Genomic DNA, 112834 nt, shown 5'->3' on the forward strand with positions numbered 1-112834 from the left:
TGGGGAAGGTCTGGATTCGGGCTACTACGAAGTCCAGGAGCTGGCCGAAACCTTTCTCGAGGCGGCTCGCGAAGACAATGCGGACATCACCGATCCGGACAGTCCCGCGCGCGAGCGTCTCGCCGGGATCCTAGATCGTGCCTCGCCCTACCAGCGCGGTCTGTTCCATGCGGTGGCCGAGCTGCCTCTGGCTGATGCCGCAAGCGACCTCGTCTGGCTCACCGGCCTGATGCGCAATCGCGCGGACATGTATCGTCCGGTCGAAGCGGCACGTCTGTCGACGCGCTGAACCCGCACACCTGATCTCGACCTCCGGCAATTTCGCAACGAACCGATTGGCAGCTGCTGCCTGATCGGGCTAGAGGATGTGCGTCCGCCGGTGGCGGGCCGGAGCGTCGAAACTCCGAACAATAGAGTCGGCTGCATGCCTTTGCGGCCGGATGGCCTGTATTATGTCCAGGCTCCGGCTAAAGATCAGGCACGCGTCCTATTGTTCGCGTTTTCGACTCGTCCGGCTCAGGGGCCGGCATCCTCCTTATGGAGGGTGCCAGCCGACTGAGCGCGGTTTAGCGGAGAGCAATCATGACGGACGAAGAACCTCGATTGGAAAACGCCATCAAGCACATGGAGGCAGCGCTCGAGTGCCTCGTCGATCCGAAGGACCAGGTGGTGGCATTCCGCCTGTCGCATGCGCTCGATCTGGCGCGAGAGCGGCTTCTCGAAGGGACCTGAGTGTTAGCAGGCCGTGCTGATCAGCAGGCAATCACGTCGATGTGCCCCTGTGCGGCATAGTCGATGATCTTGCCGTCCCGCGTAACGACCGGAATCTGATGATGACGGGCTGTCGCGATGATGAACCTGTCGGCTGGATCGCCATGTAGCGGCTCGGGCAGATGCGAAGATGCGATGGCGATCTCGGGAAGAAGCGGCGCTTCTCTGATCCCCGGCCCGCCCATGAAGCGGGCGAACCAGCTCTGAGGGTCGGGCAGGAAAGAGACGGCAGGCTGCTTCTCGCCGCGGGCGCGGCTCAACAATCCGACCTCCCACGCGGACGCGGGAGAGACGAATACGCCGTCCGCGAGCGCCGCATGCGAGATCGCCGCCAGAACATCGGCGGGCATCGGATCGCCGTTGGCGAGCCAGATGACCGCGCATGTATCCAGCAGCACGGCGCTGGGCGCCGGCCCGGCCTTCTTCCGCTTCGTCACTGGTGCAGCTTGCCGTCGCTGGCGCTCAGCGGCTCGTCGAGAATGGGCGAAAGCAGATCCACCCCTTCGGGAACCGCAACGGAGCCGCGCATGAAGCCATGCAGCATTTCGACCGCCTCGGCCGAGCTGGGTGGCGGCGTCAGCACCGCAACGGTGCGGCCGCGCTTGGTGATCGTCACCTGATCGAGATCGCGGCGTGCAAGGCGGTCCAGGATCGCGAGGCAGTTGGTCTTGAAATCGGCTGCGCCGTAAGTTTCAGCACGCATGGGGCGGGCCTTTCTGGTCATGTTTTCTGACTGGTCATATAGGATGACCATATTAGAAAGTCCATAGTTGGATGTCCGGCGGCACAATCATGCTCGCCCGGCTGTGCCGGGCAGTGGTGGAATGATCTTGACGCTCGCCAGGTCGCCGAACACAGCAATGTGCGCTTTCAACGCCGATTGCAGGCTATCCCGATCCTCAAACGCCTCCATCGAATAGGCGTCGCGCGCGAGAGCATCGGGGTCGGCGCCAAACAGCTGTGCAAAGCGCCGCGGCCAGTGGCAAAGCAGGATCCATGGCCAGCCCGGTTCGGGAGGCGCGAACTCGAAGAAGCCGATCGCTCTGGCTTCGCGGCAACTGGGTTTGCGATCGAGGAGATCGGGCAATCGCAGGGCGTCCCGGTCGGCGGTGAGGAATGCTTCGAACGCAGCAAGTTCTTCGTTGGTCTCGATCATGACGATATAGTAGCGATCGAGCGCGAGGCCCTGTCCGGCAAGGTGCGGAGGAATGTCGATAACCATCACCGCCGGGGCCGTGACCAGCGGCATGGCATAGAGGCGGCGTCTAGCGGCAAGGTCATCTGATAGGCGCATGGCGAGGTTCCCGAAGATGTGGTTGCTGCCGCGATCGCGGTCATAGTACTGGATCGGCGGACGATCAGCCTACAGGTCGGCCCGGCGCCAGACATGCTTTGCGCTGTCGGCATGAACGGCTGCGAGACCTTGAGCGTCGAGTTCGGCCTGGACGCAGCAGACAAGATCGCCGGTCTCGCCGATGCCGGGTCGCTCGTAGATATAGAGATCGAACAGCACCCGGCCGTTTACAAGCTCATGGCGCTCGCGGATGCGCGACCAGGGATGGGTCGTATAGAGGTCGGTGTCCTCCCAATCCGGATCGTCGCTGATCGCGAGGATATTGAGGGCGGCATTGCCCGTTGTGAGGTTGACGCGCTCGGCGATCTCGATCGCAAAGCGAGTGGCAGAACTGTGGCGGCGGGCGATGCCCTCGGCGACCTCGCGCAGTTGTCGGACATCGCCGGCGGACAATCGGATGGCTCCGGTCATTGGTGCTGTTCCTGTCATGGGCGATCGAAGCTCGCGGCGGCTATGCAAAACCGACGAAGTTGCGTCATGCTGCGACGATGTCAGCCGAGGCGGCCGGTTGTGGTTTAGCTGAGGTCTTTTCTCTCCTGCAAATGGGCGCACGATGGCGCTTCACGATGGAAGGGAGAAGACGCGATGACGAAGAAGATCACGAACCCCGAGATCCTGGCGATCCGGGCGACGGCGGAAGTGGACCCGGCATGTGGCCGCGTCTGGGTCGGCCTCGATGTTGGCCTCAAGTCGACATCGGTGTGCGTGCTGGACCGCGACGGCAAGGTCGTCCACCAGGTTTCGATGAAAACGCACCCGACCGAGATCGGGCGCTACTTGGCGAAGAACTTCACCTCCAATGTGGCGGTCGTCGGCATGGAGACCGGCGCGATGTCTGCGCATCTTGCCGGCGGGCTGCGCAAGCAGGGCTATCAGGTCGCCGTGATGGATGCGTTGCAGGTCCATCGGGTGCTGTCCCTAAAGCGCAACAAGACCGATACCAACGATGCGCGCGGTATTGCCGAGATCACGCGCACCGGCCGCGATTATCTGACCGAGGTCTATGTAAAGAGCGCTGCCTGCTTCGAGGTGCGCGCCCAGCTCATCATGCGCCACCGCCTGGTTCAGCAACGCCTGGCCAACGAGAACATGATCCGCGGCCTGTTGCGCGTCTATGGCGGGCGGGTCGAGCCTGGCGCCAAGTCGTCGGCTACCTATCGCGACCGTGTCGTCGAACAACTGCTGATCATCCAGGATCGGGAAGGCATCAATCTGCGGCCGCGCATCCTGCCGGTGCTCGACCTGTGCGAACGGCTCCAGGCGGATGCCGTGCGGATCGAGACCGAACTGGAGGCGCTCGCCGCCGCCAACCCGGTATGTCGGCGGTTCATGGCGGTACCGGGCATCGGCGCCATCACTGCCCTGTCGTTCTTCACCGCGATCGAAGAACCATCCCGCTTCCGGCGAGCCGACGATGTCGCTGCCTATCTCGGACTCACGCCGCGTGTGTACCAGTCCGGCGAGAGCCTGACCCACGGCAAGATCAGCAAGATGGGCAATCGACTGACCCGTACGCACATGGTCAATGCAGCAACGGTGCTGCTATCCGCTACCAAGACCTTCTCGTCATTGAAGGACTGGGGCGTCAGGCTGGCGAAGAAGGTCGGGTTCAACAAGGCGAAAGTGGCGGTTGCCCGCAAGCTCGCCGTCATCCTGTTCGGCATGTGGCGCGACGGCACCCACTTCCAGTTCAAGACAGAGACCGTCGAGCCGCATCGCCAGATGATGCAGGCGGCACGCGCCTAATACGCTTTACGCCATCCGTCCGTCGGACGGTACGATCCTCCCGGGAGGCGGAGGGACTGGTGACTTCGATTCTAACGTTGGGGCAGCGATGACCCCGAGCAACGGTTGTTGAAGCGCCACCCTTCGATACGAACCGACCCCATTGCGGCATGCGACACAGATACAGGCTGCAACATGATAGCCGTCGCATGACCCCGGAGAGACTGTTGCACCCCGGGTCGATCGATATGCCGACGAGACTATTGTCAGAAAAGGCAAAGCATGATGAAGTAGCAATACCAACGTCCCGCCCTGCCGCAGGGACCTCAGCTAGAGATTGTCAGAAACGCCATCCGCTCCGTATCGGTGCCACGGTGACGAAGCGATCCATGGGGCGAAGATACACGAGGACATGACGTCCGCGTTCGCACAAGCGCCGGATGTTGGCACGGCTGCCCTGGCTGACACCGTCCCAGACGACGATACCTGCGCCTGCGAGACGGGTCATTTCCCGATCCTTGGCGCTATGGAAGGCGCGCGTGCCCGGAGCAGCGTCGGCCAGGATCTGCCGGACGGGCCATGCGCCGATATTGTGCCGGGGGATCGTGTCGCCGCAAAAGACGGTGACGTGACGCACACCGCAATCGGCGAGGAACTGCTGGACGGCAGCGTCCGCGCCCGGTGCATCGCCGATTACGACCGGCAGCTCCTGGTCGATGATGACGCCGAGCTGCTTCATTACGCAAGCAGGAAGCTGCCGGATGGAAAGCGATCCGGAGATGAACACAGGCGGCGTAGGCGGCCGATGGTACGTGGTAGAGCCGGTAGCGGTCATGGCAAACTCCCAGATAAATGCACCACCAGCCCTCCTCCTCTCCTCCATGTCGGGCACTTCTTAGTATCTCGGCAATTGCGGTTCTGGTTGAGGACATGTCCGGGGAACGCGCCCGCCTTGCTGGCGCGGGATCGTCATTCCTGATATTTGGCGATGATCCGGCGTGCGAGCTGCTCGATTTCCAGGCGATCGTTCGTCTCGGTGCAATCGCCCGGAAAAATCGTGAAGTCGTCCGACGCCGCGCTGCCCTTGCTGATGAAGATTCGCCAGACGTTCCGGCGAATCTCGCCTTGCTCCCTTGGTTCGGTCCCCGGCAAGAACATGTCAGCCCACCGGCGTTGGTCGGGATCGTCGGAGAGATCGGCCCAGTCGCCTAGCGTTCCCCAAACGGTATAGCCGTCGATCAATGCGTGATGCTCGCGCGCGGCGCGGCGCTCGGCCACTCGCTTGGGCGCTTCGCGTCTCGCCTTGGCTTCCGCCTGCTTCCACTGGACGGATGTCAGACCGAGTTCGAGGCCCTTGATGACGTCTGCCGCCACATCGACCTGCCGCTGGGCCAGAATGTCGCAATGGCGAGCGGCCGGGAGCTGATCGACGGCGAGTCGCGCCAGTTTGAGCAAGGCCTGCAATTCCGTCTTCGTCAGCGTGACGCGAAGGCCGCTCGCCATCGGATGCGTTTTCATGTCCGGCGCTCCTTGTGCCAGGGTTTCAGGCCCGCGAGCGGGAGCTTGTATTCCCGTGCGGCGTGATGACGGTCATCTGAAAAGAAGCCCCAATGGCCGGTCGATGAGTATCGCAGGAAAAAGAGCTTCTCGCCCTCCTCGGTCCGGATCCACATGCCAGGCTCGATGGGATATTGATCGGCAGCGTTCATTGGCTTGCCTCCATGATGATGGGAATCGTGATCAGGCGACGTGCAGGACCAGACCTTCGTCCTTTCCCGGACGGGCTTCCGTTACACGGAACGGTTGAATCGGATCGCCCGTGCGCAGGACGAACTGAGGGCGTCCAGTGGTCTCCCATTTGCGGATCGCCAAAGAATACGCATGGTCGAACGAAGCGAGCTGCGCCCGGAGTGGTGACGGGACGGTCATGATGTTCTCCGTGTTGAGCGAATGCTCGGGAATGGGTGTGGTTATCTCGAGACTGCGAGGAGGCGTCGGCTAAGCGGTGTTCCATGGAACGGGTATCCACTTGCCATCTGCAGGCATGAGAGCGGGATCTTGTGAGTTCTCCTTCTCATCGTCTGAGAAGGTGTCGTAGTCGTCCGCTTCCCAGGTCTGGTTGGCTGCATTCCATCCCAAATCGGGGTCAGTCCTGTTGATGATGATCCAGGCCGTCACGAGTCCTGATCCCACAAGACCGACACGACGGTTTCGTAGGGGCCTGCGTGTCCTTGATTTGATCCCCCGGGCAGCTCGAACATCTGCTCGCGCGTCGCAACGCCGTCGAAGATTTTCGTGAAGGGTGGATTCTGGGTCATGGCACGGTTCCTTGTGGACGTGGCCCGACGCGGCGCGCGAAACGACGCGCCGGACATGCGTAAGAGAAAAGGTTGGCTACTCGGCGGCGTCGACCGAAAGCGCGTCGTCATTGTCCGCGAAGACGGCCTCGACCAGATGATTGACCGCGTGCATGCTGATCGCGCGATCCTTGGGGATCAGCCAGGTGACATGCTGGCGCATCGCCTCGCGGACTCGCTCGAGTACCGCTGCATCCTCGCCGAGCAGCAGCATGTTCGCGGCAAAGCGGGCCTGCATTTCGAACGCTGCCTGTTGGGTGTAATGGCTGTCGGCGTCACAATCCTCATTGGGCCAGAAGCAGGAGGCTTCGAGCAGCGAGGCGAGTTCGCCGGGCGTGATTGCGCAGTCGGTGCCGAGTAGGATGGCGACGTCGTCGAGGTCGCTGCGACAGTCGGTCGGGACGATCAGCATATCGGCAGGGAGTGCGAGGATGTCTGCGGGCTCCTCGGAATCCGCCGTGGCCCGCGCTGCGAGCTCAAGCGTGATCGTGCCGACGCGTCCGGAGCTGAGGTCCTCGGGAACCGATGCACCTTCATCATAGTGGAAGGTCTCGTCGTCCGTCTCGACCTGAAAGGAGAGGCCCAGGACGCGGGGGAGCGCATTGTACCAGCCATATCCGGCAAATTCGGGCATCGCGCGAACGGGCGAGCCGCCGAGACCATCGCCGGATTTCAGCGCGCGGTTGACGCACTGCTCTATGTTCGCGGATTGCGTGGGCATGATGATCATCGGTTCCCCCGCGATCCGCTCACCCGGAAAGATGTCATTCGTCTCGGCGATGCGGGGAGTCCAGAGGTGCAAGAAGGGCGCCGCCTCGGGCAGCGAGATGCCTAGGTCTCGCGCACGCAGCCATTGAGTATAGGAAAGCCGATGATGGCCCTCGCGAGCGATAGTGCGGAAAATCGCCGCTTCGCAGGCTTCGCGCAGGGCGTCGAGCGCCGAATTTTGGACCATTTCCTTGCGTGCCGGAAGCACAAACTGGAGATTTCCCGCGTCGACGACATCGACCTTGGCATACCAGCCCCGACCGCCATCGGCGTCATGAACATGCGGCAGGCGGCATGGGACGGTGAGGCCGTGGAAGTTGATCCGGGCCTGTTCGCGATGAGGCGCGTGCTTGTCGAGAAAAACGCCAATGCGACACCCGTTCCAGTTTTCGACGCGGCCTCTTTCAGAAAGCCTTCATGGGCCTGCCGCTCCTCGCCATAAAAGACCGGAATCGGATAGAACCGTGCGGCGCTTTTCACGGCTTGTCCAAGCTCGTCCGCCCATGCCTTGGACAATTCGATTTCGATTTCGATTTCGGTTCCCTTGGCGATCACTACCGGAACAAGATCGAGCGGCTCCCCATTCTCCCACGCCTGCGGCGGGATCGTCACTTGCCATCCGTCCTCGGCGTCGTCAGTGCGCGAACGGATGACGACATGGCGGCCGGCGAGGCTGAACACCCCCATGCCTGCCGGATCCTCATTGCGAGTAATGTCGCTGTCCCAGCCCGAGTCGCCGAGCGCGAGAAGCTTCGTCGGATCGGCAATGCCCCTGCCATCGTCGCGGATGCGCAGGATCGTGCCGTGATCCTGGTCGAGCCGGCGGATGTCGACACGGCTAGCTCCCGCCCTGCGGGCATTCTGGAGAAGCTCGTGGAGAGCGTCGGCCACGCAGCCAGCAAAAAGACGCGTCGCCTTATGGATGATCGACTGGCCGACCGTGGCCTGGATCGTGGTGGGAAAAGTCATGGGAGTCTCCTGGATTGCCGCGACCTCATCGCCGCACCCCCATCACTCTCCCTTCGCTCCATGGCCCGGTCGCGCCGCCGAGCGGTGGCGATTCGGCGGCATCATGGAGTCGTCAGATGGTAGGAAGGACGCGATCAGGGAGCGGCGTAGTCAGGCAGCAATCCGTTCGAAAATAGCCTCGCCGTTGGAGAACACGCCTAAACGGACGAGGGTCGCGAACCGCTTCTTGAAACCGACCGCGATCCGGTCGATCCAGCGTTGCGCCAACCCTTCCTGACCGGGATCGATGTCGTCGCGCAGGACCACCCAATAAGCGATGCAGCCGCAATACTCCGAGATGCCGAAGCGGGCATAGCGGTTCATGGCGACAATACGGTCTTCGCGGCCGATCCAGCCGCTCGCGGTCCATGTCGAAGGATAGAGGGCGAGCACTTGCTCCCGAAAATCCTCGACGATGAAGTCCCAATCGTCCTGTGCCGCGAGTTGATCGAAATGGCGGGTATCGGGATCGTCTTCGTCTTCGATCCAGCCCGCGTCCCATAGCGCGAAGGCGACATGCGCCCCGCTGGGGTAGGATACCGAGCGCCCCATGGTCAGTTCCTCTCGTCTGCAGAGGGCTGCAAGCTGGGCGGCGGGGCGGCAACAGGTTCGTTGGTCGCCGCGGGATCGGGATCTTGCGGCACGGGTTCTGGTCTGATCGTGGGATGGGCGAGATCGGACCAGTCGATATGGTCGATGATCCAGTCCGGCACGAAGTCCCAGTCGAAACACAGGTCGTAGCTGTCAGCGACCGCGCTCCAGGCCGCCTCGACGGCACTGGCCCAGCTCACGACGGTCAACCGCACGTCAGCCGTGCCGACGGCATTGCAGGTTTCCCTGATGGCAAGCGCCAGGGCGATGGCGTCCGGATCGGTGGCGGGATGATCGCGCAATGTCAGCACCGCCTCCCAGAGGCAGGCGGCGGTTTCGAGCGCGGATTCGAGAGTGGCCGCCTGCATGGCGCCGTCCTGGTTTTGCGCAGCGGGCGTGATCTCGACCTTCTCAAGATCGCTGGGCCACGGGACCGCGATGGGCGATGGCTCTGCGGGCCAGGAATAGACGCCGGTTTTCATGCTGCGGCCTCCTCGTTCGCGGCTTGGCGGGCGCCCGTCTCCAGGGTGTCGAGGTCGATCGGCAGCGGTTTGGTCGGCTTGTCGGTGATGATCACCACCGCGTCGGGCTTGTAGAGTTCACCGCCGATCGCCGAGATGCGGATGCGGGCGACAGGTTCGCCGGAGCGCACGCGCTCATGTCCTTTCCATTCCATTCGCACGCGGCGGCCGTCGGCGGCGATCTCGACGGTCTTGAACGGATCGTAGTCGCCCTTCGAATTGGCCGAATAGGTGGCCTGTGTCGTCGCGTAGACCTCGTTGGGCTTGGCGGTGCTGCGCTTGCCCTTGCAGGCCGCGACCATGCGCAGGTTCCAGATCGCCTGGAGTTGCTCGGCCTGTTCGCGCGATGGATTGATCAGCGGCGCGGTGTCCGGCTTGGCCGAGGCCCGGCGGGCCTTCTTCTCCGGCACTGTGTAGCCGCACGCCTGCATCAGGTCGCGCCAGTCGTCCTCGCTCAGCTCGAGGGAGGTATCCGATGCAATATGCGCCGGGAGCGGGACCGGGCTTTCGAGCAGGAGGCGCTCGGCGTCGATCACGGTGGATTTGGGGCTTTCGGTGCCATGCTCGCGGGCGAAGGCTTGGATGATGACCGGGGTCAGCTCGCCGTCATAACGCGGCACGTCGCCCAGCATGGAACGCTCGAAGGCGAGCCGGTGCAGGATATGCTCGATCCAGCGGCGGCGGTTGGGGCCGTCGACGGCCAGCATTGCGCCCTCGATACAAAGTTGCCGGGCATCGGCTGGCGTGACCTCGCCGCTATCGACCTTGTAGTAGAGATCGTAGTTCGACCAGATCATGCGAGAATCCATGTTGCCGAGCGCGTGGCGGATCTGTTCGTCGGTCGTGATCTCCTCCCAGATCGCCAGTGCCGCATGGGCTCTGTTGATTCCACGCTGGAGGTCGCGCAGTTCGGCGAGCAGGGTCTTGATCCGGTTGGCCCGCGTGCGCGGTTCGTTCTTCATGTTGGCGAAATGCTCCGCGCCGCTCGCGCGACCCAGCCAGTAGTTCGCCGCTTTTTCAGCTTTCACGGCGGCGGTCGAGGCTGAGTGCATGCGCTCCTGGGACCTGCGCGCCTGGCGCTCGCTATGATGGCCGACGAGGATGGGCTGGCCCATGTAAAACGCCTGCGAGAGCTCGTCAGCGCGGCGAGCGAAGGCATTGGCCTGCGCATGCCGCTTGTGCGAAAGGCCTTCGAGCCGCTCGGCCTTGAGTGCGGCGCGCTCGGCCAGTGTCATCTCTTCGGCCTCGATCTCGCCCGCCAGTTCGACGGCGAGATCCTCGCGCTGCGGCGTCCATCTGGGAGCCACGAACAGCTCCTGTTTCGGAGCCCATTTGAAGCCCGCCTCCTTGACACGGGCATAGGTCTCGGCATCGAGGCGGGACGATGCATAGAGGCGGATCTTGTTGTCCTCCGGGCTGTATGTCGCGGTGAAGCTGGTCATTGATGGTCCTTTCAAGCGCCCGCCAGCATCATGTGCCGGGGCAGATCGGTGCATTTGCATTTCCCAGAATCACGAAGCCCGGCGCGATGGCCGGGCTTCGTGAGTGGGTAGAAATGTCGGTGGTGGAGAACTATTCGCGCAGGTCTCCCGCGGCGATGTCACCGACCCACGAGGCCGCTTCCTCGAAATCGGCATCCTCGTCATCGACCAGCGCGGCGAGCGCGACGGCCCCGGTGCGGCCGAGCTGGCCCAGGCGTTGAAGGGCGGCAAAGAGGACCGGCGCAAGCTGCTCGGGTGTTGCGGTGTCGATATCGTCGGTTTTCATGCAAATGCTCCTGACTGTGGAGGGATGGTCGTCGGGAACAGCCCGCGGTGCGGACGATACGATCCGGTGCGCCCGACCATTCGCACCGGAAATTTCGGGAAGGTCGCCTTCAGGTCGTTTTTTCGGCGGCCGATATGCGCGCCATGATCATTACGGTTAGGGGTCCGTAGCTCTGGGCTTGCCGAGCAGCAGGACAGCGATCGACGGCTTTTCGGACACATCGGATTCGCGGCTGTCGTAGGTGTGGCAGCCCTTCTCCGCGATCGTAAACATCTCGAACACGGGTGCTGGCGAGCCGCCGCCATCGGGCACGGTCATGCCCGAATCGTGGTACTGGATATCGATGAAGCAAGGCGGGCCGCCCGTCCGGGAAGGTCCGAAATAGAACGTGACGCGCAGCCCCTCGCTGGTTTTCGCACTCACGGTGAAGCCGCCATCCGGAATGTCGATCGGCAGCGTCGGGACATGGTTGAAGATGGCAAAGCCGATGCTCTCGGCATCGGTGCTGGTCATGACGGGCAATTGGCAGATGCTCGCCGGCGAAGGCAGGCGATCCATGGCATGTCCTCCTGGCTGGTGTGATGATCTGGGAGATCGCCTGGCGGCGAACAGGCGATCATTCTTTCCGGCGGAAACCTGAACCTGCGCCGGGTCAGGAAAGTCGACGTGCCTTCTCATCCGGCGTTTCGATATGAACGTAGCGCCTGCCGCAGCTGCGGCGCTTGCGGATACGGCCGTCGACGAACGCATCGGCCCATCGCTTCGCCTCGGCCGCGCGAGCGCCGTCGGAGCATTCATCGGCTTGCTCGAAGATCGTATATGCGAGGGCATATTGCTCGCGTTCCGGAAGGGCGAGGATCGCAGTGGCGATCGGCAAAGCGCTTTCGTAGAATTCGAGAACATGGCGTCCGCCCCCATGGTGCATGAGAATAGCGAGCCGGCCCTTGCTTCCGATACCGGTCGGTCGGGCGATCCGAACATCGTGCGATGCGTAGGTGATCGAAACGCGCGAGGTGTCGGACTCGCCACGGTGGAACACACGATCGTCGCGGCTGGGAAGCGGGTGGGCGAGAATCTCATAGCCATCGAAGCTCTCGACCCTGCGAATGTGATTGTGTCCGATAACGGTCATGACAAAAATCTCCTGCTGTTCGCGCTGCCGTTTCGTGCGGGCGATTGGAGGTTCGTGACGGGAAGACAGGCCGACGGTGTCAGCGGTCGTTCTGAACGGAAGTCATCGCGAGGCGGCCTGGAACCACCGGGCTGTGATCCGGGCCTGACGACAGTGGGTCGACCACGATCCTGAGGTCGATTTTCGTGGCACCGCGGTGCCGGGACGTGATCGCGCGATACGCTTCTCGCTGGGCAGACCGCATGTCCGCCGCCAGGATCGAGGTCGACCAGAGCGCCATATTGCCGCCCCGCGTGCGGTAGGACGCGTCGACATGGAACTGCGGCACGGTTCAGTTCTCGGACGCGATCGCGGCATCGAGCCGGGTGATCCACTCCGCATCAACGCAGATGCTGTCGACGCCCCAACCGCTTGCGGCCGCCGGAATGGAATCGCCCTTGTCCTGAGGAACCAAGACGAGGCCATCGGGATCGGCGCCTTCGACATCATAGTCGACGACGCGCACCTTGATCGGCCGGTCGGCGACGATTCCCTCGACAAGACCGCCATCGAGCTCGACCACGACATTGACGTCCTGTGGGGTTAGCGTGCCGCAACTGAGCCGTTCGCAAAGGCCATCGATCTCATCGTCGGTCAGCGGCACATAGGCGCCGCCGTTGGTGGCGATGTCGAGAAGATCGGGCGGGCAAGTTCGGCGCTGATGTCCGCGCAAGGCGGCAACGACAGTGGCCAGTTCGCGATCGTCGACGGCGAGCGCCGATAGCCCGCGGGCTTCGACCTTTTCAACCCACACGTCGAATCCGGCGGTGTCGGCAAAGGCGTCGTGGTCTATATCTCCGACATCGATGCCTTGTATGGCGAGCCGCCGGCACTGGGCCGCAACCAGCCCCAGTCGCCAGTTGCTCGCATCGACCGGCGGCAAGGTCTCAGGATCGAGATCGGCGCGCAGCAAGTTCACCAGATCGGTGGCGGCGACGTCCGCGACGCGCTCGTCGGCGTGATAGCTCGTGACTGTGTAGGGCTGCGAGAAATGTGTTCCGGTGACGACGAAAATGTCCATGGCTGAGTCTCCATGCAATGAATGATGACGGGATGAGTGGCGGCGATCAGGCGGCGCGGCGGCCATCGCTATGGCGAAGTCCGAGATCGGCGCTGGTAAGATGGTCGGATCGGGGTTGGAGACGATCGAAAGCGGCGGTCAGGTCGTCGATATCGCTCCAGATGCAGGCATCGCCCAGATCAGTGTCGAGCTGGAACACGATTGGCGTGGAAGCGGCGGTCATCTCGGGAAAGCTGGTTCGGATCACCAGCGTCTCGATCCGGCGAGCAAGCGCGCCAATGCGCGGAGCGAGTCCGCTTCGCTCGTGATGCGCCATCTCGTAAAAGCGCTCGGGTGCGAGTAGCGGGCCGATGCGGACGCATGGGATCCGACCGACGATCGTGGGTCCGGCAACCGTGCCGGTAAGTTTCCGGCGTTCGGACGATACCCTGTCGACAGGGACCAGCGCGCGATAGACATAGTGAGGGAGCGTCCCCGCGATGCGGGAACGGGTGACGATGATTTCCATGATGATTGTCCTCACGCGAGGAGCCGCGCCGGGGCGGTGTCGGGATCGGAAAGATGCAGTTCGCGGCGGATGCGGGCCGCGAAGGTGTCCGGCGCCATCAATTCAGCGATGTCGCCCCAATGGTTGCGGTCCCCGCAGTAGTCCTTGCGACCGGCGACACGGCGGAACATCACTTCACGACCGGGGCCCATGCCGCCGATGCTGAGCTGGACGTAGACCTCATCACTGTGAAGGATGATTTCGCCGGAAACGGCGATCCCCGCCATGTTGGAGCGCACCTGGAATTGGCCACGCTGGAGGCGGAGGGCGGTTGCGAGCCGCGTCATGGCCTTGCGTCCTTCCCTATGGAACGCGTCCTTCGCGTCATTGTCATAGCTGACGCCGCGTCGAGCGAGCGTGACCAGTAGCGGAGTGCGTACGACGGCGCCGACAGCTTCGATGCAGGCGCGGCGCAGCTCGGCTTGGGACGGACGGTTCTCGACGGCGATATCGCCGAGATGCCGCGCCAACAGCAGGACTGCCGGATCGCGCTCCGGATCGGCTCGGTTGCGTTGGCACTCGTCGATCGCCTGGACCAGAGCGTTCAGCCCTCCGGCAAGCGTGGTCAGCGCCGAGGGATCGAGTGCCTGTTGAAACCGAAGGGAAACATCATAGGACATGGGAGGCTGCTCCTGAAATCCGAGCGCATCAGCACGCCCGCCTCAATCCCTCCCCCTTCCCTCCGACCGGATGGTCACCACTCGAAACAAGGTCAGCATCTCGCTTCGGCACACCAGGACTCCGAAAGCCTCGGCTCGAGATGGTTCCGGACGAAGCCGCGCGTGATGCGCAGTTCGCCGGATCCGACTCTGGCGAGCTGCTCCTCGAAAGTGAGCCGGCGCGTCGCAGCGGCTTCCCGCGCAGCCCTTGCGGCTTGCCGCCGGCTATCCTGCCAATAGGTTTTCGCCTCGGCGAAGCCCATGGTGGCGAGGAGGCGCCGAAACGCGTAAATCTCTTGAGGTGAAGCCGGAGGCCAGGATGAATCGCGCGCGGGCTCACGGCGAACCCTGCCAGGGCGCCTGGGCGGCGGCAGGATCCGGCCCTCGCCGGCCAGTTCGGCGGCGATCGCGTCGCGAAGACGATAGGCCGTCGAGGCGCCGATCGCGAGTTCGCGCGCGGCGCGCTGGACGGGCGTGCGATCGAGGAGGGCCGCGCGCAGCAGGGCCTTCTGTTCATCGGTGACGAAACGGATGCTTTCGGCATGGACATGACGGACCCCGGCGGAATCGCATCCGGGGAGAGCTTCGCCTTTGCGGCGCAGGCGACGAAAGAGTCGGGTCCTGATGCGCGTGCAGCTCGTTCTCGACACGCCGGTGCGTTCGGAAATCTTCTGTGTGCCAAGCCCCTCACGGAACAGGTCCTCGAGGTCACGTCCGTCAATGTGGTGTAATTTCGGTGCTGGCCATCGGGCTGCATTTTCAGGCGGCCTTGGGTGTAATCTGTAGCGGCTGAACCTCCTCTGTTGTTGATGTGGCAAGGGCGGCCATGCCCTCGATTTGCATGTAGCGGTGCTGGAGCTGGTATTCGTCGTTCTGCTCGAGGAGGACTGCGCCGACGAGGCGGATGATGCTGTCCTCGTTCGGGAAGATGCCGACGACATCGGCGCGGCGCTTCACTTCCTTGTTCAGCCTTTCCAGCGGATTGGTGGAGTGAAGCTTGGCCCGGTGCTGCTCGGGGAAGGTCATGTATGCGAGGACGTCATGCTCGGCATCGTCCATGCACACGCCGAGCTTGGGCCAGCGGGCGCGCAACTGATCAGCGACCTGACGCCAGACTTGCGTTGCGGCGGCATGGTCGGGCTGGAGGAAGACCTGGCGGATGGCGGCCGCGACGACAGTGTTCTGGCCCTTGGGTACATAGGCCAGGGCGTTGCGCATGAAGTGGACACGGGGGCTGTTGAAGAATGCCTTCTTTGGTCAACCGACCACGGCGTAGCTGCAGTTGTTTGGTCCGCGATCGGGCCCATTCAAGATATCGGCGACCAGACGACAGAGCAAAGCAGCGACGAATGCGGCTAGCCGCTTCAGGTTGATTGCTGCTGCGGTGAGGTAGGCTTGGATCTTCATATTGCTGAGACCACGGCGAACCGCGCGTGCAAGTCCATGCTGGACCTTTGCTTCCCCGTGGATGCCTTCGACCCGCCATCGGTGGCGGGTGTAGAGTGCTTTATCCCGTTCGTTCCATTGTTCACGTCGGCGTCGGGCTCGCAGCAGCGCCGGATAATCGTCGCCAAGGACTACCGCTTTGTTGGTGCGCCCACCCGATAAGCACAGGCGTGCAAGATTGCAGCGTCGGCAGTCCTTCGCTCGCGAAGTGAAGAAGCGGCCGTGTTTGATCCTGCGTCCCGCCTTGAGCTTTTTGCCACGAGGGCATTTCAGGATGTCGTGCTTGGCATCATAGCGGAACCGACGCATTGGGACGGGCGAACGGATTGGTTCCCGCTTGGGTGGTATGACGGCGCTCGTATCGCGACGTTCCAGCTGGCCGTAGACCTTGGCGTAGGCGTATCCGGCATCGGCCGTGACTATTTCGATATGGGTCCCGATTGTTGCCTCGATCCGATCGACCGTCGAGATGAGCTCGTTGCCTTCGTTGATTTCGCCGGTAGTGATTTCGACGTCGATGATCACCCCAGCCACATCGCACACCGCAGTGTGTTGCTTATATGCGGGCTCAAGTCGCTGATTGCGCCCGGAAGTCGCCATTGTGGCCTCGGGATCGGTGGTGCAGATCTTCTTGTATTTTCCGGTTTTCTTGGTGTTGCGTTCGGCTTCTTCGGCCGGGTTCTCCGCGCCAACCTTGTCAACCCAGCGGGTCGCGAGAGCTTCCCAGCTGACGTCAGCGCGGATCAACGAAGCGTCGATATGGACAACCTCTCCCTTGGCGATCTTGGCTGAGACGCATGCCTCGACCGTGCGCTCAAAAATACGACGAAAGCGCTGTTCGCCCCAACGTTGCCGGATGCGGGTCAAGCTCGAGTGATTAGGCAGCCGTTCGGTAAGGCCGAAGCCACAGAACCAGCGGATCGCCACGTTAACCGCCGCCTCACGCATCAGCTTGCGGTCGTGCACGATGCCGAGGAGGAACCCGGCGAGCATGAGCCGGACCGCGGTTTCCGGCGCTATGCCGGGGCGGCCGTTGTCGGCACAATAGAGATCGGCGACGTCATCCGCGAGCCACGAAAGGTCGAGCACCCGCGACACCTTAGCCAGGACGTGATCATCCGGGATTAGATCCCGAAGACTGCCAGCGAAGAACTCGTACTGTTCAGGCCGCCGCTCCCCAAGCATTGACGCCTCCCACTGCCGATATTTCGAAGTGAATCACAGCGGCATGGCTTTTTCAACAGCCCCACACGGCAGCGCTGCCAGGTGGCGCTGAGCACGCGGGTGATCGCCGCCTTGAGGCCCTCATGGGCATCGGAGATGACCAGCTTCACGCCGGTCAGGCCGCGGCGGGTAAGGTCCTTGAGGAAGGTCGACCAGAACGGCTCGGCTTCGGAAGGGCCGATGTGCAGGCCGACGATCTCGCGCTTGCCCTCGGTGTTGACGGCAACGGCGATTATCGCGGCAACACTGACGATCCGTCCGCCCTCGCGCACTTTCAGATAGGTGGCATCGAGCCAGAGGTAGGGCCAGTCGCCGGCAAGCGGTCGCTTGAGGAAGGCGTGAACGCGTTCATCGATGTCCTTGCACAGCTTTGACACCGAGGACTTGGAGATGCCGGTCATGCCCATCGCCTGCACCAGCTCGTCGACGCGCCGGGTGCTGACCCCGGCGATCCACGCCTCCTGGATCACTGCGACCAGCGCCTTCTCGACAGTCTTGCGCGGCTCCAGGAAGCCGGGAAAGTAGGCGCCGGTCCGCAGCTTGGGGATCTTGAGGTTGAGCGTGCCGAGCCGGGTATCGAGGCTGCGGTCGCGATAGCCATTGCGCCAGGTCGTGCGTTCGCCCGATCGTTCATGGCGGCCTGCGCCGACCAGGCCATCGACATCGGCCTCCATAATGATCTGCAGCACGCTCTCGGCGATTGTGCGCAGGAAATCTGTGTCTCCGGTCTTCGCCATCAGTTCGGCAAGCGGTAATCTGTCGTCGGTCATCGGGATCAACTCCTCGGTGGGCGTGTGAAGTGTGGTAACTCCACCTTACCGATGAGCCCGGTGGCCACCGAGTTCGAAATCGCATGGGGTGGGGCATGCCCCACACCATGCGATCACCTCAATCTACACCGGAAATTACACCACGAGCGCGGACGCTAACGGTCCTCGACCTGCCTGCGCTTCGCCGACGACAGCTTGACGCCGCTATAGGCCTGACCGCCGCCGGGCGGGGGCAGCGGGGCCTTGCCGCGTGCCAGAAGGTCACGGTTGTACCGGCGGCGCTGCTCGGATACGCAGGCCGCCGACACGCCGAGACGCAGCTGGATTTCGATGCCTTTGAAGCCCTTCTTCAACGCGTAGCGCAGCCGCTCGATACCTTCGGCCGTCAGGCGGCCATGCTGGTCGCGCTCCGCAGGGCGGTATCCGCGCCGGACGCACAGGGCCATCGTCACCACGTTGCAGGCGCTGGCTTCGCAGACGCCGAAATGCTTGCCGATCGCGCTGAACGACCAGTTTTCGATCTCGCGCAGCCTGATGGCTTCCTCAACGGCTTCGCCTTGGAGGCGCGGCTTCGGCGCGGGATTTTTATGGGTGGTCTTCAGGCCGAGCTTGTGGGCCTTGACCTGAAGGGCATGCACGCTCCGGCCCGGCAGCCGCCGCGCGACATTGTGCCCTTCGGTCGGATAATAGGCGCGCAGCGCAGCGATTTCCTGCGCCGTCCATGGCGCGGATCTGGGGATTGTCATGGGAAAAGCCTCCGGGAAAAGGGGGGCCTGTCCCGCGGACACTCGGCCGTGATGGTCCGGGGTCCATTTGAACAGGCCTGCCTACTCCCTCCCCCTTCTCTCCCGCCGGACTGTCACCATTCGAAAGAGGGCAGCCGGTCGGTCGCGGAGGCATCGCGGTCCAGGATCAGATAGTCGCACCCCTGTTCCCGCGCGAATGTCAGCACGGCGAGGAGGTCGCCTGGAATCGCGGACCGGACGCCGAACGACGACGGCGTGGCGCAAATCACCCAGCCATAATGGGTATCGGCAATGCTGACGGGGCGGTCGGATGGTTCGCATGTCATCCACTCGTCGATCGTCAGGGTCGTCGTCCATGAAACGTGGGACGACGACAATGCGATATAGTTTCCGATCTCCAGACGCTCGGGATCGTAGCCGAGGTCCGGATCGATCCATTCCATGCGGCTGAGAAGCTGGTCCTCGGGATGAAGGTTGAAATAGTCGCGCACGACGATGGCATCCTCGATTCGGGTGGGATCGCGGCTGTCGTTGATCTCGCCCCATTGCGCCCGGCAGAAGACCGCGACCTGGTTCATCAAGCCCTTGCGACTGACGGCGGCGAGGACAGTTGTTCCATGGCCATGGCCGATGGTGGCGAGATAGACAGGGATGGACCAGGGAACCGGGGTCCGGTCGATACGTTCGATCGCGGCGTCGAGATCGGCTATGATCTCCGCCCTGTCGGCGGGTACTTCGCAATCGGTGGCAAGGGCCACCCTGGCGCGCTCGAGCAGCGCGCGATGCGCGGTTAGCGTATGATATGTCATGGCGATATCCTTCAATGTGCGGGCGGAAGGCGGCGGTCGCGGATCGGCTGCGCGGCGCCGTGCGGATAGGCTCAGGCCGCTTGCGGCACCGGCGTGCCATCGTGGTTTTCGGATTCCGCCGAGGACGCTGCATCGTCGTTCCCCGGTTCGAATTCCCCCTTGGTATTCGCCAGCTCGGCCTCAAGTTCGGCGAGTTCGTTAAGCTTCTCGTCGAGCAAGGCAGCGTCGGGGAATATCTGCCCCAGGCGCGCCTCGAAGGCCGGGAGGCGGCGTTCATTGGCTTCAAGGCTGGCTCTGACGGCGGCGAGGTCGGTGTCGAGATCGCGGATGGAAGACTCTATCCGGCCAATCGCCGTGCCCGGCCGCGTCTTTTCGGTAACCTCGAATTCGGAGTGCTCGCCGTGGTGCTGCACCGCGATCACGGTGCAGAGGTAGCGCCTTCCATCGGTGTTCAGGGCCTCGTAGCCGGAGAGTTCCAGGCCGATGCCGTTGAAGGTGCCCAGCGTCCAGCGAACCTCCGTGCGGCCCTTCCGCATCCGGTGCGCATATCCGAGGAGCCGTTCGCCGGCGGCTTTGCGATCGGTGATCATCGTGCCGTCGCAATCGAACAGAATCTCATCTGCCTTCGCGGGAACACGACGTGCAAGATCGGCCTCCAGTCTGGCGATCTGCTTGTGGCAGTCCTCGATCTCGCGCGTCGTTCGCGTGATGGTCCTGCGAATATTATACTGGTCGTCGGTATGGGCATCCCGCAGGCGCAGGAGCCGTGCGACCTCGGCGTCGAGCCCGGCCTTTTTCGTCAGCCGGTCGTCTCCGGATGCGAGAGCCTTGGCCAGCGCGAACTGGTTGACGTTGGAGCTGACGTCCTCGATCCGGCGGATCGAGCGGTCGCCCGACATGGCCATGTTGATGAAGCGTGCCTTGCGCTCGAGCATCTGCCAGTTGGTCGCATCCATCGAGCCGCTGGTCGCGTAGCCGTAAAGCTCGATTTCGTCATTCTGGTTGCCCTGCCGCTCGATCCGCCCTTCCCGCTGCTCGATATCGGACGGCAGCCAGGGCACATCCAGATGGTGCAAGGCTTTGAGGCGCTGCTGCGCGTTGACCCCGGTTCCCATGGTCGCCGTGGACCCCAGGACGAACCGCTTGCGCCCCTGGTTGAGGTCGTTGAACAGGCGCTGCTTCGCGCTGTTCTTCTTGTAATGCTGCATGAACGCGATCTGGTCGGCGGGAATACCCATCGCGACGAGGCGATCACGGATCCAGACATAGGCGGAAAAGCCGCGCGTTTCGAGCGCGGCCTCGGTGCCGAGATCAGAGAAGATCATCTGCACGGCACCGGGGAGCGGATAGGGTTTCCCGGTCTCGGGATCGATGTAGCGATGGTCGGCCGTCTCTTCCCAGATGCGGTAGGCGTTCTCGATCAGGAGATTGAGCTTGTTGCCCTCCTCGTCGCCCATCATCGGGTCGACGAAACGCAGGTCGATCGCCGAGTGGCGGCCATCGGTGATCACCGACAGGAGGATGTCGTCGCCCTTTTGCGGGCGCCCGCTGCGATTCTCGATGGCCTTGATGCGCTGGGCGAGCACGCGCTGATAGGCTTTGAACGGCGCGCCCGATTTGGCGACGATGATCTGCCGCTTTCCACCCTTGACGGTGGGCAACCGAACATATTGCCGCAGGTCGTCCTTGAGCACGACGTCGGCGACGGAGCGGTACATCGCCATCAGGTCGGCGACGTTGACGAATTCGCAGAAGCGGGTGACCGGCTTGTAGCTGCCGCTAGGCTGCAATTCGAGTTCGGTGCGTGTGTCCCCGAACGCGGCCGCCCAGGCGTCGAACTCGTGCAGGCCCTTGGCGTATAGCTCGTCGGGCTGCATGAAACGCTGCAGCGTATACATCTCGCCCAGCGTGTTGGTGATCGGAGTACCGGAAGAGAGGATCAGTTCGCGTCCGGGATTGGTCCCGGCGAGATATCGGCTCTTCACGAAGAGGTCCCAGGCACGCTGCGAGCCGACCGGATCCACACCCTTCAAGTCGCCGAGATTGGTCGCGAAGGTCAGCTTGCGGAACTGCTGGGCCTCATCGACGACAATCTGGTCGATACCAATCTCGCCAATATGGACGAGGTCATCCTTACGGGACTGGAGGTTCTCCAGCCGTTGCTTGAGTCCCTCTTTCAGGCGTTCGACGCGCTTGCGCGAGACGCGGTCCTGGCTGTCGATGCCGGTGATCAGCACCTCGTAGCTGTCGAGCTGGTGCTCGATAAGCTTCTTCTCGAACGATGACGGCGTGGGCACGAACTTGAATGCATCGTGCGTGATGATGATCGCATCCCAATTGCCCGTCGTCGCCCGCGCCAGGAACCGCTGTCGCTTTTCCTTCACGAAGTTCGTGTCGTCGGCGACCAGGATGCGCGCGGTCGGATAAAGCATCAGGAACTCGCGCGCAATCTGCGCGAGGCAATGGTTGGGCACCGTGATCATCGGCTTGTTGGCCAGGCCGAGGCGGCGCTGCTCCATCACGGCGGCACACAGGCTGAAGGTTTTGCCCGCCCCGACCGAATGGGCGACATAGGTCGAACCCGAAGCGATGATCCGCCAGACGACGCGCTTCTGGTGATCGCGCATCCGGATCGTGGTCGATGCGCCCGGCAGCTTCAAATGCTGGCCGTTGAAGCTCCGGGGCACGAGATTGTTGTAGGCGTCGTTGTAAATGCGCACGAGCCGGTCGGCGCGTTCGCTGTCCTGCCAGACCCAGGTCTCGAAAGTCGACTTGATCTTCGCAAGCTTCTCTTTCGCGGCTTCGGTATCCGTGACGTTGAGTTCGCGGCGCTCTGAACCGTCCGGTTCGCGGTGTACGTCGTAGATCTTGGGAATGTGGGAATTGAGCGCATCTTCGAGCAGGTCCGCGGCGCCGCGGCGCGCCGTGCCCCAGGTCGAGGTCGAACTGACGTGCCCTGCGAACGGAGCCTTGTCGACCGTCCAGCTGGCAAGCTCCACGGTATGCAGGATCCGGGTCTCGACCTCCATGATTTCGAGGATGAACGCCTCGATGACGTCCACCGGAATCCAGGGGGCGCCGAGGCGCGCGGTGATCTCGCTCGGCTTGAGATCGACCGGCTGGACAGCCTCGAGCGCGGTTGCGACGGCGAGGAATCGTGGATCGGTCTCGGCCTTCTCGCGCGCCAGGGCGAGCTTGGTGCGGACCGGACCCGAAAGAACTTCGTCGGCCGTGACCCAGTGATCGAAATGCGGTGTGCTGCGGATGGGGTCGAGAGAGATATCACCCGCAAGATCGGCGAGCGCCTCGGCCTCGGTGACGCCGAGCATGCCGGCGATCAGGGGGACGTCGACGCGGCCGCGCTCATGGAGTGAGAGCGCAAGTGCATCCTGCGCCGAGTGGATTTCATGGGTTACCGGCGGCTTGACGACGCGCTCGGTGAAGATCGGACCGGGCGTGCCGGCATCGCTTGCCTCGTCATAGGTCTCGATCGAAGCCACCAGCCAAACGTCCGGGTCGTCGAGGAAAGGCTGAAGGTTCGGGCGGCGCTGATATTCCTTCTCGGCCCCTGTCTCCGGATCGGTACGAATGCTGGTGATGGTGCGGTTGATCGGCCCATATTTCTTGGCGAATTGCCGGTAGTGGTTGAGCAGCGTCTCCTGAAGTGCGGCATAGGGCCGGTCATTGAGCTGCGCGCGCAGGATCGCGCGGACCGTATCGCGGATTGGGATGAGGGCCTTGATGATGGCGGCGTGCTTGGGAAACAGGCCGGTGCCGCCGCGGCCGGATTTGACGCCGACGACGGTCGAGATGCCACCCACGATCTGATGCAGGACGCCGCCAGAAACGAGATAGCTGCCTTCCTTGAACTCGGCTTCGTCGGCGGCGGTGCCGACTTGCACATCCTGCGTGACTTTGAGCGTGTCGCGCAGCGAGGTCGCGCGCTCGATCGGCTTGCAGGCGCCTGCGTGCTTCGACGCGATCGCGGACAATGTGGCCGCGAGGGCGACCGGGAGGTCTACGTCGGGCTCGGCTGCGCAATTATAGTCCATGCCAAACTGCCCGCTTCGCCATTCGTGGCGCCCCAGCACATGATTGGGATGGTCGAGGAAGTAGCGGTTGATCCGAAGCGGCCCGAAACCTTCGTCGCTGTCGGGGATTTCGGCCAGCTCGATCCAGTTCTGTGTGCGCGGAAGGGCATCGGGGGTGTGCTTCTGGAAGAGCAGGATATCGACGACGACATCTGTGCCCACCTCTTGTCGCATCGCCTTGCCCGGAAGGCGCACCGCGCCGAGGAAATCGGCAATGCCGTCGATATGGTGGCGGGCCCTGGGATCGCTCTTGTCGAGCGAATAGCGTGAGGTCACGAACAAGGCGATGCCGCCGGGGCGCAGATGCTCGAGCGATCTGGCGATGAAATAATCGTGAAGCGATAGGCCAAGCTTCCCGAGCTCGGTCCGGTTCTGGATGGTGAGGTTCGAGAAGGGCGGATTGCCGATTGCGAGGTCGAAGTCGTCCGGCAGCGATGCCTTGTCGAAATCGACGCAGCGGATGACCTGGTTTGGATAAAGCGCGCTTGCGACCCGCGCGGTGACGGGATCGTTCTCGATGCCCACGAACACCGTGTCCTCGGACAGCGCATCCGGCCGGAGCCCCATAAAGAGGCCGCTGCCGCATCCCGGTTCCAGAACCTGCCCGCCGGCAAAGCCGAGGGTCCGGGTAGCGTCCCACATGGCCCGGATGATGTATTCGGGGGTGTAATGCGCATATTGCGTCGCGCGTTTGAGCGACTGGAGTTCGACATCGGTCGTCTCGGCGACCAGGGACTGCCCCAGTTCCTCCCAACCCTCGCGGAACTCATGCTCGCGACGGGCAAACATGTTGTTGGCAAGTTCCGACGCGCCGAAGCCGATGAACCTGGAAATCGCTTCCTGCTCGGCCGGCGATGCAGACCGCTGCTCTCGATCGAGCAGGTTCAGCAGCCTGATCGCCTCGACATTGTCGCGTGCGCGTTCCTTCCATGAGGGCGCCAGGGTCCGTCCCGCGGCTAAGGAGAAGTCGATAGCTGCCTCGACCGAAGGTCGGGCGGTATCGACGATGGTTGCCGTAAAGAGTGTCGGCTCCGGATCCACGGGTCCGACTGGCTTGGCTGGTGCGACCGGCTGGTCGAAGTCGAGGCACAGCTGGAGAGCCAGCGCGGATGCACTGTTTCGCATGGAATGCTTCCTTTTCGGTGGTCTTGCGGGCACGGCGCGGCGGCCCGGTCGGATGTCAGGCGGGTCGGGTGTCAGGGCGTGGCGCGGAGCCTCGCGCCGGGCGTCGGGTCCGGCGTTGGTTCAGCCCAGACGAAGCGACGCGGCATATTGGCGCAACAGGTCGGCCATCGCGGTTCGCGTATGCGCTTTGTTGCCGATCACGATCTCGGGATGGAGTTCCTGGCCGACCGGGGTGCGATAGCCACGCGCGAGGTCGCCGCTTGCGTCCTCGACGACGATGCGGTGGCCGCGGGGGCTAGCCGGCCCCGCATAGCGGGCGGTGAAATCGCCGAGGCGTCCCGAGAGCCCGGCGGCCATTTTGCTCCATCGGATGTGGCCGGCAGCGAATTGTTCATCGGGTGCACGGCCGCGGGCAAGCCAGAGGCGGAACTGCGCCCGCTGCTGGAGCACCGAATTGCGGGTTCGCTCCATCGTTCGCGCGAGTGGCAGGATATCGGCGTCGGCATCGAGCCGGGCGAGCTCCGCGTGGTCGGCGACGATCAGGATATCGGTATAGTCGCCCTGGCGCAGGATCTGGCGGAGCGCGGCGTCATCGCCGGGCGGCGGGGCCGGCAAACCCGATGGCGGATGCAGCCCGGTTTCGGCGTCGACCACAAACAGCGGCGCAGCCTCATGTCCAGGCCGTTCGCGCAGCATTGCGAGGATTCCAATCGTCCCTGCCTCGCGTTCCGAAGCGCCGAGCAGGAGCAGGCGCCGCTGCCATGATACGGGCGCGGGCATGTCGGTCGGGCTTGGCCACTGGCTGGGAAGCGGCCGTGCGACGCGCGGGTTGTCAGGACGGTCGATCTCGGACGGCGTGGCGGCGAAAGATCGTCGCGCGACGTCGAAGATGTCATCGGGCTGGCCGCCGCCATCGAGAAATCCCTGTTGGTATGCCGGCGGGCGAACATCCTGTTGCTCAGCGCGGGACGGCGACGGTGGGCGCGCTGGCCAGCCCGCGACGGCTGCATACTTCCCATCGGCATAGGCAACCGCAGCGTCCCAACCATAGCCATGAACGTCGCGGGCATGAAGAATGGCGGGATTGCGGCTGTCAGTGCTGCCCTGCGCGATCTGGCATTCGATGCAGGCGAAGTTCGCGGCCGTGCGCTGGCGCTCGGTTTCCAGTCGGATCGCCTCGTTGAGCGGGCGAAGCGCCTGGACACGCTCGCGGGCACGCGCCATGCGCTCGTCGAGCGGCGCGTCGTTCGGCAGATCGGGGAAGCGGCGCCAGGCGTCGGCGAGCGCATGCGCCTGGTGGGCCGGACGGCCGTGCGCCATCCAGCATCCCGCATCGGCGGGATCGAAGCTGTCGGTCATGGCGATCTCCGATCCGGCGTGTCAGCGGCTGGCGAGCAGCACGGCCAGGGCGCGCGCGAACACATCGTCGCCGGCGTCGTTGACGATGACGGCATCGGGATTGGTGGCGCGCACGGCGCGGGCAACGATCGCGAGTGGCCGCTTGCGCAGCGGATATTGCAGTATCTGATCACGCTCAATCGTGACCAGATTAGTGCGGAGCAGACGCTTCAGGCGGCGGCCCTCGACGGCGCGAAGGAGAAGATCGCTCACCTCGATCTCGAGATCATGATCGCAGGCGATATCGCCGAGGCAGCGCGGCGGTCGGTTGGCCGTGAGCCAGGCATCGACGTCGGTTTCTGTCCACCGGCCGACCTGATGATAGAAGTCCGCCCCGCCCGATCCCTGGTTGCGCGCATGGAAAGCAAGCTCGCCGTCTATCCAGACCTCTGCGGTAAAAGCAGCGGTTTCCTGCGATAGCGCGGCACTATAGGAGATGCGCCGAAGTTCGATTTGCATGGGGGTTCTCCAGATTGCTCCATCACGCGGAGCACCTCCCCCATCCCCTCTCCCCTTCCTCAGGGGCAGCCCGAACTGTCGTCCGCGCCGCAAGGACGGTATTCGGCATCGTAGGAGCGACTGTTCTCGAATTCGGGATCGTCCGTTTCGTCGACCAGATAGCCGGTGACCTCCTCGGCTGGCTCCGCGTACAGCACGGCAGCGACATTCGGAAACAGACGAACAGGGAAAATCCCGCACCCGACAATAGCGTCAGCCTGCCGCATGGCGTCCGCATGATCCTCGGCGGTCACCGCAACCTTGACCCTGATCGTCGTAAAGACATGGACATGATAGCCTCTCACGCCAGTATCTCCGACCAGCCACCGGCGGCGCTGATCCAGACCATCCCCAATGCGCGGAGTGGCATTTCCATGCCATCACTGGACTCGGCGAGCGGATCACGCACGAGCACGCTGCCGCGGTCGTTGGCGCGCTGAGGGGCGCGCCCGCCGAGCACCATCAAATCGCCGCGCCCGCCCGGCATGTGAACGATATCACCCGGCCTCACCTTGGCGGCCAGCACGCGGCCAATAGTATAGTGCAGGGTCCAGCCATTTTCCTGAACTGAAGCCATATATGGTCTCCTTTGTGTGGGTTTTTGGGGGCAAGATTCTTCCGTCGCTCCGCCGGATTGACGTGCGGTTTGGGCCGGCATGGGACCGGCTTGCACAGGGCAATGCAGGTAGTCTCAGTCGCCGCGCGGAAGCGGGATCGGGACGGCCTGACCGCTCGCGAGATTGATGAAGGCGCCGGCGTGGCCGATCGAACCGCGGCCAAGCAGATCGAACAACAGCGCGAGGGAGTGGCTCGCCATGACGCGGTTGACGAACAGCGACTGGCGTTCGAGCGCCTCCGCGACCGAGCACGATGGGGCATTGTCGTCGGGCACGCCGTCGTCGGCGAGCTCGGGGAAATATTCGAGCACGGTCGGGAGACGTGGGCGATCCTTGGCCGCGGCGCGGCCCGGACAGCCGATCAGATACTGACCGTCGCTCGCGCGATTGCCGAGGTCCATCCAGTAGGCGGGAATGTTCCTTTCCTCGGCGAGTGCTGCTCCGATCGCACGGCGGGCCGAGGCCGTGTCGACGCAGGTGATGAGGATATCGGCGCCTTCGACGCCGATCTTGCCGGGCGCGCGTCCGTGAACCGCCTTCCAGGCGAGGCCATGCGCGAGGTTGATCCGCTCGGTCAGCGTCCGCGCTTTGGGGTTGCCGAGGTCGCAGCGGAAGAAGGGCTGTCGGCCGAGGTTGGCCTCGGTGACGATATCGTCGTCGACCACGGTGACATGAAGCGATCGCGAGGAGATCGCGCGCAGCGCCGTGTCGAGCGAGGCGAGTCCCATAAGCATCTGTGCGCCGTTGCCGCCGCAGCCTATGAGCAGAACCTTAAGCATGCGGTCGCCGAATGCGGCTGGAAGAAAATGGCGGTCGCTGGTGTCAGGCGGCATGATGGTCTCCTGCGAATGGGCTGCGCGGCAGCGGAATGAACATGCCGCCCGCGCAGAGGCGCGACGCTCTCGTGGGGCCGTCGGGCTGGTCCAACCGGCCGAACACGAGCGATATCTTCGTCGCATGCGCGTCGTCGGCATCGTCGGTGGCGCTGAAGAAGGATGCGCCCGCCCCGTGACTGTGGATGTCGCAGATCATGTGCCAGTCCGGCGACAGGACCGGCGTGCGGTAGACGAGGCGCGAGGGCGTGGCCTCGTCAATGACGGGAAATTCCACGGCGAACTCCCGCGTCGCCTCGTTCCAGAGAACGAATGCCGCCGCCTCATTCGGCAGAGCGGCGCGTAGAAAATCGAGGATCGATGCGAGATGTTCGCTGGGGATGAATCCACAGCGCAGGTCTGCCTTGGGGCCGCCGACACTGCCATAAGGAAGGTGCGCGGCGATCGGCGGCGTGACGGGGATGTCGAGCGCGAGCCATGGACGGCGCAGAATCAGCAGGACGCCGTCATTCCCCACGGCGAGGCCGTGTCCGACGCGAGCGGCGCGAAGCGCGTCGAGGGCGGGCGATCCTCCCTGGAGCGGGACCGGATAGCAGGGCACATCGGCAAGCAGCGCGGCCGCCGTGGGATCGTCGGCGAGTAGGGTCGTCATTTCGCGCCTCCGATGATTTTGCCGACGGTCATCGGCTCGACCGAGGCTCGGCGCGCAGGCCCTCGGGCGCCGGCGCCGAAGGCCTTGAGACGTCCGACCGGAAAGCGCTTCGCCCGGCGGGCGGCAAGATCGTCCCAGAGCCTGACCAGGCCGCCCTTGCCGCTGACGGTGAACTCCTGTCCCGGATTGGGGTGCGTCGACCAGCTGTCGAACACCGCTCGCTCGAACTCCGGAATGGACGCGATGGCGATCGCTCTCGGTATCGGGATATTGCCCCAGCAAAGTGAGCCGTTGACGAAGACATTGAGGATAGGTGAGTGCAGCACGCGGGTGTCGGCAGTGGGGCGCTCGTTCACAGGAAGCGCGTACACGCCGAGACGCGACCGGGTGGCGATGAACAGATGTGCGGGATAGGGGACCGGCACGACGGTTCGTTCCGTCAGGACCCGAAGCCCCGCCAAGCGCGTCGACAGGTCGAAATAGGCCGGACGCACCTGCTCCGGCACCCACCATGCGAGCATGTCGGGGTGAGCGACCAGCACGTTTTCCGGAAGAAGTTCCGGCCGGACCGTCCGCCCGAGGGCTTCAGTCCATTGCCGCAGATGCGCGCGCGACAACGGGACGCCCGCCGCAATCGTCGGCCGGCCCTCCTCGTCATGCTCGACGGCGTGCATGCTGGCGAACGCCGCCGCATCCCCGCGATGGGGACCATGGGAACTGAAATTACGCGGACCCTCGCTGCGGTAGAGCAGGATCGCTCCTCTCAGGACCAGACCGCCGCCAGCGGCTTCGAACTGGGTTGAATGTTCGGACATGAGATACCTCAAAATTGGGCTGGATCGAGCTGGATCAGCTCTTGCGCTGCGAGCAGGAATTCCGCGCCGAGCCGCAGCGACGCGAACCAGTCGTCGATGTGGTTTGCATCCGGCAGTGGGCAGAGCCCGGCCACCTCCATGAAGCCCATCTCCATGCCGTTGCGGCCGACGTCATCCAGTTCGCGCGCGAAGTGGTCGAAGGGAACGAGCGTGAGTGGTGGGAGGGACGAGCATTCCTCGATGCCGGGGATATAGTCGTAGGCGACCTGCAAATCGAAGTCCCAGGCGTTGCGTTCGGGCCGGAGAGAGCCGACGGCCTTATGCGCCGTGCGCAATCTCGCCAGCTTCTGCCGCAGACCGGCTGGGAGCCGCGCCGGTGGCGCCGCGTTTGCCTCGATCATCCATTCGGGCCGCCGCGCGTTCATCTCGGACGGCAGCGTGAGTTCATCGAGCTCGTCTGCACCCGCCCCGTGATAGGCTATCAGGCTTTGGCGGGCGCCCTCGTCGTCGATCTCGCCGTCCCAATAGTACATTGAAATCTCGTTGAAGAGATCCCGGTAGCCGAAGATCGGAAGGACACGGCCGAGGCACTGCTCGAGCGCCCTGTACGCGGCGGCGCGCCACGAAATGGGGGCATTGCCGGTTTCGATCCACCCGAGGTCGATCTGGCCCAGGCTGTGGCAGATCACGGCAATAGCCGGCGTGCCGTCCTCTTCGTTGAGAATGACGGCAACCCTGAAATCGGCGATTTCAATGGGATCGAGGATTTTGAGCACGGCGGCGTTGAAAACGCCTTCGATATGCCGACGGGCAGCCGCGCGCGTGTACAGTTCCGACGACGTTTCCCGCGCGGCGACCCAGCGGCCGATCAGCTTGTGATGTGGCGGCAGCGGCGCATCGAATATCGCGGGGACATCCGCCGAGATCGCGACGACACGCCCCGCAAGATCAACCGAGCGGCGGGAGGCGCAAGCCGGATGGGGATGCAAGCGGTTCGGGGGTTTCGCGGTTTCCGTTGCTGGGATCGGAGAGGATCCGCGCATGGAGCGCCTGGGCTTGGCTGCTGCAGGCAGGCTGGGAGATATCGGTCGAGTTGCCATCGTTCTCGATCCATTCGATGAGGCTTCTGTGGGGTGCGGCCGGGATGGCCGCGCGCTTGCGTTGCGGCATCGATCAGCCCTTGGTGCCGACCGCGCGGCGATACTCGGTGACGTGCGCGCCGCCGGTTACGCCGCCATCGATCATCTCGGCGTTGAGGATCGCCGGATAGAGCGTCGCGTGGTAGGCACGCAGGGCATCGGGGTCGCCCGCGAGGTGTGGCGGCACCGGAAGATCGATGCCATCGTAGCGATAGGCGCGCCTGAGGTGATTGATCTGCATACGAACCTCCGTGTTGATGATGGGACAGTGCGAACGGCGCCGCTCAGAACAGGGTGGCGGGCTCATCCGGCTTGGCGTCGGCCGGCGGGCTGGTCGGCGTCTGGATTTTGGGAGGGCTGGTCGGCGCTGGGGGCTTGGTTGCCGCAGTCTTGGCAGCCTTTGCCTTCGCAGTTTCCGCGGCGGCGGCCTTCGCGTCCTCGTCAGCCTGCCGCTGCTCCGCGACCTGGTCGGCGAGCGTCCTGCGCGTGGCGATAAGTTGGCCCAGCGCGCCGTCTGCGCCACGGGCCAATTCCGCATCGATCTCCGCCGCGCTGGCCGTGATCGAGATCGGCCGGGTCTCGCTGGCGTCGAGTGCGGCAGACTTGGGGTCCGCCTTGCGCGGAATGATGGTCAGGGTGACGGTCTCGTCGGGTCCGGCAACGAGGTCGAGGCCGAGCGAATAGCGGGCGAGCAGCGGGAGCAGGCTTGTAACAAGCATGTCGGTAGTCCTTTGTCTGGGAGTGTGGGGAAGCGGGTCAGGCAGCGAGTTCCGGGATCGGCGCTTTGGCGTGCGGCACAGCGCGATCCGGGGGCGGGCCATAGGTGCCGTCGAGGGTCATCGCGCTCGGCAGGCGCCCAGCCCAATCGAAGCCGATGCGATTGAGCATGCCGGTAATCAGCTCGGGCTTCTTCGACGCGAGCATCTTGGCGAACCGCTTTTCGCCCACATGCGCGATGAGGCCGCATTCCCGGGCAATGAATTTGAGCTCGTCCTTGGTGTATCGCTCGAGGAACGCCTGATCGACCTTCCAGCTGTCGCGCAGGTCGACCTCGAATATCCTCGCGAGATCGGCGACATGGCCGAAGCTGGCCACATCTTTGGCGTAAGCGGCGCCGATGACGGACAGCACGTTCGCCGCCCGGGCGTCGGGCAGCGCGCGGATCGCCGCGATCTTGGCGCTATAGTCGAGGTTCGGAAACGAGGCGCCGACCAGGATGCCGGCGCGCGACGTCAGCGTGTCAGGCTTGATCTGCGAGAGCGTACCCGACATCGCGGCGACAAGGATGGTAGTCTGCGCGTGCGCGGCATTGCCTGCCAGCGCCCGGGCGAGCGCAGTCCGCCAAGTCGCTTCGCGAAGTTCGGTGGTACGATTTGCAATCGATTTGGCGGTGACGGCCGTTTTGTCCGCGGCACTGGCGCTGGTCGCGGGCTTGACCGGCGCGGCGGGCGTAGGCGCGCGCATCGCGATGCTGTCCAGGTCCAAGGTCGTATCTTCCGAGAGCGGCTGAGAGTCGGTCAATGATACGGTTTCGTCGATCACATCATCGTTTTCGTCACCTTCGACTGTCTCGACGTGGGGCGGAGCCGCGGCCCGTGCTGCCTTCGCCGCGCGCTCCTCTTGTTCGAAACGGATCACTTCTGCGGCTTCCGTCTTCAGATCGAAGCACGCTGCGTTGGTGCAATAGCCGTCGTCGACATGGGTTTCGAAAAGCGCGCGTTGCGTGGCCGAGTTGAACGGGCAGGTCGTGCATTCACTCTTGTCGAAGCATGCGCTGCCAAGGTGCTGCGTGACGCGCATCAGCAGTTCGCGCGTCTTGTTCACGTCGAGACCGGCTTTCAGGATCGTTTCGAGGGCCTTGTCCTGCTTGTCGCCGGGAACCGCGGCGAGTAGTTCGGCGTGGCCGAGCTTGATCCTGCGTTCGTCGAGCGCGCACTTTACGGTGTCCGAAAGCTCGGCGAGCGCGAGGCGGCGATCGAACTTGTCGCGGGACCATCCGAGCCGCCGTATGGCCTCGGCCCGGTCGCCCTGGCACGCAGCGAGGTAGCGGACGGCGGCATCCGCCTGCTCGGTCTCCGAAGGATCGTCACGGTCGTCGTTCTCGGCGATCGCAGCTTCGAGCGCCTCCTGGTCCGTCATCTCGCGGATGATGACCGGTACTTCGCCGTCGGGGCCGTAGACCTCCAGCCCTGCCCGGTAACGGCGCTCTCCGGCGACGATGGCGAAGACATCGCCCCTCGGGCGAAGCAATATGGGCTGGATTATGCCGCGTAGCCGGATGGAAGCCACCATCTCGTCGTGCTTTTTCCGGTCGAAATAGCGGCGGGGATTGTCGCCCTTCACGATCTTCGAGAGGGGCAGCATGGCAGGATAGCTCGGTTGTGGCGAGGTCAAGGCTCGTCTCCTTGTCGAATATGGCGGGCTGGTCAGGGCCGCGTCGGCGTCCATTCCGCCGCATGTGCCTGAATGTGCGGAGCGCAGCTGACCGTCAGGTTGCCTGCCCCAACCACCTCCCTCCCTCCCTCCCTCTCCCCCTTCTGCGCGATGCCGGTCGTTCCAGTCGTTGAAGCCGCCGCCGGGGAATCTCGTCTCGATCATAAGGCCGGGCCGCGCATGCGCATGACGAGCCCGCCGCGCACATCGTCGTCCGGGCGGATCGTCGTCGGGGAGCAGAATGAGATGCTCGACCCGCTCGGGAATGGTGACGAACGGCAAGCGATCGGACCCAAGCGCGGCCCAGACCGGAATGCCCAGCAGAAAATGCGCGGACCATGCGGTCTCCCAGCCCTCCGCAAGGCCGAGCACACTGGTCGCCGCGCCAAAACGAACCGCGCCGCCAAGAGGACGGCCCAGAAGCCGTTTCGGCGGATCGAGATCAGTGACTGGCAGACCAGTGCAAAGATCGAGGAATAGCCGCTCAAGGGCTACGACGCCGGTATCGCACTCCACGGCGGCAAGCAGCGCGGGGCGGAAACGGACGGTCTCCCCGCGCCCGTAAGGAACCCGATCATGATAGCGGAGCGAGGGATGCGAACCAGCCAGTCTGCGTGATGCCAGATAGGCATCGGCCGGTGTATCATTGACTGGGGAAGCCTCCTTCCAGAGCGAGCATATCCGCCCCGACAGCTGACGCTTCCGTCCATCGGGCATGGTGCAGCCGCCTTCGCTCGAAGGGATGCTACGCCGATCACCGCGAAGTGCGCGAATGACTTCGAGCGTTGAGCAGCCCGCGAAGCATTTGAACAGGATACCGCGTTCACCGACCCGGACCGACAGGCTTGGGCGATGGTCGTCATGAGCGGGGCACCGGCACATTGCGCCCGATGGCTTCCATTCGCCGCCCAGGGATTTGACGATGCTGGCGGCGGCGGCGTGCAAGCGGGGATCGGCGCTGGTCCGCGAAAGGGCCATGAGAAATTCTCCAGCTGAAGGCTATCCTCCAGCCCAAGCCCCTCTTCCCTCCCACAACGGCGACGCGACGTGAGATCACGAGGACTATGATGGAGTATGGAGAGAACCTTCCGCGCACGCGGCATCTCCTCCTCTCCTCAGATCCGTATTGACCGTGACCGGCGGTTCAATGGTGATACTGCGGAAGGAAGTCCGATGGAGTTGGCTACAGCCAAGCCTTGTCTGCCGGGTATGCCCGTGCGAATATTCCGGCATGGCCTGAGTAAGCGATCCGGAGTAATCTATGCCTGATCTGGAAAGGAAGCTGACGCCGGAAATGCAGCAGACGATTGCTGATCCAAATCCTACGGTTGTGGCCATAGAAAAGCTCATCAATGACGCAAACGGTAATGAGCGATCGATTGAGATGATCGTGCGTGGATATATCCGTAATGCGATATACGTCTTTCAACGTCATATGGTGACGTGTGCTCTTCGAGATCTAGACCTGAAGAAGGATGATCTAAGTGAGGAGCTAGTGGCGCAGATTGTCGCTGATGCGGGAGAACATATGGGAAAGTTTCGAGATTGGTTTCTCCTCGAACTGAACCGCGCCAACGTTAAGCCAAAGTCGACAAACTAGCGCGTGGTCCGCACTCGAAGGAGAGGCAAGGTGAAGAAGCCGAAGCCCGAATTGGATCCTGATGTTGCGGACGACGTGCCTTGGTCCGACAACATCACGCCCTATGACGATCAGCATACCATCACCTATTTGCGGCTGCTCGATGCTGACGCCGAAGGCGCAGACTGGCAGGAGGTTGCCCGGATCGTGCTGCACCGCGACCCCCTCGCCGAGCCCGAGCGCACGCGGCATTGTTGGGAGGATCATCTGCGCCGCGCCAGATGGATGACCGAAACCGGCTACCGCCGGATTCTCACGCAGCAATGGGATACGTTGCAATGACGCTCCGCAACGGCAAGCGGAGATCATCTGCGCTGGATGTTGTCGAGGCCTTTGCTAAAAGTCGCCCCCGCGTCGCGCCAAGCCATTTGGCGCGGCTATCACTCCCGGCGGCAACACCGTTGTCGTCGGGAGACCAGCGCCGAGATGCCCCGCTCGATCGGGGAGCGTATCGGCATCGATCCTGATCAGCTTTCCCGAGCAATGGCGTGATGCTGAGTCAGGCGGTTACTTCATTGCCTTCGACCTGTGGAGGTGACGGATAGGTCGCCAAGCAAGGCACAAAAGGGTATGCTGTTCCAAAGGCTGGCACAGCCATCTGACGACGGCCCATCATGGCAATTGCGCGCGCAGTCCTGACAGGTCTCTGCGTAGCCGACGAGAAGGGCGCTGAAGCAGTCGTCCATCTTCTTGCGGCCCTCCGCCGTGAACCGCACGTTGGTGCGGCGTCCATCGGAAGGATCGGGCATTCGCTCGACAATTCCTTGTTCCTCCATCACCGCCAGGCAGCGGCGGGCCGTCATCTCCGACGCTTTCGAGGCGAGCCACATGCTTGTCAGGGATGTCTTCAACCCTTGGCTTTCGCGCCAATAGAGATCGAGAAGCATCTCGCCTCCCGGATCGGAACAGAGAGATCCAAACGCCGCTGTCGACATCGCTCTTGCGTTGATGATCGACTTGCAAAGAGGCGCGAAAACGGCTGGGCGGCCGTGCACGTCCAGCATGGGTTGAATATGAGCATCCTGTTTCATGGGCATCGCTCTCCGTCCCACTTGGGCGTCATCGGCAAACCGCGCCGATGCCCCGTTCTTGCCCCCCCTGGTCGGAACGGAATGTTCCGAGCGCATCATGCCTGAAATCCCTCGTTCGGCAATTCGCCGTTATGAGGGGAACCGACACGCAGAAGTGGTTAACAAGATGGTATATTTTGGCCGCCCGCACCGATGCTCACGCTCCCTGATATACGACGATCCAGAGGGCGTCGCTCGACAGCTATTCGAGCTCGGCGGGTTGACTGTTCACGGGATAATGGTAGTGGGCCACTTGTCACTGTAGGTGGCCCAATCAGGTGGCCCATTTAGGGCATTGGAGGGTATTCGAGGGTAATCGGATTGTTGAAAAACAGCGGTTTATTTCCCCTCTGATACCCTGTAGTGCCCTGAAAATCCGGTTTTTTTTCGAGTCCCGTAGGGGTCACCAGACAAGTAGTTGATATTGTTTGGATGGTTTGGAGGGCGTGGCCAAAACCCCTCATCAATCCCTTGAGATTCCAAGCGGAATCGTGGCCAAAATCATTTCGAGGCCTGTTTTTCTCGACGCAAGTGCTTTCAACAGGCGTCAGGCGCGACCGAACAACCGGCTGACCCTCCTCGCCTCCTTCCGGCTATCGGAACCATCGATCCAACGCGCATAGTGCTTGTGTGTCACGGCGGCGTTCTTGTGCCCCAGCTGACGAGCGATATAGGATGGATTGACGCCACCCATCAGCGCCGTGGTCGCGAAAGTCGCTCGTGTGCAATAGGCATGACGCTTGCGGATTCCGAGAGCCTTGAGTGCCGGCTGGAAGTACGTTTTCCTCTGTTCCTGAACATCCGGCCATGCCCGGCCCGTCATCGGATTGAGGAAGATCGGCGCCCTGCCCTCTTCGAAGCTGTGCGCTTTCTGTCGCTTGAGCACCTCCATCATGCGATCGCTGAGCAACACATCGCGAACCTGATAGGTCTTTGTCGGTTTCAGCTGAGCCCGGACCCTGGCGCGCTTGACCCGAACCGAATTTCCGACCCAGTCGATGTCCTCCCAGAGGAGAGCGATCTGCTCGCTCGGCCGCATGCCGGTGCCGAAGGCGAACTCGTACCAGTTCCATGCCTGTTCGTGTGGAGCGGCGTGCAAAATTGACCCCCTTAGCGGGGTGATCGGCGTCTAAAATTGACCCCCTTCATCTCATTGTGAGAAGCGCCGCCGTTTGGGTTCCGGACGGCGGGTACAGGGATGTTGGTTGTGGAGACGATTACGAGGATCCGTCGGGAGCACCGGGACGGTAAGCCGATCAAGGCGATAGCGCGGGATTTGCGGCTGTCGCGCAACACGGTGCGCAAGGCGGTCTGTAGCGCGACAAACAGGATGAGGATTGCGCGTCAATCAGGATGAGAATGTGATTGTCGCGGCGCGTCATTCAGTGCCGATTTTAATTGTCGCTGGCAAGGACCTCGTTCTCATCCTGATTGTCGCGGATGGTCTCGAGGACTTTGGGTGTGGTGTAGGCGGCAGGACGTCCAGCCCCGGTGCGGCGGGCCTGGGCTGTGCGCCGGCGATAGCTTTCGACGTTCATCTCGAAGATCGTGGCGTGATGTACGAGCCTGTCGACTGCAGCGAGCGTCATTGCCGGGTCCGGGAAGACGCGGTTCCACTCACCGAAGGGTTGGTTGGCGGTGATGAGCAAGGATCTGCGTTCGTATCGGGCGCTGATCAATTCGAAGAGGACGGAGGTTTCCGCCTGATCGCGCGAGACGTAGGCGAAGTCGTCGAGGATGAGCAGATGGTACTTGTCGAGCTTGGCGATGGCGGATTCCAGCGTCAGTTCGCGGCGAGCGACCTGCAGACGCTGAACGAGGTCGGAGGTGCGGGTGAACAGCGCTCGCCAGCCATTTTCCACCAATGCCAGGCCGATCGCCGCCGCCAGATGGCTTTTACCGCCGCCTGGCGGGCCGAACAGGATGAGATTGGAACCCTGGTCGAGCCAGCCATCGCCGGCGCACAGGGCCATGACCTGAGCCTTGGAGATCATTGGCACAGCCTCGAAGGCGAAGCAGTCCAGTGTCTTGCCCGCCGGCAGGTGGGCTTCGGCAAGATGACGCCCGATCCGGCGGCGATCGCGTTCGGCGAGTTCGTGTTCGGCGAGAGCTGCAAGGAACCGGCTCGCGGGCCATCCTTCCTTATCCGCCTGGGCCGCAAAATCTCCCCAGATATGCTTGATGGTTGGCAGGCGCAGTTCATTGAGCATCAGGCTCAGGCGCTGTGCGTCGATCATGGGAGCCGTGCTCATGCTGCTTCTCCCTGTTCGATCAGCCCGTCGTAGATCGAGAGCGACACCATCTCGACTACGACTTCGGGTAAAGTGGCGGGATCGGGGCTGAAGCGTGCCCGTAATGCCGCCAGGCATGGGATCCTGCGGATCGCCAGGTCCTCCTCCAGGAGATGGGCGAGCTCCGCCTCGCAGGCGCGCTCGTGGGCCATGGCCAGAAGCTCGACCATGATCCGGCAGGCTTCTTTCTCGCCCACGGCGTCCAGCAAGTGCTCGAACATGAGGCGGTAGGGCGCGCGGGGGAACAGGCTGTCACGATAGACCAATCCCCGCAGGGCCATCGGCTTGCGGCGCAGGGAATGAATGACATGACGATAATCGACAACGTGGCCGTGCTTGCCGTTCGCACCGGCGCGGCCGCGCTGCAGGGTCATGAGCCTTGTGCCGCCGATGAAGACATCGAGACGGTCGTCGTAAAGGCGCACTCGCAGGCGATGTCCGATCAGGCGCGAGGGGACCGTGTAGAACACCTTGCGCAGGGTGAAGCCGCCCGAGGACGTCACCGTCACGAGGACTTCCTCGTAATCGGTTGTCCGCATGTTTGGGAGGGATCGCAGCGCCTTGCGTTCGGCATCGATGCCGGGACCATGGCGCCGGTTCCTTGCGGTCACGACTTCGTCGATGAAGCGGCGATAATCGGCAAGGTCGGTGAAGTCCGTGGTTCCGCGCAGCAACAGCGCGTCCTTCACTGCGGCCTTGATATGGCCGTGGGCGCTCTCGATCGCACCGTTCTCGTGAGCAATGCCTGTGTTGTTGCGCGTCGGCTCCATTCCATAATGGGCGCATAGGGCGTCATACCGCCTGGTCAGGTCGGCCTTCGTATCGGCGTCCAGATTGCGGAAGGCGGCCGACAGGCTGTCGGTGCGGTGGAGCCTGGGCGCTCCGCCGGCAGACCAGAGCGCATTCTGCAGCCCTTCGGCCAGGGCGACGAAACTCTCGCCGCCCAAAATGACATGCCCATGTTCAAAGCCACCGCAAGGCAGGCGGAAGTGATAGAGCAAGTGATCCAGCGGTGCCCCGGCGATGGCGACGTCCAGATCGTTCATGCACGTAAAATCGGACATGCCGAGCCGACCCGGTTCATGAACCTGCCTGAAGATGACTTCCCGATCCTGGCCGTTCAGAGCGCGCCAGTCGCGAATACGCCTCTCCAGGGTTCGTCGTGAGCCGAACTCGGTATCCGGGTACCGGCGGCGCAGTTCCTCGAAGATCGCGACAGGACGAAGACCGGGGGCGGCCTCCAGCATCGGCACGACGACTTCTTCGAAAATGCCTGATAGCGGATCAGGCCGCCGTCGGCCGCGCGGCGCCTGTCGCTGGGAACGCAGGCGCGCATCCTGCAGCACCCGGTAGCCGGTCGCCGGGCTGAAACCGGCCTTGGCCGCCGCCAGGGCGACGGGATCGTTACGTCTGTGGGTCATGAAAAGTCTCACCTGATGATCGTTGATGTGTCGGCCCGCCACACGTCAGGTCCTCCTCCCTGGGAAAACCCAATGCATAGCGACCACCACGACCATCACAGGCACCCTTCAAAAGGCGCCTCCTGCGTTCCGGGATCGGCTACGGGCTACGCCCTTCGCCAATCCCGGAACGCAGGATTCTCATCTTGTTTGTCGCGCTTTCTCAACCTGAATGTCGCGCGACAGCGGTCCGGGCACCGAACGCAGATGCCAGTTACGAGCGCAAGGAACAGCATCGGCCGCAGACCGGCCCTTTCAGCACCCGCCTGGAAGAGCTGCTTGAAGAGAACGAAGGGCTGCCCCGGCGTGACCGGCTTCGCATGACGCGGATCCATGATCTGCTCCAGCGCGAAGGGTTCGGCGGCTCTTATGACGCTGTGCGGCGCTATGCTGCGCGCTGGAAGCGTGAGCGTCGTGTCGAGGCCTGCGATATGGCCAAGGCGTTCATTCCGTTGATGTACCGGCCCGGCGAGGCTTACCAGTTCGACTGGAGTCATGAGGACGTCGAGATCGCCGGCAAGCCGATGCGCGTGAAGGTCGCGCATATGCGGTTTTGCTGGTCACGGGCACCATTTGTCCGTGCCTATCCTCGCGAGACGCAGGAGATGGTGTTCGACGCACATGCCCGCGCCTTTGCCTTCTTCGGTGGGGTTCCGACGCGCGGCATCTACGACAATATGAAGACGGCGGTGACGACGGTGTTCACCGGCAAGGAACGCCTGTTCAACCGGCGGTTCCTGATCATGACGGACCACTATCGCGTTGAGCCGGTGGCCTGCAGTCCTGCCGCAGGGTGGGAGAAGGGACAGGTCGAGAACCAGGTTCAGACCAGCAGGGAGCGCCTGTTCAAGCCGCGCCTGCGGTTTGCCAGCCTCGAGGAACTGAACATCTGGCTGGAGGCCGAGTGCCGGCGCTGGGCGGAACGCAACCAGCACCCTGACCAGGAAGATATGACGATCGCGCAGGCGCTGGAGGCGGAGCGGCCGATGCTGCAACCGCTACCGGCTCCCTTCGACGGGTTCTTCGAGAGCGAACACGTGGCCAGTTCGACGTGCCTCGTGAGCTTCGATCGCAATCGGTACTCGGTGATGGCAAAGGCGGCCCATCAGGCTGTGCAGGTGCGGGCCTATGCAACGCGCATCGTGATCCGCTGCGACGGCGCTGTCGTGGCCGAACACGAACGGGTCTTCGGTCGGAACCAGACGATCTTCGATCCATGGCATTACCTGCCCATCCTCGCTCGCAAGCCCGGTGCGTTGCGCAATGGCGCCCCCTTCCAGGACTGGGCTCTCCCACCTGCCCTGGCCCAACTTCGGCGCAGGCTGGGCAAGGGCGACGATGCCGACCGGCGCTTTGTACGCGTCCTCGCCGCTGTTCCCGAAGATGGCCTGGAGGCTGTCGAGGCCGCAGTGCGCGAGGCACTCGGCGCCGGTACTGTCAGCGACGAGATCATCCTCAACATCCTGTCCCGTCGACGCGAGCCTCATGATGCCCAGGCTATGGACGTCGTCGTCAACCTGAAGCTCAAACATCCGCCAGAGGCGAACTGCGGCCGCTACGATACCGTGCGAGACCTCGATGCAGCGGCATGAGATCATGGCCGCCCTCAAGGGGCTGGGGCTCAAGGGCATGGTGACGGCCTTCGATGATGCCGTCACCAACGGCATCCGCCGCGACAGAACGGTCATGGAGATGTTGGGCGACCTGTTGCGTGCGGAGACGGCGCACCGGGATGCAGCATCGATCCGTTACCGCATGACCGCAGCCAAGCTTCCGGCGATCAAGGACCTGGATGGGTTCATGTTCGATGGCACGCCGATCAACGAAGAACTGATCCGCTCGCTTCATACGGGCTCGTTCCTGCCGGAACGCCGCAATATCGTGCTGATCGGCGGAACAGGCACAGGCAAGACCCATCTGGCTCTCGCCATCACCGCCGCGGTGGTGCGCGCCGGTGCCAGAGGCCGATACTTCAATACGGTCGATCTGGTGAACCGGCTTGAGGAAGAGGCTCGCCTGGGCAAGGCCGGCAGCCTTGCCACCCAACTCTCGCGGCTTGATCTCGTGGTGCTCGATGAGCTGGGCTACCTGCCGTTCGCCCGGTCCGGTGGTCAGATGCTCTTCCACCTGATCAGCAAGCTCTACGAAAAGACCTCGGTCATCATCACGACCAATCTCGCCTTCGGCGAATGGCCGAGCGTCTTCCACGACCCCAAGATGACCACCGCGCTTCTCGATCGCATCACCCACCACTGCGACATCATCGAGACGGGCAATGACAGCTGGCGGTTCAAAAACCGGAACTGAGCCGAAAACCCCTTCCCCCGGACCCCCATCCCCGGCGGTTAACCCGGTGGGTCAACAGGGACCTCCCACGGACGCCGCCGCCAGCACACCTGACGGTGCGCGTCGTCGTCCGTGGGCCCCTCCTATCGACTACCGGGATAACCGCCTGACTACCGAAAGGTGGGGTCAATATTGGACGCCGATAGGGGGTCAGTTTTGCGCGCCGGTTGACACCTGTTCGGGAGCATTGGTTTTCAGATGTGTCAGTATCGCCTCCATCTCCTCCCTGGTGAAGGGATCGGGAAGATGATCCGGGATCTTGAGGTTATGGATCGGCATCATCGGCGAACGATCGAGCAGCCCCTCCTCGATCGCGGTCCGGAACAGAGCACGCAGAGGAATCAGGTCGTTATTGATCGTCCGGGCCGACACCGTCTTGACGCGTTCGCAGATGATCTCGCGGATTTCCGAAGGCTTGATATGGGCAAGATGACGGCTGCCGAACGCAGGTATCCAAATCTGCCGCATGGCTTTCCTGTAGCCTTCAAGGGTCGATTTCGCGAGTACGAGCTGCCCCAGCCATGCCTGGGCAAATGCATCGAATTGAGAATGCAAGGCATCTCTCGATTGAAAGAAATGCCGTTTGAAGTCGAAGATATCGAGTTCTATCTCCTCCCGCACACGCACCATGAGCCGTTCCGCTGCTCGAATATTGGCCTTCGTGGGCGCCATCTGCAGATTAACGCGGCATCGGGAACCTTTATACCAAAAACGAACACGAATGCTCTCTTCAAAGCTTCTACACCCGTCCCAGGCCTTCCTCTCCGCATATAAGCTCTCCCATAGTCAGCAACATCTTATCGTGCATTGACTTATGGAGTTCACCTTCACGGCAAATGAAGGATATGCAGGGCAATTCCGATAACTGCGTGTGTCAGCATCGTATGGGATTGTCCCGCAATGCGGCTTTCAGCTTGATGCATCGGGATCGCGCCACGCAGGAGGAAGTAATGCCGACCGCCCAAACACAAGGAGAGGCGGATTCCAAAAGTGACCAATTCCGGAAGGAAATGGCCGAGCGCGCAGGCGGAATGCTCAGCTACGCCGAGGTTGCTGCCCGGCTTGGCAGCGGTGTCGAGGTTGTCGATGAGCAATACCGCCAGCGGCGGCTACTGGGCGTTACCTATCAGGGGAGAGTGGGTTTCCCCGCTGCCCAGTTCGTCGATAACGAAATCCTGAGCGGCCTCGATACCATTTTGTCGGTCCTTGGCGACACGGACCCATGGGAGCAGCTCATGCTGCTAACGACACCGCTGGAAGGATATGGGTTTCATCCCGAGTCAGCTTTTCAAATTCTCGCTCGGTCTCCAGACGGCAAAATGATGCGGCAACTTGCTGCCCTCCTGTCAAGCTGGGTGACATAAGGTGACTGCCGCTTGTCCTCGTGGGCATAAGTAAGATCGTTCTATAGGAGATTCCGCTGACATAGCCGACGCAGCGAAGTCGCCTTCGAAGTGCTTAAACTGGTCGTCTGTTCATTATTTTGATGGCTCTACCCCGCCCCTGCTGATGTCAGCGGCGGCTCATGAATCTATCGCTTCAGTCGACAAGAGTTCCTGGTCGTCTTCCTCGCCCAGCACGAGATCGATGAGTGCCGGTGCTTCGGATCCCTCCAGCGTCTCTACGTCTCGAAGCTTGCGGCTGACCGCACGGGTGCGCTTGCCAGCCTCGTCTACGGTCTTGCGGGCGGTGTCGAGCTGCTTGCCGAGCTTCTCCCAAACTTGCCCGTACTTGAGGAACTCGGCCTTCGCTGCGCCGAGGACCTGCCAGACCTCGCTTGAACGCTTTTCGATCGCCAGCGTGCGGAACCCCATCTGCAGGCTGCTAAGGAGCGCGGCAAGCGTGGTGGGCCCCTGGATCATGACGCGGTGCTTGGTTTGAATCTCGCTGGCAAGGCCGGGGCGGCGGATCACCTCGGCGAACAGGCCTTCGGTCGGCAGGTACATGATCGCGAAATCGGTCGAATGCGGCGGGTGGACGTATTTCTCGCAGATCGTCTTCGCCTGAAGCTTGATGGCTCGCTCAAGGTCCAGCGCAGCCTTCTCGACGTCATCGACCGCTCCGCTATCCTGCGCGACGAGGAGACGGTCGTAATCCTCATGCGGAAACTTTGCGTCGATCGGCAGCCAGAGCGGCATGTCCTCGCCGGAACGGCCGGGCAGCCGGACCGCAAATTCGACGATCTCGCCGGAATCGGGCCGGATACGGACGTTCGTCGCGAACTGGTCCTTCGTCAGCATGTCCTCGAGCAGCATGCCGAGTTGGACCTCGCCCCAGCCGCCGCGTGACTTCACATTGCTGAGGACGCGCTTCAGATCGCCCACGCCGGTGGCGAGGTTCTGCATCTCGCCAAGCCCCTTGTGGACCTGCTCGAGGCGTTCGCTCACGAGCTGGAAGGATTCGCCGAGCCGCTTCTCCAGCGTGCCCTGCAGTTTTTCCTCGACCGTCGCGCGCATCTTCTCGAGCTTGTCCGCATTGTCGGTGCGGAGGGTATCGAGGCTGCCGGCGACCGTCTCGCGCAGCGCCTCCTGGCGCTTCTCGTTACTGTCGGTCAGCTGCACGATCTTGCCCTGGACCGCCTCGAGCGCTGCGCGCTGTTCGTCGCGTCCCTCCCGCTGCGAGGTGAGGAGCCTATCGGAGAGGCTGCGGACGCCGTCGCTGGTCTCCTTGAGGCGCTCCGCTTGTGACGCGGCGAAACCTTCCGCGTTCTTGCGCACAGCCTGTCAACGCCGTCATAAAATGGGGCCAACCACCGGTTTAAAAACGGGCCAGTTGGTTCGAACAAAAAGCCTCGGGTTGAGGCTGGGGATTATCGGCTGCGGGGAAGCGGCTGTAGCGGAGCGGAAGCCGATTTCCCGCAGCCGATAGCCGTTTTAAATCATGGCATCTTGCTGCCCTCCTTGTCCTTTTGGCGCTTGCGGCTACTGGCGAGGCGGAAGCTCTCGCCATTCATCTCGAGGATGTGGACATGGTGGGTCAGCCGGTCGAGCAGGGCTCCGGTGAGCCGCTCGGATCCGAACACCGATGTCCATTCATCGAAGGGCAGATTACTGGTGATCAGCGTGCTGCCGCGCTCGTAGCGCTGGCTGAGAACCTCGAACAGCAGTTCGCCGCCGACGGCAGTGAATGGCACATACCCGAGCTCGTCCAGAATCAGCAGCTTGACCGAGGCTAGATGCTTCTGGAGCACGCGCAATCGCCGCTCGTCCCGGGCCTCCATGAGGTCATGCACCAGCGCCGCTGCCGTGGTGAACGCAACGCTTTGCCCCTTCTGGCAGGCGGCAAGACCGAGCGCGAGCGCGGCATGCGTTTTGCCCGTGCCGCTTGGGCCCAACGCGATGACATTGCGGCGCTGCTCGATCCACTCCCCGCGCGCCAGTTCCAGCACCAGCGCCTTGTTGAGCGATGGCTGGGCGGTGAAGTCGAAGGTGTCGAAGCTTTTGGTGTGCGGGAACTTCGCCATGCGGATGCGGCGCTCGACCATCCGGCGATCGCGGTCGATCCGCTCGAGTTCGCATAACCGCAGCAGGTAGCGCGGATAATCGGCACGGTCCTGCGCGGCTTCGAGGGCGGCTTTCTCGTATTCGCGCACGAAAGTGGGCAGCTTCAACGCCTTGAGGTGGTTGGCCAGCAGCACCGCGGGCGGCACGCTGGTCGAGGCCTGCTCCATGGCAGGCAGCGGCATCGGGGTCTCGGTCATGCCGGTGCTCCTGCCGCCGTGACGCCTGCCGAAGACAGCAGGCCCATGTAGCTGCGCGGATCGGTGCGCCCCACATGGGCGCGCGGCAGATGCGGGTAAAGCTGCAGGTCAAGGCGCGGTGGGCGATGTTCAAGCCGGGCCAGCGCGATCATCTTGACCGCGTCGAAGCTGATCGCCCCCATGTCCAACGCTTGCGCCACCGCCCATTCCACCAGGGACTGCTCGAACCGTTCGCACAGTCGCAGCACCTGGATAAACTCGCGCCGGCCCTCTTTGCCGCTGCGGGCTTCCATCAACCGCCGTATGCGATGCATCGGCTCGGCCAGAACCCAGCCATCAAGCGGCGCGGCCTGATCGAGAGCGCGCGGCTTTTGCTCCAGGAGGGCCAGATAATGCAACGGGTCGGGGATGAAGTCCTCGTGCTCATAGCTGCGGGGATGCACCGCGATCCGTTCCCCACGGCAAATCACCTCGACCCGGTCGACATAGCCTTTGATCACCACCTCCTGGTAGGCATAGGCCGTTGGCACCGAGTAATCATTGGTGCGATAACGGACCAGCGACATCGACGAGGCCTGGCCCGTCACCATATGGCACGGATCGAACGCCACTGCGGGCAGCGCCATGAACGCCGCCAGATCGGCCGCCAGCCTTTGACCAATGCTCTGGCTGTGCCCTCGCAGCACGGCTTGCCTGCGCCCCACGCATTGCTCAAGGAACCGCGCGTTCATTGCATCAAAGCTGTCGGCCACAGGCATCGGCACCATGAAGTGGCGCCGTGAATAGCCCACCAGGCCCTCAACCTTGCCTTTGTCATTGCCCTTGCCGGGCCGACCGAACTTGTCCTCGAACAGGTAGTGACTTTGCAGGGTCGAGAACATCCGGCTGCGTTCGCGTTTGCCGTCGCCCAGGATCCGCGCAACCGCCAGCCTGGTGTTGTCGTACAGGATCGAGAGCGGAATCCCGCCGAAGAACGCGAACGCCGCGACATGGCCCTCGCAAAATGCCTCGGCCACTTCGGCGGGATAGGCTTTGACGAAGGGCGCGTCGCTGTGCGGCAGATCCATGCAGAAATAGTGAAACCGCGTCAGCTTGCCACCGATGATCCCGTCAGCCTCGCCAAAATCCACCTGCGCGTGCCCGGGCTTGTGGCTCAGCGGAATGAAGACCTCGCGGCTGTGCAGCCTGGCGGTCGCCACATAATCACGGACAATGGTGATGCCGCCGGTAAAACCATACTCATCGCGCAGCCGTTCAAATATCCGCACCGCCGTATGGCGCTGCTTGGGATGCACCGTACGGTCATCCGCCAGGATCTTGTCGATGATCTCGGTGAGCCCCGCAAGCTTGCGGACGTATGTTCTGCCCGACCGGCCATGTGACGGCGGTTCGGGGAAAGTCAGCATCTTGTCGACCGTCTTGCGGTTGATGCCAAAATAGGTTGCAGCGCCGCGGCGGCTCATGCCCTCGACCATCACAGCGCGGCGGACCTTAAGATAGAGTTCCACTCTCTTCATCCTCCGCCTCCGTCCAAAGGCGGAGGTCTAACAGGACTGGCCCCTTTTTAATCCGGGGGTGCCGACCGGAAAGTGGCCCCTTTTATTACCGGTGTTCTCACTCGATGAGTGAGCGGGAAAGTTCAGCCAATCCGCCAGCGTCCAACCGAGCTGAAAGTGCATCTCTTTGCAGCAATGTCTCACTCAAATGAGGATGGAACTTTTCAAACAGCAGATTAGGCGAATGCACAAAAAGATCCGCAGCCTTGCCAGTGGCCAATTCTGCAAGGGTATCGACTAGCGGAGGTGTTTCGTCTTTCCCGAAAACCTCCAGGAAACCATCATGTACTTGGACTGTAAATCCGGCTGCGCGCAGGGCCAAAGCAAGCGTTGTGGTTCGAATCGAACCCGTTCTCGTGGCGAGGATAGCGGCATTTTCGCCCAGCTGCGCGATACGACCATGATCGAACCGCAATTGGGCATAGTGACTTCGGGCTTGCTCAAGCAATTCCAGCGCGGTTGGATCCATGTAGATCGGGCGATTTTGGTTCTCGAGGATGTCGAACATGCGTTCGATCACCCGGTCATGGATATTGCCCGGATCGCCTCCGAAGAGCGGCGGAACACCCGCCTTTGCAGGTGAGACCATGATGATGCGATCGCGGTCATGGACTTCGAGCACCAGCCATCGCCGCCCCGAGAATATGAGCAGCATTCCTGGAACAATCAGATTGTCGATCGGCAGGGTGCCCAGTTCCTTGCCTCCGGATATCAGCCGGTACTCCTCGGGCGTCTGGAAGACGGCATAGAAGCTGTAATGCTCGACCAGTTTTTCGCCCATCGCGCCAAGCAGCAGCAATCCGTCATCGGCCTGCTCGATGAGCGCCGTCTCCGGGTGTCCCAGCGCCCGAAGCACATCGAGAAAGAGCTGAGTATCGACTTGCCGAAACGGCCCCTTCTGGCACAGCATCCCATATAGCTGCTGAGCGCGAACGCCGCCACGCTGCGCAATCACGGACAGGATCTGATGGACGAGCGTCGAGAGGTGCAGCGCGCCGCGTTGCGGTGGTTCGCACCAGCCCTCGAGCAGCAGTTCGATCATCGCGGTCGCCCGCACCAAGCCCAGTCGCAATCGGTCGGAGAAATTGCTCGCCGGGGCGAGCTTCGCCTCGACGACATACTGCCTGAGAATGGCTGGCTTGCCCGGACGCCGTCCTGACCGGCCCAGCCTTTGCCGGAGCGAGGCCACGCTGAAGGGGGCTCCGATCTGCCCGACACAGGTCACGTCGCCAATGTCGATGCCGAGTTCAAGCGTCGAGGTGCAGATCGCCGTGGTCGGTGCGCTGCCGTCCTTCAGGCGCCGTTCGACGAAATCCCGATGCTCCCGAGAAAGGCTCGCGTGATGGGGATAGAATTCCTGCGGCAGATGCTCCTTCTCGCACAGCGTTCGTAATCGATCCGAATAGATTTCGACCGCCTGGCGCGCGCCGGCGAACACCAGGTTGTCGCTGCCACGAAGGTGCCCGAAGAGATGGAGGGCGATGGCGTCGGTTGCCGATGGCCCCTCATCATCCTTGTCACCGGTCACATAGCCGCGCAGCTGGAGCTGCAACTCAGCCCCCCCGCCCGCGGCGACCACGTCATTCACCTCCTCGGGGCTGTCTGGGCGCAGATAGGCCTTTGCCAGCCCCATGTCGCCAAGCGTGGCCGAGAGACCGACGCGGCGAATTGGGCGGTTCAGCGCCTGCTCAAGGCGTGCAAGCAGTGACCTCATCTGAATCCCGCGCTCGCTGTCGAGCACTGAATGCAATTCGTCGAGGATAACAGCCCGGGTCGCACCGAACAGCCGCGGTATCTCCAGCCCTCGGCGGATGAACAGGGCTTCGAGCGATTCCGGCGTGATCAGCAGAACGCCCCGGGGCCGCTTTATGGCGCGGGTCTTGGTCGAAGACGGCACGTCGCCATGCCAGGGGATGACCGGCAGTTCAGTTTCCCGGCAGATGTCATCGAGCCGGCGGGCCTGATCGGTAATGAGCGCTTTCAGCGGCGCGACGTAGAGAATGTCGAAACCGGATAGTTCGGACGGATCGTCGAGAACCTGGGACAGCAACGGTAGAAATGCTGCCTCGGTCTTTCCTCCCGCAGTGCTGGCGGCAACGATCAGGTCGGCGTCGCCGTCCATGAGCACATGCGTCGCACGCGCCTGGATATCGCGCAGTTCACGCCAGCCCTGCGCGCGGATCCATTTCTGGATCGGCCGGGCGAGCTTGTCGAAGGCAGCGCTCACAGACGGAAGCTGGCGAGCTCATCCGTGTGCGGAGCTGCGCCTATCGTCTCGTCGACATCGCTCATGTCGTCACCGTCATCCTGAGCGACGTCGAGCTTGTCGATAAGGTCCGACCATTCGACTCCAGGATTCTGCTCGAGAACCGCCAGGAGGTTCACGAAGGCCGTGACCGTGTTGCGCGGGGTTCGAAAATAGGCTTCGCCGATCCTGTCGGAACAGTGGGCCATGAAGGCTTCGAGCGCATCGTCCGGCAGCGCGGCGCCGCCACCCTGCATGACGGCACGGATATTGGCCAGGAGCACGAACAGATCTTCGGGCGTGAGGCTCGCCAACCGGATGACCGGCCCTGATAGATCCACAAGGCCCTCACGGGCGAAGCTGTTCTCGGCGAGGCGCGATTGCAGCGCTTCGTAGCTGTAGAGGCCCCGGCGCGTATTCATCAGGAATTCTGGCGTGCCTCCCATCAGGAAGCCCAGATTTTCCGCGCTGCCCTGCAGGACATCGTTGAGAATACGCAAGATCTGCTCATAGTTCGCGTTGCGGGCCTGCGACGAGGTCAATTTGTAAAGGTTGACCATCTCATCGAGGCCGACAAGCAAGCCCTTGTAGCCAGCTTCGCACACGAACGCCGACATCAGCTTCAGATGATCGTAGACGCTCGCATCATCGACGATCGTGCGGACTCCGAGCGCCTTACGAGCATCGGTCCTGGTGGCGAACTCCCCGCGTAGCCAGCGGATCGCCGCCGACTTGAGCTCCTCGTCGCCCGTTTCATGGCCCTCCCAATAGCGGCGGATGACCTGCGCGAAGTCGAACCCCCCGGTCAGTTCCTCGAAATGGGCAAGGCGCTGGCGAATGATCTCGACCGTTGGCCGATCGTTCGCCTCGGCATCATGCTGGGCTTGGCTGACGAAACGCTCCACGACATTGGCAAGCGCGCCGCCGTCGGGCTTGGTCCTTGTGGCGAGGTTTCGCGCCATTTCGGCATAGAGCCCACGCGCCTGGCCGCCGGTCGCATGAATTCTCCGGTCGGGAGCGAGGTCGGCGAACATCACCACCAGACCCTTCTCAAGCGCGACAAGGCGGATGAGATTCATGAAAAAGGTCTTGCCCGACCCATATTCGCCGATGATGAACCGGATCGCGGAACCGCCATCGGCGATCCGGTCCATGTCCTTGACGAGTTCCTCGATTTCCCGGGCGCGGCCGACCTGAATATGACGCAGCCCGAGCTTCGGCACGACGCCTGCGCGCAATGCCTGGACGATCGCGTCCCGCTCGCGCGGCTTCAATTTCGACATCAACTATCCCCCTTCGCCATCTCGGCCCGCAATGCATCTGCGATGTCCTGCGACACATCATAGCCATCATATTCGTCGAGCAGGGCTTCATCGAATTTTTCGAAGGCCCATTCGTTTATCGCTTCCAGAGCGCCGGATGGCAGCAGGCCCTGTTTTCCGGCAATGTCCGCGAATTCTTCCTCCGCCCAATGTTCGCGCTGGACGAGCAGATCGACAAGAGCGGCGTGCCTGGGGTCGAGCCCGGCCAAGGACGACGGCAGCTTGTGCGCGTGGGCTGCCTCGTCGTTCGTGTCATCGTCCGCCGCGAATATTTCACCCAGCACGCTTGAGACGCGCTCGGTGTCGGTACGGATCGCCGCGATGCGTGCTGCATCGAGCGCGGTGCCCCGCGCTTTCGGCTCGGCCGGAATTCGCTCGCCCGGAGCCTCTGCTTCGGCGGCCCTGACCCTCACAGGTCCATCGGGAACGTCTCCAGCATGAAGGTCTGCGTATACCAGGCCCGCATCGATCCCCAACGCCTTGTAGATCTTCTCGATGCAGGCGACCTCCTCGGACTGGATCACGCTGTCGGCATGGGCGATCACCACAACCGCAGCGCGCAGCGCGAGATGATGCTCTGCATCCACCTCCTTCAGCCTGCTGCGCAGCCATGACATGTCGGGCGGAACCTCCAGATACCATTTCAGATTGGCATGGAGGCGCATTCTCTCAAGCTCGGCAAGGCCCCCGGTCGCATCGACTTTATCGCGCAGGGCGCGGCGTTCCGCCTCGACGATCTTGCTGTCCGAATGCGCGACAAAGGTCGCCAGCGCCAGTTCGAACAATGCCGCCTTGTAGGCCGGCGAAACGACTTCCAACTGCTCGACCGTTTCGCCCAGGTCAAAAATGACGACAGGTTCGTCGATCCTGGGAGCGCGCAGCGAGAATCTCGGATCGGGCGCCATGCCAAAGCCGATGCGCGCGAGCGCATCGGCCGCACCGGTCAGCTGGCGCTTGCCGATCTTGTCGGGAGAACAGCCCTCGAGGCGGGTGACGAGTTCGAGGGCCGGAATAAGCCCGCCTCGCTCGACATGTTCGCGCGCCCATTCCCTCAGGGTCTCCAGCTCGGCCGAAGGGAACAGTCCCCACAATTCGGCGGGGAGAAGAGCCTGTGCCTCGATCGACCCTCTGCCCTCCGCATTGCGCCCGAGGTAGCGGCTGAACTTGTCGAGCGCGTCCATTGCCTCATCCGCGATCTTTTGCGCCTTCTCGACCGGCGAACGCAGATCGGTCACGTCGGGGACAGCGATATCCTTGCCTTCTCCGGCCGTGAGATTAACCGAGCAACTGAATTCGCTCGAAGCCGCGCGATAGTTCACTGCCAGTTTCTTGCGCGGCGTTCGGACCTTGAGGCCATCGGGATGGAGGGCGTCGAACTTCAGTTTGAAAAGTGCCTTAAACTCTTCGCGGCAGCGATCAGCCGGCGTGCGAAGGCGGCGCTCCGGATGACAGAGCAGCCACAGATGCAGCCACTCCGCATCGAAGGCCTTGCCCTCGGCAATCATCCCGCCGAGGGCAAATTTCAATGAAAAGGGTAGATCCCAGCTGCGATTGTCGAGGATGCTTTGCTTGAGTGCGGGATCATTGAGCGATAGCCCGCCCATCGCCACGATGCGGGCGATATCCAGAAATTCTCCGAGATATCTCTGTACCGAATAATTCTGCGCAAAGAGGGCCTTGAGACGCTCCACCTCGGCCACGATTTCCCGTTTCTCGTCTTCTGGCGGCTGATCGATCAGGAACCGGCGCTCCAGACCGTAGAAGAACAGGAACATGTAGCCCGGGTTTACAGTGCCATCGCGGCGGCCTCCCTCCAGCCAATCGAGATAGGTGGCTCGGCACACGGCCGGAATGCTCGAATATCCCGGCCAATAGGACATGCCATCGCCATTCTTGTCCGAACCGTATGACGCGACCGAGAGGGATGGATCGATATAGGTGCGGCATTTCTCGCCATAACCATGCGAATTGAAATTGGGCGGCGTTCCCACATAGACCATGCCGTCGATCTCGCGTCCGGCGATGGTCATGACCTGGCCTTTGGGCAACCAGCCCTGAATCTTGGCGGAAGCGGTCGCGGCACTACCGGCCGAACGCCGTTCAGCGGGCTTGGCGACAACCGGCGGCGAAGGAGCGCGGGCCTCGCCCCCGAAAAGCTTCTGACGCAGCTCATCGATGCGTGATGGACGGGCAGGCGTCGGATCTGGTCCTTCGTTCGCAACCGGGATCTCGGTAGAGGGTGCGCCTTGCTGCTGCGCGCGTCCTTCCTTCTCCGCGGCGCGCCTTAGCGATGCGGCTTCGAGCGCCTCGCGGGCGGCCCTGCCGACACGAACGAGCTCGGCATTATCCTGCGTCGACAGGTATGGCTGCGGGGATGCGGGCGCGTCGGAATGATGAGACTCCTCTTGAACCGCTGATGATCGCGCAACGATCGCCTGGACATGGTCCGTGTTCTTTGGATCAAATATCGAAGAATCGTCCCCAAAGAGCCGTTCCCTGAGCTCTCGTGTTCTCGACGGCGTCGGACGATCGGGCACTTTCGAGGGGATCGCCGTCTGGCTTGTGGTAGGGGCGCTCGCTTCGGGCCTGTCAGAGCGTGAAGGCATCGACTCCTCCGGGGCCTCTTCCGACATCACAGAATGTGAGGCAGGTACGAGAACTTGATATTCAGGGAGTGGGTCGCTCCCGAAGCTTTGTGCTTCCCGTTCGTCAAGCGCCAGCCGACGCCGGCGAGCGGGATGACTGCTTGCAGGACTGGTCCTTGGGGCAATCTTCGCCGCGCGACGCTTTTCGTACCAGATTATGAGTACAACCGGTGCGACTAGGATAAAGAGGGCTTCGATCGCGTCAGGAAGGCTGTCCAATAGGGACGCCGATATTATCGCGCTGACAATAAAAAAGACGACATAAAGTCCGATGATACGGATTATTTTCAAGATGGCCCCCATTTAGAAGACCTGCCATTTTGTGGCTGCGAGGTCACGCTGATTCTTGGCCTCCGGGCGTAGGGCATTGCGCCGCACTGGCGTTGCCGATCCCGCGTATTCAAGGGCAATTATTAAGCTAACCCGACTGTTTCGCGCTTGGACGAGCCCTCGACTGGTCTTTGTCCTGTCTAGCCATGTCAGCCGGCAAACCGAGCCAGACGATGGTTTACCTCATTCGCAGGAAGGCGGCAGCGCGGATGCTCGAAAAGCTGGGTCAGACCGCCATGCAACCGGTTGAACTGAACATGATTGCCATCGGCCATCTGGTCAAAGAGCCACAGAACCCCATGCATGGCGATCTGTTCGGCAGTGGCTAGTTCGCGCAGGATTCCATCGCCGGTCAACAGCGTCCATGTCCGCGACTCCGCAAGTGCGAAGGCAAAGGTGTCGGGCACTGAGAGCTTCTGATGCTGGCGATTGACGCCGGTCGCGCGTCGCAGTTCGGAGACCGTGAGTTCCTCCACACGCAGCCCGAGCGCCATCAGCCTGTCGCCGAGTTCTCCCTCCAGTTCGCGAACGTAGAGGAGATCGGGCACCGCGAACTCGAAGGGCAGCAGGAACATCTCATCGAGAAGGTCAGCCCGCTCGAGGTCGATGATGACCGAAGTGTCGGAAACCAAGACCGTCACGGATCAGGCTGCCACCTGATCCAGTCGACGGTCGAGCTCACGCACGGAGATGCCGAGTAGCTCGGCGGCCCGCGATTCTCCGATCACGCCTTCAGCCAGAGCGCGATAGCATAGCCGCTCGAAGCGACGCGGCTCTTCCAGTTCCGGCTTCATGCTCTCCGGTTCCTCGAAGGGTGCCGTGCGCCAGCCCCGTTCCGCAAAAACCTTGAAAAGGCGGGCACATGCGGCCTGATTAATGATGCCCAGATCTTTGCAGCGATAGGCCAGGGCCTGGATGCTGACTCCGAACAGCTTCTTAAGCGCAACCAGCTCGCCGATGCTGATCGAGGAGCGGTGGGCGCCGACTTCGGCGCGCAGCACATCTGCTGGCATCAGGAATGCGCCGGCGAAGCGATGCGCGGCCTTTTCCTCATCCACGCCCCCGGAGGGAGCGATGACCATATGGCCAAGTTCATGCGCCAGATTGAAGCGCTTGCGCTCCGACCAGGAGCTTTGCTTGATAACGATGACACGCGCCGCATCGCTGCCCTTGCGCCGCACCTTGGCAGCAAGCCCATCCACGTCATCGAGATCGAGCGACAGTACTTTGATACCGCGCTCTTCCAGCAACTCGGCCAGATGCGGAATAGGGTCGTTGCCGAGCCCCCAGTCGTCCCGAACGGAACGGGCCGCATCCTCGGCATCGCGGATATCGGCCACCGGATGCGGCGCACTGCGCGGCTGCTCCCATTCGACACTACGCATCTGGAGCATGTCCTCGACCGCGAGATAGCGTTCGAGCATGTGGATTGCGCGCGCCTCGAGCATGGCTTCCTCGCGGGAGGACGTGCCCACCTTCTTGCGAAAGTCCACGCCTTCCAGCGATAGCTCATCCTCGCTCAGCAGATATTCCTCGGAAACCGCCAACGCCCTGGCAAGCGCGATCAGGACGCGAGAACTCGGCATGTCCTCGTTGCGCTCATATTTGCCGATGGCCTGGGCAGAAACTACGCCATCCATCGCATCGGCCAGCGCACGCAGCGACAGGCCGGACGCCGACCTCGCGACCTTGAGCTTGTTTCCGATCATGATGGTCTCCTTCATCGCCCCCACAGGCTGGTTTCCATAGCTGCGATATAAGATGTATTTTGTAAACTGAAACCTCTTGAAATGCGGTAAACTGATCCTAAATTTCGCTCAACGCCACGATTTCCTCGTTTCTTGTAAACCGATGGCGCGAGGGAGCCGGCCTCTGTCCGGCTTGCGATGCCGAGCCGGAAAGGGGTGGGCAATGGGTTTGAGTAACACGCAACTGCGATATTATGATAGCAACGTCCTGCGCTTGCCGGCGGACAAGCGGAAGGAATATCACGCGCAGGTAGACCGGCTGATCACCGAGCTGTGCAAGAGCGTCCGCGACAAGACTGAAATCAAGATCACCAAGGTGGTGAAGGCGGGCTCCTTCGCCAAGTTCACTATCCTGCGCCGGACGGCGTCGGACCCGGTGGACGTTGATGTGGTGTTCTACATCTCGGACCGCGACGCGACCAAAGAAACCCTCGATAGCCTCAGCGCCACGATCTACGATCTGCTGGTCAAGATCTATCCGAACAAATCGGTCGAGGACTTCGAGATTCAGCGCAAGGCCGCCACGGTGAAGTTCGTGGGGTCGGGACTCAGCGTGGATATCGTGCCTGTGATCGAGGATGCCAGCCGGCCGGGATATGGCTGGCAATATGACATCCACGATGGTTCGAAGATCCAGACCTGCGCGCCCTGCCAGATCCAGTTCGTGCGTGACCGCAAGAACCAGGACGGGGATTTCCGCACGCTCGTGCGCATGGGGAAGAAGTGGCGCAACTATGCCGAACTCAAGCCGCTCAAGTCGTTCACCATCGAACTGATCATGGCGCACGTTCTCGCGACCCAGGGCAAGGCAGGCAGCATCGAACAGCGCTTTCGCAACTTCCTCCTCTATATCGCCCAATCGGGTCTGAAGGAGGAAATCCGCTTCCCGGAAAACAACGCCCCCTTCGGATCGTTCTCCGATCCCGTTGTGATCCTCGATCCGGTTTACAGTCTCAACAATGTCGCCAGCCGGATTTCCGAGGCGGAACGCAAGGAAATCGTCACCGCGGCGCAGGAGGCCTGGGAGACGGCAAACTTCGCATCCGTGGAAGACGACAATGGGGTCTGGAAGGAACTCTTCGGCCCCGGCTTCAAGGTGGAGGACTGATCATGAGCCAGACGCGAACGGCATCCGCCACCTATACGACGACCGACGTCGAGAATGTCGTGCGCCGGGTAAAGGCCGATCTTGCCATGATCGCCGACAGCACCGGTGCCTGGACGGCGCAGCAGGCCGCCGACTATGCCCATGACATCGAGGTTCTGGCCAAGGCGGGCTATCTCGCCTGGGTCGATCTCACCCTGCTCCAATATGGGGTCGAGAAGAAGGCCGTCCGGTTCGATGTCGATACCGATGCCGGCGGCCTGATCACAAGCCGCCCGGGCGGTGTGCTCTGGCCCCGCCTATCGGGGGCGACGCTGCGGATTATCATCAGCTATACCGCCGCTTATACCGAGGAAGCGCGCCAGAAGACGAGCGGCAAGCTCAAGATCGGATGGACAACGTCCTATGACGATACAAGCCATTCGAGCCTGAGTTCTTCGGGCGGGCGCAATTATGTCAGCAATGCCTATGGCATGCAGCGCAAGGATTGGGCAGCATGAGCCAGCCGAGCATCTTCGATAGCGAAATCGCGCTGCCCAGCGATGTCCTGGCCGGGCGGGAAAAGCGGCTGTTGGGGTTCGATGCCCGCTATACCCGCGTCCACGACCAGCTTCGCCTGCTGCTCAATGTCGGCGCCCTGGGTGACTGGAATCGTCAGAAGCATGGCGGCAAGCTCGCCCTGTGCGATCTCGTCGCCGAGCAATATCCGCTGGTGATCTTTCATGGCGACGTCGGCACCGGCAAGACGGCGACAGCGGAATGTATCGCAAACCGGCTTGTCGCGGAGGCCAGGAGCTCCGACTCCATGCTGTTCAAGCTGTCGAACCGGGTGCGCGGCAGCGGCATGGTAGGCGAGATGGGAAGCCTCATCACCGAAGCCTTCCAGAAGGTCGTCCAGGCTGCCGGCAAGAGCCGCCGCGCCATCCTCATCATCGATGAAGGGGACAGCCTGGGCGCATCGCGTTCACAGGACCACAGCCATCATGAAGACAAGGTCGCGGTCAACACGCTGATCCAGGGCGTCGATGACCTGCGCCAATATGGCGGGCGTATCGTCGTCATCCTGTGCACCAACCGCCTGTCGGTTCTCGACGCGGCGCTCAGGCGCCGTGCGGCGATCGTCGAAGAGTTCTGCCGGCCATCGGACGCGGAACGCGGCGAACTCTTCCGGATGGATCTGGCGGGCCTCGATGCGAGTACGACGCAGATCGGTCAATTGGTTCAGGCCACGGCGGCGCGCGAGGGACGCCCGCCATGGACCTATTCCGATATCCGCACGCGGCTCTATCCAACGGCGCTCGCCCAGGCCTATCCTGATCGCGCCTTGCGGTTCGAGGATCTGCTCTCGGTTGCGACCACGCTTCAGGCCTCGCCCGTCATGGAGGACAAGTGATGGCGCGATCACCGCTGTTCGGACGCCGCATCCACATCTCCGGCAGCACCACCAAGGATATCGCCGTCGCGCCGACGGCCGACGTGGAAGCCGCCCGCACATTCCTTGCCGGTCTGGTCAGGGAACTGGTCAGGCGCGGCGCCAATTTCGTCATCCCGGTCGATGCCGAACCTGTCCGCGAAGCCGACGGCATGCCGATCTGTTTCGACTGGCTGATCTGGAAGGCCGTGAAGGACAGTCTGGCGCAAAGACCGCCCAATGTGCCAGGCCCCTTCGTGGTCGCCGTCCAGCATCACAAGACCGAGGAGCAGATCCCCGAGGAGCACACCGGGCTCTGGGACGAACTGCGCTCGTCCCAGCTCGTGAAGATCGAGAGTGCCGCCCAATGGAATATGAACAGCAAGCGGATGGAGGCGCAGGCGCGCTTTGGCGATGTGCTCGTCGTCCTGGGCGGAGATGAAGGCGTTCTTTATCTGGCCAACCTCTATCACGATGCCGGCAAGCCGATCGTGCCGCTCAATCTGCCGCTCTGCGCAGAGACGAAGGGCGCACGGCGGCTTTATAATTTCGGGCTGGCGAGCAGCCATACCCGCCGCCTGTTCCAGATCGCGGATGATGGCGATGCCCATGACTGGATCAACCGGATCGGCTTTCCGAGCCGGCAGGCTATCCCGGATCGCATCTCCGCGCTGGTCGATCTTCTCGAGGCGTTGGAGCGGCCAAAAGCCTTCGCGGTTCGCCTGCTCAATCCCGATCTCGAGGACTATGATGACGTCCAGACCTTTTTCGATATGGTGGTCAAGCCGGTGATCGAGGACGAACTGGGTTACCGTCTGGTCGTGATCGATGGGCGGCAAACCTATGAGCATGCGCGTATCGATCAGGAAATATTCGCCAAGCTGCATCGCAGCAGCATTGTTCTGGCCGATATCACCGGTGCCCGGCCCAACTGCTTTCTCGAACTGGGCTATGCCCTTGGACGCTGCCTGCCGACCATGGTCATGGTGCGCGAGGGGGCCAGCCTGCCATTCGACATCACGACATTTTCCGGCCTACACTGGAAAACGAGCGGCAGTGCCGAGGATCGCAAACGCGCATTTCGCGAACATTGGAACGCGATCCGCAATCGCCCCTCTCTTGTGCCAACGGAGCCGCTGATCTCATGAGCGAAAAGCGCGAGATATTCGTTTCCGTCGATGTCGAGACGGCGGGGCCTATCCCGGGCGAATACAGTCTGCTGTCCATTGGGGCCTGCTTGGCCTTCGCGCCGGAAGAGGCCTTTTCCTGTCAGCTCAAACCCATCGGTAACAGGTTCGATCCCAAGGCTCTCGAAGTAACCGGACTGTCCCTGGCGACGCTGGCGCAAACTGGCGAGGAACCTCGTCTCGCCATGGAGAAATTTGCGCGATGGCTGGCTGATCTGGGCGGCAATGATGCGACCATCATATTCGTGGGGTTCAACGCTCCCTTCGACTGGTCATTCATCAATTACTATTTCCATTGCTTCCTTGGGGAGAACCCATTCGGCTTCACCGCGCTCGACATCAAGGCGCTGTATATGGGAGCGACCGGCTGTTCCTGGGCGGACACCCGGTCGAGCCGGATCGCGCAAAAGCTCGCGCCGACCCTTACTGGCACACACGATGCCCTGGCCGATGCTCGCTATCAGGCAGAGATATTCCGGCTAATCCGGGCAAAACTTGTGCCTCAAGGGGAATGATATCCCAAGCTTAAATTATCCGATGCAACGGAGGCTTGAGTGCTGCTTCTTAGTTACGAGGTTGCACGACAATGTTGCCTGCTTCAGCGCCAAGTGCAGAGCGCGCCTTAACTGAACGAAGGGCGGCTTCATCGATCCAGCGTCGAATTCCGGTCAGTCCCCCATTGTCCGCCAAAGCCGACGTTGCACCGGTGTATCGCTATCGCCATTCCTCAACTCGAAGAGGCAATCTTTCTCTCTGTCGTTGTCCAGTTCCACCCCTCGGCGGCCAGTGCATCCCCGATCCAGGGAACCACGACACCAACGCCTCCGCTGCAATACCAATCCATATAGTCGCCATCCTCCCGCAGCCAGGCGATCAGATCCCTCGCCTCGCGAAACGAATAGCTGACGATATCGCCATCGGGAGAAGCGCTCGGTGCAGAGACTGCTGGCTTTCGTCGCAGGCCTGCCCGTCCGGCATTCGGGGGAGTGGTCGCGCGACGATCTGTACGAATGACCCGCGTCGCCCTGGACAGCAACATCCTTGCTTATCTCGCCGGCGTTAGCCGAAGCGCGGAGGACGAACCAAAAATCGTGCGGGTCCGTGAACTGATCGGGCGTCTCGGGAATAACGCCAGTTTGATCGCCCCGACGCAGACGCTCGGAGAACTCTTTGTCGTCCTGCGGCGTGGCGGAGCAAGCGCACAGGAGGCGCGCGCGATCCTGCTGGAGTTTTCCGAAGCGTTCGGGACGTCGGCTTCGGAGACAAGGACTGCACTGGCGGCAGCCGATCTCGTTATCGACCACAAGCTATAATTCTCGGATGCGCTCATTGTCACGGCCGCCGCCGAGGCAGGTTGTACGTTGCTCCTGTTCAAGGACATGCAGGATGGTTTCGGGACGCGAGGACTGACAATCGTCGATCCGCTGCGCGAGGACACACACCTGAAACTCGCCGCACTATTGGCCGCGTCCGAATGATCGGTCAGCCCTAGCTGGTTAAGTTTGGCAGCTTTGCGGTCATATTCCGCATAGCCAGCCCACTTGATGCCGCAGCCGCTTTATAGGTGCTAACATGGCCCATTTAGGTGGCCCATTTAGGGGATTGGAGGGTAACACAGGGTAATTCACCAAAGGCAATTCAAGGGCTTGCTTCCCCTGCATTACCCTGTATTACCCCGGTCGCCCGGTTCGATTCCCGTAGGGGTCACCAGTCTCGCTGACGAGACCATCCTCCTCCCATATAGACACCTCCCGCAAGAACCTTGCGAAGAACTGCTGCATGGACAGCGGCCTACAGCAACATTTGCGCACAACACGCTCCCCCAATCCCTGACGCCTCCAAGCCTCTCTGCGGGCCCGCCTGGAAGCGCCTGGAAGGCGCCCAGCGCGCTCAGAAGGCAAATGAGAGCTGATCGGGATGCGCCATGCGCGGCCGTGAGCCTCGCTCGCGCACGTTGTCCTTGTCGACCGTTCCGAAAATCACCTTGATCATCGTCAGCGCCCGGGAATTGACCGCGCTCGACGCCTCGAGACGGCGCACCGCACGCGCGGGATCGCGATAGCCGATCGCCTTGCCCAGTTCTGCTTCGGTCAACCCGCGATTCTTGCGGGCGAGAGCCAGTTCGGCCCCGGTCATGAGGATCTCCATCGATAGGGTTTCGGGCAGCACCAGCTTGATCGAAATGGCTTTTCGATTGCGGTGCAGCCCCCCTCCTAGTCGCGGCGAATCCTCCGTTCCAGCACGGACTTTGCTTTTCCACATGCTTCCCACAGCCTGTTTACAGCTTGCCCACAGAACTGTCCCGGCAACCGATTCGACCTCTTGGACTCGCGGAATCGCCCTTCGTCGCATCCCGATTCCACGCCGGGATTCGCACCGGATCAGGGCGCTGCAACGCCCGCGATGCGATCAGCGGCACACGCTCCACGACGCCGGGCGGCGCATCTGGTCGAGATGAAGATGGTCGGCGTGAGCGGCGTTGTAGTCCGGCGACAGCACGGTCGAAAAAGCCCCGCAGGCATGGTCACGCACGGCATGCAGGAATGCGGCATCACGGCCGCCACCCTTCCAGTCGCGGCGCACCTCGATGCGGCGGCCATTGGCCAGCACAAAAGCGGCAATGTCGATGCCGTTGCCGGTGGCGTGCTCGCTCCAGGCCCCCGTGTCGCCGCCTCCGATGCGGCGGCAGTTCACCGTTCCGAGATGCTCCAGTTCCACGACCGGGCTGCCATAGATCGCCTCTGCGCGTGACTGGACACCGTGCCGCAGCCACCAGGCCAGCCCCGCCTCGACCGCGCAGGTCGCCTCGGCCCGCTGCGGCGAAAGCTGCGCTTCGGCGAGCAGCACCGTCCGACGATCCTCGCGGCGACAGGCTCCCTCCCCCTGCGGCGGCAAGGGATTGTCGGCAAGGCCGCTGTGCTGGAGAAAGGCCCTGCATGTCCCCGCATCCGCGCGCAGGGCGTCCAGCTTGCGCGCGGTGGCCCAGCCGGGCCGTTCGGTCAGCACCAGCGGCGCCCAGGGATTGGAACCGGGATGGTCGTGCAGCCAGTTCAGCACCGCGAGGCCCAGGCATGCCAGCAGCAGCGCGGCCAGCGCTGCCCGATCGAACAGGGACGTCATACCGGATGAACGTCCTTCTCGGCGATCCGCTCCCCCGGCAGCGCCAGGGACTTATTCGAGCAGGGAGAAGATGGCCCACGCCAGGCCGGTCGCTCCGAGGAACAGGGGCCAGGACCAGTAGAGTTCATGCCCCTGGTAATAGGTATGGGTGATGACCAGCATGCCTCCGCGCGACCCTTGCGAGCCGATCACGAGCGAAACGACCCAGGTAAGCAGAAATCCCGGGACCAGTGCCTTGATGACAGCCATTTCATTAACCTGGTTAGGTGAGCCTGCCCTGCACCGTGGCAGGAATTGGTAAATTTGATCTTACCAAAAACGCCCGGGAACCACCTTTGCCAGGCTGTGGATAATTCCGGCAAATGCAGTGAGCATCCGGTGCACGAGCGTGCGCACGGCCACGTGCCAGCTAACAAAAAAGGCCGGCTAACAAAAAGGGGAGCCGAAGCTCCCCTTTCCCGAAACAGTTTGCGAACGCAACGCTCAGACCGGCGGAACCGGCTGCGGCGGCGCGTCGGCATCCGCTTCGTGCACTTCGACCAGACCGCGGCCGATGTGGCTCTTGCGGTAGCCGTAGGCAAAATAGACGATGAGGCCGAGGCCGCCCCAGACGGGGAGCACCAGCATCGCCTCGACCGGCAGGTTGAAGTAAAGCACGAGGCAGCCGACGATCGCGATCGGCGCGACCACCCAGACCAGCGGCGTGCGGAACGGGCGATGGCGCTTGGGATCGCGCACGCGCAGGATCAGCACCGCGATCGACACCATCAGGAACGCGAACAGCGTGCCCGAGTTCGAGATGTCGGCCAGCTGGCCCACCGGCAGCAGCGCGGCAGCAACGGCCACGAACACGCCGGTGATCATCGTCACGATGTGCGGCGTCTTCCACTTGGGGTGGACGGTCGCCAGCTTCTCGGGAAGCAGGCCGTCACGCGCCATCACGAAGAAGATGCGGGTCTGGCCATAGAGCATCATCAGGATGACCGACGGCAGCGCGAGGTTCGCGGCCAGGCCGATGAGGTCACCGGCAACCGAGAAGTTGACCGCGCGCAGGACGTGGGCGAGCGCCTCGTTCGAGCAGACCAGCGGAACCTGGCCCTGCTTGGCGAGCGCGGCGCACTGCATGGCGAACTCGGTCGAACCGGGCTGAACACCCGTTGCCGTCGGCTGGGCGCCAACAGCGCCGATGGCACCGGCAGCGACGAGCAGGTAGAACACGGTGCACAGCGCCAGGCTGCCGATCAGGCCGATCGGCACGTTGCGCTGCGGGTTCTTGGTTTCCTCGGCCGCGGTCGAAACCGCGTCGAAGCCGACGTAGGCAAAAAAGATCGACGCCGCCGCACCAACGATGCCGAGGCCGCTGCTACCCGCCGGACCGAACCAGCCATTGGGCGCGAAGGGCATGAAATGCTCGCCCTTCATCAGCGGCAGGGTGAAGACGATGAACATCGTCAGCGCCGCAACCTTGATGGCGACGAGGATCGCGTTGAAGGTCGCGCTTTCCTTGGTGCCGATCACCAGCAGCGAGGTCACCGCCAGCGCCACGAAGATGGCGGGAACGTTGATGATGCCGTGGCTGAAATCGACGCCCGAAAGCGACCATGCCGGCCCCGAGGAGAGCAATTCGGGTAACTCGAACCCCGTCAAACTCTTGAGAAGCCCCATGAAATAGCCCGACCAGCCGACCGAAACGGCCGAGGCAGCCACCGCATATTCGAGGATCAGCGCCCAGCCGACCATCCAGGCCAGCAGTTCGCCGACAACGGCATAGCTATAGGTGTAGGCGGAGCCGGAAACCGGCACCATCGAGGCCAGTTCCGAGTAGCACAGGGCCGCCACCGCGCAGATCGCGCCGGCGATGACAAAGCTCCACATCATGCCGGGGCCAGCCTTCTGGGCCGCAGCGGCGGTAAGAACAAAAATGCCGGTACCGATGATGGCGCCGACGCCCAGCAGCGTCAGCTGGACAGGTCCAAGCGACCGGTGAAGAGATTTCTTTTCCGCTGTCGCCAAAATGGCGTCGAGCGGTTTTACGCGTCCGAACATTAGGACCCCCGAGTTCTTGTATGGGCGCGACGCTAGCGTGATGCGTGCTCAGCGCAAGCGGTTTACGCATCGGTAACCCCACGTTTGCTGCATCTCGATGACAAAATTGGGCAAACACGCCGCCAAGGGCATACCTCAAGCACTTTCAGGGCACTCTCCGGGCCGCTCAAGGACATGTTCGCATGCGTCTTTGCGGGTTTGCCGCGAGGGGACGAGGCGCTAGAAGCACGCCCATGTCCACGACCTTCCAGCTCGACACCGCGACCAGCCGCGCCAATCCCACCCCGGCTCCGATGAAGCGCCTGACGGTACCGGCCATCCAGCGCCGCAAGGCCGGCGGCATCACGGCCGAGCCGCTGGTCATGCTCACCGCCTATACCGCGCGTCAGGCGCAGCTTCTCGACGAGCATTGCGACATCCTGCTGGTGGGAGATTCGCTGGCCCAGGTGATCTATGGCCTGCCCTCCACCCTGCCCGTCACGCTCGACATGATGATCGCGCACGGCGCCGCGGTGGTGCGCGGCAGCTATCATTCGCTGGTCGTCGTCGACATGCCGTTCGGCTCCTATGAAGAGAGCCCGCAACAGGCCTTTGCCTCCGCCGCGCGGATCATGGCCGAGACCGGCTGCGCCGCCGTGAAGCTCGAAGGCGGCACCGCCATGGCCGAAACCATCGCTTTCCTGACCCGCCGCGGCATCCCGGTGATGGCCCATATCGGCCTGACCCCGCAGGCGGTGAACGCGCTGGGCGGCTACGGTGCGCGCGGCCGCAGCCAGGAAGAGCATGCCAAGATCATCTCCGACGGCAAGGCCGTGGCCGAGGCCGGTGCTTTCTCGGTCGTGGTCGAGGGGGTGATCGAGCCCATCGCCATCGCGCTGACGCAAAGCCTCGAAATCCCGGTGATCGGCATCGGTGCCTCGGCCCAGTGCGACGGCCAGGTGCTGGTGGCCGAAGACATGCTCGGCATGTTCGAGCGGGTTCCGCGTTTCGTGAAGCGCTATGCCGACATGGCCGCACTCGTCTCCGAAGCGGCCGCGACATATGCCCGGGAAGTCCGTTCGCGCGCCTTCCCGGGTGCCGAACAGACCTACCAGCCCAAGTAATCGGGCGTGACGGCGCCGGACATCAGGGTCGACGATCCGGCGGCGGCGCATGTCGCACCGCTGCTGGAGCACCACTTGCGCGAACTCGCCGCGGTCATGGGTGAACACGCCTTCGCGCTCGATGCGAGCGGGCTTTCGGCTCCCGGCGTGACCTTCTGGACCGCCTGGCGCGGCGGTGCGCTGGCCGGGTTCGCGGCACTGAAGGAACTGGACAAAGACGCCGCTGAACTGAAGTCGATGCGTGCAGCGCCCGATGCGCGCGGCACCGGCGTCGGGCGCGCCCTGCTCGATCATGTCGTTGCCGAGGCGCGGGCGCGTGGCCATGCCCGGCTCTACCTCGAAACCGGCACCGCCCCATTGCACCAGCCCGCGATCGGCCTCTATCGCAGCCGGGGCTTCACCTCATGCCCGCCCTTTGCCGACTATGAGGCGAGCCCGCACAACCAGTTCATGATGCTGGCGCTCAGCCCTGCAGGTCGTACTGCTTGAGCAGATCGTAAAGCGTCGGCCGGCTGATGCCCAGCATCTTGGCCGTGCTGGAAATGTTGCCCTCGCTACGCGCCAGCGCATGACGGATGACCTTGCGGTCCGCCTGCTCGCGCGCGGTCTTGAGATTGAGAGCATTGGCGACCTGCTGGTCGGGTTCGGCCAGATCGAGGTCGACGGCGCCGACCAGCTTCTCGTCCGCCATGATGACCGCGCGTTTCACCCGGTTTTCCAGTTCGCGCACATTGCCCGGCCAGTGCCAGGCATCGATCGCCGCCAGCGCATCGGCCGAGAAGCCGCGCACCCGCGGGTTCATTTCCTTGGCATAGCGATTGAGGAACACTTTCGCGAGCAGCGTGGCATCCCCCGGCCGCTCGGCAAGGCTCGGGATCTTCACGACGATCTCGGCGAGACGGTAGAACAGGTCTTCGCGGAAACGCCCGTCGGCGATCATCGCCTCGAGATCCTGATGGGTCGCGCAGACGATGCGGGTATCGACCGGGATCGACTCGCGCGAGCCTACCCGCTCGATCACGCGTTCCTGCAGGAAGCGCAGCAGCTTGACCTGCAGCTGGAGCGGGATGTCGCCCACTTCGTCGAGGAACAGGGTGCCGCCGCCGGCCTGCTCGATCTTGCCCGGCGTGGTCTTGACGGCGCCGGTGAAGGCCCCCTTCTCGTGGCCGAACAGCTCGCTTTCAAGGAGGTTCTCGGGGATCGCGGCGCAGTTGATCGCAACGAACTCGCCCTTGGCACGCCCGCTCGCCTCGTGCAGCCCGCGCGCCAGCAGTTCCTTGCCGGTCCCCGAAGCGCCCAGCAGCATGACCGAAACATTGGTATTGGCCACACGCTCGATCGTGCGGGCGACCCGCACCATTTCCGGTGCCGCCGTGATCATCCGGCCAAGCACCTTGTCGTCCTTGTCGACCTTGGAAGCCAGACGGCGGTTCTCGTCCTCGAGGCGGTGCAACTGGTATGCGCGGCGCACGATGAGGCCCAGCGCATCGATGTCCACCGGCTTCTGGTAGAAGTCGTAAGCCCCGCGCGCGATCGCCTGAAGCGCGGATTCGCGCGCGCCGTGCCCGGAGGCAACGATCACCTTGGTGTCGGGCTTGAGCGCCATGATCTCGTCCAGCACCGCGAATCCCTCGGTCACGCCATCGGGATCGGGCGGCAGTCCGAGATCGAGCGTGACCACGTCGGGCATTTCCGAACGCAGCAGGGCCATCGCCTGCGCCCGGTCACCGGCGATCAGGACCTCGAAATCCTCGTAAGCCCACTTGAGCTGCGCCTGAAGCCCGGCATCGTCCTCGACGATCAGCAATTTGGGAAGAGCCTTCGCAGGCGCCTTTGCGGCAGTCTCGGTCATCTCAGGCTACCTTCTGATCCTTGGCGGCAAGCGTCTGGTAGAAATCGGTGGCGGCAGCCAGCGGCACCCGCACCACAAAGCGCGAACCCAGCCCTTCGCGCGATTCGACGTCGAGGCGCCCCCGCATCGCCCGCACCAGTTCCCGCGCCTCGAATGCGCCGATGCCGAAACCACCGCTCTTGGTGGAAACGAACGGTTTGAACAGGCGATTGCGCACGAATTCGGCGGACATGCCGCAACCGGAATCGAGCACCTCGAAACGGGCATTCAGCCCATCGCTGAGCAGCGAGAGGAACACCGGGCTGTCAGGCTGGCTGGCGTCCAGCGCATTTTGCAGCAGATGCAGCAACACCTGTTCAAGCGAATGGCGGTTGGCCGTCACCATCACCTCGATGGTTTCCGCCAGAACCACTTGCGGATTGCCCCGGAACCGCTCGATCACCGTGCGGGCGACCTCTCCGGCGGGCACCGGCTCCAGCTTGTCGACCGCGCCGTTGCCGTAGCGCGACAGGCGCGCCAACAAGGCATTGAGCTTGTCCGAGGAATTGCGCAGCGTCACCAGCATGTCGGCCCGGAACTCGGGCTTGTCGGCATGGAGTTCGGCATTGCGCGCCAGCAGGCTGAACTGGCTCGCGAGGTTCTTGATGTCGTGCATCACGAAGGCGATGCGGCGGTGGAAGTCCTCGAACCGGCTCGATTCCGCCAGCGCTTCCTGGCTCGCGTTCTCGGCCAGATAGCTGGCGAGCTGCTGTCCGATGACACGCAGGAGGTCAAAGTCCTCCCAGTCGAACTTGCGGGCCAGTTGCGGCCGGGCGAGCACGACCATGCCGACCAGCCTTTCGTAATGAACCAGCGGCACCAGCGCCCAGGCGCGCGGCTCGGCCAGCAGCCATGCCGGTACTTCCACCTCATAACCGGTCGCCGTGAAGCCGGTGCGCTGATCGTCGAGATCGGCGATGAATGCGTTCTGCTCGAAGGGAGCCAACGCCCGGGCGGGATAGGCAACCGCCGGGACCTCGATATCGCGCCAGTTCCAGCGCGCGGCGAGCGTGAGATCACCCTGATCGCCCGGCGTGAGCAGCAGCCCGGCAGGACTTGCGGTGACGTCCGCCACCGCCTGAACGACCCGCTCGGCCAGCGGCAGGGCCTGTTCGCCGCCGCTGCCGATCGTGCGGGTGAAGCGCAGCCATTCCTCGCGGTAATCGTAGCGGTGCTGGAAGAAGTGCTTGGCCGTCGTCACCTTGAGCCAGCCGCGCACCCGCCGCGAGGGCAGCACCACAAGCGCAAAGGCACTCGCCAGGGTGAGGAACGCCAGCTCGATGATACGCGCGAAGTCGCCGCCGACATAGGCAAGCCACTGAGCCACCGCGACCATGGCGACAAGATAGCCCCCGATCACCAGCAGCGAGAAGGTCTGGAACGTCACCGCCCGCGAAGGGCGCAGGCGCAGTTCGTCGCTGTTGCGGGCACCGCCGATGGCAAGGCAGGCCGCGAGAACCAGCGTGGCGATGCCGCGCAGCGCGCCCAGTTCCACCGGCCATTTGCTGCCGAGGTAGGCTACCGTGTAAAGATTGAGGTCGAAGGCCCAGAGCACCGCCAGTCCGGTAGCAGGCCAGCGCAGCGCCGCCCGGCCATCGCGCGGCGCCCCGGCATAGAGATTGTGGACCAGCACCAGTCCGCCTACCGCGACCAGCAGGCGGAACATCACGGTAAAGTCGAACGCGACTTCCAGCACCCGCGGATCGAACGCCAGCCGGGACAGGCCGATGTCGGTGCCCAGGTGCATCAGTTCCACAAAGACCAGGGCGTAGATTACCGGCCGGATCGGGCCCAGGCTGTCATGGCGCCCGTCACTGGCAAACAGCGCATAGACCGCCGCCAGCCACGCGAGGTTGCGCGCGGTCTCGGCAAAGGAACGCACCAGCACATCGCCGCTGGCGACCGAGGCCACCCCCCAGATCGCCGTCACGAACAGCGCACAGACCACCGGCACGCCGGCACGGGCAAACCGGCTGCGGCGCGGCCAGAGCCAGAAGGCAAGGCTCGCCACCGCGATCGTGCCGGCCAGATGCAGCACGCTGCCCAGACCGGACCAGATCAGGGCCGCCGGAGCATCGATCATCGCGCTCCCTCGCTCCACAGCACCACCCGCAAGGTCTGCAGGATGATCAGGAAATCGAGGAACGGCGTGTAATTCTTGGCGTAGTAGAGATCGTATTCGAGCTTGTGCCGGGAATCCTCGATCGAGGCGCCATAGGGGTAGTTGATCTGCGCCCAGCCGGTGATGCCCGGCTTCACCATGTGCCGTTCGGCGTAATAGCGCAGCTGCCCTTCGAGATCGGCAACGAACTGGGGCCGTTCGGGCCGCGGGCCGACAAAGCTCATCTCGCCCTTGAGCACGCTCCAGGCCTGCGGCAGTTCATCGATCCGCACCTTGCGGATGAAGCGGCCCACCCGGGTGACGCGGGGATCGTCCTTCTCGGCCCACTGGGCGCCGTTCGCCTCGGCATCGGTGCGCATCGAGCGCAGCTTGATGACGTCGAACGGCTCGCCGAACAGGCCGACCCGCGGCTGGCGGTAGAATGCCGGGCCGCGGCTGTCGATCTTCACGATCAGTGCGAACAGCAGGATTACGGGGCCCGTCAGAACCAGCAGGAGCGCCGAGGCGCAGACGTCGAAGACACGCTTGGCGGCGCTCGAAAACATCCGGCCGGATGAGAAACCGTCGGAAAAGATCAGCCAGCTGGGATTGACGGTATCGAGATCGACCCGCCCGGTCTCACGCTCCAGGAAGCTGGAGAATTCGTTGACGTGGACGCCGGTGGTCTTGATCCGCAGCAGATCCTTGAGCGGCAGCGCGTTGCGCCGTTCTTCCAGCGCCAGCACCACTTCGCTGACGCCGAGGTTGCCGACAAAACGGGTGAGATCGTGGATCGCGCTGCGGGCGATCGCTTCCTCCACGACCGGCGGCGCCTCGCTCATGGCAATGTAGCCGACGATGGCAAAGCCGCTCTCCGGCCGTTCGGCAAGCTGATAGAGGCGCCGCGCGCGGTCCCCGGCGCCCAGCACCAGGACCCGGCGGCGGAACGCCGAAGTGCCGAGCAGGCCGCTCAGCAGCAGGCGGTTGGCGATCAGCAGGAAGATCGCGAAGGCCATCGAATAGGCCAGCGTCGAGCGCCAGAAATGCTGCCCGGCGAACAGGAAATCGACAAACGAAAGCGCGATGATGCCCAGCGATACCGCCACCAGCAGCCGCGCCGCGGCAAACCGCATCGATCGCAGCGCATCCGCGCCGTAGACGCCGACCGCCACCATCGCCATGACAATCACCCCGGCAAAGGCAGCGTGAACCCCGAAACGCTGCACGACATCGCCCGGATCCATGCCGATCTGCTCGGCCCGCAGCCGCCAGGACACTTCGTTGGCAAGCATCAGCAGAATGAGGTCGACGAAGCACAGCAGCACGACGGCGTGAGGGATATAGTGTTTGAAAAGACGAATCATCGTCGCGCGTTTCGCCAGTCAACGGGCCGGTCGCGGCCCTTCCCTACAGCTACCGATAATGGGTAAACTGTCGGTAAATCTGACAGGGCGCAACCGTTAAACGCGCGATATTTCCCGCCAGAAACGGTATTTAGCGAAAAAGCGTCGGCCCGATTTACAGCAAGCCCCGACGAAAAAGGGGGACGATGCCCCCTTCCCCGCACTCATCGGCGCGGCATCAGCCGCAGCGCCGTGAGCGTGATCGCCTCGCTGCCCGAGGCGATGACCTTGTCCGCCACCGGTGCCCAGAACGGGCTGTGCAGCGATGGCAAGGGCGCGCCGCCCGACTTCGCCGCCGCCAGCCTGGCGGGGTCGACCCCGCCGACCCAGAAGATGACCGACTGGATGTGGTCCTCGTCCGCGCGGCGAAACTCGCCGAAGTCCTCGCCGCCCATGACGGACGGGGTGACGACGACATTGGCCTCGCCCATCTGCGCCTTGAGATCGGCAACGGCGGTCTGCGTGAATTCCGGCGAGTTCCAGGTCGCCCGGGTATGCGGCTCCTTGACGGTGACGACCGGCATCAGCGGATCCGGCAGGCCCGAGGCGATGGCCTCGCCGCGCGCGATGCGGCGGATGCCGTCGAGCAGGCGATTGCGCGTCTCGTCGGAGTAGCTGCGCACCGTCAGTTGCAGCTTGGCATCGTCGGAAATCACGTTGTGCTTGGCACCCGCATGGAACGAGCCGACCGTAACCACCACCGGATCGAGCGGGTTGGTCTCGCGGCTGGCGAGCGTCTGCAACTTCATGACGATCGCACTGGCCAGGACGATGGGATCCTTGGTCGCCTGCGGATAGGCACCGTGGCCGCCGATGCCCTTCACGTCGATGTCGACACTGTCCACGTTGGCGAGCGCCCAGCCCACCGCAGCCCCCACCTGCCCGGCCGGAAGATCCGCCGAATCGTGAAACGCCAGCGTGTAGTCGGGCTTGGGGAAATGGCTGTAGAGCCCGTCCTTGAGCATCGCCAAGGCACCCTCCCCGGTTTCCTCGGCCGGTTGCCCGACCATGACCAGGGTGCCCGACCACTGCGACTTGCGCGCGGCCATCAGCCGCGCCGTCTCGATCCACGCGGTCATGTGGGTGTCGTGCCCGCAAGCGTGCATGATGCCGCTTTCGACACCCGCGGTCGACGTTCCGCGCTGGACCGAGGCAAACGGCAGCCCCGTCTGCTCGATCACCGGCAGCCCGTCCATGTCCGCCCGGATCAGGACGGTCGGCCCCTCTCCGTTCCTGAGCACCGCGACGACGCCCGTGCCGCCCACTTTCTCTGTAACCGTGAAACCGGCCTCGCGCGCCGCCTTGGCGAGGACGGCCGCGCTGCGCACTTCCTGATTGCTCAATTCAGGGTGCGAATGAAGGTCGCGGTAGGTCGTCATCAACCCGGGCAGATCCCGCGCGATCGCCGTCGCCACGTCCGGCGCCGTCGAGGCAGCCTGCGCTGAAGCGGGGAACAGGGCGCAGACGGACAGCGCAGCGGCGGAATGGAGCAGGGTTTTCATGCCCGCAGCCTATGGCTCCTGCTCGCTCCCTGCAAGCGCCTACCGCCATGCCATTATCGCATGCAATCAACCGGATCGGACAGGATGCTCAGCCTCCCAAGAGGCCCTGCGCCTCAAGCGGTCCGCTGATGAATTCGGGCATGTGCATTTCCCGGATCAACTCGCGCCGGTCCCGTGCGACCTTGGGAAAATCCTTAGCCGCCTGCACCAGCACCGATTCCGCCTGCTTCGGCTGCTGGTTGAGCGCCAGCGCCGAGGCCAGCAGGTAGCGCGGGATAAGCCCGTAATCGTCCGCGCCGAGCCGCGCGTAACGCACCGCCTTCTGTCCATCGCGGCGATAGAGCGCATCGATCGTCAGCCCCGACCAATACCATGCCGGGTGACCGGGATTGAGGCTTATGGCCTTCTCGGCCAAGGCCGGCGCATTGTCATGCTCGCCCAGCACGCCGAGAAGCCGGCTCGCCTCGGCAAGGATTTCGGCGTTGTTCGGGCTGATCGCCAGAGCCTTGCCGATAGCCTCGCGCGCGGCGACAAAATCACCGTTATGGAACCGCGCTATCGCCAGATACTGATAGGCCTGCGCATTGGTGGCGTTGGCGGCCACCGCCCTTTCCGCCGCATCGAGCGCCTCGCGCGATGCCCCGGCGCCGCTGCTGACCGCCTGGTGCGTATGGATCCATGACAGCAGCGCCCAGGCATTCGAATAGTTCGGCTGGCGCGCCACGGCCCGGGTCAGGCACTCCTTGACCGGCGGCAAGGTTTCCGGGCGCTTTTCTCGCATGAACTGGAACGCTTCCAGTTCGCAGAAATAGTCGTCCATCGACAGGCTGCGGTGATTTTCGAGGTCATGCCGCATGGTCTCATGGATCACCCCGTAGGGCTGGCCGAGACGGGAGGCGACACCGAGCGCTATGTCCGCCTGCATCTGCAGGATGCGACTGGGCTCGACCGTCATGAGGTCACTGCTTTCCGACCAGACGACCACACCGCCGGGAACCCGCACCAGGCTGGAGTTGACGCGGAACTTGTCGCCGGAAATCAGGATCGCGCCCTGAAGCACAAAAGTGCTGCCACGCGGCGCGGTCCGCGCCCGGCGCTCCATGGTCGGAGAAAGTCCGCGCGGATCGAGCCCGATCACCGCGAGATTGGGCAGCTGGGACAGATAGTTCACCAGATCGTACTGGAACCCGTCGCGCACATGAACGGCCTGCGCGGTTCCCCCCGTCAGCGAATAGGGCGCAACATAGACGGTCGGCCCGCGCGGCATCTCGCCGGCGCGGGATACCACCGTATCGCGCAGTTCGCCGGGCCAATAGATGATCACCAGCGCCGACACCAAGGCGAGCACCGCCAGCAGTATCCATGCCCTGCGCTTGCCCGGGGACGCTGTGGATGGAAGGAGAGCCTCAGTGGCGCCGGCCGAGGGCGATGGCTCAGGCGACGCATCCTCCACGTCACCGGCTTCGAGGGCGGCGCTACCGGTGCGTTCCGCCGCCTCGAGCGGCAATTGCGCCCCTGCGGCGACTTCCGGCTCGGCCGCAGCGGCATCGTCGCCATCGCTCGCCGGCTGCTGGAGAGCCGCTGCCAGTTCGAGCGACGGCACATAGGAACCGCGCGAGAGAACGATCCGCGCCGGGTCGCGCGCCCCCTCCCCCCCATAATACTCGACAAGGGCCTTGCGCAGGCGCGCCATCTGCACGCGCACGATCGAATCGGAGAATGCGTCAAAACCCTCGTCCCGCCCGAAGACATCGAGGGCGATCGCATACCCCTTCAGACGATCGGCGTGGCCGGCGAGGGTCTGTTCGACAAGATGGACAAGAAGTTCGGAAAGACGCGGCGACGAGCGGAAGGTTGATGACCCGATGACGCGCAATAAGGCGTCGTGAAAATCGGCGGCGCTAGGTTCCATATCGTCCCCTTCACCGACAAAATACTAGAGAGTGAAGGACTTGGCAAACACACTGATCGCCCGCGACTTGGCTTTCAGCGCAGCTTTTGAAGGGAAAGGAGCATTTCGCGCCAATTGTGTTGCCACCGCACGCGGCAATGCGCGCCGGCCCGCTCCCCCCGGAACGGACCGGCGCGACGGGGCGAAGCTGTGCTTCTGCCCGCTTTGCGACCCGAAGCGACCTCGACCGCCTATGGGGACGGCAAGGCGAACTTGCGGGAAGTGCCGGAACCCCTTGCGCGGCAGTAGGGGCAACCGCGCAATGCTATCCTGTCCAGACTCGGCACTCACTGGACGGATCGGTTTCCGGCAATCCTCGATACGGACGTCCATCGCGATCATGAGAAACACGGCCAGGGCCGGCGGAACCGCGATTGGCAGACATCGACGCATCAAGTGCGAAACCGCCAATGACCGATTCTTGCGCGGCTGGGCAGTGATTCACCGTTAAATGCGACAAGTCGTTGAAACGACTGGCCAGGCAGACGCAGAAGGAGCCCGAAATCCGGGCCGGAAACGATTTCGGCGCGAAACCGGAGTTTCGCGCCGAAGATCGATTGCATGGTGCCCCTGGCCCGACTCGAACGGGCACGCCTTGCGACAAACGATTTTGAGTCGTTCGCGTCTACCATTCCGCCACAGGGGCACGCTTGCCGCGTGCTGACCGCCCGCCCTGGAAAACCGAGGGCAAGCGGCGCCGGCGCTGCACGCTTAGCGGCGCCGGCGCTCGCACTCAAGTCACTTGAGTGCAGTTACCAGCAACTTGTGCAGACGGGAGTGGAGAACATCGTTGCCGGCAAGGATTTCGGTATCGCAGATCACCTGCGAACGGCCCTTCCAGTCCGACACGAAACCACCTGCCTCACGCACGAGGAGGCAGCCCGCGGCCGTATCCCAGGGCTTGAGGTCGGCTTCCCAGAAACCTTCGTAACGACCGGCCGCAACCCACGCGAGGTCAAGCGCAGCCGAACCGAACCGGCGGATGCCCGCAACCTGCGGCGCCAGCGCGTGGTAGATCTTGGTCCACTTGCCCGCGTCGCCATGACCGGCGAAGGGAATGCCGGTGGCGATCACGCTCTCGTCCATGTGACGACGCGAGGAAACGCGCAGGCGCTTGTCGTGCAGCCAGGCGCCGCGCGACTTTTCGGCCCAGTACGATTCGTCGGTGACCGGGTTGTAGATGAGGCCGGCGGTGACTTCGCCCCAGCCCTTGCCGTCGAGACGCGGCTCCTGCACCGCGATCGAGATCGCGAAGTGCGGAATGCCGTGCAGGAAGTTGGTCGTGCCGTCGAGCGGGTCGACGATGAAACGCGGCTTGTCGGGATCGCCCTCGATCTCGCCGGCTTCCTCGAACAGGAAGCCCCAATCGGGACGAGCGGCGCGCAGTTCGTCCCAGATCGTGCGTTCGGAAGCCTGGTCGGCCTTCGAGACGAAGTCCGCCGGTCCCTTGCGCGAGACCTGCAGGTGCTCGATTTCGCCGAAGTCGCGGCGGAGGCGGTTGCCCGCCTTGCGAGCCGCCTTTTCCATCACGCGCATGAGACCGGAGATGGCCATAATACCTTTAGTCCTTCGAGGGCCGGATGAACCGGCCGGTTATGCTTGGAGGGCAAGTCCGTGAAAAGCGGAACCGCCGTGAATATCGATGCGATTATCGGCCCTTGGCGGGCTGGGACGCACCGCCTTGGGCCGGATGATTGCAGATCGCGACCATGGCGGTCAGAACTTCGTTGGGCTTGTCGCGATGAACCTTTGCAGGGTTCTCCGCGATCACCTTGTCCATCGCCGTGCTGATGCGCGACAGCGAATTGTTGTACAGACAGCCCACCAGCACACCCTTCACGGGCTGCTCGACCTGGTCCGACTGCAGGCCGGAAATCAGCACCTTGAGGTAGAACATCGCATGTTCGACCTCAGGCGGCGGTGCGGTGTGTGCGCCCGCGGCAGGGGCCGCCGGCCTGGCGGCGGGGGCAGTCGCCTTCGCGACAGGCCTGGCAGCCGCCAGCACCGGCGAAGCGCCAAACGCCAGCGACGCGCCGGCCAGCGCGAAAAGGACCGCCCGGCGCATCAGTCGGCCTTCTTCACGTAGGTCTTCTCGTACACGTCGACGATGATGCGCGTGCCGCTTTCGATGTGCGGCGGCACCATCACGCGCACGCCGTTGTCGAGCACGGCAGGCTTGTAGCTGGACGAGGCGGTCTGGCCCTTCACCACGGCATCGGCTTCCACGATGGTGGCTTCGACCTGTTCGGGCAGCTGCACCGAGATCGGGCGCTCTTCCCACATTTCGAGCAGAACCTGCATGCCGTCCTGAAGGAAGGCCGCGGCATCGCCCAGAAGGTCGGCCGGGAGCATGATCTGTTCGTAGGTCTCGATGTCCATGAACACCAGGTCTTCGCCCTCGGCGTAGAGGAACTGGAAGTCCTTGGTGTCGAGACGGACGCGCTCGACGGTGTCGGCGCTGCGGAAGCGCACGTTGGTCTTGCGGCCGTCGATGAGGTTCTTCATCTCGACCTGCATGAAGGCGCCGCCCTTGCCCGGCTGCGTGTGCTGCGTCTTGGCGACTTTCCAGATACCCTTTTCGTATTCGAGAATATTGCCGGGACGAATGTCGACGCCGCTGATCTTCATGAGTGAGCCTTCGATGGGAAAGAGCCGCTGAGCGGCGAAGCAGCCGCCCTTAGCGGAGGACGCGGACTGTGGCAATTCCTTCGCGTCAATGCTAGCGCAGCAGTCATGAATCGCGCACCGTTCATCCGCCCCATCGCCCGCGCCCCCGCTTTTCTGGCCTGCGGCCTGGCGCTTGCCGCAGTGTCGGCAGGGCTCGCCCCGGCAATGGCGAAGCCGGCTCCGCCGCCGGTGCCGGGCGGAACCATCAGCACCCTGCCGCTCGGCCACTATACCTGCGAGAAGGACGGCGATGCCGGCGGCGCGGTCGGCAATCCGGTGCCGGCGCTCGACTTCCAGGTGGTCAACTTCTCCAGCTACAAGGGCACGGACGGGGTTCGCGGCAGCTACCTGATGACCGGCGACAGCGTGACCATGACCGGCGGCAAGCTCAAGGGTGAAAAACTCCATCGCACCGCCCCGGCCTTCCTGCGCGTGGTCGGCGCCGACGGCCAGGACAGCGAAATCCGCTGCGTGCTCACCTCGCGCAAGCGCCAGTCGGATGGCGGCTTCAACGAAAACAGCCCGGCCGACAGCGGCGGCGACTATTCGCAAGGCTGATCGCGCCTTGAGCCGCTGATCGCAGGGGCGGTTTGCCCCGCCTGTCGATCCATCCCATCCTCGCTTCAACAATGACCCGGCCTGTCCGGGCAGGAGGAGCGCGGAATGGACCTGGGCCTTGCCGGGAAACTGGCGATCGTGACCGGCGCGACGGCAAACATCGGCCGCGCCATCGCCCTTGAACTGGCCCGGGAAGGCGCAACAACCGTTCTGGTCGGGCGGGATCACGAGGCGGGCGAACGCCTGGCCGATCACTGCGTTCAGCAAGGCGCTCCTCAAGCGCGTTTTGTCGCTGCCGACCTTGCCGACGTCACCGCGCCCGGGCGCATCCTTGCCGCCGCCGAGGCGCTTGGCCCCGTCGATGTGCTGGTCAACAACGTCGGCGGCAACGTCGCGCAAGGCTTTTTCGCCGATTCCGATCCGGCAACCTGGATGGCCGACATCGACCTCAATTTCGGCACCGTGCTGCGCATGACCCACGCCGTGCTGCCGGGCATGATCGCCCGCAAGGGCGGCGCCGTGGTCAATGTCGGCTCGACCGCGGCCCTGGTGGGAGACTATCAGCTTCCCGTCTATTCCGCCGCCAAAGGCGCCGTGCACAGCTTCACCGCGGTTCTGGCGAAGGAACTCGGCCAGCACGGCATCCGCGTCAACGCGGTCGCCCCTTATGCAACGATCGCGCAAGATCCCGCCGCCTTCAGCACCGGCAGTCGCTTTCACCCGGATTCCGGCCTGTTCAGTCACGGCGCCGCCAGCGTGGCGGAAGCAGACCGCGCCATCCGCCAGCGCCGCACGTACGTCGGCCGCCCTTTCGCGAACCCCGACGAGATGGCGGGCATGGTTGCCTTCCTCGCCGGCGACCGGGCCAGCTTCATCACCGGGCAGATCTACCCGATCGACGGCGGCGCATTGCTATGAGGGAGGGACCATGAACACCGCCGACCCGGCGCTGGCCGCGCTGCTCGACAAGGAAGCCATCCGCGAGCTTGTCCTGCTCTATGCCCGCGTGATCGACCGCCAGGACATCGCCCTGCTGCGCGACCTCTACACCGACGATGCGACCGATACCCACGGCGACAGTTTCGATGGCCCGGCCGAGGACTACTGCCAGTTCATCGCCGCCTCGTTCCCCTACATGCCCTATTCCGGGCACCACCTGTGCAATCACCTGATCGCGCTGGACGGCGACGCGGCAAGCGGCGAAGTTTACGCCCTGGCCTGGCACCTGATCCCCAGCCCCGAGGGAGGACGGGCGGGAGGGCAGGAGGAAGACTTCATGGCCGTGCGCTACATCGACAACTATCGGCGCTGCGCCGACGGCAAGTGGCGCTTCTCGAAACGAGTGGTCACTTACGACTTCAAACTGCGCCGCCCGTTCGGCGGCGGCGGCCTGCTCGGGCAGGGTGCGCTGGACCCGAGCTATACGCTCTGCCCGCAAGCCCTGTTCGCACGAGGCGCGAGGGCCTGACGGCCCTCGCTCTCCCGCTCGTCACATCGCCAATCGTGACGTTACATCGAGGGCGCGTAGCCCCCGTTGAGCGGATAAGTCTGGCCGGTGATCCATTCGGCCGCATCCGAGCACAGGAACGTCACCAGCGCCGCCACGTCGGTCGACTTGCCGCAGCGGCGGATGGAATAGCGGCCCATCAAGCCCTTCATGTGATCGCCCTGCATGATCTCGGCCCGCTGTTCGTCCGGCATGTCGGGAAGCAGCGCCGAGAGCGACACGCAATTGGCCGTCACGTTGTAACGCCCCAGTTCCTTGGCGATCGAGCGCATGAACCCCTGCGCCCCCGCCTTGGACGAGGCATAGACCGCCATCCTGGCCTCGCCCACCCGGCCCGAATCCGACACGATGGTGACGATCCGCCCGCGCTTTGCCGCGACCATGTCGGGAATGAACGCAAAGCAGCAGTTGTAGACGCCGTAGAGGTTGGTGCCGAGGTAGCGCTGCCAGTTCGCCGGATCTTCCTCCCAGAAATTTTGCGCCGGCCGGATCGAAGCGCCGGGCCCTGCCATGCCCGCGTTGTTCACCAGCACCGTGGCGGGCCCGAGTTCGGCCGTGATCGCGGCTCTGGCCGCCTGCGCCGCGGCAAGGTCGGTCACGTCGAACGGCACCGCCAGGGCAGGCACGCCCATGGCGCGAATTTCGCCGGCCACCGCCTCGGCCCGCTCCGGTACGAAATCGTTGACGGCAATGCCGCCCGCATTGTGGCGGGCCAGTTCCAGCGCCGTGGCCCGCCCCGCGTTCTGGCCCGCACCGGTGACCAGAGCCACCTGCCCGCCCAGATCGATCAGATCGCTTCCTTGCATCCTTGCCCTCTTGCCCTCTTGTCCGTGACGGCAAGTCTTGCATGCCCCGTCCTGCCCGGCGACAGGACCGCACCCGATATCGCGCGCGCGCTGCGGCTATCGCGGCGATGCCGCATGAAAACGGACTACCCCCAGAGCGCCTCCGCCGCGGCCAGCCCCTGCCCGCCGCGTCCGCCCAGTTCCGCCGTCAGCAGTTTGAGCCGATAGGTCCACAAGTGCAGGGGATGCTCCAGCGTCATGCCCATGCCGCCAAGGAACTGGTGGTAGTCGTAGCAGACCCGCCTCGCCGCCTCCTGCGCATGGAGCAGCGCCAGCGCGGCGTCCGCCTGTGTCCCGCTCGCCGCCGCCCGCATGGCGAGCCAGTAGGCGGTGTTGGTCACCACCTGGGCCTCGGCCAGCCGGTGGCGCATTGCCTGGAACGTCGCGAGCGGACGCCCGAACTGCCTGCGCTCGGATACATAAGTCACCACGCTCGCCAGCGCCGCGCCGAGCAGGCCCGCCGCTTCCGCCGCCATCGCCACGCGCCAGGCCCGGGTGACTTCGGCCGGATCGACATCGTGCATCGTCACCGCGCCGGGCACGCCGGTGAGGAACGCGACCGGATAGGCATAGAGCGTATCCTCCTGCGCCGGGGCAATCAGATCCTCGCTCGCGGTAAAGCTGCGGACGCCGCCCGGACCGACAACAACCACCGTCGCGCCGGGCCGCAGGAAACGCAGCGGCGCCGCAAGACGGCCTTCCTCGACCAGGCAGAGCGGGCGCGGCAAATCCGGATCGATCAGCGGGCGCACCAGCGCCGAGGCCGCCGCTTCCACCGTAAACGGCAGCCGTGCGAGCTTCTCCACCACCAATGCAGCAGTGACGGGGCCCAGTTCCTCGACCGCCATGACATCGAGGAAGCCGTTCTCCACCAGCGCCGCGTCGAGTTCCCCGCTTTCCAGCGCCAGTCCGGCATCGTGGAGCGGAGCGGAAACGAACGGCCGCGCCAGCGCTTCGACAAAATCGAGGACCTGGGTCTGGTCGTCATTGAGGGCAAGCTGCATCAGCGCGGCTCCCGGGGCAGTTCCAGCACGTCGCTGGCGATGATGTTGAGCTGGATCTCGGCCGAACCGGCGGCGACCCCGGCGACGATGCCGCGCTGGTGGTGCATCTTGAGATAGGGCGAGGCCCCCGCGAGCGCTTCGGGCAGGAACTCCACCACGAATTCGCAGACGGCCCGCTCGGCCATCACGGTGGCGTAGCGGGCGGAACTGGACTCCGCACCGATCGCCAGCCCGTCGACCCGTTTCTGCACGACGGCATAGTTGGCCGTCCCCGCCCCCTCGCACAGCGCCGCGCAGCGCGCGGCCTCGATGCGCACATGCTCGCGAACGAAGTCGCCGCGCGCCTTCAGCATCGCCACCGCCCGGTCGAGCGCGGCCCGGGCCAGCGTGAAACGCGGGATACCCAGCCGCTCGTTGCGCAGCGAATAGGCGACGATCTCCCAGGCCTGCCCCTCCTCACCAAAACGCGCGGTTTCGGGCACGGTCACATCGTCGAAGAAGACCTCGTGAATGTCGCCCTCACCGATCAGCGAGGGGATCTGGCGCACGGTGATGCCCGGCGTGTCCATCGGCACGAGGACGATGGTGATGCCCTTCTTGCGATCGTCGCTGGTGCGGGTCAGCAGGAAGCAGGTGTCGGCAAGGCCTGCATAGGAGGTCCAGATTTTCTGGCCATTGATGACGTAGTGACCGTCCTTCAGCACGGCACGGGTGCGCAGGCTGGCAAGGTCCGATCCGGCATCGGGCTCCGAAAAGCCCTGACACCACAGCGATTCCCCGCGCGTGATCGGTTCCAGATAGCGCGCCTTCTGTTCAGGCGTGCCGTACTTCTCCAGCGTCGGGCCGATCCAGTTGACGTTCATATACTGGCCGCCGCGCGGCTCGCCGGCGATCCACATCTCTTCGGAGAGGATCTGCTGCTCCCACGGCCCCAGCCCCTCCCCGCCCATGTCCTTCGGCCAGTGGGGGAACAGCAGGCCGGCTTCGGCAAGCTTGACGCAGAAGCCGCGGGCAAATGCCGTCAGCGCGGGCGAGGCGGGGCCGTGTTCGGAGAACGTTTCCCAGTCATCCGGCAGGTTGGCGTGCAGGAAGTCCCGGATCTTGTGGCGGAACGCGTCCTGGTCCTCGGTCCATTCGAACTGCATGGCATCCTTCGTCTCTGCTTTCCTCCGGCGTTACCCAGCGGGCCACGCCCTCACAAGCAAAGGGCCAACGCCCCGGCGAAAACCGCCGAGGGCTTTGCCGGACAGCCTTACTGCCGCACCGCTGCGATCGCCGCCGGCGAGACGTAGCGCGTGGTCGAGATACCGCCGTCCACCGCGATGGTCTGTCCGTTGACGAACCCCGCCTCGTCCGAAGCGAGAAAGGCCACCATGTTGCCGATGTCCGCCGCAGTGCAATCGCGCTGGAGCGGCGTCAGTTCGTGGTTGGTGCGGCGGAAGAAATCCAGTTCCCAGAACGCCGTGGTCATCTCGGTGCGCACCACGGTCGGCGCAATGTAGTTGGAGCGGATGCCGCGCGGGCCATATTCGGCGGCCATCGTCTGCATCAGGCCGATCTGCCCGGCCTTCACGGTGGAATAGGCCCCGCCGCCCGGCGTGCCGTAAAGCCCCCAGGTCGAGCCGATGAACAGGATCGAACTCCCCTCCCCCATCACCCGCAAAGCCTCACGGCAGAGCCGGAACGGTGCGCGCAGGGATATGCCCAGCACTTCGTCCAGCATGGCGTCGGTGGTCTGGTCCACCGGGCCGAAGTTGAACGATCCGGCATTGTTCACCAGCACGTCCAGCCGCCCGAACGTCTCCACCGCAACGTCGACGATGGCGCGCGGGGCTTCATCGGCCGTGGCGTCAATGGCGATAAAGTCGAACTCCACCGCACCCGCCAGCGCGTCCTTGAGCGCCTGAAGCTTCTTCGCATTGCGCCCGGTGCCGAGGACCTTGACGCCCTTCGCCCCCAGCGCACGCACGATGGCCTCGCCTATACCGCCTGCCGCTCCGGTGACGACTGCTACCTTGCCTTGCATCTGTCCTGCTCCGCTTATGCCGCCACCGCTTAAAGAAGAAGCGGGATCCCCGCCTTCGCGGGGCTGACGGGAGTACCTTGTCGGCACATCTGATTTTCAGCTCGCTTGTCGAAGTTTCGCCAAATCCAAACTACTTCGTCATCCCGGCGAAGGCGGGGATCCCGCTTTGTTCAAGCCCCGAACCCACCCGCGCGTTTCCGGCTCGTTCGGCAATGTCATTGGCGGCGACAAACCCGAAGGTCATGGCCGGTCCGATCGTCGCCCCCGCGCCCGGGTAGGTGTCGCCAAACGGGGTCCCCGAATTGTTGCCCGCGGCATAGAGCCCGGCAATCGGCCTGCCCTCCCCATCGAGCACCCGCGCCCGTGCGTCGCAGCGCAGGCCGCCCTTGGTGCCGAGATCGCCGTTGTTGATCGGCACCGCATAGAACGGCGCCTTGTCGATCGGACCGATGTTCGGATTGGGCCTGGAAGAGGGATCGCCAAACATTTGATCATAGGGGTTCATGCCCCGTCCGAACTCGGGATCGACGCCGGTCTTCGCATAGGCGTTCATGTTGGCGATGGTCTGACGCACGGCGTCTGCCGGCAGGTGTGTCTTGGCGCAGAGTTCTTCGATGGTACTGGCCCGGAACACGTAGTGATCCCACCAGTCGTGCGGCACTTTATGTTCGGGCGTATGGACCGTGGGCATCAGGCCGCCGGCGCTGAATTTCCGGCGGAATTTGGCATCGAAGATCAGCCAGCAGGGACAGTTCGCGCCGGTTTCCAGCTGATCGCGCACCATGGCCTGCCCGAACTGGTCGTACCCGCAGGCCTCGTCCACAAAGCGCACACCCTTGCGGTTGACCACCACGCTCCACGGACGCCCCACGTCGAACGCGGCCTGATGGATCTCATGGAAGTTCGACGCCCCCTTCATCGGTAGCGTCATCGTCGGGATCCACCAGCCCTGCTCGGTGTGTTCGGTCGAGGCTCCGACCGCTTCCGCCGCGACCAGCGCCTCGCCCCGGTTGCCGTCCTCGGGCGTGGAGGAATGCCGTGTCAGCCCGGGCACCGGATAGAAGCGGTCCCGCAGCGCCTGGTTCCACTCGAACCCGCCCGCCGCCAGCACCACCCCGTGCCGCGCCGCCACGCTGTATCTGCGCCCGAAGCGGGACACCTCGACCCCGGTGACACGGCCTCCCTCGTCCACCGCCAGCCCTTCCAGCGCCGTCTCCAGCCGAAGCTCGACCCCGCGCGCAAACACCTGCTCATACGTCGCCCCCATCAGCGCGGCGCCCTGGGTGAAGCGCTTGTCGCGGTGCGAGACCTTGCGTGCCGGGCGGTCCAGCCAGTAGCGCCCGATCATCCGGCCCGCGACCATCCGCCAGCCCTTCGACTGCATCATCAGGGCAAAGGTCTCGGTAAGGTCCATCGCGTAGCGGCCGAACAGCTTGAAGCGGTTGTACTGCTCGCGCATCAGGGCATAGCGCCCATCACCAAGCCGCCGCCCGTCGAACGTCGGCACGATCACGGAGCGATCCGCCCGCGCGCCCACCCGGTCGGGAAAGTAGTCCGGCCAGGCCGCCGCCGCGACCTGCACGCCGGTGGATTTCAGAAAGCGCAGCATCTTCGGCGCTTCATCGACGAAGGCTTCCAGCCGCTCCCGGTTCACCGCCACGCCGATAGTGGCATCGAGATAGGCAAGGGCCGCCTCGCGGCTGTCGCCCTGGTCCCCGTCCAGGCGGTGGTCGGGGATCCACATGACCCCGCCCGAAGTGGCCGAAGTGCCGCCGAACTTGTGCGCCTTCTCGACGATCAGCACTTTCAGGCCAAGATCGGCACTGCGCAGCGCCGCCATTGCCCCCGCCGAGCCCGATCCCACCACCACGACATCGAAGCTCTCGCCATTTTCGCAATTTCCGAGCGCGGACACCTGAACTCTCCCGAAATATGTTTTCGGATCACGTTATCGCGTCGGCGGCTTGCCCACGAAATGACCGCCACGGTACAGCGGCTTGCTTGGTCCTGCTTGTGCCCGCCTCGCGCTTGCGCGGAGGCTGCGACACCGGACAGTCCCAGAGCCAAGATTCGCGAGAAGCCGGGAAGATGATGACCGAGAAAACCTTCGTTGCCGCCGCCAGACTGGAAGATGTGCCGCCGGGCGCCAAGCTTGTCGTGGAGGTGAACGGGATCGGCATGATCCTGTGCAACACCAGGGACCGCATCTTCGCGGTGCGCAACTTGTGCAGCCACGCCTTCGAGACGCTGGAATGCGGCCGCATGCGCAGCGGCTGGATTTCCTGCCCCGTGCACGGCGCCCGCTTCGACCTGGAAACCGGCGCGCCGCTCAACCCGCCGGCAACGATGCCGATCGAGACCTATGCGGTGCGGGTTGAAGACGGCATGATCGAAGTGGAAGTGTAAAAGCCCTGCCGCGGTCGTGCCCCGATATCGCCGCAGCGACCTGCCGCCATCTGGACGCCCCGGCACCCCATCGGCACAGACAAGGGCATGACCCACGATCTAGAAGCCCTGCGGCGCGATGTCCGCAGCTTCCTCAAGGCGCAGGCACCTGCCGACTGGCGCGCTTCCAGCCGCACCCAGGACGACTTTGTCCGCACCCAGCGAGACTGGTTCGGCAAGCTCGTGCACGCCGGCTATGCCATCCCGCACTGGCCTGCGGAGTATCCCGGCGGCGGCCGCAGCCTGGCCGAGCAGAAGGTGATCTACGAGGAACTGGCGCGCGCCGATTGCCCGCGCCTGCTGCTCTCGTTCGTCTCCACCTACCACGCCTTCGCCACGCTCCACGAATGCGGCAATGCCGCGCAGAAGGCCCGCTATCTCCCCAGGATCCTCGAGGGTGAGACCTGGTGCCAGGGCTTTTCCGAGCCCGGTGCCGGATCGGACCTTGCCGCCATCAAGACGCGGGCGGAACGGAAAGGCGATGTCTACGTCATCAATGGCCAGAAAGTCTGGTCGACGATGGCCCAGTTCGCGGACAAGTGCCTGCTGCTGGCGCGCACCGCGTCGGACGGTCCCAAGCAGGCGGGCATCACCTACCTGCTGATGGACATGAAGGCTCCCGGCGTCACCGTGCGCCCGATCCACCAGATCCAGGGGGACGAGGAATTCGCCGAAATCTTCCTCGACAACGTGGAAATCCCGGTCTGCGAGCGGGTGGGCGAAGAAGGCATGGGCTGGGCCGTGGCACAGGCGACGCTGGCCTCCGAACGCGGGCTGACGCTGATGGAACTGTCCTACCGCATGCGCGGTGCGCTCGGCCGCGTCGCCGGACTGATCCGCAAGCACGGGCATGAAGACGACCGCGGGGTCTTGCGCGATTTCGGCGTGCTGGTCACCCAAGTCGACGCCGTCTGCGCGCTTGCCGACCAGTTCCTCGACAACCGCATCAACGGGATCGAGCGCATCGGTGACGCCTCCATCGTCAAGAATGCCTACAGCCGCGCGCTGAGGGCCTATTCGGCGCTCGGCCTGCGGCTGGGCGGCATGGACGAACAATACGTCGCGCCGATCACGTTCGGCGATCTCAATACCGGCAACTGGATGGCCGATTTCATGAACTCCTACGCCTGGACCATCGCCGGCGGCAGCGAGGAAGTGCAGCGCAATATCATCGCCGAGCGCATGCTGGAGATGCCGCGCGAGCCGAAGGGGTGGGTGCTGTGATCGAACTGAACGAACTCACCGACGCCGCGCAGAAGGCATTTCCGGCGGGCTCGCTCTCGCCCGCGCGCGACGAAAGCTGGCGGCTTGCCGCCGAGATGGGCTGGCTGATGGTACGCCTTCCCGAAGCGGACGGCGGCCTTGGCTTCTCCCGGGAAGCCTCGACCGCGCTGCACCTCGAAATGGGCCGCATCCTTTCCGCCATGCCCCTGATCCCGGCCCAGCTGGGCCTTCAGGCCATGGCCGCGAGCCACGACTTTGCCGAACGCGCGGAGTGGCTGGAAAGACTGGCCGCAGGGGAATACGCGCCGCTGCCGATGCTCGGCGCCGCACTGACGCCAAGCCCGGACGGCACCGTTTCCGGGACGATTTCCGGCGTGTTCGAGGCGGACATGGCCGCCGCCATCATTGCCGAGCTGCCAAACGGCTATGCGCTGGTGCCGCTGGATGCGCCCGGCGTCTCGATCCTCGAGCGCGCGATCTGGGACCCCGGCCGCCGCCTGTTCGACGTGTTACTGGACGGATACACGCCCACGCTGATGCTTACCGACGCGGCCGGCGCCAAGGCCCTGCACGACCAGCTGTCGGGCGAGGCGCAACTGGCGCTTGCGGCAGACTGTATCGGCGCGGCGGGTGCCGCGCTCGACATGACAATCGAGTACATGAAGGTCCGCCGCCAGTTCGACCGTCCGATCGCGCTGTTCCAGGCCCTCAAGCACCGCGCCGCCGACATGAAGACAAAGATCACCGTCGCCGAAGCCCTGCTGTGGAAGCGCGTGCGGGATGAAAGCGCCAGCCTCACCGATCTCGCCGCCGCCAAAGTGCTGGCCGCCGAGGCCTTCCGCTTCGTGACCGAGGAAATGGTGCAACTCCATGGCGGCATCGGCCTCACCGACGAGCATCCCTGCCATCTCTTCCTCAAGCGTGCCCTGCTGAACCTCCAGCTTTGCGGCAATGCCGACCTGTGGAACGAGCGCGTCGGCCGCGAGGCTCTGTCGGCAACGGGCTAGGCGTTTAAGGCACTTGCGAAAACGGACCGGGCCGGTGACAGTCGCAGGCTGAATTTCAGTCTCTACCGAGGAACCCGGCCCGCCGATGGACCAGCCCGACAGCGTCGCCGCGCACTTCAAGGCCAATATCGTCCTCTACGGCGCGCTGGCGGCCAACCTCGGCATTGCCGTGGCCAAGTTCGTGGCCGCCGCGATCAGCGGTTCCTCCTCGATGCTGACCGAGGGCGTCCACTCGCTGGTGGACAGCGGCAACCAGATCCTCCTGCTCTACGGCCAGAAGCGCGCGGGTCGCAAGCCGGACCCGACCCACCCCTTCGGTTATGGCCGCGAACTCTATTTCTGGGCCTTCGTGGTCGCCATCCTGATCTTTGCGGTGGGCGCGGGCGTGTCGATCTACGAGGGCATCGTCCATATCGCCGACCCGCACCCGATCGCCGACCCGACACTCAACTACATCGTGCTCGCCATCGCGTTCGTCATGGAAGGCGCATCCTGGTCGCTCGCCGTGCGCGAGTTCAACACCGGGCGCGGCGAGCAGACCTGGTGGCAGGCGATCCACCGCAGCAAGGACCCGCCCGGCTTCATCGTCCTGTTCGAGGACAGCGCCGCGCTGATCGGCCTCGTCATCGCCGCCCTCGGCGTCTGGGCCTCGATCCACTTCGCCGACCCGCGCATCGACGGCGTCGCCTCGGTGCTGATCGGCGGCGTGCTGGCCGGCGTCGCGATATTGCTCGCCCGCGAATCCAAGGAATTGCTGATCGGCGAGGCGGCCGATCCGGTACTGATCGCCAAGATCCGCGACGTTCTCGACGGCCACCCGCGCATCGACGCGGTCAACCACATCCGCACCATCCACACGAGCCCGCAAGCGATCTTTGTCGCCATCAGCGCCGACTTCGCCGACGACCTCAGGATGGGCGATGCCGAAACGCTGATCGAGGAACTGGAGCGCCGGATGAAGGCGCTCTCGCCGTGGATCACCTCGATCTACATCCGCCCGGAAAAACGCAGCGATGCGATGGTGTGGTAAGCTATTTAAACGTCATCAGATAATCGATCACGTCCTTGCGCTTGGCAGGATCCGGGATACCGGCGAAGGGCATTTTCGTGCCCGGCACTTTCTTCTGCGGCGAGGTCAGCCAGGCGTCGAGCGTGGTGCGGTCCCAGGTGAGACCCGATGCCTTGAGCGCGGGGCTATAGGCATAGGCGGGAAGGCTCGCTGCCTTGCGCCCCGCTACGCCGCGCAGGTTGGGGCCGTAGGACGTCTTGCCCGCCTCTGTGGCGTGGCAGGCGGCGCATGTGGCGAAGATGGCAGGGCGCGGGGCAGCGTTTTGCGCAGAGCCGGTGGAGGCCAATGCAATGGCCAGAACCGCGACCGGAGCGGCGGCGAGGAAATAGGTCTTCACAAGAAAACAATCCGATGAATGGGGGGTGTGAGGTGGGTTGGCGCCTCTAACGCCCGATGCCGATCCAAACTACCCCGTCATCCCCGCGAAGGCGGGGATCCCGCTTTCTTCTCGACCGTCGCGAAGAAGCAGGGCCCCGTCTCCACGGGGGCGACGACGAGTTTTTGGAGAGGGTGGCGGCGACACTGGCAATCCAGCGCCGCCGTCCACCATCAGAAACCGGACATCAGAACCGGTCGAGGTTCATGACCTTGCCCCAGGCCGCCACGAAGTCGGTCACGAACATCTGCTTTGCATCGTCGGAAGCATAGGCTTCCGAAACTGCGCGCAGTTCCGAGTTCGAACCGAACACGAGGTCGACCGGGCTCGCCGTCCACCTGAGCTTGCCGCTGACGCGGTCGTAGCCCTCGTAGACGCCGGGCGCCTTGTCCGACTTCTGCCACTTGGTCCCCATGTCGAGCAGGTTGACGAAGAAGTCGTTCGACAGCGTGCCCGGATTGGCGGTGAGGACACCCTGCGCGGAATGGCCGGTATTGGCATCGAGCGCACGCATGCCGCCCACCAGCACCGCCATCTGCGGCACCGTCAGTTCCAGCTGGTTGGCCTTGTCCACCAGCATCTCGGCGGGCGAATGGTCGCTGTCCGCGCCGTAGTAGTTGCGGAAGCCGTCGGCGCGCGGGCGCAGGTAGTCGTAGGACTTGGGGTCGGTCTCGGCCTGGGCGGCATCGACACGGCCCGGAGTGAACGGCACGGAGACGGTGTAGCCCGCCTTCGCCGCCGCCTGTTCCACCGCCGCGTTGCCGCCCAGCACGATCAGGTCCGCCAGCGAGACCTGCTTGCCGGCGGGAGCCGAGGCGTTGAAGGCCTTGCGCACGCCGTCCAGCTTCGCCAGCACCTTGGCCAGTTCGGCAGGATCGTTGATCGCCCAGCCCTTGGCCGGATCGAGCCGCAGCCGCGCGCCGTTGACGCCGCCGCGCATGTCGGTGCCCCGGAAGGTGGCCGCCGCCGCCCACGCCGTCTTCACCAGTTCACGCGGCGCGATGCCGGTGGCGAGGATCTTCGTCTTCAGCGCGGCCGCGTCGGCCTGATCGATCGCGGCGTAGGTGGCCTTGGGCAGCGGGTCCTGCCAGACGAAGCTGACCTTGGGCACATCCGCGCCGAGGTAGCGCGCCGAAGGCCCCATGTCGCGGTGGGTCAGCTTGAACCACGCCCGTGCAAAGGCCTGCGCGAAGAGTTCGGGATTCTCGCGCCACCGGGTGGTGATCGCCCGGAAGCCGGGGTCTTCCTTCATCGCGATGTCGGTGGTGAACATGATGGGTGCGTGACGGACGTCGGGACGGTGCGCGTCGGGAACGAGCTGCCCGGCGGCCGGGTCCTTGGGAATCCACTGCGTGGCGCCGGCCGGGCTCTTGGTCTTCACCCAGTCGAAACCGTAGAGGTTGTCGAGATACTGCGTGGTGAAGTGGATCGGGTCCGCCGACCATGCGCCTTCAAGGCCGCTGGTGATCGTGTCCTCGGCATTGCCCTTGCCGCACTTGTTGGCCCAGCCAAGACCCTGCTGCTCGACCGGCGCGGCCGAGGGATCGCCGCCAAGGCACTCTTCCGGCTTGTGGGCGCCATGCGCCTTGCCGAAGGTGTGGCCACCCGCGATCAGCGCAGCGGTTTCCTCGTCGTCCATCGCCATGCGGCCGAAGGCGAGGCGGATGTCGGCAGCGGCTGCCAGCGGGTCGGGATTGCCGTTGGGGCCTTCGGGGTTGACGTAGATGAGGCCCATCTGCGTGGCGGCCAGCGGGCCCTTCAGGCCGGTCTTGGGATCGCGGCGCTCATCGCCCAGCCACTTCTTCTCAGGCCCCCAGAATACCGTGTCCGGCTCCCAGCTGTCGATGCGGCCGCCCGCAAAGCCCAGAGTCTTGAAGCCCATGTCCTCCAGCGCGACGTTGCCCGTCAGCACCATCAGGTCGCCCCACGAGATCTTGCGGCCGTACTTCTGCTTGATCGGCCAGACGAGGCGGCGCGCCTTGTCCAAACTGACGTTGTCCGGCCAGGAGTTGAGCGGATCGAAGCGCTGCTCGCCGCCCGCACCGCCGCCGCGGCCGTCGACCACGCGGTAGGTGCCTGCCGAGTGCCAGGCCATGCGGATGAAGAACGGGCCGTAATGGCCATAGTCCGCCGGCCACCAGGGCTGCGAGGTCGTCAGCACCTTGCGGATGTCCGCCTTCACCGCCGCGAGGTCGAGCGAGGCGAACTCCTTGGCGTAATCGAAGTCCGCACCATAGGGGTTGGACGCGGGATCGTTCTGGCGCAGCGGCGAAAGGTCGAGCCGGTCCGGCCACCAGTCCTTGTTCGTATTGGCGGTCTCGGCCGCGGGCGCCGCCTCGGCATGAGCGGGCGTGGCGGCGAGCGGCAGCAGCACGGCAGCCATCAGCGCGCAAAGCGAAGTCGATGTTCTGGACATTGGGTCCTCCTCCTGTTGGAACGAACGCTTGTTGGAGGTCCCGGATAGCGGGGCAGGGAATTTCTAAAAAACTGATCGATTTAATGATTGTGATCGCCTGTCACGATTACACAACATTTTGCCACATTCGCGCGGACGTCGGAAAACGCAGTTCCCCCCGTCCTTGCGCCAGAACGCCGCCACCCACACGGCAGTTCGCCATGCAAAAGGCCCCCGCATCGCTGCGGAGGCCCTGCCCTTACAGTCAATCCGGCTTGCCGCTTCAGCCCATCGCGACGAGGCGCTGCGCCTCGGCAATGATCTCGGGTGGCTGCACCAGGAAAGCATCTTCCAGCTTCTTGGCAAACGGAACCGAGCAGTAGGGCGCGCCAAGGCGGCCGACCGGAGCCTTCAGCTTGCCGAACAGGGCTTCCTGCACGGTCGCGGCGATTTCCGCGCCCGGGCCGAAATTGCGGCCGGCTTCGTGGACCACCAGCAGGCGACCGGTCTTCCCGGCCGAGGCCAGCACGGTTTCCTTGTCCCACGGCGAAATCGTGCGCAGGTCCACCACTTCGACCGAGACGCCTGCCTTGGTCAGTTCCTCATAGGCCTGCATGACGGTGAACATCATCTGGCCATAGGAAACGATGGTGATATCGCTGCCCGGCGCGACCACGTTGGCCTTGCCCAGCGGGATCGGGCCCTGACCCACCGGCACGTCCATCGGCACGAACAGCGTCTTGCCGCTTTCGACGATGATGACCGGATCCGGATCCTGAATGGCCGAGAGGTAAAGGCCCTTGAAGTCCGCCGGGGTCCAGGGGATCACCACCTTGATGCCGGCAGTGTGACAGAACCATGCCTCGTAGAAGTCGGCGTGCTGGCCGGCGGTCTGGTTGCCCGCGCCGGTCAGGGTGCGGATCACCATCGGCACCTGGCTCTGGCCGCCCGACATGAAGCGCAGCTTGGCCGCGTGGTTCACGATCATGTCCATGGCGACAGTCGTGAAGTTCATCAGCATGATTTCAGCCACGGGCTTGTAACCGCCCATGGCCGCGCCGATAGCCGCACCGATGATCGCCTGCTCCGAGATCGGCGTCGAGCGCACGCGCATCGTGCCGAACTTGGTGGAAAGGCCGCGGGTCACGCCGACCACGCCGCCGCCTTCGTTGTCCGCAATGTCCTCGCCCAGCACGAGGACCTTGGGATCGGCCTCCATCGCCTCCATCAGCGCGGCGTTGATCGCCTGAAGGCCGTTCATCTTCACGGTTTCGACGACCGGAGCGTCAAGGGTATCGGTGCTCATGCCGGAATCTCCTCGGCAAAGACGTCGCGGCGCAGTTCGTCGTCGGACGGATATTCGCAGGCCATCGCGAATTCGATGGCGTCGTTCACTTCGGCCTCGATCTTCGCGGTCAGCGCATCGAGTTCCTCGGCCGTGGCGATGCCATCGTCGATCAGCTTCTGGCGGTAGATCGGCAACGGATCCTTCGCCATCGCCTCGGCCTTTTCTTCCTTGGTCATGTAGCCATCGGCATCGCCGAAGACATGGCCCATGAAGCGGAAGGTCTTGCATTCCAGCAGCGTCGGCCCCTCGCCCGCACGGGCACGCGCGATGGCGGCGTGGGCGTGGGCATAGACGTCGACCGGATCGTTGCCGTCGACCGTGTAGCCCGGCATGCCGTAGCCGATCGCGCGCTTGGAGATCTGGTCCACCGAAGTGCCGTTCTCGTAACGGGTGTGTTCGGCAAAGCCGTTGTTCTGGCACACGAAGATCACCGGCAGCTTCCACACGGAGGCCAGGTTCAGCGCTTCGTGAAAGGCGCCGATGTTGCTGGCGCCATCACCAAAATAGGCCACCGTAACCTGCTTGGTGCCGTCCAGCAGCGCCGCCCAGCCGAAGCCGTTGGCGATCGGCATGGACGAACCGACGATGCCCGTCGTCACCATCACGCCGGTTTCCGGGTGGGTGAGGTGCATCGGCCCGCCCTTGCCCTTGCAAGTGCCGTCGACGCGGCCGCAGATCTCTGCCCAGAGCGGGCGCAGCGGCATGTCCTTGGCGACCATGTCGTGGATGCCGCGATAGATCGTGCAGATCTTGTCGTCGTCGTTCAGCAGCACCGAGATGGCCGAGGGAATGCATTCCTGCCCGCGCGCCGAGTAGTACGGCGCGGTGATGCGGCCGCGACGGATCTGGGTGCGGGTGGCGTCGTCGTTGCGCTCGATCCGGATCATCCGGCGATAGATGTCGAGCTGGGTCTTGGCGTCCGGGGTGGCCCGGTTCTCCAGTATTTCGCTCATAGGTCCTCTCTCGATCAGCCCGGTTGTTCGGGGCTGGCTGAACCCCAGTTCAGTACGCCAAGGGGAACCTCACGCAATACCGGGCCGAACCGCCTCGGCGTTATCCGCTTCCAGCCGCGCCCGGGCGAGCTTGCGAACTTCGCTTGACTTCACCTTTTCGCTTCCGGTGAGGGCAAAATCCTCGTCGCGAAAGAACAGCACGCGCCGCGGCACCTTGAAGCTGGCGATGTGGTCCTTGCAGGCGGCGATCACCGCCGCCTCATCCAGTTCCGCCCCATGCGACGGGACAATGCAGGCGACCACCATTTCGCCCAGAAGATCGTCCGCCACCCCCACCGTCTGGCTGCGTTTCACCCCCGGAATCCGGGCGATCACCTCGTCGACCTCGATCGGCGCGACATTGGCGCCGCCGGTCTTGATCATCTCCGTCATGCGCCCTTCCCAGAAGAAGCGTCCTGCCTCGTCGACCCGCCCGGCATCCCCGGTGCGGAAAAAACCTTCCGCATCGAAGCACTCCTCCGGCGCTTTCCCGAGGTAGCCGGACATCAGCGTCGGCCCCTTGATGCACATCTCCCCGACCGTGCCCACGGGCACGAGACGGCCCGATATCGGCTCTACGATCTTTAGGATGTTCCCCGGCAATGGCGCCCCGAACGAGCCTTCCACCCGGCCTTCAGCATCGTCGGCGACGAAGGAGGTGCAGATCGTCATCGTCTCCGTGCAGCCGAACGACATCGGCACTTCCCACTGGGTGGAGACGGTCGGGTGCTGCCAGATCCTTTCGCCGCGCGGCACGTATTTCACGCTGGACAGATCCGCCCCTGCCCACTTCGGCGAAGCCTCCAGCCGGGCCCACTGGTGCGGTCGGCCGTTGAGGAACGTCACCCGCTCGCGCTCGGCAAGTTCCAGCGCCTCGTCGGCCTCGAACGTGCGCTGGAGCACGACCGTCCCGCCCGTCGACAGCGCGGTGCCGACCACCATCGAGACATTGCCCGACCAGAAAAAGCCGTTGCCGGTCCAGCTGCGCACCGGCTCGTGCATCGCGAAGATCCTTGGCCAGCGCCACCACTGCACCGTGAAGGCCCGCTGCGAATGGACGACGCCCTTGGGCTGGCTGGTCGTGCCCGAAGAAAAGAACACGCCGCCCGCGTCCGCCGGGTGCACCGCGTCGGCCCGCGCCAGCACGAGTTCGTCCGGCACCTCCCCGCCGTGCGCCAGAAACTCGTCCCAGGTCTCCACCGCGCCGCCCGCCTCGACCGCGAACGGTTCGGCCTCTCCCGGCGCCCCCCCGAGGGCAACCAGCCGCCGAAGGTAGGGAAAGCAGAGCGAGGACAAGGCCCCGCGCCGGGCAGACGCGATCCCCGGCTCGAGTTCACGCAGCATCGCGCCGAAGTCCTTCTTCAGCACCCGCGCCTCGTAGAGCAGCAGCGAGATTTGCGAGGCCCGCAACAAGTGTGCCAGTTCCTGCGGCGTCGAGAACGTGCTGAGCGCCACCGGCACCGCCCCGGCCAGCGCCGCCCCGAACAGGCTTGAAAGAAACTCCGGCCGGTTGGTCATCAGGATGCCGATCGGCTCGCCCTTGCCGATGCCGCAGGCAACCAGAGCCCGCGCCACTTCCATCGAGCGGGCCAGCAAATCCTCGTAAGTCCACGCGGTCCGCTGCTCGCCCTTGCGCAGCACCACCGCCTCGCGCGGTCCGTAACGCCCTGCAACCTCGCGCAAGTAGCCGCCGATGGTGTGCGCCCCCTGTCCCGGTTCCTGTGCAAGCGGCGGCCCTTCCACCCACGACAGCCCAGCCTGCTCCATGCGTCACATCCTCCCGATCCGCCCGCCGGGGCGCTTGTCCGCAGGCGTAGCAGCGGCATGGGGCAAGGTGAAAGCGATCAGTCACCGCAAGGTCGCGGCAGTCACTTCGCTGCGCCTGTGGAGGCAATCCGGCGCGGCGATCGGAACACCGAAACGCAAATTCGGCAACCAAATCAACTGCCGTCCGTTCAGCCGAGGTGATGCACGACCGGCCAGAAACGCATTGTTCCCCAATTCCGGCTCGGCTTGGAGCATCTCGGGGCGTTCGACAACATAAGTATACAGGAGCTGAAACGATGTCGCCTTACCTCACCAAACTTGCCCCCCTCGCCGTGGTCCTGGTCGGATCGGTCGGTCTCGGCGGCTGTGCGACCAAGGGCTTCGTCCGCGATCAGATCGCCACCGTGAACCAGCGTATCGACGGGCTGGATTCCCGCCTGCAGCAGACCGACGCCACCGCCAAGCAAGCGCTTGCCGAAGGTCAGGCCGCTTCGGGCCAGGCCCAGCAGAACGCGCAGCGCATCGACCAGCTCAACGGCCGCGTCGACAGCGTGGAACAGCAGCAGGCCGCCGCCCAGCGCAAGCGCGCCCGCAACTGACGATTTCCCGGCGTTCGTCGCCAGGACAAGGGGTCGGCGTCGTCACGGGCGCCGGCCATTTCCCGCGAGTAACTTCCGACGATGACCAGCGTTCCCCTGGCCCTTACCGCGATGGCCCTGGCAAGCGCCGCGCCCGCCAAAGGGCCGCACGTACCGGCGCACGGCGCCCAGCCGAAACCTGCAGCCGAGGCCGCCGCCGCCTCATCCCCCCGTCAACGCTCAGCCGGTGCCGAACGGGTCGCCGCCTGGATCGCCTCCTCGGCCGACAACCGCAACCTGCCCTACATCATCGTCGACAAGCCCGCCGCCCGGGCCTACCTCTTCGACGCCAGGGGCAAGCCGCTGGCCGACGCGCCGGTGCTGCTGGGCAAGATGCGCGGCGACGAAGCCACGCCCGGGATCGGCGCCAAGTCGCTCTCCGAGATCGGCCCCGCCGAAAAGACCACGCCCGCGGGCCGGTTCCTGGCAAGGTTCGGCATCGCCGCCGGCAACCAGAAGGTGCTCTGGGTCGACTACGCGACGTCGGTCGCGCTCCACACGATCCCGGTGGGGAACAAGGAAAACCGCAAGGCCCGCATGCTGTCGCCCTCCATCGAGGACAACCGGATCACCTTCGGCTGCATCAACGTGCCCAAGGCCTTCTACGGCAAGGGCGTGGCGCCGCTGTTCCGGAAGAAGGGCGGCTACGTCTACGTGCTGCCCGACGTCAAACCGCTCGAAGAGGTGTTCCCGCGCCTTCGCGTGCAAGCCGCATCGCAATAGCGGGCGGCGAGCCGGCGCCCTTGGTGCGTTTTCCAATCCGGTGGAAACACCTCATGATTCGGAATCGGCTCTAGGCCGTAAACTTATAAACGACACCATCGAGGCGCCCAAATGGCGAACAGCTCGGGCCGAAGTTGCCGCCGGGCGGGCTGGTTGCCCGTCCAAGGCAGCTTCGGTTCGAGATGGAAGCCATTTGGGCGTCCCTGCGGGATTTGACCAAAATGGCCCAGCGCTGCGTCGGGAAGTCGTGAAATATCGACATATTCCAGCGCCTTCCCTCCTGCCGCTGAGCCATTTTGCCTCAAACCTCGATGGTGCCGTTTATGAGTTTACGGCCTAGCCTCCCGAGCTTGCGGCGGCGGCTGAAGCATCCTCGTGCCCGTCCCACTTCGGATCGGCCTCGATATGCGCGATCAGGCCGCGCGCCTTCTCGCTGAGCGCGCCGCCATGCGGATCGTTCGCGATCAGCGTCAGCGCATCGCGCGCCTCCTCCGATCGCCCCAGTCGCAAAAAGGCATACCCAAGGTCCATGCGCAGCCCCTGGTCGAACGGCGCCAGTTCGACGGCCCGGATCAGGCCCTGCACCGCCAGAGCCGGCGGTTTCATCCCCTGCTCGAGAAAGCTGCGGTAATAGTAGACAAGCGGCAGCGGGTGATCGTTTTCGAGGTGATTGAGCGCCACGAACGGCGCCCTTGCGGCCTTGAAGGCCGCCGGCCTGTCCTGTGCGCCCTGTACGCCCTGTGCGATGCGGAACAGCGCATAGCCTTTCTGGACGTAAGCGTTGACCTGCCTGGGATCGAGGGCGATCGCCGCGTCGGCCGCCGCGATCGCCGCCTTGTCGTCACCGGCATCGTACGCGGCTTCGGCGAGCGCCGACAGCACCGCCGGGTCACCGGGGAACCGCGCCGCGATCGCCTTGGCGTCGGTCAGCAGGGCCGGTGCATCCTCGGTGCCGACCCCGCGCTTCGAGCGGATCTGCACCGGCAGGATGGCGGCTTCACCCGCGCCCAGCGCCCGCACCGTTATCGTCCCGACGTGCAAGGAATCCGCAGGGAACTGCAATGCGGTCATCCGGCCTTTCTTGAGATAGAGATCCATGTCCCGGTCCAGCTTTTGCAGGCCGCCGAAGGCCTCCTCGGCAGCTTCGCGCTGTCCCGCTCCAGCCCGCAACAGGTCGAGGTAGCGAGAGAGCTGTCCCCGGCGGGCGGGATCGAACGAAAGGTAATGGTAAAGCAGCCAGCTCCTGCCGTAAAAGGCATCATAGCCTCCATGCTTTCTCCTCTCGTATTGCTCCGGATCGAGCAGATCGCTGGCGGTGACATCCGGGGCGAAGAACAGTTCTCCGGCGCGATGCTGCGCCGCCCTGCCGAGCCATAACGACCCGTCCTTGTCGAACCGGCTTGTCGCGAAGAATTCGGCAGCCCCTTCGCTCAGCCACCGCGGCATCGCGGTCGAACTGGTGGAGATGAGGAAATGGTGGGCATATTCGTGCAGGAGCGGGATCATCGTGATCGTCGCGTCGCCGGTCGAACTGTGCACCGGCGGGATGATCGCCAGCGAACCACCAGCCCGTGGCACATAGAAACCGCCGACGTAGCGGCTACCTTCGCCGTAGATGGTCCGCACCTCGCGCTCGCTGTTCACGACATAGATCGTGACCCGGTTCGAGGGACTGGGCACCGACAACTGCGATCCCAATGCCCGCGCCATGCCGGAATGGTAGCGTTCCAGCTGTTCGGCAAACTGCGAGATGTCCTTCTCGCTATCGTCCGCATAAATGACGAAGTGTTCGCTGGACGCCTCGAACCATGCCGCCTGTGCGGCACCCGGCCAGAACGAGGCCGCCACGATGGCGACCCAGACTTTCCACTGCATGCTTGCCCCCACACCGCGTGCGCCGACGGACCGCTTCCGCACAGTACACAACTAGGTCGTAAACTCGCGGACACAGACGCGATTGGCAAGTAATTTCCGATTGTTAATAGGAAAATCACGATCTCTGCAAAGTTTGTGCAGGAACCGGCGCCATGCAGCATTCGTCAGGCCGGGACTTTTTCGTCCCGCCGCAAGGTCAGTACTTCCACCCCGGTCTTGGTGACCGCCACGGTATGTTCGAACTGGGCCGAGAGCTTGCCGTCGTCGGTCACCACCGTCCAGCCGTCGTCCTCGGTCGAGACCTTGCGGCTGCCCTGGTTGACCATCGGCTCGATCGTGAAGACCATGCCCTCGCGCAGCTTCAGCCCCTTGCCGCGCCGGCCGAAGTTGAGCACCTGCGGCTCCTCGTGCATCTCGCGGCCGATGCCGTGGCCGCAATATTCCCGCACGACCGAATAGCCGTTGCGCATGGCATGTTGCTCGATGGCGAAACCGACGTCTCCCAGCGTTGCACCGGGGCGGACCTGGCGAATGCCCTGCCACATCGCTTCCTGCGCCACTTTCACCAGCTTCTGTGTCGCGGGCGGCACCGTGCCGACAATGTAGGTCTTGCTGGAATCGGCAATGAAACCGTTCTTTTCCAGCGTGATGTCGAGATTGATGATGTCGCCGCCGCGAATGATCTCGTCATCGCTGGGCACGCCGTGGCAGACCACGTGATTGATCGAGCAGTTGAGCACGTACTTGAACCCGTACTGCCCCTTGCTGGCCGGGCGCGAGGCAAGGTCGACGGTGATGAAGCGCTCGACCATGTCGTTGACCGCCATCGTCGAAAGCCCGGCCAGGTCTTGCCCGTCGAGCATCTCGAACACGCGGGCCAGCAACTGGCCGGAAATGCGCATCAGCGCGAGTTCGTCCGGGGTCTTGACCATGTCAGGCCGCCGCCGCCTCGGCGTCGTAGCCGCCAACCGGCAGATGAACCTGCGCGGCGGCAAGTTCGCGCTGGACGATCTCGGTGAAGGAGAGCGTGGGATTGGCTTCGGCCAGCATGCCGACCTTCATCCAGAATTCGGCCTGTGCGTTGATCGAACGGCACATCACGGCGCTGGCACGGCGGACTTCCTCGTGAAGGTCGTCGGCAATTTTGACGATGCCCATCATCGGGTCTCAAGCATAAAGAACATACGCTTCGTATATGAACCGTATACAGACAGGTCAAGCAGCGGTTGCGGTCACCCGGCAGGCAGGTTCGTGCGCGTAGCGTTTTCCTACCGGGCGCAACCCGTTGTAACTTGCAGGAATGGCCCAGTTCCAAGCTCACCCCGGATTTCGCGCAAGTTTACACCTTCACCGCCAAGGTGACAGTGTGCACCCCAAGGTGACGGTTTTTGTTCTGGACCGTGTCAACAGTGTCAACCGGCCTGTCACCTTGCGGGAGAGATCAGAGCTGATTGCCCAGCCCGGCGGCATGCCTGGCGGCGATCCAGCCGAACGTCATCGACGGCCCCACGCTCGCGCCCGCCCCCGGATAGACACGCCCCATCGGCGAGGCGGTGGACACCCCGCAGGCATAGAGCCCCTCGATCGGCGTGCCATCGGCCCTGAGCACGCGGGAATCGCAGTCACACACCACGCCGCCATAAGTGCCGACATCGCCCGGAACGATCGGAATGGCATAGAACGGCCCCTTCTCGATCGTGCCCATGCAGGCGTTGGGCCCCTCCTTGAAGTAAGGATCGCCGAGCCAGTTGTCATAGGCCCGTTCGCCGCGATGAAAGTCCTCGTCCCGGCCGCCGCGCACGAAGCCGTTCCATCGCTCCACCGTGGCCTTGAGGGCAGCGGACGGTACGCCGATCTGCTGGCCCAGCGCCTCGATCGTGTCGGCCTGCCGCATCCAGCCGGACGCCAGCCAGCTCGCCATGTTCTTCTTCGCCATGCCTTTGCCCGCCACGGCATATTCGTCCATGTATTGCTGGTCCATGATCGCCCAGCTCGGGATCGCGGGAACGGTGCGGTTGCGCACCAGCATGTTCTCGCAGAATTCCTCGTAGGACCCGCCTTCGTTGAGATAACGAACGCCGGTCTGGTCGACCTGGATGGCATGCGGCTTGCCGGTCGTGCTCTGGGTGCCGGGCTTGACGTAGTCACTGTCCCAGCCGGGCGCCTCGCTCATCTGGAAGCCCACCATCTGGTCCATCTGCGCAAGGACCGCCCCCTTGCGCTCCAGTTCGGCATGCATATCCCCGGTGTCGCTCTCGATCCCGTTGGACCATGCCGCGCGGGTTCCCGGCATGTAGCGGTCCCGCATCGGCTGGTTCTGCGAGAAGCCGCCCGCATTGATCAGCACGCCCAGCCGGGCGCCGATGCGCCAGGGCTTGCCGTCCTTGACGGTGACCACGCCGAGCGCCTTGCCTGCTTCCATGAGCACTTCGGAAACCGGCGCCTCCAGACGGATGTCCGCAGCCTCTTTTCCCAGCACCGCCTTGAGCATGCGCCCCTGCAAGGCGGCCCCCGCAGTGACCCAGTGCTTGCCGGTAAGCTTGCCGGCGATGATCTTGAGGCCGATGCGCACGAGCAGCATCCTGATCGCCCAGGAATGCCTGGCGAACGGCAGCTTCATGCCGTCATCCAGCTTCACAGGGACCTCGGCAAACCCCTGACGCAGCCGAGCCGCCCACAGCTTGCCCAGCTCGTTCTTGTCGAACGGCACCGCGGTGACGGTGCGGCTCGTCTTCACCCCGCCGGGAAGTTCATCGTAATAGTCTGGCCAGAACGACGACCCACGCTCCATCGCGACGCCCTGCGCGACGATGAAGTCCAGCATCTTCGGCGCTTCGCGCGCATACGTGCGGCGGCGTTCCGGGCTGGTTCCGGGGCTGTCCTCGCCGTCCGGCACCGCGGCATCGAGATATTCGCAGGCCCGCTCGAAGCTGTCCTCGCCGGGAGCCATGAAGCGATTGTTGGGAATCCACATCACGCCGCCCGACTTGGCGGTGGTGCCTCCGACCCAGGGCGCCTTCTCGAGGATGACGACCGACTTGCCCGCCTGTTTCATCAGCAGTGCCGAGGCCATCGAGCCCGCGCCGCTGCCCACGACCACCCAGTCGAACGTCTCGTCGAATTCGGCCATCTTGTTCTCTCACCCTCGCCCTTCGCTCCAATGGCGCGGGCTTTGGCCGAGGTAGAACGGACTTGCCCGGCCTTGGCAAGCGAAGCAGGCGGCCAAGCCGTTGGCGGCACGAAGGTTTCGCCGGGGCGAAGCCTTTGCCTCACGAGCGATTGCAGGGTGGCCGAATGAACCGCTGCGCTTATGAGCGAAAGAAACGAGGGAGAGATCGCGATGAGCCAGAACGCGCTGCCGGAATTCGGAACCATCCTGCTCGCGCGCGAAGGACGCCTGCTGCGCCTGACGCTGAGCCGCCCGGAGGCGATGAACGCGGTCAACCTCCAGCTTCACGACGAACTGGCCGAAGCCCTGTGGTTTGCCCAGGGCGATCCCGGCTCCGATGTGATCGTCATCACCGGGGCCGGCCGCGCCTTTTCCGCGGGGGGCGACCTCGACCACATCGAAAATTCCGCCCGCAATCCGCACCTGTTCGATCATGAGGCCCGGATTGCCAAGCGGATCGTGCTGACCCTGCTGGATATCGACAAGCCCGTGATCTGCCGCCTCAACGGCCATGCAATCGGCCTCGGTGCAACGCTGGCGCTGCTCTGCGACGTCATCTTCGCGGCGGAAGGGGCCAAGATCGGTGATCCCCATGTCGGCATCGGCCTTGTCGCGGGAGACGGCGGCGCAGTGATCTGGGCCCAGCGCATCGGCCTCACCCGCGCCAAGGAATACCTCCTGACCGGAGAACTGATCACCGCCGGCAAGGCCGCCGAAATCGGCCTCGTCAATCACTGCCTGCCCGCCGCTGAACTGGACTCAGCCGTCGATGCCTTCTGCGCACGACTGCTTGGCGGCGCGATGATGGCGATCCGCGCGACCAAGGTCCTCACCAACCTCGAACTCAAGCGCCTCGCCGCAGCAGTGATGGACGCAGGCATCGCCTACGAAAGCGTCAGCGTGCGCAGCGCCGATCATCTGGAAGCGGTCCTCGCGCTCAAGGAAAAGCGCGCGCCGAAGTTCGTCGGGCGATAGCGCCGAAGGCCCCTCACGCTTCGGCATGAGGGGCCTTCGAGGTCAGGCGGGAACCACGCGCTCGCCCAGTTCGGAAAACAGCGCGGTGTAGCAGGTCGCCATGTCGGAGGCGTCACTCTGGGTCAGTTCGCCGGCTGCCGTCGCCTTGCCGATCGCACCGAGTAGCACCATCGGATCGTCGCACTCGATATCGTAGATGGCGAGGTACGGGTTGGTGTCGTTGCCGATCAGCTTGGCGACCAGTTCGTAGCGCTGCGCGCCGCGCATGCCGAACTTGTTGACCAGTTCCGGCAAGTGCCTCGTATTGTACCACTCGTGATAGTCGCCCTCGCGGCCGGGCAGCGGCGTGGTCAACGCGACAAGTTTGTATCGGGGCATCTGCATCCTCCTCTTATACGGGTTGATGCCGAGCATCACCCTGCCCCGCACCGGCTTGCAAGCGCGGCAACCGGGTAGCGTCAGGCATCGCCCGGGCGACGCCGACACTACTGGAGCAAGCCGGAGCCTACTGCAAAATCACCGAAGGCATCGGCAATCATGGGAAGTCCGGCCAGGCCCTCGCCGCGATACTCGCGAGGATTGGCCCCGAACACGCGCTTGAACATGCGGCTGAAATGCGCAGGGCTCTTGAAGCCGACACCATAGGCGATCTCGCTGATCGAGATATCGCGCGGATCCGAACTGGAGAGCCAGTCGCGCGCCTTGGCGAGCCGCTGCTCCCAGACGAGCTCGGAAAATGAGGTCTCACGCAGCCGCAGCAGGAACGAGAGGTAGCGCGGGGAAATCCTGCAGCCTTTCGCGACCATCGCCGTCGACAGCTGCGGATCCGACAAGTGCACCTCGATGAAGCGCAGCACTTCCTCCAGCCGGCGCTCCGCGATCGACCGTCGTGCCGGGCGCGGCTCCTCCAGCAACCGGACGGCCTGCCCGATCAGGCCGAATGCCGTGTCGACCAGTAACCGTGCCGAACGGTCGCAGAGACGACCATCATCGGCAAAGACATCTCCCAGCAGCTTTTCCGCGATGGCCAGTTCAGGAACTCCGCGTGCCCGCAGGTCGGAAACGACGAGCGCTCCGCTACAATCCTGCGTGACGTGACCGCGCAGCACGTGCGTGGGCACCGTGACGTGCAGCACTTCACTGAACCCGGCCGGGCCTGTCCGGCACTCGATCAGGAACGGCTCCGTCGAGCGGGTGATGACAAAGTCCCCCTCTCCCACGATCTTTGCGCCGCACTGGTTGGAAAACGCGAATTCACCGCGCCGCACGAACCAGAGGATCGAGAGATCGGTCGCATCCTCGCGGATATGCTGGCGCGAACGGCGGAAGAACAGGTTGCTGGAGGACCGCTGCCGGATGATCGACACCGCACCGACCGCGCGTCGTTCCGAACGCACCTCCACCGTCGGCGCATCCTCGACCCAGAAGTCTCCTCGATAATACTCTTGCGCGCGCTCCCCGCGGAACACGTTCTGGCCTTCGTGTACGTTGCGCCTGTCGAGCGCGAACAAGGTTTCCGCCATGACCCTCTCCCCGGGTGCTGAAGGCCTTGCGATTGTCCGTAAGGCCTGTATTGGCGAGGCTGTGGCCGACTGACGACAATCTCGCAGGCTCACCAGCGAGAATACCAGCCGGCGCCTCCCCCACTCTACATATGATGCATCTTGATCTGCACTGGACGCAGATTTCATCCGAAGCTGCAGATGGGCTACGGTTTCACCCCTGCCGCCCCTTCATCGAAAGGCGCCATTCGGGCGGATAATTAAGGTCATGGTTCTTCACGACCGTTCCAATCCCCTGCTGGAAGGTGCCGCCTTTCCCGAGATTGACGTCATCGGTGCCGTCGTCCTTCATTAGCGGCAGCATGCCTTCGAGCCAGCCGGTCAGCAGGCTGCCCATGTATTCGCCGCGGTACTGTTTGTAGGCCTCGATAAAGGTCTTCTGAGCCACCACCACATCGGTCGGCCGGGTGATCGAGCAGGCATGTGCATACTTGGCGGTTTCCGCCTCCAGGCTGTCCCGCGGCACGACCGAATTCACGAAATTGCAGTTGGCCATCTCATCCGCTGTGAAGGGGCGGCCGGTAAACAGCATTTCGGAGAACCGGCGCAGCCCGACCATCTCCAGCCACTGCCACATGCGCGGCCCCCAACCGGCGTAGCGAAACGACGGATGTCCGAACAATGCGTCGTCAGACGAGACGATGATGTCGGCATCGGCGCACTGGTAGAAGTGCCAGCCATAGCAATAGCCCTTGGCCTCGATGATCGCGATCTTCTTGAATTCCTGCAATGGGCGGTTCCCGGAGCGCGCCTTGGCGTAATAGTCGGTCAGACCGTGCAAATAGCGGAAGGATCCTGGAGGCGGATATTTCACGTCGGGATCGTCGATTTCCATGTCGACCAGGAAGCCGTCGCCGGGCTTGGGATTGAGATAGAGATCGCCGTGTTCGTCGAGGTCGCCGCCACTGCCGAGATGGTCGCCCATGCCGCGGATGACCAGTACCTTTACGTCGTCGTCGATATTAGCCTTGAACACGAGTTCAGCGAAACGCGCGCGCATGCCGATGGTCGCGGTATTGTGCTTGTCCAGCCGGTTGAAGGTGATCGTGGCGATCTTTGTAGCCAGGTCCTTTTCGTAGAGGACGTGGCTTTCGGCGACCTGCTTGTGGTCGGCTATTGTCTTCATCGCGCTCTCCCGTGCCCTTGTCGGAGTCTTGACCGCCGGTCCTGCCCCTCGGGCTTGTCAGAGTGCTGCCACAGGCAAGCCAAGGGGGATTGGCATTAGACGCGGCACTGTCGATATTGGGCGCGCAGTACGAGAGGCGACCGATCGCCCGCATCATGGTGAAAGAGGACAACTATGGTTCACGGCAACAGCTTCTTCAGCCTCGACGGCCCGCTCGACGTCGCACCGAGCGGCGGCCAGGTACGTGCTGCCAATTTCGCCGGACTTGCCAGGCTGGCGCGCAGTCAAGGTCGGGACGCCCGCGGCATCGTTGAGCGACACGGGATGGAAGCGCGCGTATTGATCGACCCGGAAAGCCTCGTCGCCCCGCAGCAGGTGGCGGATACGCTGGAATATTGCAGCACCCTGTTCGACGATCTGTTGTTCGGCCTTCACTTCGCCTCGACGCAGGACCCCGAAGTGTTCGGCTGCGTCACCGCACTGTGCCGCTCGGCCCCTACCGTGCGCGCCGGCATCCGCTGCCTGATCGAGTTCCTGCCGGTCGTCCACGCGCCGGACTGCGAGGTCGTGCTGATCGAAGGACGCGAAACCGCAGAACTCACCTGGCTGGTGAACACCGACATCGGGGTCAACGATCAGGCCAATTATCAGGCGGCAATGCTCAACCTCAAACTGCTGCAATCGATCGGCGGCCCTGCCTTCAGGCCAAGCTGGGTGAGCCTGTCCGCCGACCCTCGAAACAGCGACCTGCCGGAAATCGAAAAGCTGCTGGGCTGCAAGGTACGCGGGCAATCCCAGCGCAATTCGGTGGCCTTTCCAGTTTCCGCACTTGAACAACCCGTGCCGAGTGCCAACCGGTTGCTCTACAAGCTGCTGGGTTCCTATCTCCAGCAGGTGAAGTCGGCGCACAGCCCCTCGATCGTCGACAAGGTGGAAAGCTATATTCGCGGCTCGCTCGCCTATGGACGTTGCTCCATCGAACGCTGTGCCGAGAAAACAGGCATATCGGTGCGCACGCTGCAATCGCGGCTTGCCGAGCAGGATGTGCGCTTCTCGGAACTGGTCGAGAAGCAGCGCGAGACGCTGGCCCGCGCACACCTTGCCGACCGGCGGCTATCACTTGACGAAATCGCCGACCGTCTCGGCTATGGAGAGCAGACCAGCTTCGGGCGTGCCTTCAAGCGGTGGACCGGAATGACCCCGCAGCAGTACCGGGCAGGCTGCTGAACCCGCCCGGATCGTCTGGCGTCACTTCCTCTCGATTTCCGCCAGCATGGTCTTTGCCAGCAGCAGGAAATTATCGGTGTCCTGCTGCGCCGAAGGGATGGCCTTCCTGAACGTGGCAAAGCCATGGACCAGCCCCTTGCCCTCGTAATAGGCAGTCGGCACACCGCTTTCGATGAGCTTCGCCGCATAGGCACGCCCCTGGTCGCGCAGCGGATCAAGCCCTGCCGTTACCAGAACGGTCGGCGGCAGCCCCTTGAGGTTGCCCCACAAGGGGGAGGTGCGCAGACTTTTCGGATCGGCCGCGTAGTGCTTCTGGAACAACGCAGTGGCGCTGTCATCCAGCCCATAGCCTTTGCCGAACGCCTGTTGCGACGGATAACGGCCGACAAAATCGGTCGCAGGATAGATGGGGATCTGCAGGATCACCGGCACGGCCGCCGGCATGTCGCGCAGCGCGGCGGCCACGACCAGTGTCAGGTTGCCGCCCGCACTGTCCCCGCCGAGCACCAATCCGGTAGCCTGCCGGCCCAGCGCCTTGGCGTTTGCGGCCACCCAGCGCGCTGCGGCTTCACCATCATCCGGCGCGGCCGGCCAGGGATGCTCCGGCGCCAGACGATATTCGACCGAGACCACCGGAAGGTCGAGCTTTCTGGCGATCTCCGCCGCAAGTGCAGCGTGGGTATCGATGCTGCCCAGCACGTAACCGCCGCCATGGTAGAACACCATTACCGGTCCCGGTCCGCGCTCGGCACGTGCGTCATACAGGCGCAGCGCGATCGGACCGCCAGGGCCCGGCATCGTCAGATCCTTCGCCACAGCGATCTCGCCCACCGGCAAATCGCGTGACGGCATGGCGCCGGGTGGCAATTTGCGGATCTGTGCCAGCACGTCTGCGGTTAGCGGCGGGATCGGATGCGCGGCGTCTGCCTTGAGATAGGCCGCGACGTCCGGCCGAACATAGGGCACCTCGGCAGCATCGCCGCCGCGCGCTGCCGGAGCATCGGCCAGAAGCGGCGGCGCCAACGCCCCCACCGCGAGAACGGCCAGCACGCCTGCCAAAGCGCTGGAACGTCGGGCCCGATAAGAACTCGTCATAGGTAACCTCTCCCCCTTGTTATGGGGAGAGGTTACGTCGTCCCGCCGGCTCTGGCGAGAGGCCGCGACACGGTCAGTAGACCCCGCCTTGCTCCTCGACGAAGTTGGTCATGTCCCCGGTGTCCTGCGCAGCGGCGGCCGAGCGTGCCTCGCGGGCACGGCGAATTTCGGAAACCAATGCATCGCGCCGCCGAGTGAATTCATCCTCGGCCGTGTACTGGCGCGGCTCGGTATCCGGCTTGAACGCCTCCCAGATCACCGCCGCCTTGGGATCGTCGCTGGGCTCCACGCCCATGACCTGCTTTCCAGTCACGCGGTCGATCCGGACCATGCGAATACCGGCAGGGGCGATGAACGGCTGCATGGACCAACGCGGCCGCGTGGACTCGACGACCTGCTTGAAGATCGGCGCCGCGATCCGACCGCCCTGTGCATAGCCGCCCAGCGAGCGGGGATTGTCGTATCCGATATAGACGCCGCCGACATAGTCCTGCGTACCGCCGACAAACCAAACGTCGGTCGGACCGTTGGTGGTGCCGGTCTTGCCGAACATCGGCATGTTCAGTTCACGCAGGCGCACCGCGGTGCCGCGCGTCACGACGCCTTCCAGCATGTGGACGACCTGATAAGCCGTCGGCGCATCGAGCACCTGCTTGCCCCGGCGATCGACGCGCGGCATCGGCTTGCCGTCCCATTCGGGCATGTTGCAGCTATCGCAGCGCCGGTTGTCGGACTTCCAGATGACCTTGCCGCTGCGGTCCTGGATATAGTCGATCGGCGAGGACTGGAACTGCACGCCGTTGTTGGCGAGCGCGGAATAGGCGTTGACCATCCGCGCCACGGTCGTCTCGCCAGCACCCAGCGCGAACGAGAGGTAGGCCTTGTAATCGCCGATGCCGACGTTGTGGAACGTCTTGATGACGCGCGGCATGCCGGTGTCGTTGGCAATGCGGACCGTCATCAGGTTGCGCGACTGCTCAAGACCCCAGCGCATGGTGTGGCTGCCCGCCCCACCCTCGCCGCCAAAGTTGCGGAAGCATTTGTCGCCCAGAGCCGCGCCTTGATAGACGCAGAAGGTACCGTCGAGCACCTGGGTTGCCGGGGTCATGCCGTACTGCAGCGCGGTGGCATAGACGAACGGCTTGATCGTCGAACCGGGCTGACGCTCGGCCTGCACGGCACGGTTGAAGGAATCGAGTCCCGCATCGAAGCCGCCCTGCATGGCGACGATCCGCCCGCTGCCCGGCTGCTCCATCATCATGCCGCCCGAGACATCGGGGATCGTGCGCACCGCATACGTTCCCGCAGAAACCGGCGCTGCGGCGATGAGATCGCCGGCCTTGGCGGCATCGGGCACATTGGTGAGCGCGGACACGTTGCCATCGGCAAAACCGATCCGTCCGGCGCCGCCCGAACGGTCGAGAATGACGCCGACACGCCAGTCCTTGTAGTTGATCGTCTTGTTGGCGACGATCAACTCGGTCTGCCAGTTCTCGAGATCGTTGATGTGCGCGATCGGATGCGCCCAGGCACGGCCGCCCTGATAGTTCAGCAGTCCGGCGCGCAGTGCATCGCGCACGGCCTTCTGCATCTCGGTATCAAGCGAAGTGCGCACCCAAAGGCCGCCCGCGTATACGCTGTTGGGGCCGTCCTCGGCCTTTTCGCCATACTGGTCGATCAACCGGCGGCGGACTTCCTCGATGAAATAGGCATTGCTCGTGTCGTAAGTCTCGACACGGCGTGGAATGAGGCCGAGCGGCTTGGCCTTGGCAGCCTCCGCCTCGGCGCGGGTCGCCCAACCGTTGCTGACCATCTGGTCAAGCACCCAGTTGCGACGGGTGATCGCCATTTCCTCGTATTGCTTGCGCCCGTAACGCTCCGGCGCCTTGGGAAGGATGGCGAGGAACGCGGCCTCGTGCAGATCGAGTTGGTCGACATCCTTGCCAAAATAGGCACGCGCCGCCGCCTGCACCCCGAAACTCTGGCGCCCGAGCGGGATCTCGTTGAGGTAGAGTTCGAGGATCTGCTGCTTGTTGAGCACGCCCTCGATCCGGCGAGCGACGATCATCTCCTTGAGCTTGCGCGTCACGGAGTATTCGTCGCCGATCAGGATGTTCTTGGCGACCTGCTGGGTTATCGTCGAGCCGCCCCTGGCGCGACCTCCGGTACCGAACTTGGCCGCGTAATCGACCACGGCGCCGGCCAGGCCGCCAAAATCGACGCCGCCATGCGTCCAGAAGGTCTTGTCTTCGGCCGAGAGAAAAGCGTCGATCAGCTTGGGCGGAAAGTCGACGAACCGCAATTGCACGCGGCGCTCTCGCGCATAGCTGTAGACGATGGCGCCATCGCCGCCGCGCACCATGGTTGGCAGCGGCGGTTGATACTCGAGCAGCTTGTTCGCATCAGGCAAATCATGGGCGACAACTACGTAGAGCCCGCCGAACGCGATCAGCCCAGCACCCGCGACATAACCGAAGCGGCGCAGCCACTTACGCTCACGCCACGCTTTGCGCAGGCCTGCAAAGCGACCGGAAATGGCGGCACGGGCGCCGCGACGCAGGCGGAAGTGGGCATCCTCGGGGGTCTGCTCGGCGCCGTTTTCGCTGATATCGTCAGTCATTACGACCGCCCTCTAGCATGGGGATTTTGCGCTAGGCCAGACTGGAGACGACCCGCCGCGCGCTTTTCACGTTCGACGATGCCCATCCGTCACGCCTTTATCACGCCCCGACGCGCCGCGCGAACCAGGCGCGAACGGCATTGGCAGCCACCTGGGCCAGTTGATCCTGCCCCTGTTTCGACGTCAGGAAACGGGCATCGTCAGCGTTGTTGATATAACCGGTCTCGAACAGCACCGAGGGAATATCGGGCGCCTTGAGCACGGCGAGCGCCGCCGTCTCGATCTGGTCGCGGTGCAACCCGACACCGGCGTCGCGCATCTCGCGCAGCAACAGGTTCGCGAACTGGCTAGAACCGGCTTGAGAACCGCGCTGCGAAAGGTCGAGCAGGATCGCACCGACATCCTCACTGGTTTTTGCCAAGACCACGCCGTTGACCTTGCCTGCCTGATTCTCGCGCGCAGCAAAACGCTCCGCCGCCTCACTGGACCCTCTTTCCGACAGGACGTAGACACTGGCCCCGCGCGCAGTATCACCCTCAGCGCTATCGGCATGGATCGACAGGAACAGGTCCGCGTTCAAGCGCCTGGCAATGTCGGGACGGTCACCCAAGGCGATGAAGCGATCAGCATCGCGCGTCAGGGCGACGCGCACACCGCCGCCCGCCAGCAGTTTCCGGCGGATCGCCTGCGCGATCTGAAGCGCCACCGTCTTTTCCCGAACGCCGCCATTTTCCGCCCCTGCCCCCGGATCGAAACCACCGTGCCCGGCATCGATGACCACCAGCGGGCGGCTCGCATCGGCAGGACCGTCGACGCGCGGCAGATCGACCGGCGCATCGACGGCAGGCAAGTCGAAACGAACGACGTAATCGAGATCGCGCGCCGAGATCACCAGCCGCGGATAAAACACCGGCAACGCCGCCAGCAGCGCCATCGGCGCTGAAAGGAGCATGATCCACTGCATACGGCGCGACATGGAACAAATGACTAAGTGCGACGCAACCGCCGGGCAATCCTGCATGCATATGCTTTTCCCCGGATATTGCCCCCGCAGGGCGAGGAATGAAAGCATCGCCGATCAACCAAGCTGGGCCAAGCTCGTCCTCCGGCGCTCGGCCGCCTATCCAAGACCCCGGCAGCCGCCGGCGGGACTCGGCAGGGAGCCTTGCCGCAAGCGCAAGGAAAGCACGGCAACACGCTTGCCGTGCAAGGTCATGAATGCTAGGCCCTTCAGTTCCGGGGCAATAACGCTTCCGGTTCTCGTAATCCCGTCGATGCATGCCTACATGCCGCCGGCACAGGACCGGAAAAGCCACAAGCCCGGGCGCCAGAACCGGAAGAATTTCGTCCGGCACGAACAGGTTGACGCGAGAGATGAGAAGCCAATTGCCGCCCTGCCAGCCGACGCCCGAACGGGCGCGCATGGCGTGGCCGCAATTTTCCGCGTGTCTCATATCGCCACGCGAACTCGCTCTCGCAGACACGCTCACGTCCCGAGGGACGACAGACAAGAGAGTCGCAATCGGAGCGGCACTCCGCTCCGACTTCATCTTTATCCCGCTCCGCAACGAGGCGAGCCCTGCCGCATCCGGCAGTTTCGCATCCGGCAGGCATCACGCCATCCTTGCGGACACCACTGAACAGGATCGCGCCGTCACCGCCCCAGAGGCCGGGACCGAGCGCGCATGGAGAATACACAATGGCAACGCGCATGCTCATCGATGCGCGCCACCCGGAAGAAACGCGGGTGGCGGTACTCAAGGGAAATCGCATTGAAGAGTTCGATTTCGAATCGGCCGACAAGAAGCAGATAAAGGGCAACATCTACCTGGCGAAGGTCACTCGCGTGGAACCTTCGCTCCAGGCGGCATTCGTTGACTTCGGCGGCAACCGCCACGGCTTCCTGGCCTTCAGCGAAATCCACCCCGACTACTACCAGATCCCCAAGGAGGACCGCGAGGCCCTGCTGGCGGAAGAAGCCGCCCACGCCGAGGAAGAAGCCGCGCTGCGTGCATCGGAAGGTGATGACGAAGACGAGGAGGGCGGCGAAGGCTACGACGGCGAAGGCTATTCCGACGGCGGCCTGACCGAAGTCGACACGTCCGAAAAGGATCACGTTGCCACCATCGAGGACGGCAACGTCGAGAACGGCTTCGAAGCCGCCGAAGAAGAAGCCGCCGAGGAAGACAGCTCGGGCCGCGGTCGTCGCGGTCGTGGACGCCGTCAGGGTGGCCGCAGTGGTGGCCGTTCGAAGGAAGCGGACGAACTGCGCGCCAAGCGCATGGCCCTGCGCCGCCGTTACAAGATCCAGGACGTGATCCACCGCCGCCAGGTGCTGCTGGTCCAGGTCGTCAAGGAAGAGCGCGGCAACAAGGGCGCCGCCCTCACCACCTACCTCAGCCTCGCGGGCCGCTACTGCGTGCTCATGCCGAATTCGAGCCATGGCGGCGGCATCAGCCGCAAGATCAGCTCGGCTTCGGACCGCAAGCGCCTGAAGTCGATCATCGCCGAGCTGGAACTCCCGCGCTCGATGGGCTGCATCGTGCGCACCGCCGGTCTCCAGCGC

At 63.9% G+C, this 112834-nt stretch carries 111 protein-coding genes, 1 tRNA gene and 5 pseudogenes (2 of these 117 only partly in view); 29 read left to right on the top strand and 88 right to left on the bottom strand.

The genetic code is table 11. The annotated features are described in order from the left end of the window. Together DM450_RS08555 and DM450_RS25795 are read left to right on the top strand one after the other, a co-directional pair. Positions 1-289 carry the 3' portion of a hypothetical protein gene (locus tag DM450_RS08555; protein ID WP_021243947.1) on the top strand. 107 nt of this gene lie to the left of the window's left edge, so only the last 289 of its 396 coding nucleotides appear in the window; the start codon falls outside the window, past its left edge; its stop codon occupies positions 287-289. A gap of 293 nt (positions 290-582) precedes the next feature. Then, on the top strand, positions 583-732 hold the full coding sequence (locus DM450_RS25795) for a hypothetical protein (protein ID WP_021243946.1): 150 nt from the start codon (positions 583-585) through the stop codon (positions 730-732). Between the two features lie 20 nt (positions 733-752). On the opposite strand, the gene DM450_RS08560 is transcribed toward DM450_RS25795, so the two are convergent. From DM450_RS08560 to DM450_RS08575, 4 genes are all read right to left on the bottom strand, one after another. Further along, a complete protein-coding gene (locus DM450_RS08560) occupies positions 753-1208 on the bottom strand; it encodes a type II toxin-antitoxin system VapC family toxin (protein ID WP_021243945.1) in 456 nt (151 codons plus the stop codon). Continuing rightward, a complete protein-coding gene (locus DM450_RS08565) occupies positions 1205-1474 on the bottom strand; it encodes a type II toxin-antitoxin system Phd/YefM family antitoxin (protein ID WP_051187071.1) in 270 nt (89 codons plus the stop codon). The genes DM450_RS08560 and DM450_RS08565 overlap by 4 nt, the downstream gene beginning before the upstream one ends. Positions 1475-1561: 87 nt before the next feature. After that, on the bottom strand, positions 1562-2065 hold the full coding sequence (locus DM450_RS08570; protein ID WP_031290664.1) for a hypothetical protein: 504 nt from the start codon (positions 2063-2065) through the stop codon (positions 1562-1564). Positions 2066-2134: 69 nt separating this feature from the next. Beyond that, positions 2135-2536, bottom strand: a complete 402-nt coding sequence (locus DM450_RS08575; RefSeq protein WP_021243942.1) for a hypothetical protein — start codon at positions 2534-2536, stop codon at positions 2135-2137. Positions 2537-2710: 174 nt separating this feature from the next. Between DM450_RS08575 and DM450_RS08580 the strand changes: the two genes are divergently transcribed. Then, positions 2711-3871 carry an IS110 family transposase gene (locus DM450_RS08580; protein ID WP_081331662.1) on the top strand — a complete coding sequence of 387 codons (1161 nt, stop codon included), beginning with the start codon at positions 2711-2713 and terminating at the stop codon, positions 3869-3871. A 319-nt stretch (positions 3872-4190) separates the two neighbouring features. On the opposite strand, the gene DM450_RS08585 is transcribed toward DM450_RS08580, so the two are convergent. From DM450_RS08585 to DM450_RS26185, 38 genes and pseudogenes are all read right to left on the bottom strand, one after another. Then, positions 4191-4685, bottom strand: coding sequence for a hypothetical protein (locus tag DM450_RS08585; protein WP_142634079.1), 495 nt, complete (start codon positions 4683-4685; stop codon positions 4191-4193). A gap of 134 nt (positions 4686-4819) precedes the next feature. Further along, positions 4820-5368, bottom strand: coding sequence for a hypothetical protein (locus DM450_RS08590; protein WP_021243940.1), 549 nt, complete (start codon positions 5366-5368; stop codon positions 4820-4822). Next, positions 5365-5559, bottom strand: coding sequence for a hypothetical protein (locus DM450_RS08595; RefSeq protein WP_021243939.1), 195 nt, complete (start codon positions 5557-5559; stop codon positions 5365-5367). The genes DM450_RS08590 and DM450_RS08595 overlap by 4 nt, the downstream gene beginning before the upstream one ends. 31 nt (positions 5560-5590) lie before the next feature. Beyond that, positions 5591-5779 (bottom strand): hypothetical protein, encoded by a 189-nt coding sequence (locus tag DM450_RS08600; RefSeq protein WP_059140294.1) that lies wholly within the window; start codon positions 5777-5779, stop codon positions 5591-5593. A gap of 69 nt (positions 5780-5848) precedes the next feature. Beyond that, the gene (locus DM450_RS08605; RefSeq protein WP_021243938.1) at positions 5849-6028 is read right to left on the bottom strand and encodes a hypothetical protein; all 180 of its coding nucleotides are present in this window, start codon (positions 6026-6028) and stop codon (positions 5849-5851) included. Further along, positions 6025-6168, bottom strand: a complete 144-nt coding sequence (locus DM450_RS26165) for a DUF1419 domain-containing protein (protein ID WP_021243937.1) — start codon at positions 6166-6168, stop codon at positions 6025-6027. The genes DM450_RS08605 and DM450_RS26165 overlap by 4 nt, the downstream gene beginning before the upstream one ends. Positions 6169-6244: 76 nt before the next feature. After that, entirely contained in the window at positions 6245-6928 is a 684-nt protein-coding gene (locus DM450_RS26170) for a hypothetical protein (protein ID WP_260610338.1), read from the bottom strand. A gap of 110 nt (positions 6929-7038) precedes the next feature. Beyond that, positions 7039-7944 (bottom strand): hypothetical protein, encoded by a 906-nt coding sequence (locus tag DM450_RS26175; RefSeq protein ID WP_260610339.1) that lies wholly within the window; start codon positions 7942-7944, stop codon positions 7039-7041. A 150-nt stretch (positions 7945-8094) separates the two neighbouring features. After that, the gene (locus tag DM450_RS08620) at positions 8095-8535 is read right to left on the bottom strand and encodes a hypothetical protein (RefSeq protein ID WP_021243936.1); all 441 of its coding nucleotides are present in this window, start codon (positions 8533-8535) and stop codon (positions 8095-8097) included. Between the two features lie 2 nt (positions 8536-8537). Beyond that, complete coding sequence (locus DM450_RS25800; protein ID WP_021243935.1) at positions 8538-9056, bottom strand: hypothetical protein; 519 nt, start codon at positions 9054-9056, stop codon at positions 8538-8540. Then, a complete protein-coding gene (locus DM450_RS08630) occupies positions 9053-10537 on the bottom strand; it encodes a DUF3560 domain-containing protein (protein WP_021243934.1) in 1485 nt (494 codons plus the stop codon). Before DM450_RS08630 ends, DM450_RS25800 begins: the two co-directional genes overlap by 4 nt. A gap of 130 nt (positions 10538-10667) precedes the next feature. Next, the gene (locus tag DM450_RS08635; protein WP_021243933.1) at positions 10668-10862 is read right to left on the bottom strand and encodes a hypothetical protein; all 195 of its coding nucleotides are present in this window, start codon (positions 10860-10862) and stop codon (positions 10668-10670) included. A gap of 156 nt (positions 10863-11018) precedes the next feature. Then, a complete protein-coding gene (locus DM450_RS08640; protein ID WP_021243932.1) occupies positions 11019-11420 on the bottom strand; it encodes a hypothetical protein in 402 nt (133 codons plus the stop codon). Between the two features lie 94 nt (positions 11421-11514). After that, positions 11515-11994 (bottom strand): hypothetical protein, encoded by a 480-nt coding sequence (locus tag DM450_RS08645; RefSeq protein WP_021243931.1) that lies wholly within the window; start codon positions 11992-11994, stop codon positions 11515-11517. 79 nt (positions 11995-12073) lie between these two features. Next, a complete protein-coding gene (locus DM450_RS08650) occupies positions 12074-12322 on the bottom strand; it encodes a hypothetical protein (protein WP_021243930.1) in 249 nt (82 codons plus the stop codon). Between the two features lie 3 nt (positions 12323-12325). Beyond that, positions 12326-13054: a hypothetical protein gene (locus DM450_RS25805; protein ID WP_021243929.1), complete on the bottom strand. Its 729-nt coding sequence runs from the start codon at positions 13052-13054 to the stop codon at positions 12326-12328. A 46-nt stretch (positions 13055-13100) separates the two neighbouring features. Then, on the bottom strand, positions 13101-13562 hold the full coding sequence (locus DM450_RS08660; protein WP_021243928.1) for a hypothetical protein: 462 nt from the start codon (positions 13560-13562) through the stop codon (positions 13101-13103). A gap of 11 nt (positions 13563-13573) precedes the next feature. Beyond that, the gene (locus DM450_RS08665) at positions 13574-14221 is read right to left on the bottom strand and encodes a hypothetical protein (protein ID WP_021243927.1); all 648 of its coding nucleotides are present in this window, start codon (positions 14219-14221) and stop codon (positions 13574-13576) included. A 92-nt stretch (positions 14222-14313) separates the two neighbouring features. Further along, a complete protein-coding gene (locus tag DM450_RS08670) occupies positions 14314-14910 on the bottom strand; it encodes a hypothetical protein (protein ID WP_185928740.1) in 597 nt (198 codons plus the stop codon). A gap of 109 nt (positions 14911-15019) precedes the next feature. Continuing rightward, positions 15020-15490, bottom strand: a pseudogene (locus DM450_RS08675) (transposase); the annotation flags it as partial. Positions 15491-15517: 27 nt separating this feature from the next. Continuing rightward, positions 15518-16891, bottom strand: coding sequence for a transposase (locus tag DM450_RS08680; protein WP_234792435.1), 1374 nt, complete (start codon positions 16889-16891; stop codon positions 15518-15520). A 62-nt stretch (positions 16892-16953) separates the two neighbouring features. Beyond that, positions 16954-17700: pseudogene (locus DM450_RS08685) on the bottom strand (IS256 family transposase); the annotation flags it as partial. Between the two features lie 155 nt (positions 17701-17855). After that, a complete protein-coding gene (locus DM450_RS08690; RefSeq protein ID WP_260610341.1) occupies positions 17856-18446 on the bottom strand; it encodes a hypothetical protein in 591 nt (196 codons plus the stop codon). Between the two features lie 113 nt (positions 18447-18559). Then, complete coding sequence (locus DM450_RS08695; RefSeq protein ID WP_021243925.1) at positions 18560-19255, bottom strand: hypothetical protein; 696 nt, start codon at positions 19253-19255, stop codon at positions 18560-18562. Positions 19256-19326: 71 nt separating this feature from the next. Further along, on the bottom strand, positions 19327-24471 hold the full coding sequence (locus DM450_RS08700) for a helicase-related protein (RefSeq protein ID WP_142634081.1): 5145 nt from the start codon (positions 24469-24471) through the stop codon (positions 19327-19329). Positions 24472-24591: 120 nt separating this feature from the next. Further along, positions 24592-25830, bottom strand: coding sequence for a hypothetical protein (locus DM450_RS08705; RefSeq protein WP_142634083.1), 1239 nt, complete (start codon positions 25828-25830; stop codon positions 24592-24594). A gap of 21 nt (positions 25831-25851) precedes the next feature. Further along, positions 25852-26328 carry a hypothetical protein gene (locus DM450_RS08710; protein WP_142634085.1) on the bottom strand — a complete coding sequence of 159 codons (477 nt, stop codon included), beginning with the start codon at positions 26326-26328 and terminating at the stop codon, positions 25852-25854. A gap of 59 nt (positions 26329-26387) precedes the next feature. Continuing rightward, positions 26388-26672 (bottom strand): hypothetical protein, encoded by a 285-nt coding sequence (locus tag DM450_RS08715; RefSeq protein ID WP_142634086.1) that lies wholly within the window; start codon positions 26670-26672, stop codon positions 26388-26390. Further along, complete coding sequence (locus DM450_RS08720; RefSeq protein ID WP_142634088.1) at positions 26669-26944, bottom strand: hypothetical protein; 276 nt, start codon at positions 26942-26944, stop codon at positions 26669-26671. Before DM450_RS08720 ends, DM450_RS08715 begins: the two co-directional genes overlap by 4 nt. 114 nt (positions 26945-27058) lie before the next feature. Beyond that, the gene (locus DM450_RS08725; protein ID WP_142634090.1) at positions 27059-27817 is read right to left on the bottom strand and encodes a PRTRC system ThiF family protein; all 759 of its coding nucleotides are present in this window, start codon (positions 27815-27817) and stop codon (positions 27059-27061) included. Beyond that, complete coding sequence (locus tag DM450_RS08730; RefSeq protein ID WP_142634092.1) at positions 27807-28469, bottom strand: PRTRC system protein A; 663 nt, start codon at positions 28467-28469, stop codon at positions 27807-27809. Before DM450_RS08730 ends, DM450_RS08725 begins: the two co-directional genes overlap by 11 nt. After that, positions 28466-29284, bottom strand: a complete 819-nt coding sequence (locus DM450_RS08735) for a PRTRC system protein B (RefSeq protein ID WP_142634094.1) — start codon at positions 29282-29284, stop codon at positions 28466-28468. The genes DM450_RS08730 and DM450_RS08735 overlap by 4 nt, the downstream gene beginning before the upstream one ends. Before the next feature lie 8 nt (positions 29285-29292). Beyond that, positions 29293-30273 carry a hypothetical protein gene (locus DM450_RS08740; RefSeq protein ID WP_260610342.1) on the bottom strand — a complete coding sequence of 327 codons (981 nt, stop codon included), beginning with the start codon at positions 30271-30273 and terminating at the stop codon, positions 29293-29295. Then, the gene (locus DM450_RS26180) at positions 30233-30454 is read right to left on the bottom strand and encodes a hypothetical protein (RefSeq protein WP_260610343.1); all 222 of its coding nucleotides are present in this window, start codon (positions 30452-30454) and stop codon (positions 30233-30235) included. The genes DM450_RS08740 and DM450_RS26180 overlap by 41 nt, the downstream gene beginning before the upstream one ends. Positions 30455-30457: 3 nt before the next feature. Next, positions 30458-30664 (bottom strand): PRTRC system protein C, encoded by a 207-nt coding sequence (locus DM450_RS08745; protein WP_142634098.1) that lies wholly within the window; start codon positions 30662-30664, stop codon positions 30458-30460. Positions 30665-30707: 43 nt separating this feature from the next. Next, positions 30708-31142 carry a PRTRC system protein E gene (locus tag DM450_RS08750; protein WP_142634100.1) on the bottom strand — a complete coding sequence of 145 codons (435 nt, stop codon included), beginning with the start codon at positions 31140-31142 and terminating at the stop codon, positions 30708-30710. A 37-nt stretch (positions 31143-31179) separates the two neighbouring features. Beyond that, positions 31180-32817, bottom strand: coding sequence for a PRTRC system ParB family protein (locus DM450_RS08755; protein ID WP_142637664.1), 1638 nt, complete (start codon positions 32815-32817; stop codon positions 31180-31182). 198 nt (positions 32818-33015) lie between these two features. Next, positions 33016-33834: pseudogene (locus tag DM450_RS26185) on the bottom strand (toprim domain-containing protein); the annotation flags it as partial. Between the two features lie 283 nt (positions 33835-34117). On the opposite strand from DM450_RS26185, the gene DM450_RS08765 reads away from it, so the two are divergent. Together DM450_RS08765 and DM450_RS08770 are read left to right on the top strand one after the other, a co-directional pair. Then, complete coding sequence (locus tag DM450_RS08765; protein ID WP_142634102.1) at positions 34118-34456, top strand: hypothetical protein; 339 nt, start codon at positions 34118-34120, stop codon at positions 34454-34456. A gap of 30 nt (positions 34457-34486) precedes the next feature. After that, positions 34487-34777, top strand: coding sequence for a DNA -binding domain-containing protein (locus DM450_RS08770; protein ID WP_142634104.1), 291 nt, complete (start codon positions 34487-34489; stop codon positions 34775-34777). A 230-nt stretch (positions 34778-35007) separates the two neighbouring features. Here the strand turns inward: DM450_RS08770 and DM450_RS08775 are convergent, their stop codons facing one another. Beyond that, positions 35008-35526: a MarR family winged helix-turn-helix transcriptional regulator gene (locus DM450_RS08775; RefSeq protein WP_142634106.1), complete on the bottom strand. Its 519-nt coding sequence runs from the start codon at positions 35524-35526 to the stop codon at positions 35008-35010. A gap of 586 nt (positions 35527-36112) precedes the next feature. Then, positions 36113-36664, bottom strand: coding sequence for a site-specific integrase (locus DM450_RS08780; protein ID WP_142634108.1), 552 nt, complete (start codon positions 36662-36664; stop codon positions 36113-36115). A gap of 99 nt (positions 36665-36763) precedes the next feature. Here DM450_RS08780 and DM450_RS26190 point away from each other — a divergent pair. Then, positions 36764-36877, top strand: a pseudogene (locus DM450_RS26190) (IS21 family transposase); the annotation flags it as partial. An 82-nt stretch (positions 36878-36959) separates the two neighbouring features. Here DM450_RS26190 and istB (DM450_RS08790) read toward each other — a convergent pair. Together istB (DM450_RS08790) and istA (DM450_RS08795) are read right to left on the bottom strand one after the other, a co-directional pair. Next, on the bottom strand, positions 36960-37817 hold the full coding sequence (istB, locus tag DM450_RS08790) for an IS21-like element helper ATPase IstB (RefSeq protein WP_142632411.1): 858 nt from the start codon (positions 37815-37817) through the stop codon (positions 36960-36962). Further along, positions 37814-39277 (bottom strand): IS21 family transposase, encoded by a 1464-nt coding sequence (gene istA / locus DM450_RS08795; protein WP_260610094.1) that lies wholly within the window; start codon positions 39275-39277, stop codon positions 37814-37816. Before istA (DM450_RS08795) ends, istB (DM450_RS08790) begins: the two co-directional genes overlap by 4 nt. A 224-nt stretch (positions 39278-39501) precedes the next feature. On the opposite strand from istA (DM450_RS08795), the pseudogene istA (DM450_RS08800) reads away from it, so the two are divergent. Next, positions 39502-40908 (top strand): annotated as a pseudogene (istA, locus tag DM450_RS08800) (IS21 family transposase); the annotation flags it as partial. Continuing rightward, positions 40895-41623: an IS21-like element ISSsp4 family helper ATPase IstB gene (gene istB / locus DM450_RS08805; RefSeq protein ID WP_142634110.1), complete on the top strand. Its 729-nt coding sequence runs from the start codon at positions 40895-40897 to the stop codon at positions 41621-41623. The pseudogene istA (DM450_RS08800) and the gene istB (DM450_RS08805), both read left to right, overlap by 14 nt. Positions 41624-41812: 189 nt before the next feature. On the opposite strand, the gene DM450_RS08810 is transcribed toward istB (DM450_RS08805), so the two are convergent. Beyond that, positions 41813-42385 carry an Arm DNA-binding domain-containing protein gene (locus DM450_RS08810; protein WP_260610398.1) on the bottom strand — a complete coding sequence of 191 codons (573 nt, stop codon included), beginning with the start codon at positions 42383-42385 and terminating at the stop codon, positions 41813-41815. Positions 42386-42498: 113 nt separating this feature from the next. Here DM450_RS08810 and DM450_RS08815 point away from each other — a divergent pair, with 113 nt between their 5' ends. Then, positions 42499-43026 (top strand): hypothetical protein, encoded by a 528-nt coding sequence (locus tag DM450_RS08815; RefSeq protein WP_142634114.1) that lies wholly within the window; start codon positions 42499-42501, stop codon positions 43024-43026. A 159-nt stretch (positions 43027-43185) separates the two neighbouring features. On the opposite strand, the gene DM450_RS08820 is transcribed toward DM450_RS08815, so the two are convergent. The 8 genes from DM450_RS08820 to DM450_RS08855 form a co-directional block, all read right to left on the bottom strand. Next, positions 43186-44379, bottom strand: coding sequence for a DNA recombination protein RmuC (locus tag DM450_RS08820; protein ID WP_260610345.1), 1194 nt, complete (start codon positions 44377-44379; stop codon positions 43186-43188). A gap of 161 nt (positions 44380-44540) precedes the next feature. Next, positions 44541-45362 (bottom strand): IS21-like element helper ATPase IstB, encoded by an 822-nt coding sequence (istB, locus tag DM450_RS08825; protein WP_185928741.1) that lies wholly within the window; start codon positions 45360-45362, stop codon positions 44541-44543. Beyond that, complete coding sequence (gene istA, locus DM450_RS08830) at positions 45359-46879, bottom strand: IS21 family transposase (RefSeq protein WP_142634116.1); 1521 nt, start codon at positions 46877-46879, stop codon at positions 45359-45361. Before istA (DM450_RS08830) ends, istB (DM450_RS08825) begins: the two co-directional genes overlap by 4 nt. Before the next feature lie 97 nt (positions 46880-46976). After that, entirely contained in the window at positions 46977-49145 is a 2169-nt protein-coding gene (locus DM450_RS08835) for a DEAD/DEAH box helicase (protein ID WP_142634118.1), read from the bottom strand. Further along, positions 49142-50446: an ATP-binding protein gene (locus DM450_RS08840; protein ID WP_142634120.1), complete on the bottom strand. Its 1305-nt coding sequence runs from the start codon at positions 50444-50446 to the stop codon at positions 49142-49144. The genes DM450_RS08835 and DM450_RS08840 overlap by 4 nt, the downstream gene beginning before the upstream one ends. Then, positions 50446-53091, bottom strand: a complete 2646-nt coding sequence (locus DM450_RS08845; protein ID WP_257541491.1) for a TerB N-terminal domain-containing protein — start codon at positions 53089-53091, stop codon at positions 50446-50448. The genes DM450_RS08840 and DM450_RS08845 overlap by 1 nt, the downstream gene beginning before the upstream one ends. 518 nt (positions 53092-53609) lie before the next feature. Then, positions 53610-54101, bottom strand: coding sequence for a hypothetical protein (locus DM450_RS08850; RefSeq protein ID WP_142634122.1), 492 nt, complete (start codon positions 54099-54101; stop codon positions 53610-53612). Positions 54102-54104: 3 nt separating this feature from the next. Further along, positions 54105-55169: a helix-turn-helix domain-containing protein gene (locus DM450_RS08855; RefSeq protein ID WP_142634124.1), complete on the bottom strand. Its 1065-nt coding sequence runs from the start codon at positions 55167-55169 to the stop codon at positions 54105-54107. A gap of 202 nt (positions 55170-55371) precedes the next feature. On the opposite strand from DM450_RS08855, the gene DM450_RS08860 reads away from it, so the two are divergent. From DM450_RS08860 to DM450_RS08885, 6 genes are all read left to right on the top strand, one after another. Beyond that, entirely contained in the window at positions 55372-56316 is a 945-nt protein-coding gene (locus DM450_RS08860) for a CBASS oligonucleotide cyclase (RefSeq protein ID WP_142634126.1), read from the top strand. Positions 56317-56318: 2 nt separating this feature from the next. Continuing rightward, positions 56319-56813, top strand: a complete 495-nt coding sequence (locus tag DM450_RS08865) for a hypothetical protein (RefSeq protein WP_185928742.1) — start codon at positions 56319-56321, stop codon at positions 56811-56813. After that, positions 56810-57706, top strand: a complete 897-nt coding sequence (locus DM450_RS08870; protein WP_142634128.1) for an AAA family ATPase — start codon at positions 56810-56812, stop codon at positions 57704-57706. Before DM450_RS08865 ends, DM450_RS08870 begins: the two co-directional genes overlap by 4 nt. Then, complete coding sequence (locus DM450_RS08875) at positions 57706-58872, top strand: hypothetical protein (RefSeq protein WP_142634130.1); 1167 nt, start codon at positions 57706-57708, stop codon at positions 58870-58872. The genes DM450_RS08870 and DM450_RS08875 overlap by 1 nt, the downstream gene beginning before the upstream one ends. Next, a complete protein-coding gene (locus tag DM450_RS08880; RefSeq protein WP_142634132.1) occupies positions 58869-59426 on the top strand; it encodes a 3'-5' exonuclease in 558 nt (185 codons plus the stop codon). The genes DM450_RS08875 and DM450_RS08880 overlap by 4 nt, the downstream gene beginning before the upstream one ends. A gap of 495 nt (positions 59427-59921) precedes the next feature. Then, positions 59922-60224, top strand: a complete 303-nt coding sequence (locus DM450_RS08885; protein WP_142634134.1) for a PIN domain-containing protein — start codon at positions 59922-59924, stop codon at positions 60222-60224. Positions 60225-60801: 577 nt separating this feature from the next. On the opposite strand, the gene DM450_RS08890 is transcribed toward DM450_RS08885, so the two are convergent. From DM450_RS08890 to DM450_RS08905, 4 genes are all read right to left on the bottom strand, one after another. Further along, a complete protein-coding gene (locus tag DM450_RS08890) occupies positions 60802-61047 on the bottom strand; it encodes a hypothetical protein (protein ID WP_142634136.1) in 246 nt (81 codons plus the stop codon). 273 nt (positions 61048-61320) lie between these two features. Beyond that, the gene (locus DM450_RS08895; protein ID WP_142634138.1) at positions 61321-62031 is read right to left on the bottom strand and encodes an extensin family protein; all 711 of its coding nucleotides are present in this window, start codon (positions 62029-62031) and stop codon (positions 61321-61323) included. 51 nt (positions 62032-62082) lie between these two features. After that, positions 62083-62280, bottom strand: coding sequence for a hypothetical protein (locus DM450_RS08900; RefSeq protein WP_142634140.1), 198 nt, complete (start codon positions 62278-62280; stop codon positions 62083-62085). 234 nt (positions 62281-62514) lie between these two features. After that, entirely contained in the window at positions 62515-64077 is a 1563-nt protein-coding gene (locus DM450_RS08905; RefSeq protein WP_142634142.1) for an amino acid permease, read from the bottom strand. Between the two features lie 233 nt (positions 64078-64310). On the opposite strand from DM450_RS08905, the gene panB reads away from it, so the two are divergent. Together panB and DM450_RS08915 are read left to right on the top strand one after the other, a co-directional pair. Then, the gene (gene panB / locus DM450_RS08910) at positions 64311-65180 is read left to right on the top strand and encodes a 3-methyl-2-oxobutanoate hydroxymethyltransferase (RefSeq protein WP_142634144.1); all 870 of its coding nucleotides are present in this window, start codon (positions 64311-64313) and stop codon (positions 65178-65180) included. Positions 65181-65186: 6 nt separating this feature from the next. Further along, positions 65187-65669 (top strand): GNAT family N-acetyltransferase, encoded by a 483-nt coding sequence (locus DM450_RS08915; RefSeq protein ID WP_260610347.1) that lies wholly within the window; start codon positions 65187-65189, stop codon positions 65667-65669. On the opposite strand, the gene prsR is transcribed toward DM450_RS08915, so the two are convergent. The 9 genes from prsR to efp all read right to left on the bottom strand — a co-directional run bounded on the left by prsR (position 65644) and on the right by efp (position 76656). Then, the gene (gene prsR, locus DM450_RS08920) at positions 65644-67032 is read right to left on the bottom strand and encodes a PEP-CTERM-box response regulator transcription factor (RefSeq protein WP_142634146.1); all 1389 of its coding nucleotides are present in this window, start codon (positions 67030-67032) and stop codon (positions 65644-65646) included. The genes DM450_RS08915 and prsR overlap by 26 nt on opposite strands. A 1-nt stretch (position 67033) precedes the next feature. Further along, the gene (prsK, locus tag DM450_RS08925; protein WP_142634148.1) at positions 67034-69154 is read right to left on the bottom strand and encodes an XrtA/PEP-CTERM system histidine kinase PrsK; all 2121 of its coding nucleotides are present in this window, start codon (positions 69152-69154) and stop codon (positions 67034-67036) included. Next, on the bottom strand, positions 69151-70536 hold the full coding sequence (locus DM450_RS08930; RefSeq protein ID WP_142634150.1) for a TIGR03013 family XrtA/PEP-CTERM system glycosyltransferase: 1386 nt from the start codon (positions 70534-70536) through the stop codon (positions 69151-69153). Before DM450_RS08930 ends, prsK begins: the two co-directional genes overlap by 4 nt. A gap of 203 nt (positions 70537-70739) precedes the next feature. After that, on the bottom strand, positions 70740-72077 hold the full coding sequence (locus DM450_RS08935) for an amidohydrolase (protein ID WP_142634152.1): 1338 nt from the start codon (positions 72075-72077) through the stop codon (positions 70740-70742). A gap of 88 nt (positions 72078-72165) precedes the next feature. Beyond that, positions 72166-73989, bottom strand: a complete 1824-nt coding sequence (locus DM450_RS08940) for a hypothetical protein (RefSeq protein ID WP_142634154.1) — start codon at positions 73987-73989, stop codon at positions 72166-72168. Between the two features lie 601 nt (positions 73990-74590). Then, a tRNA-Leu gene (locus DM450_RS08945) sits at positions 74591-74674 on the bottom strand. A 92-nt stretch (positions 74675-74766) separates the two neighbouring features. Next, on the bottom strand, positions 74767-75585 hold the full coding sequence (locus DM450_RS08950) for an inositol monophosphatase family protein (protein WP_142634155.1): 819 nt from the start codon (positions 75583-75585) through the stop codon (positions 74767-74769). A 91-nt stretch (positions 75586-75676) separates the two neighbouring features. Then, positions 75677-76093, bottom strand: a complete 417-nt coding sequence (locus DM450_RS08955) for a hypothetical protein (protein WP_142634157.1) — start codon at positions 76091-76093, stop codon at positions 75677-75679. Further along, complete coding sequence (gene efp / locus DM450_RS08960; protein ID WP_142634159.1) at positions 76093-76656, bottom strand: elongation factor P; 564 nt, start codon at positions 76654-76656, stop codon at positions 76093-76095. Before efp ends, DM450_RS08955 begins: the two co-directional genes overlap by 1 nt. Positions 76657-76761: 105 nt before the next feature. Between efp and DM450_RS08965 the strand changes: the two genes are divergently transcribed. The 3 genes from DM450_RS08965 to DM450_RS08975 all read left to right on the top strand — a co-directional run bounded on the left by DM450_RS08965 (position 76762) and on the right by DM450_RS08975 (position 78721). Beyond that, positions 76762-77253: a hypothetical protein gene (locus DM450_RS08965; RefSeq protein WP_185928743.1), complete on the top strand. Its 492-nt coding sequence runs from the start codon at positions 76762-76764 to the stop codon at positions 77251-77253. A 105-nt stretch (positions 77254-77358) separates the two neighbouring features. Further along, positions 77359-78171 (top strand): SDR family NAD(P)-dependent oxidoreductase, encoded by an 813-nt coding sequence (locus tag DM450_RS08970; RefSeq protein WP_142634161.1) that lies wholly within the window; start codon positions 77359-77361, stop codon positions 78169-78171. 10 nt (positions 78172-78181) lie between these two features. Next, entirely contained in the window at positions 78182-78721 is a 540-nt protein-coding gene (locus DM450_RS08975) for a nuclear transport factor 2 family protein (protein WP_142634163.1), read from the top strand. Positions 78722-78762: 41 nt separating this feature from the next. On the opposite strand, the gene DM450_RS08980 is transcribed toward DM450_RS08975, so the two are convergent. The 5 genes from DM450_RS08980 to DM450_RS09000 all read right to left on the bottom strand — a co-directional run bounded on the left by DM450_RS08980 (position 78763) and on the right by DM450_RS09000 (position 84550). Next, positions 78763-79566, bottom strand: coding sequence for an SDR family NAD(P)-dependent oxidoreductase (locus DM450_RS08980; protein WP_142634165.1), 804 nt, complete (start codon positions 79564-79566; stop codon positions 78763-78765). Positions 79567-79691: 125 nt separating this feature from the next. After that, complete coding sequence (locus DM450_RS08985; RefSeq protein WP_142634167.1) at positions 79692-80609, bottom strand: acyl-CoA dehydrogenase family protein; 918 nt, start codon at positions 80607-80609, stop codon at positions 79692-79694. After that, positions 80609-81754: an acyl-CoA dehydrogenase family protein gene (locus DM450_RS08990; RefSeq protein ID WP_142634169.1), complete on the bottom strand. Its 1146-nt coding sequence runs from the start codon at positions 81752-81754 to the stop codon at positions 80609-80611. Before DM450_RS08990 ends, DM450_RS08985 begins: the two co-directional genes overlap by 1 nt. A gap of 107 nt (positions 81755-81861) precedes the next feature. After that, positions 81862-82635, bottom strand: coding sequence for an SDR family NAD(P)-dependent oxidoreductase (locus tag DM450_RS08995; protein WP_142634171.1), 774 nt, complete (start codon positions 82633-82635; stop codon positions 81862-81864). Between the two features lie 130 nt (positions 82636-82765). Beyond that, positions 82766-84550 (bottom strand): FAD-dependent oxidoreductase, encoded by a 1785-nt coding sequence (locus tag DM450_RS09000; protein WP_260610350.1) that lies wholly within the window; start codon positions 84548-84550, stop codon positions 82766-82768. 176 nt (positions 84551-84726) lie between these two features. Between DM450_RS09000 and DM450_RS09005 the strand changes: the two genes are divergently transcribed. The 4 genes from DM450_RS09005 to DM450_RS09020 all read left to right on the top strand — a co-directional run bounded on the left by DM450_RS09005 (position 84727) and on the right by DM450_RS09020 (position 88341). Beyond that, positions 84727-85041, top strand: coding sequence for a non-heme iron oxygenase ferredoxin subunit (locus tag DM450_RS09005; protein WP_142637676.1), 315 nt, complete (start codon positions 84727-84729; stop codon positions 85039-85041). 87 nt (positions 85042-85128) lie between these two features. After that, a complete protein-coding gene (locus tag DM450_RS09010) occupies positions 85129-86304 on the top strand; it encodes an acyl-CoA dehydrogenase family protein (RefSeq protein WP_142634173.1) in 1176 nt (391 codons plus the stop codon). Further along, positions 86301-87311, top strand: a complete 1011-nt coding sequence (locus tag DM450_RS09015; protein ID WP_142634175.1) for an acyl-CoA dehydrogenase family protein — start codon at positions 86301-86303, stop codon at positions 87309-87311. The genes DM450_RS09010 and DM450_RS09015 overlap by 4 nt, the downstream gene beginning before the upstream one ends. 85 nt (positions 87312-87396) lie before the next feature. Further along, positions 87397-88341 (top strand): cation diffusion facilitator family transporter, encoded by a 945-nt coding sequence (locus tag DM450_RS09020; RefSeq protein ID WP_142634177.1) that lies wholly within the window; start codon positions 87397-87399, stop codon positions 88339-88341. A 1-nt stretch (position 88342) separates the two neighbouring features. Here DM450_RS09020 and DM450_RS09025 read toward each other — a convergent pair whose 3' ends face one another. From DM450_RS09025 to DM450_RS09045, 5 genes are all read right to left on the bottom strand, one after another. Further along, complete coding sequence (locus DM450_RS09025; protein ID WP_221889457.1) at positions 88343-88717, bottom strand: cytochrome c family protein; 375 nt, start codon at positions 88715-88717, stop codon at positions 88343-88345. Positions 88718-88943: 226 nt separating this feature from the next. Next, complete coding sequence (gene katG / locus DM450_RS09030) at positions 88944-91172, bottom strand: catalase/peroxidase HPI (RefSeq protein ID WP_142634179.1); 2229 nt, start codon at positions 91170-91172, stop codon at positions 88944-88946. Between the two features lie 262 nt (positions 91173-91434). Continuing rightward, positions 91435-92457, bottom strand: a complete 1023-nt coding sequence (locus DM450_RS09035; protein WP_142634181.1) for an alpha-ketoacid dehydrogenase subunit beta — start codon at positions 92455-92457, stop codon at positions 91435-91437. Then, positions 92454-93452, bottom strand: a complete 999-nt coding sequence (locus DM450_RS09040; RefSeq protein WP_142634183.1) for a thiamine pyrophosphate-dependent dehydrogenase E1 component subunit alpha — start codon at positions 93450-93452, stop codon at positions 92454-92456. The genes DM450_RS09035 and DM450_RS09040 overlap by 4 nt, the downstream gene beginning before the upstream one ends. A gap of 69 nt (positions 93453-93521) precedes the next feature. Further along, a complete protein-coding gene (locus tag DM450_RS09045) occupies positions 93522-95258 on the bottom strand; it encodes a class I adenylate-forming enzyme family protein (protein WP_142634185.1) in 1737 nt (578 codons plus the stop codon). Between the two features lie 296 nt (positions 95259-95554). On the opposite strand from DM450_RS09045, the gene DM450_RS09050 reads away from it, so the two are divergent. Together DM450_RS09050 and DM450_RS09055 are read left to right on the top strand one after the other, a co-directional pair. Beyond that, on the top strand, positions 95555-95857 hold the full coding sequence (locus DM450_RS09050; protein WP_142634187.1) for a hypothetical protein: 303 nt from the start codon (positions 95555-95557) through the stop codon (positions 95855-95857). Between the two features lie 81 nt (positions 95858-95938). Beyond that, the gene (locus tag DM450_RS09055) at positions 95939-96619 is read left to right on the top strand and encodes a L,D-transpeptidase (RefSeq protein ID WP_142634189.1); all 681 of its coding nucleotides are present in this window, start codon (positions 95939-95941) and stop codon (positions 96617-96619) included. A 336-nt stretch (positions 96620-96955) separates the two neighbouring features. On the opposite strand, the gene DM450_RS09060 is transcribed toward DM450_RS09055, so the two are convergent. The 4 genes from DM450_RS09060 to DM450_RS09075 all read right to left on the bottom strand — a co-directional run bounded on the left by DM450_RS09060 (position 96956) and on the right by DM450_RS09075 (position 101624). After that, positions 96956-98494: a hypothetical protein gene (locus DM450_RS09060; protein WP_142634191.1), complete on the bottom strand. Its 1539-nt coding sequence runs from the start codon at positions 98492-98494 to the stop codon at positions 96956-96958. A 164-nt stretch (positions 98495-98658) separates the two neighbouring features. Next, the gene (gene map / locus DM450_RS09065; RefSeq protein WP_142634194.1) at positions 98659-99426 is read right to left on the bottom strand and encodes a type I methionyl aminopeptidase; all 768 of its coding nucleotides are present in this window, start codon (positions 99424-99426) and stop codon (positions 98659-98661) included. A gap of 1 nt (position 99427) precedes the next feature. After that, complete coding sequence (locus tag DM450_RS09070) at positions 99428-99652, bottom strand: ParD-like family protein (RefSeq protein WP_142637680.1); 225 nt, start codon at positions 99650-99652, stop codon at positions 99428-99430. Positions 99653-99935: 283 nt separating this feature from the next. Further along, on the bottom strand, positions 99936-101624 hold the full coding sequence (locus tag DM450_RS09075; protein WP_142634196.1) for an FAD-binding protein: 1689 nt from the start codon (positions 101622-101624) through the stop codon (positions 99936-99938). 180 nt (positions 101625-101804) lie between these two features. On the opposite strand from DM450_RS09075, the gene DM450_RS09080 reads away from it, so the two are divergent. Further along, positions 101805-102638 (top strand): enoyl-CoA hydratase/isomerase family protein, encoded by an 834-nt coding sequence (locus tag DM450_RS09080; RefSeq protein ID WP_370584519.1) that lies wholly within the window; start codon positions 101805-101807, stop codon positions 102636-102638. A gap of 42 nt (positions 102639-102680) precedes the next feature. Here DM450_RS09080 and DM450_RS09085 read toward each other — a convergent pair whose 3' ends face one another. The 3 genes from DM450_RS09085 to DM450_RS09095 form a co-directional block, all read right to left on the bottom strand. Continuing rightward, positions 102681-103016: a hypothetical protein gene (locus DM450_RS09085; RefSeq protein ID WP_142634198.1), complete on the bottom strand. Its 336-nt coding sequence runs from the start codon at positions 103014-103016 to the stop codon at positions 102681-102683. A gap of 107 nt (positions 103017-103123) precedes the next feature. After that, positions 103124-104161, bottom strand: a complete 1038-nt coding sequence (locus DM450_RS09090) for a helix-turn-helix domain-containing protein (protein WP_142634200.1) — start codon at positions 104159-104161, stop codon at positions 103124-103126. A gap of 193 nt (positions 104162-104354) precedes the next feature. After that, entirely contained in the window at positions 104355-105326 is a 972-nt protein-coding gene (locus tag DM450_RS09095; RefSeq protein WP_142634202.1) for an enoyl-CoA hydratase/isomerase family protein, read from the bottom strand. Between the two features lie 174 nt (positions 105327-105500). Between DM450_RS09095 and DM450_RS09100 the strand changes: the two genes are divergently transcribed. Continuing rightward, positions 105501-106553, top strand: coding sequence for an AraC family transcriptional regulator (locus tag DM450_RS09100; RefSeq protein WP_142634204.1), 1053 nt, complete (start codon positions 105501-105503; stop codon positions 106551-106553). 21 nt (positions 106554-106574) lie between these two features. Here DM450_RS09100 and DM450_RS09105 read toward each other — a convergent pair whose 3' ends face one another. The 3 genes from DM450_RS09105 to DM450_RS09115 form a co-directional block, all read right to left on the bottom strand. Continuing rightward, entirely contained in the window at positions 106575-107648 is a 1074-nt protein-coding gene (locus DM450_RS09105) for an alpha/beta hydrolase (protein WP_142634206.1), read from the bottom strand. Positions 107649-107721: 73 nt separating this feature from the next. Beyond that, on the bottom strand, positions 107722-110268 hold the full coding sequence (locus tag DM450_RS09110; RefSeq protein WP_142634208.1) for a penicillin-binding protein 1A: 2547 nt from the start codon (positions 110266-110268) through the stop codon (positions 107722-107724). Positions 110269-110368: 100 nt separating this feature from the next. Further along, the gene (locus tag DM450_RS09115) at positions 110369-111244 is read right to left on the bottom strand and encodes an N-acetylmuramoyl-L-alanine amidase (RefSeq protein ID WP_142637683.1); all 876 of its coding nucleotides are present in this window, start codon (positions 111242-111244) and stop codon (positions 110369-110371) included. 723 nt (positions 111245-111967) lie between these two features. On the opposite strand from DM450_RS09115, the gene DM450_RS09120 reads away from it, so the two are divergent. Beyond that, a protein-coding gene (locus tag DM450_RS09120) for a ribonuclease E/G (protein ID WP_142634210.1) crosses the window boundary here: on the top strand, positions 111968-112834 show its 5' end (the start). Its footprint extends 1935 nt past the window's final position; 867 of the gene's 2802 nt are visible here — the first part of the coding sequence; it begins with the start codon at positions 111968-111970; its stop codon lies off the right edge, out of view.

The organism is Sphingomonas sp. IC081, assembly GCF_006874585.1.
In the GTDB taxonomy this organism is placed as follows: domain Bacteria; phylum Pseudomonadota; class Alphaproteobacteria; order Sphingomonadales; family Sphingomonadaceae; genus Novosphingobium.

Excerpts from the sequence above, each read along its gene's own strand:
- DM450_RS08905 (WP_142634142.1), bottom strand. The coding sequence starts at position 64,077 with ATGTTCGGACGCGTAAAACCGCTCGACGCCATTTTGGCGACAGCGGAA.
- DM450_RS08570 (WP_031290664.1), bottom strand. The coding sequence starts at position 2,065 with ATGCGCCTATCAGATGACCTTGCCGCTAGACGCCGCCTCTATGCCATG.
- DM450_RS09075 (WP_142634196.1), bottom strand. The coding sequence starts at position 101,624 with ATGGCCGAATTCGACGAGACGTTCGACTGGGTGGTCGTGGGCAGCGGC.
- DM450_RS08940 (WP_142634154.1), bottom strand. The coding sequence starts at position 73,989 with ATGGAACCTAGCGCCGCCGATTTTCACGACGCCTTATTGCGCGTCATC.
- DM450_RS08865 (WP_185928742.1), top strand. The coding sequence starts at position 56,319 with ATGAGCCAGACGCGAACGGCATCCGCCACCTATACGACGACCGACGTC.
- DM450_RS08965 (WP_185928743.1), top strand. The coding sequence starts at position 76,762 with ATGAATCGCGCACCGTTCATCCGCCCCATCGCCCGCGCCCCCGCTTTT.
- DM450_RS08700 (WP_142634081.1), bottom strand. The coding sequence starts at position 24,471 with ATGCGAAACAGTGCATCCGCGCTGGCTCTCCAGCTGTGCCTCGACTTC.
- DM450_RS08990 (WP_142634169.1), bottom strand. The coding sequence starts at position 81,754 with ATGCAGTTCGAATGGACCGAGGACCAGGACGCGTTCCGCCACAAGATC.
- istB (WP_142634110.1), top strand. The coding sequence starts at position 40,895 with ATGCAGCGGCATGAGATCATGGCCGCCCTCAAGGGGCTGGGGCTCAAG.
- DM450_RS08980 (WP_142634165.1), bottom strand. The coding sequence starts at position 79,566 with ATGCAAGGAAGCGATCTGATCGATCTGGGCGGGCAGGTGGCTCTGGTC.
- DM450_RS08815 (WP_142634114.1), top strand. The coding sequence starts at position 42,499 with ATGAAGGATATGCAGGGCAATTCCGATAACTGCGTGTGTCAGCATCGT.
- DM450_RS26170 (WP_260610338.1), bottom strand. The coding sequence starts at position 6,928 with ATGCCCACGCAATCCGCGAACATAGAGCAGTGCGTCAACCGCGCGCTG.
- DM450_RS08595 (WP_021243939.1), bottom strand. The coding sequence starts at position 5,559 with ATGAACGCTGCCGATCAATATCCCATCGAGCCTGGCATGTGGATCCGG.
- DM450_RS08900 (WP_142634140.1), bottom strand. The coding sequence starts at position 62,280 with ATGGCTGTCATCAAGGCACTGGTCCCGGGATTTCTGCTTACCTGGGTC.
- istA (WP_142634116.1), bottom strand. The coding sequence starts at position 46,879 with ATGAAGAGAGTGGAACTCTATCTTAAGGTCCGCCGCGCTGTGATGGTC.
- DM450_RS09070 (WP_142637680.1), bottom strand. The coding sequence starts at position 99,652 with ATGGGCATCGTCAAAATTGCCGACGACCTTCACGAGGAAGTCCGCCGT.
- DM450_RS08565 (WP_051187071.1), bottom strand. The coding sequence starts at position 1,474 with ATGCGTGCTGAAACTTACGGCGCAGCCGATTTCAAGACCAACTGCCTC.
- DM450_RS09080 (WP_370584519.1), top strand. The coding sequence starts at position 101,805 with ATGAGCGAAAGAAACGAGGGAGAGATCGCGATGAGCCAGAACGCGCTG.
- DM450_RS09095 (WP_142634202.1), bottom strand. The coding sequence starts at position 105,326 with ATGAAGACAATAGCCGACCACAAGCAGGTCGCCGAAAGCCACGTCCTC.
- DM450_RS26165 (WP_021243937.1), bottom strand. The coding sequence starts at position 6,168 with ATGACCCAGAATCCACCCTTCACGAAAATCTTCGACGGCGTTGCGACG.
- DM450_RS08735 (WP_142634094.1), bottom strand. The coding sequence starts at position 29,284 with ATGTCCGAACATTCAACCCAGTTCGAAGCCGCTGGCGGCGGTCTGGTC.
- DM450_RS08870 (WP_142634128.1), top strand. The coding sequence starts at position 56,810 with ATGAGCCAGCCGAGCATCTTCGATAGCGAAATCGCGCTGCCCAGCGAT.
- katG (WP_142634179.1), bottom strand. The coding sequence starts at position 91,172 with ATGTCCAGAACATCGACTTCGCTTTGCGCGCTGATGGCTGCCGTGCTG.
- DM450_RS08750 (WP_142634100.1), bottom strand. The coding sequence starts at position 31,142 with ATGCTTGTTACAAGCCTGCTCCCGCTGCTCGCCCGCTATTCGCTCGGC.
- DM450_RS08630 (WP_021243934.1), bottom strand. The coding sequence starts at position 10,537 with ATGACCAGCTTCACCGCGACATACAGCCCGGAGGACAACAAGATCCGC.
- DM450_RS08705 (WP_142634083.1), bottom strand. The coding sequence starts at position 25,830 with ATGACCGACAGCTTCGATCCCGCCGATGCGGGATGCTGGATGGCGCAC.
- DM450_RS08875 (WP_142634130.1), top strand. The coding sequence starts at position 57,706 with ATGGCGCGATCACCGCTGTTCGGACGCCGCATCCACATCTCCGGCAGC.
- DM450_RS08660 (WP_021243928.1), bottom strand. The coding sequence starts at position 13,562 with ATGGAAATCATCGTCACCCGTTCCCGCATCGCGGGGACGCTCCCTCAC.
- DM450_RS08860 (WP_142634126.1), top strand. The coding sequence starts at position 55,372 with ATGGGTTTGAGTAACACGCAACTGCGATATTATGATAGCAACGTCCTG.
- DM450_RS08895 (WP_142634138.1), bottom strand. The coding sequence starts at position 62,031 with ATGACGTCCCTGTTCGATCGGGCAGCGCTGGCCGCGCTGCTGCTGGCA.
- istB (WP_185928741.1), bottom strand. The coding sequence starts at position 45,362 with ATGACCGAGACCCCGATGCCGCTGCCTGCCATGGAGCAGGCCTCGACC.
- DM450_RS25795 (WP_021243946.1), top strand. The coding sequence starts at position 583 with ATGACGGACGAAGAACCTCGATTGGAAAACGCCATCAAGCACATGGAG.
- map (WP_142634194.1), bottom strand. The coding sequence starts at position 99,426 with ATGGTCAAGACCCCGGACGAACTCGCGCTGATGCGCATTTCCGGCCAG.
- DM450_RS08690 (WP_260610341.1), bottom strand. The coding sequence starts at position 18,446 with ATGACAATCCCCAGATCCGCGCCATGGACGGCGCAGGAAATCGCTGCG.
- prsK (WP_142634148.1), bottom strand. The coding sequence starts at position 69,154 with ATGATCGATGCTCCGGCGGCCCTGATCTGGTCCGGTCTGGGCAGCGTG.
- istB (WP_142632411.1), bottom strand. The coding sequence starts at position 37,817 with ATGAGCACGGCTCCCATGATCGACGCACAGCGCCTGAGCCTGATGCTC.
- DM450_RS08930 (WP_142634150.1), bottom strand. The coding sequence starts at position 70,536 with ATGATTCGTCTTTTCAAACACTATATCCCTCACGCCGTCGTGCTGCTG.
- DM450_RS08890 (WP_142634136.1), bottom strand. The coding sequence starts at position 61,047 with ATGACCGGGGCCGAACTGGCTCTCGCCCGCAAGAATCGCGGGTTGACC.
- DM450_RS08635 (WP_021243933.1), bottom strand. The coding sequence starts at position 10,862 with ATGAAAACCGACGATATCGACACCGCAACACCCGAGCAGCTTGCGCCG.
- DM450_RS08985 (WP_142634167.1), bottom strand. The coding sequence starts at position 80,609 with ATGCAGCTTGCCCTCAATGACGACCAGACCCAGGTCCTCGATTTTGTC.
- DM450_RS08725 (WP_142634090.1), bottom strand. The coding sequence starts at position 27,817 with ATGCCGCCTGACACCAGCGACCGCCATTTTCTTCCAGCCGCATTCGGC.
- DM450_RS08845 (WP_257541491.1), bottom strand. The coding sequence starts at position 53,091 with ATGCCTTCACGCTCTGACAGGCCCGAAGCGAGCGCCCCTACCACAAGC.
- DM450_RS09045 (WP_142634185.1), bottom strand. The coding sequence starts at position 95,258 with ATGGAGCAGGCTGGGCTGTCGTGGGTGGAAGGGCCGCCGCTTGCACAG.
- DM450_RS08645 (WP_021243931.1), bottom strand. The coding sequence starts at position 11,994 with ATGACCGTTATCGGACACAATCACATTCGCAGGGTCGAGAGCTTCGAT.
- DM450_RS25800 (WP_021243935.1), bottom strand. The coding sequence starts at position 9,056 with ATGAAAACCGGCGTCTATTCCTGGCCCGCAGAGCCATCGCCCATCGCG.
- DM450_RS09105 (WP_142634206.1), bottom strand. The coding sequence starts at position 107,648 with ATGACGAGTTCTTATCGGGCCCGACGTTCCAGCGCTTTGGCAGGCGTG.
- DM450_RS08590 (WP_021243940.1), bottom strand. The coding sequence starts at position 5,368 with ATGAAAACGCATCCGATGGCGAGCGGCCTTCGCGTCACGCTGACGAAG.
- DM450_RS09050 (WP_142634187.1), top strand. The coding sequence starts at position 95,555 with ATGTCGCCTTACCTCACCAAACTTGCCCCCCTCGCCGTGGTCCTGGTC.
- DM450_RS09035 (WP_142634181.1), bottom strand. The coding sequence starts at position 92,457 with ATGAGCACCGATACCCTTGACGCTCCGGTCGTCGAAACCGTGAAGATG.
- DM450_RS08765 (WP_142634102.1), top strand. The coding sequence starts at position 34,118 with ATGCCTGATCTGGAAAGGAAGCTGACGCCGGAAATGCAGCAGACGATT.
- DM450_RS08935 (WP_142634152.1), bottom strand. The coding sequence starts at position 72,077 with ATGAAAACCCTGCTCCATTCCGCCGCTGCGCTGTCCGTCTGCGCCCTG.
- DM450_RS08710 (WP_142634085.1), bottom strand. The coding sequence starts at position 26,328 with ATGCAAATCGAACTTCGGCGCATCTCCTATAGTGCCGCGCTATCGCAG.
- efp (WP_142634159.1), bottom strand. The coding sequence starts at position 76,656 with ATGAAGATCAGCGGCGTCGACATTCGTCCCGGCAATATTCTCGAATAC.
- DM450_RS08775 (WP_142634106.1), bottom strand. The coding sequence starts at position 35,526 with ATGAAACAGGATGCTCATATTCAACCCATGCTGGACGTGCACGGCCGC.
- DM450_RS08720 (WP_142634088.1), bottom strand. The coding sequence starts at position 26,944 with ATGGCTTCAGTTCAGGAAAATGGCTGGACCCTGCACTATACTATTGGC.
- DM450_RS09090 (WP_142634200.1), bottom strand. The coding sequence starts at position 104,161 with ATGGCGGAAACCTTGTTCGCGCTCGACAGGCGCAACGTACACGAAGGC.
- DM450_RS08885 (WP_142634134.1), top strand. The coding sequence starts at position 59,922 with ATGACCCGCGTCGCCCTGGACAGCAACATCCTTGCTTATCTCGCCGGC.
- prsR (WP_142634146.1), bottom strand. The coding sequence starts at position 67,032 with ATGACCGAGACTGCCGCAAAGGCGCCTGCGAAGGCTCTTCCCAAATTG.
- DM450_RS08665 (WP_021243927.1), bottom strand. The coding sequence starts at position 14,221 with ATGTCCTATGATGTTTCCCTTCGGTTTCAACAGGCACTCGATCCCTCG.
- istA (WP_260610094.1), bottom strand. The coding sequence starts at position 39,277 with ATGACCCACAGACGTAACGATCCCGTCGCCCTGGCGGCGGCCAAGGCC.
- DM450_RS08840 (WP_142634120.1), bottom strand. The coding sequence starts at position 50,446 with ATGTCGAAATTGAAGCCGCGCGAGCGGGACGCGATCGTCCAGGCATTG.
- DM450_RS09005 (WP_142637676.1), top strand. The coding sequence starts at position 84,727 with ATGACCGAGAAAACCTTCGTTGCCGCCGCCAGACTGGAAGATGTGCCG.
- DM450_RS08640 (WP_021243932.1), bottom strand. The coding sequence starts at position 11,420 with ATGGATCGCCTGCCTTCGCCGGCGAGCATCTGCCAATTGCCCGTCATG.
- DM450_RS08575 (WP_021243942.1), bottom strand. The coding sequence starts at position 2,536 with ATGACCGGAGCCATCCGATTGTCCGCCGGCGATGTCCGACAACTGCGC.
- DM450_RS09055 (WP_142634189.1), top strand. The coding sequence starts at position 95,939 with ATGACCAGCGTTCCCCTGGCCCTTACCGCGATGGCCCTGGCAAGCGCC.
- DM450_RS08955 (WP_142634157.1), bottom strand. The coding sequence starts at position 76,093 with ATGCGCCGGGCGGTCCTTTTCGCGCTGGCCGGCGCGTCGCTGGCGTTT.
- DM450_RS26175 (WP_260610339.1), bottom strand. The coding sequence starts at position 7,944 with ATGACTTTTCCCACCACGATCCAGGCCACGGTCGGCCAGTCGATCATC.
- DM450_RS08880 (WP_142634132.1), top strand. The coding sequence starts at position 58,869 with ATGAGCGAAAAGCGCGAGATATTCGTTTCCGTCGATGTCGAGACGGCG.
- DM450_RS08970 (WP_142634161.1), top strand. The coding sequence starts at position 77,359 with ATGGACCTGGGCCTTGCCGGGAAACTGGCGATCGTGACCGGCGCGACG.
- panB (WP_142634144.1), top strand. The coding sequence starts at position 64,311 with ATGTCCACGACCTTCCAGCTCGACACCGCGACCAGCCGCGCCAATCCC.
- DM450_RS08580 (WP_081331662.1), top strand. The coding sequence starts at position 2,711 with ATGACGAAGAAGATCACGAACCCCGAGATCCTGGCGATCCGGGCGACG.
- DM450_RS09060 (WP_142634191.1), bottom strand. The coding sequence starts at position 98,494 with ATGCAGTGGAAAGTCTGGGTCGCCATCGTGGCGGCCTCGTTCTGGCCG.
- DM450_RS08745 (WP_142634098.1), bottom strand. The coding sequence starts at position 30,664 with ATGCAGATCAATCACCTCAGGCGCGCCTATCGCTACGATGGCATCGAT.
- DM450_RS08620 (WP_021243936.1), bottom strand. The coding sequence starts at position 8,535 with ATGGGGCGCTCGGTATCCTACCCCAGCGGGGCGCATGTCGCCTTCGCG.
- DM450_RS09115 (WP_142637683.1), bottom strand. The coding sequence starts at position 111,244 with ATGTCGCGCCGTATGCAGTGGATCATGCTCCTTTCAGCGCCGATGGCG.
- DM450_RS08585 (WP_142634079.1), bottom strand. The coding sequence starts at position 4,685 with ATGACCGCTACCGGCTCTACCACGTACCATCGGCCGCCTACGCCGCCT.
- DM450_RS08680 (WP_234792435.1), bottom strand. The coding sequence starts at position 16,891 with ATGCTTGGGGAGCGGCGGCCTGAACAGTACGAGTTCTTCGCTGGCAGT.
- DM450_RS09010 (WP_142634173.1), top strand. The coding sequence starts at position 85,129 with ATGACCCACGATCTAGAAGCCCTGCGGCGCGATGTCCGCAGCTTCCTC.
- DM450_RS08995 (WP_142634171.1), bottom strand. The coding sequence starts at position 82,635 with ATGCAAGGCAAGGTAGCAGTCGTCACCGGAGCGGCAGGCGGTATAGGC.
- DM450_RS08855 (WP_142634124.1), bottom strand. The coding sequence starts at position 55,169 with ATGATCGGAAACAAGCTCAAGGTCGCGAGGTCGGCGTCCGGCCTGTCG.
- DM450_RS25805 (WP_021243929.1), bottom strand. The coding sequence starts at position 13,054 with ATGGACATTTTCGTCGTCACCGGAACACATTTCTCGCAGCCCTACACA.
- DM450_RS08730 (WP_142634092.1), bottom strand. The coding sequence starts at position 28,469 with ATGACGACCCTACTCGCCGACGATCCCACGGCGGCCGCGCTGCTTGCC.
- DM450_RS09040 (WP_142634183.1), bottom strand. The coding sequence starts at position 93,452 with ATGAGCGAAATACTGGAGAACCGGGCCACCCCGGACGCCAAGACCCAG.
- DM450_RS08600 (WP_059140294.1), bottom strand. The coding sequence starts at position 5,779 with ATGACCGTCCCGTCACCACTCCGGGCGCAGCTCGCTTCGTTCGACCAT.
- DM450_RS08695 (WP_021243925.1), bottom strand. The coding sequence starts at position 19,255 with ATGACATATCATACGCTAACCGCGCATCGCGCGCTGCTCGAGCGCGCC.
- DM450_RS09020 (WP_142634177.1), top strand. The coding sequence starts at position 87,397 with ATGGACCAGCCCGACAGCGTCGCCGCGCACTTCAAGGCCAATATCGTC.
- DM450_RS09110 (WP_142634208.1), bottom strand. The coding sequence starts at position 110,268 with ATGACTGACGATATCAGCGAAAACGGCGCCGAGCAGACCCCCGAGGAT.
- DM450_RS08975 (WP_142634163.1), top strand. The coding sequence starts at position 78,182 with ATGAACACCGCCGACCCGGCGCTGGCCGCGCTGCTCGACAAGGAAGCC.
- DM450_RS09085 (WP_142634198.1), bottom strand. The coding sequence starts at position 103,016 with ATGCCCCGATACAAACTTGTCGCGTTGACCACGCCGCTGCCCGGCCGC.
- DM450_RS26180 (WP_260610343.1), bottom strand. The coding sequence starts at position 30,454 with ATGCCGCAACGCAAGCGCGCGGCCATCCCGGCCGCACCCCACAGAAGC.
- DM450_RS09100 (WP_142634204.1), top strand. The coding sequence starts at position 105,501 with ATGGTTCACGGCAACAGCTTCTTCAGCCTCGACGGCCCGCTCGACGTC.